Origin of the sequence: Tahibacter aquaticus (genome assembly GCF_004363655.1) — a bacterium.
GTDB classification, from domain to species: Bacteria; Pseudomonadota; Gammaproteobacteria; order Xanthomonadales; family Rhodanobacteraceae; genus Tahibacter; species Tahibacter aquaticus.
The window spans coordinates 1-115,343 of record NZ_SNZH01000014.1 but is presented as its reverse complement, the minus strand read 5'-3'; the positions used below and the strand labels follow the sequence as shown (position 1 = coordinate 115,343).

The 115,343-nt window shown below is 65.9% G+C and carries 93 protein-coding genes, 1 tRNA gene and 1 pseudogene (1 of these 95 running past the window's edge); 44 read left to right on the top strand and 51 right to left on the bottom strand.

All coding sequences use genetic code 11. The features are described from left to right. The 6 genes from DFR29_RS20605 to DFR29_RS20580 form a co-directional block, all read left to right on the top strand. Positions 1-355 carry the 3' portion of an SO2930 family diheme c-type cytochrome gene (locus DFR29_RS20605; RefSeq protein WP_133820531.1) on the top strand. It extends 791 nt beyond the left edge of the window, so 355 of the gene's 1,146 nt are visible here — the last part of the coding sequence; its start codon lies beyond the left edge, outside the window; its stop codon occupies positions 353-355. A 169-nt stretch (positions 356-524) separates the two neighbouring features. Then, complete coding sequence (locus DFR29_RS20600; protein WP_133820530.1) at positions 525-2,963, top strand: TonB-dependent receptor; 2,439 nt, start codon at positions 525-527, stop codon at positions 2,961-2,963. Positions 2,964-3,304: 341 nt separating this feature from the next. Continuing rightward, positions 3,305-5,011, top strand: a complete 1,707-nt coding sequence (locus DFR29_RS20595; protein WP_133820529.1) for a M64 family metallopeptidase — start codon at positions 3,305-3,307, stop codon at positions 5,009-5,011. Between the two features lie 446 nt (positions 5,012-5,457). Further along, the gene (locus DFR29_RS20590; RefSeq protein ID WP_133820528.1) at positions 5,458-7,551 is read left to right on the top strand and encodes an ATP-binding protein; all 2,094 of its coding nucleotides are present in this window, start codon (positions 5,458-5,460) and stop codon (positions 7,549-7,551) included. Positions 7,552-7,720: 169 nt separating this feature from the next. Next, the gene (locus DFR29_RS20585; RefSeq protein WP_133820527.1) at positions 7,721-8,089 is read left to right on the top strand and encodes a response regulator; all 369 of its coding nucleotides are present in this window, start codon (positions 7,721-7,723) and stop codon (positions 8,087-8,089) included. Beyond that, entirely contained in the window at positions 8,086-8,550 is a 465-nt protein-coding gene (locus DFR29_RS20580; RefSeq protein ID WP_133820526.1) for a chemotaxis protein CheX, read from the top strand. The genes DFR29_RS20585 and DFR29_RS20580 overlap by 4 nt, the downstream gene beginning before the upstream one ends. Before the next feature lie 430 nt (positions 8,551-8,980). Here the strand turns inward: DFR29_RS20580 and DFR29_RS20575 are convergent, their stop codons facing one another. Then, positions 8,981-9,724 (bottom strand): LytR/AlgR family response regulator transcription factor, encoded by a 744-nt coding sequence (locus tag DFR29_RS20575; protein WP_133820525.1) that lies wholly within the window; start codon positions 9,722-9,724, stop codon positions 8,981-8,983. Continuing rightward, on the bottom strand, positions 9,721-10,812 hold the full coding sequence (locus DFR29_RS20570; RefSeq protein WP_166654237.1) for a sensor histidine kinase: 1,092 nt from the start codon (positions 10,810-10,812) through the stop codon (positions 9,721-9,723). Before DFR29_RS20570 ends, DFR29_RS20575 begins: the two co-directional genes overlap by 4 nt. 169 nt (positions 10,813-10,981) lie before the next feature. On the opposite strand from DFR29_RS20570, the gene DFR29_RS20565 reads away from it, so the two are divergent. Next, entirely contained in the window at positions 10,982-11,713 is a 732-nt protein-coding gene (locus DFR29_RS20565) for a hypothetical protein (protein WP_133820523.1), read from the top strand. Positions 11,714-12,257: 544 nt separating this feature from the next. Continuing rightward, a pseudogene (locus tag DFR29_RS30405) lies at positions 12,258-12,416 on the top strand (cyclic-phosphate processing receiver domain-containing protein); the annotation flags it as partial. Here the strand turns inward: DFR29_RS30405 and DFR29_RS30555 are convergent. From DFR29_RS30555 to DFR29_RS20540, 5 genes are all read right to left on the bottom strand, one after another. Then, the gene (locus DFR29_RS30555; protein WP_208113669.1) at positions 12,339-12,539 is read right to left on the bottom strand and encodes a hypothetical protein; all 201 of its coding nucleotides are present in this window, start codon (positions 12,537-12,539) and stop codon (positions 12,339-12,341) included. The pseudogene DFR29_RS30405 and the gene DFR29_RS30555 overlap by 78 nt on opposite strands. 119 nt (positions 12,540-12,658) lie before the next feature. Further along, complete coding sequence (locus DFR29_RS20555; RefSeq protein WP_133820522.1) at positions 12,659-13,435, bottom strand: FKBP-type peptidyl-prolyl cis-trans isomerase; 777 nt, start codon at positions 13,433-13,435, stop codon at positions 12,659-12,661. 137 nt (positions 13,436-13,572) lie between these two features. Further along, entirely contained in the window at positions 13,573-15,948 is a 2,376-nt protein-coding gene (locus DFR29_RS20550; protein WP_133820521.1) for a serine/threonine-protein kinase, read from the bottom strand. Beyond that, positions 15,945-16,502, bottom strand: a complete 558-nt coding sequence (locus DFR29_RS20545) for an ECF-type sigma factor (RefSeq protein ID WP_166654236.1) — start codon at positions 16,500-16,502, stop codon at positions 15,945-15,947. The genes DFR29_RS20550 and DFR29_RS20545 overlap by 4 nt, the downstream gene beginning before the upstream one ends. Positions 16,503-16,668: 166 nt before the next feature. After that, a complete protein-coding gene (locus tag DFR29_RS20540; RefSeq protein ID WP_166654235.1) occupies positions 16,669-18,966 on the bottom strand; it encodes a metallophosphoesterase in 2,298 nt (765 codons plus the stop codon). Between the two features lie 371 nt (positions 18,967-19,337). Between DFR29_RS20540 and DFR29_RS20535 the strand changes: the two genes are divergently transcribed. Beyond that, a complete protein-coding gene (locus tag DFR29_RS20535) occupies positions 19,338-21,023 on the top strand; it encodes a multicopper oxidase family protein (RefSeq protein WP_133820518.1) in 1,686 nt (561 codons plus the stop codon). A 386-nt stretch (positions 21,024-21,409) separates the two neighbouring features. Here DFR29_RS20535 and DFR29_RS29345 read toward each other — a convergent pair whose 3' ends face one another. Together DFR29_RS29345 and DFR29_RS20525 are read right to left on the bottom strand one after the other, a co-directional pair. Further along, positions 21,410-21,991 (bottom strand): 2'-5' RNA ligase family protein, encoded by a 582-nt coding sequence (locus DFR29_RS29345; protein WP_166654234.1) that lies wholly within the window; start codon positions 21,989-21,991, stop codon positions 21,410-21,412. Positions 21,992-22,583: 592 nt separating this feature from the next. Further along, complete coding sequence (locus DFR29_RS20525; protein WP_133820516.1) at positions 22,584-26,084, bottom strand: methylmalonyl-CoA mutase family protein; 3,501 nt, start codon at positions 26,082-26,084, stop codon at positions 22,584-22,586. Between the two features lie 177 nt (positions 26,085-26,261). Here DFR29_RS20525 and DFR29_RS20520 point away from each other — a divergent pair, with 177 nt between their 5' ends. The 5 genes from DFR29_RS20520 to DFR29_RS20500 all read left to right on the top strand — a co-directional run bounded on the left by DFR29_RS20520 (position 26,262) and on the right by DFR29_RS20500 (position 32,226). Then, positions 26,262-26,861, top strand: a complete 600-nt coding sequence (locus tag DFR29_RS20520) for a hypothetical protein (RefSeq protein WP_133820515.1) — start codon at positions 26,262-26,264, stop codon at positions 26,859-26,861. 364 nt (positions 26,862-27,225) lie between these two features. Continuing rightward, positions 27,226-28,329, top strand: coding sequence for a Glu/Leu/Phe/Val dehydrogenase dimerization domain-containing protein (locus DFR29_RS20515; protein ID WP_133820514.1), 1,104 nt, complete (start codon positions 27,226-27,228; stop codon positions 28,327-28,329). Positions 28,330-28,850: 521 nt separating this feature from the next. Next, on the top strand, positions 28,851-29,828 hold the full coding sequence (locus tag DFR29_RS20510) for a hypothetical protein (RefSeq protein WP_133820513.1): 978 nt from the start codon (positions 28,851-28,853) through the stop codon (positions 29,826-29,828). 247 nt (positions 29,829-30,075) lie between these two features. Continuing rightward, a complete protein-coding gene (locus tag DFR29_RS20505; protein ID WP_133820512.1) occupies positions 30,076-30,786 on the top strand; it encodes a carbonic anhydrase in 711 nt (236 codons plus the stop codon). 282 nt (positions 30,787-31,068) lie between these two features. Beyond that, positions 31,069-32,226, top strand: coding sequence for an isovaleryl-CoA dehydrogenase (locus DFR29_RS20500; RefSeq protein WP_133820511.1), 1,158 nt, complete (start codon positions 31,069-31,071; stop codon positions 32,224-32,226). Between the two features lie 43 nt (positions 32,227-32,269). Here DFR29_RS20500 and DFR29_RS20495 read toward each other — a convergent pair whose 3' ends face one another. The 5 genes from DFR29_RS20495 to DFR29_RS20475 form a co-directional block, all read right to left on the bottom strand. Continuing rightward, positions 32,270-32,521, bottom strand: coding sequence for a hypothetical protein (locus DFR29_RS20495; RefSeq protein WP_133820510.1), 252 nt, complete (start codon positions 32,519-32,521; stop codon positions 32,270-32,272). Next, entirely contained in the window at positions 32,493-33,074 is a 582-nt protein-coding gene (locus tag DFR29_RS20490; protein WP_133820509.1) for a hypothetical protein, read from the bottom strand. The genes DFR29_RS20495 and DFR29_RS20490 overlap by 29 nt, the downstream gene beginning before the upstream one ends. Before the next feature lie 402 nt (positions 33,075-33,476). After that, positions 33,477-35,003, bottom strand: coding sequence for a DUF3369 domain-containing protein (locus DFR29_RS20485; protein ID WP_133820508.1), 1,527 nt, complete (start codon positions 35,001-35,003; stop codon positions 33,477-33,479). Positions 35,004-35,205: 202 nt separating this feature from the next. Beyond that, the gene (locus tag DFR29_RS20480; protein ID WP_133820507.1) at positions 35,206-38,601 is read right to left on the bottom strand and encodes a sensor histidine kinase; all 3,396 of its coding nucleotides are present in this window, start codon (positions 38,599-38,601) and stop codon (positions 35,206-35,208) included. A 10-nt stretch (positions 38,602-38,611) separates the two neighbouring features. Then, entirely contained in the window at positions 38,612-42,403 is a 3,792-nt protein-coding gene (locus DFR29_RS20475) for a two-component regulator propeller domain-containing protein (RefSeq protein WP_166654233.1), read from the bottom strand. Between the two features lie 209 nt (positions 42,404-42,612). Between DFR29_RS20475 and DFR29_RS20470 the strand changes: the two genes are divergently transcribed. From DFR29_RS20470 to DFR29_RS20435, 8 genes are all read left to right on the top strand, one after another. Continuing rightward, a complete protein-coding gene (locus DFR29_RS20470) occupies positions 42,613-43,791 on the top strand; it encodes a thiolase family protein (RefSeq protein WP_133820505.1) in 1,179 nt (392 codons plus the stop codon). A gap of 47 nt (positions 43,792-43,838) precedes the next feature. Continuing rightward, entirely contained in the window at positions 43,839-44,315 is a 477-nt protein-coding gene (locus DFR29_RS20465; RefSeq protein ID WP_133820504.1) for a hypothetical protein, read from the top strand. A 103-nt stretch (positions 44,316-44,418) separates the two neighbouring features. Then, positions 44,419-46,125 (top strand): Hsp70 family protein, encoded by a 1,707-nt coding sequence (locus DFR29_RS20460; RefSeq protein ID WP_133820503.1) that lies wholly within the window; start codon positions 44,419-44,421, stop codon positions 46,123-46,125. Continuing rightward, complete coding sequence (locus DFR29_RS20455) at positions 46,122-47,777, top strand: J domain-containing protein (protein ID WP_133820502.1); 1,656 nt, start codon at positions 46,122-46,124, stop codon at positions 47,775-47,777. The genes DFR29_RS20460 and DFR29_RS20455 overlap by 4 nt, the downstream gene beginning before the upstream one ends. A gap of 40 nt (positions 47,778-47,817) precedes the next feature. After that, positions 47,818-48,501 carry a hypothetical protein gene (locus DFR29_RS20450; protein ID WP_133820501.1) on the top strand — a complete coding sequence of 228 codons (684 nt, stop codon included), beginning with the start codon at positions 47,818-47,820 and terminating at the stop codon, positions 48,499-48,501. A gap of 171 nt (positions 48,502-48,672) precedes the next feature. Further along, the gene (locus tag DFR29_RS20445; RefSeq protein WP_133820500.1) at positions 48,673-50,280 is read left to right on the top strand and encodes a carboxyl transferase domain-containing protein; all 1,608 of its coding nucleotides are present in this window, start codon (positions 48,673-48,675) and stop codon (positions 50,278-50,280) included. A 224-nt stretch (positions 50,281-50,504) separates the two neighbouring features. Then, entirely contained in the window at positions 50,505-52,175 is a 1,671-nt protein-coding gene (locus DFR29_RS20440; protein ID WP_166654232.1) for a DUF1800 domain-containing protein, read from the top strand. An 11-nt stretch (positions 52,176-52,186) separates the two neighbouring features. After that, positions 52,187-53,674 carry a DUF1501 domain-containing protein gene (locus DFR29_RS20435; protein ID WP_133820498.1) on the top strand — a complete coding sequence of 496 codons (1,488 nt, stop codon included), beginning with the start codon at positions 52,187-52,189 and terminating at the stop codon, positions 53,672-53,674. A 66-nt stretch (positions 53,675-53,740) separates the two neighbouring features. On the opposite strand, the gene DFR29_RS20430 is transcribed toward DFR29_RS20435, so the two are convergent. After that, positions 53,741-56,035: a TonB-dependent receptor gene (locus tag DFR29_RS20430; RefSeq protein WP_133820497.1), complete on the bottom strand. Its 2,295-nt coding sequence runs from the start codon at positions 56,033-56,035 to the stop codon at positions 53,741-53,743. A gap of 350 nt (positions 56,036-56,385) precedes the next feature. Between DFR29_RS20430 and rpsF the strand changes: the two genes are divergently transcribed. The 6 genes from rpsF to radA all read left to right on the top strand — a co-directional run bounded on the left by rpsF (position 56,386) and on the right by radA (position 62,261). Next, on the top strand, positions 56,386-56,793 hold the full coding sequence (gene rpsF / locus DFR29_RS20425) for a 30S ribosomal protein S6 (RefSeq protein WP_133820496.1): 408 nt from the start codon (positions 56,386-56,388) through the stop codon (positions 56,791-56,793). A 14-nt stretch (positions 56,794-56,807) separates the two neighbouring features. Beyond that, on the top strand, positions 56,808-57,032 hold the full coding sequence (gene rpsR, locus DFR29_RS20420; protein WP_133820495.1) for a 30S ribosomal protein S18: 225 nt from the start codon (positions 56,808-56,810) through the stop codon (positions 57,030-57,032). 218 nt (positions 57,033-57,250) lie between these two features. Beyond that, entirely contained in the window at positions 57,251-57,697 is a 447-nt protein-coding gene (gene rplI / locus DFR29_RS20415) for a 50S ribosomal protein L9 (protein WP_133820494.1), read from the top strand. A gap of 407 nt (positions 57,698-58,104) precedes the next feature. After that, positions 58,105-59,499: a replicative DNA helicase gene (locus DFR29_RS20410; protein WP_133820493.1), complete on the top strand. Its 1,395-nt coding sequence runs from the start codon at positions 58,105-58,107 to the stop codon at positions 59,497-59,499. 158 nt (positions 59,500-59,657) lie between these two features. Then, a complete protein-coding gene (alr, locus tag DFR29_RS20405; RefSeq protein WP_133820492.1) occupies positions 59,658-60,734 on the top strand; it encodes an alanine racemase in 1,077 nt (358 codons plus the stop codon). 147 nt (positions 60,735-60,881) lie between these two features. After that, positions 60,882-62,261: a DNA repair protein RadA gene (gene radA / locus DFR29_RS20400; RefSeq protein WP_133820491.1), complete on the top strand. Its 1,380-nt coding sequence runs from the start codon at positions 60,882-60,884 to the stop codon at positions 62,259-62,261. Between the two features lie 213 nt (positions 62,262-62,474). Here radA and DFR29_RS20395 read toward each other — a convergent pair whose 3' ends face one another. From DFR29_RS20395 to DFR29_RS20385, 3 genes are all read right to left on the bottom strand, one after another. Continuing rightward, a complete protein-coding gene (locus DFR29_RS20395; RefSeq protein ID WP_133820490.1) occupies positions 62,475-63,065 on the bottom strand; it encodes a YceI family protein in 591 nt (196 codons plus the stop codon). Between the two features lie 125 nt (positions 63,066-63,190). After that, positions 63,191-63,682, bottom strand: a complete 492-nt coding sequence (locus tag DFR29_RS20390) for an SRPBCC family protein (protein WP_133820489.1) — start codon at positions 63,680-63,682, stop codon at positions 63,191-63,193. Beyond that, complete coding sequence (locus tag DFR29_RS20385; RefSeq protein ID WP_208113668.1) at positions 63,672-64,028, bottom strand: ArsR/SmtB family transcription factor; 357 nt, start codon at positions 64,026-64,028, stop codon at positions 63,672-63,674. Before DFR29_RS20385 ends, DFR29_RS20390 begins: the two co-directional genes overlap by 11 nt. A 139-nt stretch (positions 64,029-64,167) precedes the next feature. Between DFR29_RS20385 and DFR29_RS20380 the strand changes: the two genes are divergently transcribed. The 5 genes from DFR29_RS20380 to DFR29_RS20360 all read left to right on the top strand — a co-directional run bounded on the left by DFR29_RS20380 (position 64,168) and on the right by DFR29_RS20360 (position 68,078). Then, a complete protein-coding gene (locus DFR29_RS20380) occupies positions 64,168-65,178 on the top strand; it encodes an AraC family transcriptional regulator (protein WP_166654231.1) in 1,011 nt (336 codons plus the stop codon). A gap of 186 nt (positions 65,179-65,364) precedes the next feature. Then, positions 65,365-65,748: a thiol-disulfide oxidoreductase DCC family protein gene (locus DFR29_RS20375; protein WP_133820487.1), complete on the top strand. Its 384-nt coding sequence runs from the start codon at positions 65,365-65,367 to the stop codon at positions 65,746-65,748. After that, positions 65,741-67,066, top strand: a complete 1,326-nt coding sequence (locus tag DFR29_RS20370) for a fatty acid desaturase (protein WP_133820486.1) — start codon at positions 65,741-65,743, stop codon at positions 67,064-67,066. The genes DFR29_RS20375 and DFR29_RS20370 overlap by 8 nt, the downstream gene beginning before the upstream one ends. 218 nt (positions 67,067-67,284) lie before the next feature. Further along, a complete protein-coding gene (locus DFR29_RS20365; RefSeq protein WP_133820485.1) occupies positions 67,285-67,770 on the top strand; it encodes a hypothetical protein in 486 nt (161 codons plus the stop codon). Next, positions 67,752-68,078, top strand: a complete 327-nt coding sequence (locus DFR29_RS20360) for a DUF2845 domain-containing protein (protein ID WP_133820484.1) — start codon at positions 67,752-67,754, stop codon at positions 68,076-68,078. The genes DFR29_RS20365 and DFR29_RS20360 overlap by 19 nt, the downstream gene beginning before the upstream one ends. A 48-nt stretch (positions 68,079-68,126) precedes the next feature. Here DFR29_RS20360 and DFR29_RS20355 read toward each other — a convergent pair whose 3' ends face one another. From DFR29_RS20355 to DFR29_RS20330, 6 genes are all read right to left on the bottom strand, one after another. Beyond that, positions 68,127-69,392, bottom strand: a complete 1,266-nt coding sequence (locus tag DFR29_RS20355) for an RNA polymerase sigma factor (RefSeq protein WP_133820483.1) — start codon at positions 69,390-69,392, stop codon at positions 68,127-68,129. A gap of 52 nt (positions 69,393-69,444) precedes the next feature. Then, on the bottom strand, positions 69,445-69,972 hold the full coding sequence (locus tag DFR29_RS20350) for an SRPBCC family protein (RefSeq protein ID WP_133820482.1): 528 nt from the start codon (positions 69,970-69,972) through the stop codon (positions 69,445-69,447). Positions 69,973-70,031: 59 nt separating this feature from the next. Further along, positions 70,032-70,457: a YciI family protein gene (locus tag DFR29_RS20345; protein ID WP_133820481.1), complete on the bottom strand. Its 426-nt coding sequence runs from the start codon at positions 70,455-70,457 to the stop codon at positions 70,032-70,034. A 157-nt stretch (positions 70,458-70,614) separates the two neighbouring features. After that, on the bottom strand, positions 70,615-71,508 hold the full coding sequence (locus DFR29_RS20340) for a sensor domain-containing protein (RefSeq protein ID WP_133820480.1): 894 nt from the start codon (positions 71,506-71,508) through the stop codon (positions 70,615-70,617). Next, complete coding sequence (locus DFR29_RS20335) at positions 71,505-71,870, bottom strand: PadR family transcriptional regulator (RefSeq protein WP_133820479.1); 366 nt, start codon at positions 71,868-71,870, stop codon at positions 71,505-71,507. The genes DFR29_RS20340 and DFR29_RS20335 overlap by 4 nt, the downstream gene beginning before the upstream one ends. A gap of 151 nt (positions 71,871-72,021) precedes the next feature. Further along, entirely contained in the window at positions 72,022-72,285 is a 264-nt protein-coding gene (locus tag DFR29_RS20330; RefSeq protein ID WP_133820478.1) for a GIY-YIG nuclease family protein, read from the bottom strand. A gap of 153 nt (positions 72,286-72,438) precedes the next feature. Here DFR29_RS20330 and DFR29_RS20325 point away from each other — a divergent pair, with 153 nt between their 5' ends. Next, the gene (locus DFR29_RS20325) at positions 72,439-72,702 is read left to right on the top strand and encodes a DUF1161 domain-containing protein (RefSeq protein ID WP_133820477.1); all 264 of its coding nucleotides are present in this window, start codon (positions 72,439-72,441) and stop codon (positions 72,700-72,702) included. Positions 72,703-72,767: 65 nt separating this feature from the next. Here the strand turns inward: DFR29_RS20325 and DFR29_RS20320 are convergent, their stop codons facing one another. The 6 genes from DFR29_RS20320 to DFR29_RS20295 all read right to left on the bottom strand — a co-directional run bounded on the left by DFR29_RS20320 (position 72,768) and on the right by DFR29_RS20295 (position 79,519). Continuing rightward, positions 72,768-74,330, bottom strand: a complete 1,563-nt coding sequence (locus DFR29_RS20320; RefSeq protein ID WP_133820476.1) for a POT-type proton-dependent oligopeptide transporter — start codon at positions 74,328-74,330, stop codon at positions 72,768-72,770. 32 nt (positions 74,331-74,362) lie between these two features. Beyond that, a complete protein-coding gene (locus DFR29_RS20315) occupies positions 74,363-75,127 on the bottom strand; it encodes a queuosine precursor transporter (RefSeq protein ID WP_133820475.1) in 765 nt (254 codons plus the stop codon). 37 nt (positions 75,128-75,164) lie between these two features. Continuing rightward, complete coding sequence (locus tag DFR29_RS20310) at positions 75,165-75,677, bottom strand: metallophosphoesterase family protein (protein ID WP_208113667.1); 513 nt, start codon at positions 75,675-75,677, stop codon at positions 75,165-75,167. 7 nt (positions 75,678-75,684) lie between these two features. Beyond that, complete coding sequence (locus DFR29_RS20305; RefSeq protein WP_243746127.1) at positions 75,685-76,587, bottom strand: DUF1684 domain-containing protein; 903 nt, start codon at positions 76,585-76,587, stop codon at positions 75,685-75,687. A 35-nt stretch (positions 76,588-76,622) separates the two neighbouring features. Then, complete coding sequence (mutL, locus tag DFR29_RS20300) at positions 76,623-78,455, bottom strand: DNA mismatch repair endonuclease MutL (protein ID WP_133820473.1); 1,833 nt, start codon at positions 78,453-78,455, stop codon at positions 76,623-76,625. An 89-nt stretch (positions 78,456-78,544) separates the two neighbouring features. Further along, complete coding sequence (locus DFR29_RS20295; protein WP_133820472.1) at positions 78,545-79,519, bottom strand: RluA family pseudouridine synthase; 975 nt, start codon at positions 79,517-79,519, stop codon at positions 78,545-78,547. 473 nt (positions 79,520-79,992) lie between these two features. Here DFR29_RS20295 and DFR29_RS20290 point away from each other — a divergent pair, with 473 nt between their 5' ends. Beyond that, positions 79,993-83,691 (top strand): Rne/Rng family ribonuclease, encoded by a 3,699-nt coding sequence (locus DFR29_RS20290; protein WP_133820612.1) that lies wholly within the window; start codon positions 79,993-79,995, stop codon positions 83,689-83,691. A gap of 86 nt (positions 83,692-83,777) precedes the next feature. Here the strand turns inward: DFR29_RS20290 and DFR29_RS20285 are convergent, their stop codons facing one another. After that, the gene (locus DFR29_RS20285; RefSeq protein ID WP_133820471.1) at positions 83,778-84,464 is read right to left on the bottom strand and encodes a response regulator; all 687 of its coding nucleotides are present in this window, start codon (positions 84,462-84,464) and stop codon (positions 83,778-83,780) included. 205 nt (positions 84,465-84,669) lie between these two features. Here DFR29_RS20285 and DFR29_RS20280 point away from each other — a divergent pair. Then, positions 84,670-84,759 (top strand) — tRNA-Ser (locus tag DFR29_RS20280). Positions 84,760-85,105: 346 nt separating this feature from the next. Continuing rightward, positions 85,106-85,843, top strand: a complete 738-nt coding sequence (locus tag DFR29_RS20275; protein ID WP_133820470.1) for a helix-turn-helix domain-containing protein — start codon at positions 85,106-85,108, stop codon at positions 85,841-85,843. Between the two features lie 18 nt (positions 85,844-85,861). On the opposite strand, the gene DFR29_RS20270 is transcribed toward DFR29_RS20275, so the two are convergent. The 11 genes from DFR29_RS20270 to azu form a co-directional block, all read right to left on the bottom strand. Further along, positions 85,862-86,587, bottom strand: a complete 726-nt coding sequence (locus DFR29_RS20270) for a sulfite exporter TauE/SafE family protein (protein WP_133820469.1) — start codon at positions 86,585-86,587, stop codon at positions 85,862-85,864. Further along, positions 86,577-86,933 (bottom strand): cbb3-type cytochrome oxidase assembly protein CcoS, encoded by a 357-nt coding sequence (gene ccoS / locus DFR29_RS20265; protein ID WP_133820468.1) that lies wholly within the window; start codon positions 86,931-86,933, stop codon positions 86,577-86,579. Before ccoS ends, DFR29_RS20270 begins: the two co-directional genes overlap by 11 nt. Next, complete coding sequence (locus tag DFR29_RS20260; RefSeq protein ID WP_133820467.1) at positions 86,930-89,326, bottom strand: heavy metal translocating P-type ATPase; 2,397 nt, start codon at positions 89,324-89,326, stop codon at positions 86,930-86,932. Before DFR29_RS20260 ends, ccoS begins: the two co-directional genes overlap by 4 nt. Next, a complete protein-coding gene (locus tag DFR29_RS20255) occupies positions 89,314-89,829 on the bottom strand; it encodes a FixH family protein (protein WP_133820466.1) in 516 nt (171 codons plus the stop codon). The genes DFR29_RS20260 and DFR29_RS20255 overlap by 13 nt, the downstream gene beginning before the upstream one ends. Beyond that, complete coding sequence (locus DFR29_RS20250; protein WP_166654227.1) at positions 89,826-91,385, bottom strand: 4Fe-4S dicluster domain-containing protein; 1,560 nt, start codon at positions 91,383-91,385, stop codon at positions 89,826-89,828. Before DFR29_RS20250 ends, DFR29_RS20255 begins: the two co-directional genes overlap by 4 nt. Next, on the bottom strand, positions 91,382-91,681 hold the full coding sequence (locus tag DFR29_RS20245) for a hypothetical protein (RefSeq protein WP_133820464.1): 300 nt from the start codon (positions 91,679-91,681) through the stop codon (positions 91,382-91,384). Before DFR29_RS20245 ends, DFR29_RS20250 begins: the two co-directional genes overlap by 4 nt. Beyond that, complete coding sequence (gene ccoP / locus DFR29_RS20240) at positions 91,678-92,577, bottom strand: cytochrome-c oxidase, cbb3-type subunit III (RefSeq protein WP_133820463.1); 900 nt, start codon at positions 92,575-92,577, stop codon at positions 91,678-91,680. Before ccoP ends, DFR29_RS20245 begins: the two co-directional genes overlap by 4 nt. Beyond that, entirely contained in the window at positions 92,574-92,729 is a 156-nt protein-coding gene (locus tag DFR29_RS20235) for a cbb3-type cytochrome oxidase subunit 3 (protein ID WP_133820462.1), read from the bottom strand. The genes ccoP and DFR29_RS20235 overlap by 4 nt, the downstream gene beginning before the upstream one ends. Beyond that, complete coding sequence (gene ccoO / locus DFR29_RS20230; protein WP_133820461.1) at positions 92,726-93,361, bottom strand: cytochrome-c oxidase, cbb3-type subunit II; 636 nt, start codon at positions 93,359-93,361, stop codon at positions 92,726-92,728. Before ccoO ends, DFR29_RS20235 begins: the two co-directional genes overlap by 4 nt. 9 nt (positions 93,362-93,370) lie before the next feature. Continuing rightward, entirely contained in the window at positions 93,371-94,807 is a 1,437-nt protein-coding gene (ccoN, locus tag DFR29_RS20225; protein ID WP_133820460.1) for a cytochrome-c oxidase, cbb3-type subunit I, read from the bottom strand. A gap of 104 nt (positions 94,808-94,911) precedes the next feature. Next, the gene (gene azu, locus DFR29_RS20220) at positions 94,912-95,352 is read right to left on the bottom strand and encodes an azurin (RefSeq protein ID WP_133820459.1); all 441 of its coding nucleotides are present in this window, start codon (positions 95,350-95,352) and stop codon (positions 94,912-94,914) included. 233 nt (positions 95,353-95,585) lie between these two features. Between azu and DFR29_RS20215 the strand changes: the two genes are divergently transcribed. Then, positions 95,586-96,998 carry a hypothetical protein gene (locus DFR29_RS20215; RefSeq protein WP_133820458.1) on the top strand — a complete coding sequence of 471 codons (1,413 nt, stop codon included), beginning with the start codon at positions 95,586-95,588 and terminating at the stop codon, positions 96,996-96,998. A 166-nt stretch (positions 96,999-97,164) separates the two neighbouring features. On the opposite strand, the gene DFR29_RS20210 is transcribed toward DFR29_RS20215, so the two are convergent. Continuing rightward, positions 97,165-98,178 carry a zinc-dependent alcohol dehydrogenase family protein gene (locus tag DFR29_RS20210; protein WP_133820457.1) on the bottom strand — a complete coding sequence of 338 codons (1,014 nt, stop codon included), beginning with the start codon at positions 98,176-98,178 and terminating at the stop codon, positions 97,165-97,167. A gap of 130 nt (positions 98,179-98,308) precedes the next feature. Between DFR29_RS20210 and DFR29_RS20205 the strand changes: the two genes are divergently transcribed. Beyond that, positions 98,309-99,214: a LysR family transcriptional regulator gene (locus DFR29_RS20205; RefSeq protein ID WP_133820456.1), complete on the top strand. Its 906-nt coding sequence runs from the start codon at positions 98,309-98,311 to the stop codon at positions 99,212-99,214. 123 nt (positions 99,215-99,337) lie between these two features. Further along, the gene (locus DFR29_RS20200) at positions 99,338-100,003 is read left to right on the top strand and encodes a dioxygenase family protein (RefSeq protein WP_133820455.1); all 666 of its coding nucleotides are present in this window, start codon (positions 99,338-99,340) and stop codon (positions 100,001-100,003) included. A 7-nt stretch (positions 100,004-100,010) separates the two neighbouring features. Here the strand turns inward: DFR29_RS20200 and DFR29_RS20195 are convergent, their stop codons facing one another. The 4 genes from DFR29_RS20195 to DFR29_RS20180 form a co-directional block, all read right to left on the bottom strand. Beyond that, positions 100,011-100,397 (bottom strand): GtrA family protein, encoded by a 387-nt coding sequence (locus DFR29_RS20195; RefSeq protein WP_133820454.1) that lies wholly within the window; start codon positions 100,395-100,397, stop codon positions 100,011-100,013. Between the two features lie 2 nt (positions 100,398-100,399). After that, positions 100,400-101,335: a glycosyltransferase family 2 protein gene (locus DFR29_RS20190; protein WP_133820453.1), complete on the bottom strand. Its 936-nt coding sequence runs from the start codon at positions 101,333-101,335 to the stop codon at positions 100,400-100,402. Between the two features lies 1 nt (position 101,336). Beyond that, positions 101,337-102,353, bottom strand: coding sequence for an S-methyl-5-thioribose-1-phosphate isomerase (mtnA, locus tag DFR29_RS20185; RefSeq protein ID WP_133820452.1), 1,017 nt, complete (start codon positions 102,351-102,353; stop codon positions 101,337-101,339). Positions 102,354-102,422: 69 nt separating this feature from the next. Beyond that, on the bottom strand, positions 102,423-104,201 hold the full coding sequence (locus DFR29_RS20180; protein WP_133820451.1) for an ABC transporter ATP-binding protein: 1,779 nt from the start codon (positions 104,199-104,201) through the stop codon (positions 102,423-102,425). Between DFR29_RS20180 and DFR29_RS20175 the strand changes: the two genes are divergently transcribed. Further along, complete coding sequence (locus DFR29_RS20175) at positions 104,195-105,130, top strand: hypothetical protein (RefSeq protein WP_133820450.1); 936 nt, start codon at positions 104,195-104,197, stop codon at positions 105,128-105,130. The two genes, DFR29_RS20180 and DFR29_RS20175, sit on opposite strands and share 7 nt — an antisense overlap. Positions 105,131-105,191: 61 nt before the next feature. Continuing rightward, the gene (locus tag DFR29_RS20170; RefSeq protein WP_133820449.1) at positions 105,192-105,665 is read left to right on the top strand and encodes a hypothetical protein; all 474 of its coding nucleotides are present in this window, start codon (positions 105,192-105,194) and stop codon (positions 105,663-105,665) included. Between the two features lie 135 nt (positions 105,666-105,800). Here the strand turns inward: DFR29_RS20170 and DFR29_RS20165 are convergent, their stop codons facing one another. Beyond that, positions 105,801-106,865 (bottom strand): class III poly(R)-hydroxyalkanoic acid synthase subunit PhaC, encoded by a 1,065-nt coding sequence (locus tag DFR29_RS20165; RefSeq protein WP_133820448.1) that lies wholly within the window; start codon positions 106,863-106,865, stop codon positions 105,801-105,803. 9 nt (positions 106,866-106,874) lie between these two features. After that, positions 106,875-107,972 carry a class III poly(R)-hydroxyalkanoic acid synthase subunit PhaE gene (phaE, locus tag DFR29_RS20160; protein WP_133820447.1) on the bottom strand — a complete coding sequence of 366 codons (1,098 nt, stop codon included), beginning with the start codon at positions 107,970-107,972 and terminating at the stop codon, positions 106,875-106,877. Between the two features lie 375 nt (positions 107,973-108,347). Between phaE and DFR29_RS20155 the strand changes: the two genes are divergently transcribed. After that, positions 108,348-109,646 (top strand): alpha/beta hydrolase-fold protein, encoded by a 1,299-nt coding sequence (locus DFR29_RS20155; RefSeq protein ID WP_166654229.1) that lies wholly within the window; start codon positions 108,348-108,350, stop codon positions 109,644-109,646. Positions 109,647-109,895: 249 nt separating this feature from the next. On the opposite strand, the gene DFR29_RS20150 is transcribed toward DFR29_RS20155, so the two are convergent. Further along, the gene (locus tag DFR29_RS20150; protein ID WP_133820445.1) at positions 109,896-113,591 is read right to left on the bottom strand and encodes a reprolysin-like metallopeptidase; all 3,696 of its coding nucleotides are present in this window, start codon (positions 113,589-113,591) and stop codon (positions 109,896-109,898) included. Between the two features lie 306 nt (positions 113,592-113,897). Between DFR29_RS20150 and DFR29_RS29340 the strand changes: the two genes are divergently transcribed. Further along, positions 113,898-114,041: a hypothetical protein gene (locus DFR29_RS29340; protein WP_166654228.1), complete on the top strand. Its 144-nt coding sequence runs from the start codon at positions 113,898-113,900 to the stop codon at positions 114,039-114,041. Between the two features lie 253 nt (positions 114,042-114,294). Here the strand turns inward: DFR29_RS29340 and DFR29_RS20145 are convergent, their stop codons facing one another. Continuing rightward, on the bottom strand, positions 114,295-115,038 hold the full coding sequence (locus DFR29_RS20145; RefSeq protein WP_133820444.1) for a hypothetical protein: 744 nt from the start codon (positions 115,036-115,038) through the stop codon (positions 114,295-114,297). Positions 115,039-115,343: the final 305 nt, after the last annotated feature.

Sequence of the window (115,343 nt, the reverse complement as noted above, 5' to 3'; positions counted from 1 at the left end):
CGATGCCTCGGCGCCGCTGGATGCGCGCGCGCGCGCCTACCTCGACGTAAATTGTGGACATTGCCACAGCGCCAAGGGCCCGGCGAATACGTCCGGCCTGGCGCTGGACATGGCCACCGAACCTGGCATCCATTTCGGTTTCTGCAAGCAACCGGTGGCTGCGGGCAAAGGCACCGGCAACCGCCTGTACGACATCAAGCCCGGCGACGCCGCCGGCTCGGTGCTGCTTTACCGCATGCAAAGCGACGATCCTGCCGTGATGATGCCGGAGCTGGGGCGCTCCGTCGCACACCAGGAAGGGGCAAAACTGATCGAGGACTGGATAAACACGCAAACCGGTAATTGCGATATTTAAAAAACCGCCATCTGCAGCACGTTGCACGGCAGTCCCGGGGTGGACTGCCGCCGGACCGAACGCTACAGCGCGCGGCCATATACAGAGCATGCAAGCCCAGCTTGCGCCGTTCGCTCGGACAGGCGGCAGGACGCCGCTTCGCCGACAACCCGATAAGTAGGAGGGGAACATGAAATTGAATCGCCGTGGTCTGGTGACAAGCCTGCGCAGCGCCCTGTGCAGCGGTTGCGTCATTGCTGGCGCGTCCGGCAGCGCGCTGGCGCAGAACACGCCCGCCGGCGACGACACGACGCTGGAGCGGGTCGTCGTCACTGCGCAGAGCCGCGAGCAGGAATTGCAGGAGGTGCCCATTGCGATCCAGGTCGTCGACGACAAGCTGATCCAGGACACGGCTGCCTACGACCTGCAGGACATCGCCACCTTCGTGCCAGGCCTGGTCGTCAGCGGCCAGAAGACCCAGCCCCGCTTTGCCATCCGTGGCATCAGCACCGGCGATTTCGGCATCGGCACCGACCCGGCCGTCGGCGTGTACATCGACGGCGTCTATTCGGCACGCTCCGGCGGCGCAGTGCTCGCGTTCAACGACGTGGAACGCATCGAAGTGCTAAAGGGCCCGCAAGGCACCTTGTTCGGCCGCAACAGCGCCGCCGGTGCGGTATCGCTGATCACCAAGCAGCCCGGGCGCGAACTCGAAGGCCATCTGTTCACGCGCTTCGGCAACGACGGCCAGCGCTATGTGGAAGGGCTGGTCAACACCCCGCTGGGCGAAACCACGGCCTTGCGCGTCAGCGCACTGCGCAACCAGTCCGACGGCTGGCTCAGCGACGCGGCCAGCGGCAAGGATCTCAACGGCGAGGACAACTGGGCCACGCGCGCCGCCTTCCGCTGGGATATCAGTTCCGCCACCAACGCCACGCTGACCTGGGACCACGAAAAACTCGACCAGCTCGCACGCCCGGCTATCGGCATCGTGCCGCTGCCCGCCGCGCCGGGCCGCCCGCCCACGCCGCCAGACCCGAACAGCTATCTCGACCCACGCCACGCGCCGCTGTTCAACGATGTCGAAGGCAACGAGGAATCGCGCACTTTCGACGGCGCCACCCTGGCGCTCAACCATGCGGCCGACTGGGGCCAGATCAGCTCGACCACGGCCTGGCGCCAGTTCGACAGCGTCAACCGCGAAGACGAGGACGGCACCAACCGGCGCAACCTGTATCTGGACACGGCGAATATCGAGGACAACGAAAGCTTCTACCAGGAGCTGAAGTTTTCCGGCGACAGCGGCCGCGTCAACTGGGTGGCCGGCGCCAGCTACTACCGCGAGAAAGCCAGGCAGACTTCACAAGTGAACGTATTCACCGACAGCCTGGACACCTTGTTCCTGAGCCAGCAGCTGGCGCCCACGCCCGACGGCACCTTGTTCGGCTATTTCAGCGACGTGCTCGGCTCGCTCGGCGTGCCGCTCAGCCTGCTCGATCACCGCTGGCGCGAACAAGTGGACAATACCGCCGATTCGCAGGCCTTCGCGCTGTTCGGCGACACCATCTGGAAACTGTCGGACCGCAGCAATTTCACCGTTGGCCTGCGCTATACCCGCGACGAGAAGAAATTCAGCTGGTTCAACGGAGCGCGCAGCGCGCCGACGCTGGACGCGACCATTGCACAACTGCTGCCGCTGATCGGCGAACTGCCGCCGGAACTGCAGGAACAGGCCATGTTCGCCCTGGCCGTCGCGGGCGGCGACATCGTCTTCGCCAATGGCACGCTGGAAGGGCAGAAGGTACGCGACAAGGACAGCTGGAGCGATTTCAGCCCGCGCTTCGTGTTCGATTTCCATGCCACGCCCGACACCATGCTGTTTGCCTCGCTGGCCAAAGGCTACAAGGCCGGCGGCTACAACAGCCTGGACATCGGCGCGAAGTTCGACAACGAAGACGTCTGGAACCTGGAGACCGGCATCAAGCAGGTCGTGCCCGAAGCAAACCTGCAATGGAATGCGTCGGCCTATTACTACGTGTATTCCGACCGCCAGGCCATCCGCCTCGACCCCAACAGTGCCGGCAGCGGCGTGCCGCGCTATCTGGTGGATACCAGCGACGAAAAAGCCTGGGGACTGGATTTCGGCGTGCAATGGCAGCCGAGCAAAAGCTTCAGCCTCGACGCCAACGCAGCCTTCATCGATGCCACCTTCAAGGACAAGGTCGCCCCCAGTGGTGCCGATCTTTCCGGCCAGGCCACCGGCGAACCGTATTTCTCGTTCTCGGTGGGCGCGCAATACCATTGGCAGCTGGCCAGCGCGGGCGACGTGACCTTGTCGCTGCGCCACGCCTATCGCGGCCGCAGCCGCTGCAATGCCGACTCGCAGCTGCAGGGCGACTGCAGCATCAGCCCCAACTTCGACGTCGGCACCTCGCAGCAGCGCACCGACCTGCGCCTGGGCTGGACCGATGCCTCGCAGCATTGGCGCGTGGCGGCGTTCGCCAACAACCTGTTCGACAAGCGCTATGTCGACGGCATCGGCAACTACACCACCGATGTCTTCGGTACGACCTACGCGACGATCACGCCGCCGCGGCTGTACGGGGTCGAAGTGGGCTATCAGTTCTGAGAAAAGCCTTCATCGTGCCGGCGCCAAGCCCTGGCGCCGGCGGGGTGACGCGGCCTGCCGCAAGGGCAGGCCGCGATTCGACACCACGCGTGCGGCGGTGACCCGCCCCTGCAAAAGTCGGAGTTCGATTTAAGTCTGTGTGCGGATCGGCCGGCAAGGCCACTCGCGCCACATCTAAGCGGCCACAAGGCATCGGCGCGCAATCGTGCACGGCCGCGCCCCGGCAAAATTACAAAAATAGCCAGCTGCTTATTGCAATTCGGCAAAAACACCCAGCCGCTGCGGGCACGGCCGCGGGCAGCCGCTATGATGCGCGCGCCCCGAAACTGCTGGAGTCGCCTGTGCGTGCCAACCTGCTGCGCGGACTTGCCCTTGCCCTGACACTCGCCAGTCCGCTGGCGGCCGCCGCACCGGCCCACTACATCGTGTTCGAGCTGGATGCGCAGGACCGCGCGCAGCCCGTGTTCTATCGCCAGGTCGAGCTGGACGTTTCACAGCCCCGCGCCGGCAGCCTGGACGGCGCGAGCGGCGATGCCAGCCGCATCGGCTGGCAGCCGCTGCACCAGGGCGTGCGCGGCCCGCTGCAGCACATCGATGTGGCGCGCTCGCTACACGTGGAATTCAGCGGCGAGGCCCACGACGACGCGCAGGCCGGTGCGCTGCAACGCCACGACGTGGCCGACCCGCATCGCGCGTTCGTGCTGCGGCTGCCGCTGGAGCGGGCCGACAGCGTCGAGATCGTAGGCCCGCGCGAACGGCAGCAATTCGACCTCGCGGCACTGGCGGCCATGGCCGGCTCCTTGCCACTGGCGGCAATGCCGCTGGCACAGGCACCGGCGAGCGAACGCGCTGCGGCCCAGTCCCAGGCAGCCAACTCGGCCAACCGCCTCGACATCCTGCTGCTCGGCGACGGCTATACCAGTGCCGAGCAGGCGACCTTCACCACCAATGCGAATACCTTGCGCAGCGCGATGTTCGACATCTCGCCCTACAAGGACTATGCGAGCTTCGTCAACTGGCAACCCGGCTTCATCGCTTCGGCCCAGTCCGGCGCCGACCACCCGCCCTACCAGGCCGGCTGCACCACTTCCAGCTGTTGCGCCGATACGGCGGCGCAGACCGACCCGCGCGCCGGCACCTTCGTCAACACGGCACTGGATGCGACCTTCTGCGTCAGCCAGATCCACCGCACGCTGTATGCCAATTCCAGCAAGGTGCTGGCAGCGGCGGCAGGCTTTCCCGACTGGGACAAGATTCTGGTCAGCGTCAACGACCCGGTCTACGGCGGTGCCGGCGGCTCCTTCGGCGTGCTGTCGGCGCATGCCCAGGCGCCACGCATCGTGACCCACGAGTTCGGCCACAGCTTCACCGGCCTGGCCGACGAATACACCACGCCCTACCCCGGCTTTCCGGCCTGCAGCGACACCACCGCCTCGCCCAACTGCGAGGCGAATGTGACCAACCAGACCAACGCGGCCCAGGTGAAATGGCGCGACTGGTTCAGCAGCGGCATCGCCATTCCAACGCCGGCGGGTACGCCGGGCCTGGGCCTGTTCCAGGGCGCGCGCTATCTGACCAGCGGCATGTACCGTCCCACCGATACGCAATGCCTGATGCGCGCGCTCGGCACCACGTTCTGCGATGTGTGCAAACAGGAATATGTGCGCAAACTATACCGTGGCGGCTTCGGTGCGCCGGCCGGCGGCATCGACCTGATCGAGCCAGGCAGCGAACATCCTTCCGCCGCGGCGGCAGTGGCCTATGCGCAAGGCTCCAGCCGCGCCTTCAGCGCACAGCTGCTGCGGCCGAGCATCGGCGCCATCGGCATCCAGTGGTATCTCGACGGCAATCCCGTCGCCAACGCCACCAGCGAAAGCTATGTATTCCAGCAGGCTGCCGCCACGCCGGCGACCCGCACGCTGGAATTGCGCGTAACCGACCTTACCGCGCTGGTCAAGCCGAGCATGGCCGGCAGCCTGCTGGTGCACAGCCGCAGCTGGACCATCAACGTCGGCAACGACCGCCTGTTCGCCGACGGTTTCCAGTAGCCGGCGTAACTCGTTTTCCGCCGGCCTGGCCGGCGCGGCGATCGTGTTGCAAAAATTCGCCTGGCGCAGGCGCAAGCCGCGCAAACGGCCAATACGCTCGACACTGCATCCCAGCGCGCAGCCCCGCATACCTGCAGCACACGCCATCCGGCGCGGTACAGCATGGCTCAAATTTCTGGCCGGATGCATCAGCCATGGTCAATATGGCCGTAAGTATGGAACGACCGCCCATTTGAATGGCTGTCCGGACAAGCGCTCATTCCCCCCTGAACTTGCAGCAGAAACCGCAGCGCGCTTCGCGGCAAAAACGCAGCCAATCCAAACTGGCACGATAGTTGCCTGACCGGGATTTGTAACGGCATGTAAAACCGCTGTACGCGTTTATCAGGGAAATCAGGGGGCCATCGTTCCACGACGGCCGGTATTCGCTTCGGAAGGCCGCTTTAATGAATCAGCAGAACCGCGGGTTTTTACACAAATACCGCAGCATCGTCGTTGCCATCGTGTTGTTCGTGTCGCTGGATATTGCGCTGATCGCCTACAACCTGGCGGCCTCGTACACGATCGACCGCTACACCGCCAGCCGCGATCTCAGCGGCAGCATGCGCAGCTCCACCCAGATCGTGCTGCGCAGCCTGCTGGAAATGCAGGCCGACGTCGCCGCCGGCGGCACTATCGGCGAAGAGGCACGCACTACCCTGCGCGACCGCGCCGCCCTGATCCAGAACGGCCTGAGCGCGTTGCGCGAAGGCGGCAGCCTGCCCGGCGACGCGGAGGCGACGGTCTACGCTGCCGCCACGCAGCCGGCACAGCGCGCCGAAGCGGACAAGTTCGCCAGCCTGTGGCAGCCCTACCAGCAATTGCTGCAACCGCTGCTGGCAGCGGACGTGATCGACGCGGCCAGCGTCGGCGCCGCAGCCAGCCACGGCCGCCGCATCAACAGCGAACTGTTCGGCGCCATCAACCGCTTCGTCAATGCCACGCAGGATCTGGTCACGCGCGAAACACGCGTGCTTCGTATCGTGCAGATCGTCGGCATCCTGTTTGCGCTGCTGAACTTCCTCTACACCGCGCTGCTCGCCTCGCGCCGCCTGCTCGAAGGCGATCGCGCCGTGGCCCGCTCGCAGAAGCAGACCGGCGACATTCTCGCCACGGTGAAGGAAGGCCTGTTCCTGGTCACGCCGGAGCAGCAGATCGGCGAGCAGATGTCGGCCTCGCTCAAGGACGTGCTGCGCCAGGAAGTGAAGCCGGGGCAGAAACTGTTCGACCTGCTCACTCCGATGGTTTCCGCGCCGATCATGGAAGCCGCGCGCGACTATGTCGGCCTGCTGTTCGGCAAGCGCGTCAAGGAAAACCTGGTCTACAGCCTCAATCCGCTGTCGGAAGTCGAAATCGGCGGCGACACGGCGCAGAAACGCTACCTGAGCTTCCAGTTCAACCGCGTGCTGGACGAGGGCGAGGTCAGCGGCCTGCTGGTCACCGTGCAGGACGCGACCGAACGCGTCAACCTGCAGGCCGAAGTGGCTTCGGCCAAGTCGCGCGCGCGTGAACAAATGGAAGTGTTGCTGCGCGTGCTCAACAACGATCCGGCCGAAGTGCAGGATTTCCTGCGCCGCACCGAGTCGTCGCTGGAGCAGGTCAACGCCACGCTGCGCCAGGCTGCGCGCCGGTCCGGCGAAAACTACCTGGGACTGGTGAATTCCGTGTTCCGCCATGTCCACGGCATCAAGAGCGAAGCCGCGGCCATGAACCTGGAAATGTTCGAATCCGTCGCGCACGCCTTCGAACTCGACCTGGTCGCCCTGCGCGACCGCGGCGACGTCGAAGGTGCCGACATGGTCAAGCTCGCCCTGCATCTGGACGACCTGTTCGAATGCCTCAACAGCGTGCGCGGCCTGTTCGAGCGGCTGGGAACAGCGTCGCCGGCGCCGGCGAGCGCGCCTGCCGGCGGCGAAAGCAGTCCCGCACAGCAGCTGCTGGCCTCCCTGCGCGGCCTGGCCAAGCGCATCGCCGCCGACCTGGGCAAGGAAGTGCGCGTCACCGGCGACATGCCGGCGTTCGACACGCTGCCCCAAGGCATGGCCGACGACCTGCGCTCCATCAGCCTTCAGCTGCTGCGCAATGCCGTCGTACACGGCATCGAAGAACCGCAGGAGCGGCGCCAGCACGGCAAGGCGGCGGGCGGCATCGTCCACTTCAGCTGCCGTCGCAGCGATACCGACGGCATCGATTTCAGCGTTCGCGACGACGGCCGCGGCATCAGCCCGCGGCGCGTGCGCGAAGCGCTGGTGCGCAGCCAGCGTTATACCGCCGACGAAGTCGCCGCGATGCCCGATCGCGACGTGGTCATGAAGATCTTCGAACCCGGCATCAGCACCGCCAGCGAAAGCAACCGCGATGCCGGCCACGGTGCCGGCATGGACGTGGTACTCAGCCGTGTCAACGCCATGGGCGCACGCATCGCCCTGGGCAGCCAGGGCCATTCGCATACCGAGTTCCGCATCCGCATCGCGCTGCCCTCGGCCGCCGCCGCCGCGTAGCTGAAGTCCTGGCCAGCGGCCGCTGCACGGACGCCTGAACCCGGCGGTCTGCCATCTCCAACGACTGGCCCTTGCGTCGCAAGGGCCAGGCCGACTCCACTTCGCCCGGCGTCGGCAAAACCATTTTCAACTTCCGACTCATTCGAATTTCTCTAGAGAGAGCTAGCCGATGAAATTGCTGATCGTCGACGACTCCAACGTGATTCGCCAACGCATCGCGCGCATCGCCAGCGATGCGCGGCTACCGCCCATGCACATCGTCGGACAGGCGCGCAACGGCGTCGAAGCGGTGCAGATGGTGCGCCAGCACGATCCCGACCTGGTGACACTGGACTTGACCATGCCGGAACTGGGCGGCGAGGAATGCACCGAACAGATGATTGCGCTGAAGCCGGCGCTGACCATCCTGGTCGTATCCGCCCTGAGCGACAAAGCCACTGCCCTGCGCGCACTGAAAAAAGGCGCGCAAGGTTTCCTGTACAAGCCGTTCACGGACGATCAACTCGTTGCGGCACTGCAAGAGGTGATGCTCCCATGAGCGATCTGAGCGAAACGGAAATCAAGGTTTTCACCGATGCGGTATCGCATTACTTCAGCCAGCTCACGCGCGAACCCGCCGCCGTGCGCGGGGCCTACCTTGAGCGCGAGGGCGAAACGCCGCCGGTCTACGACTACTCCGGCCGCATCCTGGTCGGCGGGCAGTTCCGCGGCAGCGTCACGCTGTCGGCGCCGCGCGCGATGATCCGCCACCTGCTGGTGGCCTTGCACGAGCCCGACCAGTCGGAAGAAAACCTGCGCGACACCGTCGGCGAACTGGCCAATACCCTGGCCGGCAATGCACGGCGGCATTTCGGCGAGCACATGGAAATCTCGGTCCCCATCACTGCCGCCGGCGCATTCCCCGGCTCGCTCGCCGCACGGGACCGGCGCTACGTGATCATGGTCAACTGGAAAACCTACAACGCTTGCCTGGTAGTGGATATCGAACGCTCGAACTGAGGCCTTGCGGCAAGCGCGATCCGCGCTGCCGCAACTCGCCTGCGAGCAATCCGCTGCGCCGATCGCGCCCTGCGCAAGGGTTGTCGCGCATTCGTGGGGTGCGATAGGCAAGACCTGTCGAGCCTTCGCAGGGTGCGATCAGCTGCAGGCGAATTGAACCACTGCGCACCGATATCCTGCGTGGCCAGGCGGGGCACAGGCAAGCCTTGCTGCCGGCGCCGCGGAACTACGCATCGCCTCCGCTGCCCACACCTGCCAGCCTGCGTCGACTCGTGACATTCGGCGATCCCCCCTGAGCCTGCTGGCCGACAGCAAAGCGCTGCTGCATGTGCAGCGCAGCGCCTTGTGCGTGAATCTGGCAGCCCGCTCCAGTCAATTATTTTTTCCACATTTAAAATCCAACAGAGCAGCCGGTCTGCGCCCTGCCCGCCTACCTCCCCAGCGCACGCCGCAATGCCTCGCTGTAGGTACGGCTGACCTTCAGCACGGTGCCGTCATGCAGGCGCGCCAGTGCATCGCGATTGGTCGCCGCGCGCAGTTCGGCCACGCGTGTGATGCGCACTATGGCCGAGCGGTGAACGCGCACGAACAATGCCGGGTCCAGCCGGCTTTCCAGCTGCTGCAGTGTTTCGCGTACCAGTTGCACCTGCTTGCCGACGTGCAGGCCGCAGTAGTCGCCGATGGCCTCGATCCAGTCGATGTCCGCCACATGCACCACGACCAGGCGCCGTCCTATGCGCACGGAAAAGCGTGCCGGATAGCGTGCCTGCCCCATGTCGTCGCCGGGCGCCGGAACGGCCGGCAGACGCGCGCGACGCGCGGTGCGCACGCGTTCCAGCGCGCGATCGAAGCGTTCGTCGTCGATGGGTTTGAGCAGATAGTCCACGGCTTCCGCATCGAAGGCGCGCAAGGCGAAGCGCTCGTAGGCGGTCAGAAACACAACCTGCGGACGCTGCGGCGGCGGCAGCTGGCGCAACAGCTCGAAACCGTCGAGGCCGGGCATGCGCACATCGAGGAACAGCAAGTCGGGCGCCTGTGCAGCAATCGCGCGGATCGCCTCGGCGGCGGTCGCACACTCGCCGACAATTTCCACATCGGCATGCCGCGCCAAACGCGCCACCACGCCGCGGCGTGCCAGCGGCTCGTCGTCGATCACCAGCACGCGCAGCATCATGCGGCTGCCGCCGCGGCAGCGAGCCGGCGCGCCGGCAATTCGACAACCACCTCGCAACCGCCCGTGGCCGGACGTTGCAGTTCCAGGCGCCAGTCCTCCGCATACAGTTGACGCAGGCGCGCGGTGACATTGGCCAGGCCTACGCCGTGAGGCACGTGTCCGTCGACAGTGACGAGATCCAGCCCGCCGTTGCGCACCACCAGGCGCAACCGCGCCGCATCGCAGCGGATCACGATCTGCAGCTGCACCGCATCGGGCACGGGCGCAATGCCGTGGCGAATCGCGTTCTCCACCAGGGGCTGCAGCAGCAGCGGCGGCATGGCCAGGTCGAGTGCGGCGGGATCGATCTGCGTGCTCAGCTGCAGGCGCTCGCCCAGGCGTGCCTGCTCGATGCCGGCATAGGCCAGGGCCAGCTGTAATTCCTCGGCAACGCTGACTTCCTCGGCCGCATCGACGTCGAGGGTCAGGCGCAGGAAATCGCCGAAGCGCGTGAGCATCTGCATCGCCGCATCGTTATGCCGCGTATACACCAGCGTCGAAATAGCATTCAGCGTGTTGAACATGAAATGCGGCTGGATCTGATAGCGCAGTGCGCGCAGCTCGGCTTCCCGCGCCAGCGCCGTGGCCTCGCCCAGGCGGACGCGCGCAAGACGCTCTGCATCGTAGTAGCAATAGCCAAAATACATCAGCGCCCAGGCACACAACAAAGCCCAGGGGCTCAGTGCGCCGGTCAGCGCGGCGAAGGCGATGCTGCTCTGGCTTGCGGGAGCGTCCGCCGCGGCGAACTGGCGCATGCTCCACTCGGCCACGACGGCACAGGCATAGCCCAGCAGATACGCCAGCAGCATCACGATCGCCGCACTGCGCGCCAGTCGCGCCTGCGGCCACAGCCAGCGGCAGGTCCACATCAGGGGCAAGGTGGCGAGCAGGCAGACCAGCGTCAGTACCACGCGATACAGCACGTAGGCGGGATAGGCCAGGTTCGGCAGCGTCGCCAGCGCCGACACCAGCACGCAGACGGCCCAGGCCGCCATCTGCAGATTCCAGTAGCCACGTCCCGGCGTCGCGGCGGAAAAATGATGGCGCATGCAAAACCCGAGCGGCGGCGGCAACTGTCGCAAGCCTAACGGCTGCGGCGCAGGCGGGATACCGGTTGATCGCAAGCGCTGCACGGCTGATCCGGTATGCGCGCCATCGCCTTGCAGGCTTGGCCGCGTTGTACTGGGATAAGGGCAATTGCCCTGCACGGCCCCCCCCATGCACCTGCTGCCCCGCTTCGCCGCATTCGTGCTCGCCCTCTACGCCATGGCCCTGGAGGCCGCCGGACACGGCCAGGTCTTCGTCGTCGGCAGCCTCTACCAGCGCCACGACAGCGTGCCGGCCTATGACCTCAAGGCACTGGCTGCACTGATCGAGGCCATACAGCCGCAGGTGCTGGTGCTGGACGTCAGCCCGGCCGAACTGGCCGAAAAGAAAGTGTGGCCGGGAAAAATTGAATATGTACAGGTTGTATTTCCTTACATCGAGCGGCACGGTCTCAAGGCCTATGCCGGCGAGCCGGCAGAACCGCTGTTCAGCGAAATATCGAAAGGCGTAGGCCAGGCACGCCAGCAGCTCGCCATCGACAAGCCCGCTGCCGCCGCGGCGATGGAGCAATCGCGCAAGGCGACGTATGCCGCATTGTCCGCGTACTGGAAAAGCCCGGCAGACGTGCACGACGCCACTACCGAACGCATCGTCGTCGGCCTGAAAAGCGTAGAGGAAGCGCTGGTCGGCGAGATCGAACGCCGCGGCAGCCAGCGCTGGGATGCACATGCGGCGGCCATCGCGCGCCAGGCCGTGCGGGAAAACCCGGGCAAACGCATTCTGCAGATAACGGGCCTGGAAAACCTGCCGCGCGTACGCGCCGAACTCAGGGCCAGCAGCGGCATCGAACTGGTGGACATGGCCGAGTGGATCAAAGCCAATGCCGTGCGCGTATCGCCATAGCAAGGGAAACCGCGTTATTCATCAAGTGCCGATAAGCGTGGCGAATTGCGCCGTCGCAGCACCCCGCAGTGCAGCACGCGTTCGGCGCAATTCGCGCTGCTCATCGCGCCCTACGAAAGGCGCGTCCGCGAGCCATGCCCCGCTTTTCGCTGGATGCCGATGAGCGCAGCGAATTCCACCGTCGCGGCGTAAATCGGTACGGCACGGATGGCAGACGGCGGTTTGCCCATGCCCTGGCGCAAACCAACCACGCCACTCGATCGACCGCATCGACCACCGGACCCGGCATCGCACCGTTGTCGCGCCCCAGCCCCAGCGCACAGCCTGCCCCCCCGCCGAGACGCAAGGCACCGCGCCTGCGGCCGCCGTCCATCAGCGGCGACCGCAGGCGCTGCCCTCCCCGGACCCTGCCGGCGCACGTTGCAACCGCAACCACGCCGATGCCATGGACAGACATACGCAAATTGGCAGCAAAACCTGAAACGGAACGTGCAACCGGTTTGAGCGCCGCGCGGCGGCCGTCCCGGACCCGACGGAAAACCCGATGACTTTCACCCAGACGGCGACCGGCACCGCAGGCCTGTGCATCTATCTCGACGACGAACGCCGCACGCCGGAAGGGTGGCTACGCGTCTACTGGCGCGACGAGGCCATCGCCTTGCTGCAGCAGGGCGTCGTGAGCGAAATCAGCCTCGATCACGACCTTGGCGACGACGAACGGGGCACCGGCTACGACGTGATTGCCTGGATCGAAGAGGCCGCTGCACGGCTTCCGGCCGCCGCTGATCCCTGTGCATTCGGCCAACCCGGCCGCGCGCGAGCGCATGCAGGCCGGCATTGCCGCGATACGCCGGCTGGCCGGCAATCCGGCCTAGCAGGCGATCCAACACAGCGTCCGCGTGGCAATCGGCGCCCGGCCCTGCATCCGCTGCGAAAGGAACCCGGCTACTCCCTGGCCGCCGCCGGACTATCCTGCGCCGCCAGCGGCTGGCCGGCGATTTCCAGCAGTTCCATGTCGAAGATCAGCAGCGCGTTCGGTTCGAGTTCGCCGGGCTTGCCGTTGTCGCCATAGGCGAGCTTGCCCGGCAGCCAGAAGCGGTATTGGCTGCCCACCGGCATCAGCGCCAGGCCTTCGCCCCAGCCGGCAATGACCTGGTTCAGCACGACTTCGGCGGGATGATCGCGTTCGTAGGAATTGTCGAACGGCGAGCCGTCCAGGCGCGTGCCGATGTAATGCACGCGCACGGTGTCGGTGGCGCCGGGCCGCGGCCCCTTGCTGTCGCGCAGCACCTGGTATTGCAGGCCCGACGCCGTCGCCACCACGCCGCTGCGCTGCGCGTTCGCCGCGAGAAAGCGCTCGCTGGCCTGCTGGTTCTTCGCCGCCAGCTGCTGCCGCTGCTGCTCGCGCGTGTCGCGCAGATGGCGGCCGAACTCCTGCCGCACCGTATCGAGTTCGGCGGCAGTCAGCACGGCGGGCTTGCCGGCCAGGCGCTCGCGCAAGGTCTGCAGGGCAATATCCAGATCGACCTCGTCGCGGATCGGCGCCAGTTGTTCGGCCAGATCAAGGCCGACCATCTGGCTGGCGCGGATACGCTGCGTGTGCGGCTGGCCCGGCGCGGCCGGGAGCGCAACCGGCGCAACGGCAACGGAGGCGGTATCGCTGCGCTGGCAGGCAGCGAGGCCCAGCAGGGCCAGGCAGACAAACGGAAAGCGGGTTTTCATGGTCGGGATTCACCGTAGGTTTTCTTATTGGTAGAAATCGCTTTTTTCCTGGACCAGGCGATCGCTGCGCATGACCGGGTGCCGCGACGCTGCACTGTCTTGTCCCGCACCGCAGGCCAGGTTGCAGCCGCCACTTCTCATTGCGCCCGCTTGCCTGCCACCGCCGCAACCACCGCCATCTGCGCCAGTGCCGCACGCCCCTGTGCTATCAGTTCGGACTGGCAGCCCGGCAGCCGCGTTACCTCGGGCAAGGCCTGCGCTATCGCCGCCAGGCCGGCCTGGGTTTCGCCCTGCCGCCATTGGCTGATACCCAGGCCCAGCCGCAGCACGGCGACGCGCGTATCCGCCGCGCCGTAAATGCGTGTCGCCGTCGCCAGCGCCGCGCGGAAATCGGCGGCCGCCTGGTCGTTCTCCTGCAAGGCCAGATGCATCAGCGCGCTGTTGCGCACTATCACCGTACGCGCCACGGCGGAAATGGCGGCGGGCGATGCGAGCAGGCCCCGTGCCTGCGCCATGTCGGCCTGGGCCGCGGCCACTTGTTCACTCTGCAACAATGCAACGGCTCGCTGGCTGCGCGCGACAGCGATGCGCGGATCGTCCGCCGCCAGCACCGCGAGACGAATCGCGACGGCGCGGTCCAGCCAGTCCAGCGCCTCGCGCGGGCGGCCTGCACACAGGTGCGCGTAGCCGACCTGGTAGGCCACTGCAGCAACGCCGGAATGCTGCTCGCCCTTGACCTGGCGCGTGCCTTCGTAAGCCTGCTCGCCCGTGGCGACAGCCGCGTCGAACTGGCCCAGGCCGATCTGCGCCATGGTCAGCACCCAGGACATGTCCAGGGTCTGCGGATGCAGCGCGCCCAGGCGCAGCCGTCCCAGCGCCCAGCCCTGCTGCGCGTGCACCGCGGCTGCCGAGTACTGGCCCAGGCCCTGCTCGCAGTAGCTCAGGCCGGTGAACACGACGACCTGTTGCTGGGCATCGCCTTCCCCGTCGGTCTGCTGCAACTGCAGGTAGTGGCGATGGCAGGTGGCGAAGTCGCCCTGCTGGGCCTCGTTCCAGGCCAGATCGACATCGATATGCCGCTGCAACAGCAGGTTGCCGGCCTGCACCGCGTCGGCACGCAGCGAGCGCAGACGCGTTTCCACATCGGCCAGCCTGAGTTCGCGCTGGGATACTTTTGCCGTTTGATAACGCGCATCGAGTACCGCGGCATCCAGCGGTCCGCGTACGCCGGCGAGTTCCTCGACAGCCTGGGCCAGGCTGTGGGCCGCCTGCTTCTGCCGCCCCAGGTTGCTCAGCAAGCGGCCCAGCTCCAGGTGCAGCAGACCGGATACTTCCGCACGTTGTGGAAAACGCGCGTCGACCTTGTCCACCGCCGCCTCGACCACCGCAGCCAGGCGGACGTCGCTGCGCCCGCCAGCCCAGGGATCAGCCGCGCTGAGCAGGTCGCGGGTGATGAAATCGCTGACCGCCTGGGTGGTGGCGCGGGCGCGCTGGGCTTCGTCGCGTTCGCGCCGCAACTGCGCGGTGAACGCGACGACGGTAGCGAGAAAGGCGAATCCGGCGAAGCCGCCCAGGCCTATCGACCAGGGATGCCGGCGCAGCAACAGCCGCGCGCGATGCGCCAGGCCTGCCTTGCGCGCGCGTACCGGCCGTTGGGCAAGAAAACGCTGCAGGTCGGCGCTCAGTTCGTTCACCGTCGCATAGCGCTGTATCGGCTCGGCCGCGGCAGCCTTGTCGACGATGGCCAGCAGATCGGCCGGCAAGCGGCCGGCAGCGGTATTGCCGGCTTCGAGCACGCGCCGGCACAGCCGGCCCAGCTGCCAGATGTCCGAAGCAATACCGACCTCGCCGCAAGCCAGCTGCTCGGGGCTGGCAAAGCCCGGCGAATAGGCCGGTCTTGCCGTCGACCCCAGCAGCGCAGCAATGCCGAAATCGAGCAGGCGCGGCTGTCCGTCCGCATCCACCAGTACATTGCGCGGCTTGATGTCGCGATGGATCAGCAGGCGCGCATGCGCGAACGCGACCGCGTCCAGCACCGCCAGCAGCAGCTGCACGCGCAGCGGCAGTGCCAATGCCTGCGCAGCGCAATGCTCGTCCAGCGGCGCGCCGTCCACATATTCCATGGCAAACCACAAATGACCTTGTATACAACGACCGCCGTCGATCAGGCGTGCAATGCCGGGATGGCGCAGATTGGCCAGAATCTGCCGTTCGTCGCGAAACCGCGCCGCGCTGGCGGCGTCGCGGGCCGAATCGGGCAACCATTTCAGGGCCACGGTCTGCTCGTACTCGCCATCGGCACGCGCGGCCCGATAGACCAGGCCCATGCCGCCGCGGCCCACCTCGCGTTCGATGCGGTATACGCCGACCTGCTCGCCGGCCACCAGTTCGCGCAAGGCAAAACGTTCCTGCAGCAGATTGCGCAGCAGCGGGCTGGCCAGCAGATGGCCGGGGTCGAGCAAGCGCAGGCGCCGCGGCAGCGCACTGCCCGGCGGCGCATCGGCCGCGCTCATGCGCTCTCCAGCAGGGCATCGCGCAGGTAGTCGCGGGCGCGTTGCCACAGGCGCTGCGCGGTGCGCAGTGGCAGGTCAAGTGCCTGCGCGGTTTCCTCTTCGCTCAGGCCGGCAAAAATGCGGCATTCCACGACATGTACCAGGCGCTGGTCGACGGCTTCGAGCTGGCGCAGGGCGTGGTCCAGATGCAGCAGATCCTGCGCCTCGTTGTCGAGATTCTGCGCCGCGTCGCCGGGCGCTGCAGATGCAGGCAGGCTGCCGCCGCCGCGCTTGGCCGCCAGGCGGTCGCGCGCGTGGTTGATCAGGATCTGGCGCATGATGCGCGAGGACAGCGACAGGAAATGGCAACGGTCGCGCACGCCCAGTGCGCCGCTGCGCGCCAGGCGTTCGTAGCATTCGTGCACCAGGCCGGTAGCGCCCAGTGTATGCGCCGACGAACCCAGCGCGCCGCGGGCCAGACGCTTGAGATCGGCATACAGCAGCTCGACCACGTCTTCCCATGCATCGCCGTCGCCGCACCGCGCACGGTCCAGCAATTGTGTAATTTCGCTCATCGGCCGCCCCCAGCCCCCCAGCGGCGCCGAGTCTAGCGCGCTGTCCGCCGACGCGGTAATGGCCAGTTGGCAAGGCGCGGCCTGCTGCGCCACCTTGCGCAAGCGCAGCAGGCCAGGCCGTGCACGGTGGACTGGCCACCGTGCACGGTCCGCCGCACAAGGCGGATTACTGGATGGAGCCGTGGATCTCAAACGGCAACTCCTGCGCCACGTCGGCAGCCGTATCCGGCTTGCCGCTGTCGTTGACGGTGGCCCAGGCGCCGCTGGACACATTCAGCTGGCGCGCATTGGCGCCGCTGCGCGTGCGTGCGCCGGGAATCACCAGCGACGGCGTGTAGTGCGCGCCGCTGGCGCTGTCGGTAGTCCCCCAGACAATCCAGTACGTTCCCGCGACAAACGCCCCTGCCCCGCTGCAGCTGCCGGGGATGGCCAGGCGGTTGCGCCAGAGCCTGCGCGTGGTATCCGGCGTGAGCGCGCTGGGCACCAGAGTATTCGCTGCCCGATACAGACGCGCATCAGTAGAGCCGGTCAGCATATTGGTCGTGGTATTGCCGCAGACCAGGGTGCTGCCGCTGTCGCCGGGCCGGCCGTGGTAAATCTGCAGCGTTGCAGCGGTGAACGGCGAGCTGGCAGCCGACGAGCCGGTCTTGTAGGTGTAGACGTCGATGCCGCTCAAGGTCCAGCTTTGCCCGCTGGGAACGGTGAAATCGTCCGCCAGCCGGTAGGAACTGCCGTTCGCACTGAAGCCGAAGCTGCCGTTGCTGACGGTGCTGCTGCCGCTGTCGTTCTGCAGTTCGCTCCAGGTGGTGCCGCTGGGCGCGGCCGTGCCGTTCTTTGTCGTGGCACCCGAGCTGAGCGGGCCGTTGCTGTAGATCTGCGTAACCGGTCCGCTGCCGGCGCTGACGCTGAGTGCAAAGGTGGAACTGTGCGAAAGGCTGCCCGACACCGCATTCACCGTCACGGTATAGGTGCCGGTGCTGGCGCTGGAACTGGCGTTCAGGCTGAGCGCCGAGCTGGCGGTCGCATTGGCAGCCAGCGAAACCGGATTGGTACCCAGCGCATACGTCACGCCGCTGGGCAGGCCGGCCAGGCTCAAGGTCACCGCGCCGCTGAAACCGCCGCTGCTGGCCAGCGCCAGCGAGCCGGTCGCGCTGCCACCGCGCAACAGGGATTGGCTGGCCGGTGTTGCCGCCAGGGTGAAATCCGGCGTGGTGCTGACTGCCTTGTTGCAGCTGGCACTGACCGTATCGGTAAACGTCGATCCAGCCACCGGCACGAAATCGGCCGTGTAGCCGCTGGAACTCAAGGTCAGCTTGAGCACGCCGAAGGTATTCGCGTTGGCCTTTTCCAGCAGCGCATGCGTGCCGCTGAGCGGATAGAAAGCACGCCCGCCGGTGCCGATCAGGATCTGGCGTATGCCGTCGGCCGCGGCGACCAGACTGGGATTGGCCTTGGCATAACGCTGGTAGTTGTGGTCATGGCCGACCAGGATCAGGTCGGCCTTGTAGTCGTACAGCGCGCGCCACAGCGGCGCCACGCCGCTCACGCCGGTGTAGTTGCCGCGGCTGATCAGCGGGTGATGCCAGACCGCCGCGGTACACGGCTTGCTGTTGGCCGCGAGATTGCTGCGCAGCCAGGTTTCCTGGGCCGAGCCCGCGCTCATGGAAATATTGCTGTTGAGCGCGATGAAGTGCCAGTCGCCCACGTCCCAGCTGTAGTAGCCCTTGCCACGTTCGCCGGCGATGCCGTTGCTGATGCCGCTGCCGTTGAAATAATCGAAGTAGCCGCTCGCGCCGCTGGTGTTGTATTCGTGGTTGCCCGGCGTCGGATGAGTATAGTTTTTGAATGGTCCCCAATAGGTATTGTAGTTGCCGTTGTACTCGGCCAGGGTGCCGTTGCTGTAGGCGTTGTCGCCGGCGGTAAACACGGCGACCGGGTTGATGGCGCGGATCAGGTCGGCGGTCTTGCGGCAGTCCGTGCCCGAGCAGATGTCGCCAGCGCCGGCGACGGTCACCGTGGTTTCTTCCAGCGCCTTGGTGCCGTACTGGATAGTGTCCAGTTCGAAGCGGCTATGCCGGTCGCCGAACCAAGGCTGGATCTGCACGCAGTCGCCGCGCAGGGCGCGCGAGCTGAACTGCTGGCCGTTCCATTGCTTGCCCTCGAAGGTATAGCTGTCGCCGCCGGAGCTGGTGAGGGTCAGCGCATCGTAGCCGCGCAGGTCCAGCGCCTTGAAACCGACGCGTATCCAGCGCGCGCCGGGCTCGCAGATTTCCCCCAGCGGCGCAGTCATGGGCATTGCAGCCAGCGGCACTTCCAGCGTTTTCACCAGGGCCGTGTCTTCCGGCAGCTGCGGCACGCTGTCTGCGCCCGCACTCAGCGGCAACACGGCGGCAATCGCGGCTGCCAGCAGCAGCGGGCAACCGGTGAAGCCTGGCGACACGAATCGTCGTAGCTTGGTCTTCATGCATTCCTCCCTCGATGGATGACAGTGGTTCTGCCGGCGACAGCGCGCGGCAGGCAGCGATCTGCCCCCCAAGACAGGCCGCTGCGGGTCGAAGACGGCAGGGCGCTCCCCCGTGCCAGGCACGCGGTTGCAACACGCTGAGTACGTCGTCTGTTGCGGAAACACGCATCCATGGGCGAACCCGCCACGCCGGAAAAAAATAGTTTTCCGACGCCCACGGCAGGCCCTGGCTGTGCTGGAATGCGCCGCTCTCGCCCGTATCGCCCCCCGGCGAATACAGGCGCGCTGTCTAGCATGCCGATATTTCAGCCGCGTGATTGCTGCCCGGTGGCAGCAGCCGGACGTATTGCACAACCCGTACAGGTGGAAAGATGAAAACCGGAACGGCTTCGCTGTCTGCCCGCCGCCGCGTGCTGCTGGGCCTTGGCGCATTGGCCACGGCAGCAGCCGGCGGCTGGCTCTGGACAGGCCGGCACAGGCGCCCGGCAGCCCTGGCCGGCACAAGCGCCGCGCCGAATGCCCAAGCGCCGGCAAGCGCGAGACGCGCCGAGCGCTTTACCCAGCCGCTGCGCATTCCCGCTGCCGCAGGCCTGATGGCCGACGTCGTGCTGCGCGGCGAGCTGGCGCTGACCGCGGGCAGCGCCGATTTCGCCATCTTCCCCGGCGCAGCCACCGCGTTATGGCACTACGCCGGCCTGCACGACGGCAAGGCCGTGGCCAACCCGCTGCTGCGCCTGCAACACGGGCAGAAACTGCAGGTGAACCTGCACAACGCGCTGGACGAGGCGACCACGGCGCACTGGCACGGCCTGTCGGTGGACGAAGCCAACGACGGCAGCGGCCTGCATCCGGTGCAGCCAGGCGCGCAGCGGCGCTATGCCTTCAATGTCGCCAACCGCGCCGGACTGTACTGGTATCACGCACATCCGCATGGCAATACCGGCAAGCAGATACAGCGCGGCCTGGCCGGCCTGCTGCTGGTCGAGGACGCACAGGAAAACGCACTGCGCGCGCGCCTGGGCCTGAACTGGGGCGAGCGCGACCTGCCGCTGCTGATCGCCGACAAGCAGATCGACAGCAACAATTCCATTGTGTACAAAGACGGCGCAGACGACTGGATCGGCAACCGCATCCTGGTCAACTGGACGGCCGATGCCTATCTCGACGCCGTGCCCGGCCTGTACCGCCTGCGCATACTCAATGGCTGCAACGCACGCCTGTGGCGGCTGGCCTTCGTCCATCGCGGCGGCCTGCTGCCGTTCCAGCTGATCGGCACCGACGGCGGATTGCTGGAGCGCCCCTGGCGGCTGCAGGATATTTTCCTGGGGCCGGCACAACGTATCGACGTGATCGTCGACTTCAGCACCGTAGCGGTCGGCGATCGCGTGCTGCTGAGCAGTCTCGACTACATGGCGATGGAAAACGAAGACGACGCAGGCCCGCTGCAGCCGCACCTGATGGCCGACCATCCGGGCGCCGTGCCCATGGGCGCAGCGCAGGACCTGATGGAATTCCGCCTGGTAGCCGACCGCAGCCAGCGCCGCAGCTTCGGCGCCGCAGCCATTCCCGCACGTTTCCAGCCATTGCCGCCCGTGGCCGCCGAGGATTGCGCGCTACGCCAATTCAAACTGGCGCTGGACGCGGAAGGACGCTGGCTGATCAACCAGTGGAACATGTATTTCAACGGCCACGAGCCGGTTTTCCGCGTGCGCCGCGGCAGCCGCGAAATCTGGGAAATCCACAATGCGCTGGCCAGCATGCCGCATCCGATCCATGTACACGGCTTCCAGTTCCGCCTGCTGTCGCGCCGCATCAGCCCGCCGGATATCCGCGCACGCGCCGTCACCGATACTGGCCTGAGTCCGCACGATCTGGGTCTGCTCGACACCGTAGTGATCTGGCCGGGCGAGATCGTGCGCATCGCCATCGACTTCAGCCAGCCGTTCGAGGGTGTGCAGCGCTACATGCTGCATTGTCACAATCTGGAACACGAAGACAGGGGCATGATGATCACGTTCGCCGTGGATGACGACGCGAAACAACTGTGCGAGGCATAGGCAGGAATTCGCCTGCGGCTTGCCCAACCGGTGTTTTCCGCAGAATGTCTTGCGATGCCTCGACATGGCGCCGGCGGCGCCGCGTTCACGCCGCCGGCGCAAACAGTCGATACCAGAACAGTGCTGTCTCCGCCGCATGCGCAGGGATCGCTGCATACAGATGGCGGTCGAAACCAGCGGGCACGAAACCGCAGCGCTGGTACAGGCGACAGGCGAAACTGATCGGGCAGACAGACTCGGGAAGCATTCGTGGCGCGTGTGTTCCGGTGCAGCGCCGGTTGCAATCGCCGTGGCCAGATCGCGCGGCGCCATTCGCGATGCTCATCGCGCCCTACCGGAAACCGTGCCGCATCGTGACGGAATTCGCAGCCTCGCTGCACTACCACTCAGCCTGTGCTTAGCGGCCAGCGTCCCAGCGGAATATGCCGCGTCTGCCCCAGCAGGCTATGAATCAATACGAACTCGTGCGCCGTCCAGGCAATCGGCTCCACCGCTTCCGCCGCGACATTCTGCGCTGCGTAAGTCAATGTCACATGCGGCTCGAACGAGCCCGTTAGGCAGCGGCCCAGGCCGACAGCAGCCAGTTCGCGGCCGATGCCGGCACGCAGCGCATGCAGCGCTTCGTTGCGCTGGCTCGACTTGAGCACTACCGGCAGCTTGCTGCGCCGGTTGGAGAAACTCGCGACTTCGTCCATCGCCACATCAACGGCTGCCGCCCGCACACGCGCCGCAGCGGCCAGGGTGTTTTCGACGACGTCGCCGGGCAGGCCAACCCAGTCGCCGATATGGACCAGTGTGATATGCAGGCGATCGGTCTGGTGCGGCCGGCTGTCCAGCCTGTGGCGCTTGCCGACATCGGCCGCCAGCGCAGCGATGCGCGTGGCCGTGGCCTGGTCGGGAAACAGCGCGAGGAAAAGCCGGTCGGTGGGTTCGGCGGGAGCGAAGCCGAACAGGGATTGTTGGGACATGTGGAAGTACCGAAAGTGAGAAAAGCCAGTAGCAGAACGAGCCGGGGGCCTCGCGCTTGGACGGCGCGAGGGTACTCCCTCCGGCAACTCGCGCGACCCGGTTGCGTCGACCTCCGCAAGTGACGCAATGCTTTCGCAGCGAGCCTGGGACAGCACGCCGACGATCGGCATGAAGCCTGCCGCATGCCAATCGTGTTGCTGCAGCGAATGAGGCATAGGAATAAACGCGAGTCCGCGGCAATCGTTGCAACCACCCGTCAAGCGGAACCAGCGACCTGTGCGGGCCGCTACATTCGGAAATCGTTTCCTGTCGTCAGGCCTTGCCCAGGCCATAGCGGGCAAAGCCGTTCGATAGTTTCCATCCATTCGAAGAATGCGACCAAAGGATCGTCATCGACAACGAAACGCCGCAGCATTCCGCCCTCCGCCGCCAACGGTCAGGGCACGGACGCTTCGGCATCGCGCCCAGGCCGGCAATACCTGCAATAGGGAATCGCCGGGCTATTCGACACTGTCGCTGGCTTCACCTGCTTCATGCATGGGTAGCGCCGGATTTTCGCTCCACATCCGGCACTCTGGCGCATCAGGAGTGCTACATATTCCGCCGATATTCCCCACCCACGTCGTACAAGGCATGGCTCACCTGTCCCAGCGAGTGCGTCTTCACCGCTTCCATCAGGCTGGCGAATACGTTGCGCCGTTCGCGCGCGGCGGCCTGTAGCGGCTTCAGGCCGTCTTCGGCGTAGTCGTTGCGGTTGCGCTGGTAGCCGGCGACATTGCCGATCTGCTGGTCTTTCTCGCCTTCGGTGGAGCGGATCAGTTCGATCTCGGTGACGATGTCGCCGCCGTGATCCTTGGGCAGGAAGGTGTTCACGCCGATCAGCGGCAGGCTGCCGTCGTGCTTCTTGTGTTCGTAGTAGAGGCTTTCTTCCTGGATCTTGCCGCGCTGGTACATGGTGTCCATGGCGCCGAGCACGCCGCCGCGTTCGCTGATCGCCTCGAATTCCTTGTAGACGGCTTCCTCGACGATGTCGGTCAGCTTGTCGACGATGAAACTGCCTTGCCAGGGGTTCTCGTTGAAATTCAGCCCGAGTTCCTTGTTGATGATCATCTGGATCGCCACGGCGCGGCGCACGCTTTCCTCGGTCGGCGTGGTGATGGCCTCGTCATAGGCATTGGTATGCAGGCTGTTGCAGTTGTCGAACAGCGCGTACAGCGCCTGCAGGGTGGTGCGGATGTCGTTGAACTGGATTTCCTGCGCGTGCAGCGAGCGGCCGGAAGTCTGGATGTGGTACTTCATCATCTGGCTGCGCGGGTCGGCGCCGTAGCGCTCGCGCATGGCACGCGCCCAGATGCGCCGCGCGACGCGGCCGATCACGGTGTATTCCGGGTCCATGCCGTTGCTGAAGAAGAACGACAGGTTGGGCGCGAAGTCGTCGATCTTCATGCCGCGGGCAAGGTAGTACTCGACGATGGTGAAGCCGTTGCTCAGGGTGAAGGCAAGCTGGCTGATCGGGTTCGCGCCGGCTTCGGCAATGTGGTATCCGGAAATACTGACCGAATAGAAATTGCGCACATTGTTGTCGACGAAGAACTGCTGGATGTCGCCCATCATGCGCAGGGCGAATTCGGTGGAGAAGATGCAGGTGTTCTGCGCCTGGTCTTCCTTGAGAATATCGGCCTGCACGGTGCCGCGCACGGTGGCCAGGGTCTGGGCGCGGATTCGCGCATAGGTTTCCGCATCGACCACCTGGTTGCCGGTCACGCCGAGCAGTCCCAGGCCGAGGCCGTCGTTGGTCTCGGGCAGCAGGCCGCCGTAGTTCGGCCGCGGCTTGTCCTTGTACATCTCGTCGATGATGGCGCGGGCGGCATCCCAGCGCGCACCATCGGCGCGCAGGTATTTTTCCACCTGCTGGTCGATCGCCGTGTTCATGAACATGGCCAGGATGATCGGCGCCGGGCCGTTGATGGTCATCGATACCGAGGTGCTGGGTGCGCACAGGTCGAAGCCGGAATACAGCTTCTTCATGTCGTCCAGCGTGGCGATGTTGACGCCGGAGTTGCCGATCTTGCCGTAGATGTCCGGCCGCACCGCCGGGTCTTCGCCGTACAGCGTGACCGAGTCGAATGCGGTCGACAGGCGCGCTGCGGGCAGGCCTACGCTGAGGTAGTGGAAGCGCCGGTTGGTGCGCTCGGGCGTGCCTTCTCCGGCGAACATGCGGATGGGGTCTTCGCCGGTGCGGCGGTACGGATACACGCCGCCGGTATACGGGTAGTAGCCGGGAAGATTCTCTTTCTGCAGAAATACCAGCAGCTCGCCCCAGCTCTTGTAGGCCGGCGCGGCGATCTTGGGAATCTTCTGGTGGCTGAGCGATTCGCGGTAGTTTTCCACCCGGATGGTCTTGTCGCGCACCTGGTATTCGGTGAATTCGTCGGTGACGCTCTTGAGCCGCGCTGGCCAGCCGCGCAGCAGCTTCAGCCCTTCGGAAGACAGCGACTGGATCGCGTCGTTATAGCGCTGGCGCAGGGTTTTCAGCGTGCGGTCGTCGCCTTCGCTCAACGCTTCCGCGGCATACAGATCCAGCGCCTTGGGCAGGCGTTCATCGCCCAGATCCTGCAGCGACTGCCAGTACGACTGGGCCCGATCGGCGATGTCGGCCTGGGATTCGATCAGCGCGTTGATGCCGCGGCCCTGCTCGGCGATTTCGGCCAGATAGCGCACACGGTTGCCGGGAATCAGCACGGTCGCGCGCGGCTCTTTCAGCGAAGTGTCGATCTGCGGCTGGAAGCCGCCCGGCTTGCCCTGGCCCAGCTTGAGCTTCTCGCGCAGCAGCCGGCAAAGGTTGACGAACATCCAGCTGATGCCGGGATCGTTGAACTGGCTGGCGATAGTGGGATAGACGGGCACGTCCTCGTCTTTCATGCTGAACGCGACACGGTTGCGCTTCCACTGCTTGCGCACGTCGCGCAGGGCGTCTTCGGCGCCGCGCTTGTCGAACTTGTTCAGCACCACTAGCTCGGCGTAGTCGAGCATGTCGATCTTTTCCAGCTGGCTGGGCGCGCCGAAATCGCTGGTCATCACGTACATGGGGAAATCGACCAGGTCGACGATTTCCGAATCGGACTGGCCGATACCGGCGGTTTCGACGATGACGAGGTCGTAGTTCAGGCTTTTCAGGAAGGCGATGCAGTCTTTCAGCACCACGTTGGTCGCCACGTGCTGGCGCCGGGTCGCCATGGAACGCATGAACACGCGCGCGCTGCGCAATGCGTTCATGCGGATGCGGTCGCCGAGCAGCGCGCCGCCGGTGCGCCGGCGCGTCGGGTCTACCGAGATCACGGCCATGCGCATGTCGGGGAAGCTGGCCAGGAAACGGTTGAGCAGTTCGTCGGTGACCGAGGACTTGCCCGCACCGCCGGTGCCGGTAATGCCGATCACCGGTGCGCCGCGGTCTTCGCTCAGGGCAAAGCGCGAATCGGCCACGCCGCTCCATTGCTTGCGCAGCGCGGCCAGTTCGGCCTCGCTGTAGTCGCCGCTTTCGATGGCGGTGAGGATGCGGCCTATACCGATCTCGTCGTCCAGCGCGGGCAGCGCTGCCTGGGCCGGGCCGCGGCTGGCTTCGCGTTCGCGCCGGCCCTGGCCCGCGCGGCGTACCACGTCTTCGATCATCGCCACCAGGCCCATGTGCATGCCGTCGTTGGGGTGGTAGATGCGTTCGACGCCGTAGGCCTGCAGCTCGGCGATTTCCTCCGGCGTGATGGTGCCGCCGCCGCCGCCGAACACACGCACATGGCCGGCACCGCGTTCTTTCAGCATGTCGACCATGTATTTGAAATATTCCACATGGCCGCCCTGGTAGGAGCTGAGCGCAATGGCGTCGGCGTCTTCCTGCAGGGCAGCACGGACCACGTCTTCGACCGAACGGTTGTGGCCCAGATGGATGACTTCCGCACCCTGCGCCTGGATCAGCCGGCGCATGATGTTGATGGCGGCGTCGTGGCCGTCGAACAGGCTGGCGGCAGTGACGAAGCGCAACGGGCCGGTGGCGGCGGAAAGATCCTGCGGCGCTACGAGGTTGGCAGCTGTGCTCATCGGAAGGCCCGTCTCGGAAAGTGGCGTCAGACCGTCATTGTAGCCCGGCGCAGGCAGGCGCCAGCGGCACGGTTGTCCGGACCAATCCGCACTGCAGCCACCGGACTGGGCTCGGCAGTGGTGCCGGCCAGGCACTATGATCCGCCTTTCGCCCCACGCCTTGCCCCGGAGTCCTGCATGCCCCTACGCACCGCCCTGCTGCTCGCCCTTGCCCTGGCGGGCACGGCTTCGGCCAAAGAGATCAGGCTGAAGAATGCCGGCTTCGAAGAGCCCGCTACGGTGCATGACCCGGTCGGCGGCTGGCGGGCCAGCCAGCACTCGGGCGAGGACTCGTACGAATTCACCACCGTCGGCGACGTGTTCGCCAAGGGCAAGCGCAGTTTCCGCCTGACCCGGCTGAAAGAGCAGGTGTTCGGCTCGCTCGACCAGTCCATCCCTGCCGCGCAGCTGGCCGGGCACAAGATCGAATACCGCTTCCAGCTGCGCAGCGAAGACGTGGGGCCGCAGGGTTTCCACGCCTATATCAACTTCACCGCCGCCACCGGCGACCTGTTGCAGCAGATCCGCGGCGAAGACGTCACCGGCACTGTAGACAAGTGGAAAACATTCACCGTCACCACCACAGTGCCGCACGACGTGCAGCAGGTCATCATCGGCCTGAGCCTGCTCGACAAGGGCACGGTATGGATCGACGACGTCTCGGTGCGGACGCTCGACGATGCCAAGCCGGCGAAGCCGCCGAAACCCGCCAAGGGCAAGGGCATCTTCATTCCCTGAGCGCCGTGTTGCCGGACTGCGCAACCCGCAAAGAAAACAGCGACAACCGCTTTTTGCAGCCCCCTTGGCTCAAGGGGCGGCGACGCCCTATACCACCGGCCAACGGCCCGGGCTCTTCTTAGTGGAGAAATGCGGCAAAGCAACAAGCGCCGCAGTCGCAAATCCGGCCGGTTCTCCCCTAGAGCGTTCCACCCACACGGGTACGGGGCTACACTACGCGCCGCCAACGCCCGCCCCCTTTTGCGGGCGTTGGTTTGTTCGTCATCCCAATCAGTCACTTAGCGCACGATCTTCGCGTTGCCTTGCGCCAGCCCATTCGCGCCGAGCGCGCAGATCGAGCGTCTCCAGACGGAGTAGTACGTCGATGATCTTTGAAACCCTCGCTCAGACAGGCCACGAGCAGGTCGTTTTCTGCCACAACAAGGACGCGGGCCTGAAGGCCATCATCGCGATCCACAATACGGTTCTTGGTCCTGCGCTGGGCGGTACGCGCATGTGGGCCTACAAGACCGAGCAGGAAGCCTTGAACGACGTGCTGCGCCTGTCCCGCGGCATGACCTACAAGGCAGCCGTGTCGGGCATCAACCTCGGCGGCGGCAAGGCAGTCATCATCGGCGATCCGTCCAAGGACAAGTCCGAAGCACTGTTCCGCGCCTTCGGCCGCTTCATCAACTCGCTCAACGGCCGCTATATCACCGCCGAAGACGTCGGCATCGACGTCAACGACATGGAATACGTGCTCAAGGAAACCGAGTTCGTCACCGGCGTGCACCAGGTCCACGGCGGTTCGGGCGATCCCTCGCCGTTTACCGCGTTCGGCACCCTGCAAGGCCTGATGGCCGCGCTGAACGTGAAGTTCGGCAATGAAGACGTAGGCAAGTACAGCTACGCCGTGCAGGGCGTAGGCCATGTCGGCATGGAGTTCGTCAAGCTGCTGCGCGAGCAGGGCGCCAAGGTGTGGGTCACCGACATCAACCAGGAAGCGGTCAAGCGCTGCGTCGACGAATTCGGCTGCGAAGCAGTCGCACTGGACGAGATCTACGACGTGCCGGCCGACATCTATTCGCCCTGCGCACTCGGCGGCACGGTGAACGAGAAGACGCTGCCGCGCCTGAAGTGCAAGGTGATCTGCGGCGCCGCCAACAACCAGCTGGCCAACGATGCGATCGGCGACGAAGTGGAAGCGCGCGGCATCCTCTACGCGCCCGACTACGCGGTCAATGCCGGCGGCCTGATGAACGTGTCGCTGGAAATCGACGGCTACAATCGCGAGCGCGCCATGCGCATGATGCGCACGATCTATTACAACCTGGGCAAGATCTTCCAGATCGCCGCGCGCGACGGCATTCCGACCTACAAGGCCGCCGACCGTATGGCGGAAGAACGCATCAGCGCCATCGGCCGCATCAAGCTGCCGCACATGGGCAACCAGCAGACGCGTTTCCTCGGCCGCATGCGCGGCCAGTAACACCGCAATACCGCCGCTGCCGTATCCAGGCATCGATACGGCAGCGGCTCCTTCCCTGCGCTTGACGCTCCCTCTGCCGCCGCGCCACGTACGCCGCGCGAACGCCGGCTTCACCGGCCTCTGCGCCGTCGCAATAGCCTCAGTCGATGGCCGGCGCCGTTGCCTGCATGACAGCACCGAACCGCTCTGAGCCCCCCCTCTCCACGGTTGTCTGACATCGCTATGGCCGACCTCTGCGCAGGGTCGGCGCCCGCTCTCCAAGTACTGCCGAATGTATGCATGCCGTGCTAGCTTCGGCGGCAACGCTGCCAAGGCGAGTCCGTGCAGCATCCTGTAAAAATAAAATTAGTAATTTATTTTCGACAACACATGTCTGTGCGCGTCGCAACGGCAGGCGCTGGCACCACATGCGGTCCGGTGCCCACTGCATCGCATGCGCCGCTGCGGTCGGGATAGAAGAACACGGCGAGCCGGCGCCGCAAAGGGGAATACCGACCGGCATTCCAGTGAAGGAGACTTGCATGAAACAGCTGTTGATGGTGGCAGCACTGGTGTTTTCCGGCGTGGCTGCAGCCGCGTACGAGAAAGACAACGGGATCATCAGGGTCCGCCTGTACGACTACAACACGCCGATGATCACCGGCATGTGGATTCTGGGCCGCGTCGCCGTGCCGCACGACAATATCGGCGCCGATTTCCAGATGGCGACGCGCAGCAGCCAAGGCGACGCCTACAACCCTACCCAGGGTGGCGACTGTGCCGGCATTCCGTCGCCTCTGACCGGTGTCATTCCCGACTGGAACGGCGCCCTTATCGGCACACCGGCCGCCTACGGCATTCTGCTGGGCCTGGACCCGCGCCTGTACAACGAACCGCCCGTGCTGGGCTGCCAGGGTCCGGGCGGTCTGGCGCCTTACGACATGAACTTCGGCGTCACCCTCGGCGACGGCGTTGCCCTGGCCCGCGAAGGCATGGTGCTGGATATGTCGGTACGCCGCGAAGCCAGTGCGCCGAACCTGGTCAAGGCACTGTCCGAACTGCCCGTCGCCTTCCTCGACATCCACTGGCTGCGCTATGCCTATTACAGCGACGATGCCAACACCCTGGACGGCACCATTTTCCTGCGCATGAACGCCAACACAGCCGGCGGCCCCAGCCACGACACCTTGCAGTGGCCGCTGCTGACCAACTTCGATCGCGAAGGCCGCGCCATCGCCCTGTGCGACCGGCCCGATGCAGTAGAGAACCCGCACCTGGGCACGTGCATGGGCTTTTATGCGCACGAGCGCACGCGGGTCTATGCGAGCCACCGCCAGGGCGCTACGCAGGAACTGGTGCTGATGTCGATACTCGGCGACAACCCGGGAGCCCCGGTCATCGACGACCTGAACTGGCATACCTCGCGCCGCCTGGTCGCGGTCGGCGGCCTCACCGCCGTGTCGGCGGTGATCGCTCAGGCCGAACAGAACTTCCCCGTGGCGAACTGGGCTCGCTGGTAGTCGGAACAAGGCACTTCGCGCCAGTCCTGCCGGTGCGCAGTGCCTTGCCATGTCGTCCTTGCTCGCAACCTTGCCGCGCCTGCCGCCACCGGCCGGCCCGGCGAAAAAAGTGGCGGTTGTGAAATCGCCGCCGATACCGCGCCAGCAGGAAAACCCCTGCGGGTGTATCCGCCATGCTACCGATTCGGCGCTGCAGCCAGATGCCTACACTGCGCCGCGCTGTTCTCCCCAAACTTGGAGTTAGACCATGCGATCTCCGCTACTCGCCGCCCTGCTCTGCTGCCTTACCGCTGCCGCCTTCGCCAACGAAGGCAAGCTCGACTACGAACACCAGGACAAATGGCCTGCCGCGCTGGACAAGGCGCAGTCGCCGATCGACATCGTCACCGCCAAGGCCGAAACGGCCGAGGACAACGAACCGCAGGGTCTGCAGATCTGGCATTCGGTGACGCCGGTGGACAAAGTGGAAGACAACGGCCATGCCGTGCAGGTGGACTCGCATTCCACCGAGGCGATGATCCGCGGCCGCCATTTCCGCCTGGCCCAGTTCCATTTCCACTCGGAAAGCGAACATAGCATCGACGGCAAGCACTACCCGCTGGAAGGACATTTCGTGTTCAAGGCGCAGGACGGCCGCCTGGCCGTGGTCGGCGTGATGTTCCAGGCAGGCGCCGCGAATACCGCCGCGCAAACCATCCTCGACGACCTCAAGCCCGGCGCGGCACCGGCCCAGCACAGTATCGACATTGCCACCCTGCTGCCCAAACAGCGCGGCTATTACCATTACCTGGGTTCGCTCACCACGCCGCCGCTGACCGAGAACGTGGAGTGGTATGTGCTGCCCGCGCCGGTAACCATGTCGCAGCCGCAGATCGATGCGTTCCTCAGTCACTACAAGCGCAATAACCGCAAGGTCCAGCCATTGAACGGCCGGCCGGTCATTCACTACGACAGCTGATTCGTAAGAAAAAACTGGGCAATCGTCCGCCGACGGCTGCTGTACCCGGCGGCTTGCCTCCGCAACCGCGCCGAGTCCTTGCGCTGCAGGGACTCGGCCGCCCCGTTTACGCATGGGTGCGTCAGAATCAATGGCGAGTGGCGGCGGCGCCAGGAAGGCGCGCTGCAGTCCTGGAAAAAGCAACACTGCGCCAGCGTATCGAATTGTCTGGACATGCTATTAGGCAGGCCGCCTGGGGCCGGCTAGAATCGCGTTTCTGCGCCCCTTTCCGGTGAACCCTGCATGCGTCCTTTCCCCCTCGGTGAAGAACTCGATCTCCTGCGCGACTCGGTGCGCCAGTTCGCGGAAAAGGAAATTGCGCCGCGCGCCGACCTGATCGACCGCGAAAACCTGTTCCCGGCAGATTTGTGGAAAAAATTCGGCGAGATGGGCCTGCTCGGCGTGGCCATTCCGGGCGAGTACGGCGGCTCGGACATGGGCTACCTGGCCCACCTGGTCGCGATGGAGGAAATCTCCCGCGCCTCCGGCTCGGTCGGCCTGTCCTATGGCGCACATTCCAACCTGTGCGTGCAGAACCTGTTCAACAACGGCACTGAAGAACAACGCAAGAAATACATTCCTGGCCTGTGCAGCGGCGACCTGATCGGCGCCCTGGCCATGAGCGAGCCCGGCGCCGGTTCCGACGTGGTCGGCTCGATGACCTGCAAGGCCGAGCTCAAGGGCGACCACTGGGTCGCCAACGGTTCCAAGATGTGGATCACCAACGGCCCGGACGCCGACGTGCTGCTGGTCTACATGCGCACGGCGCCGCGTCCGGCCGGCTCGCGCTGCATGACGGCCTTCATCGTAGAGAAGGGCATGAAGGGCTTTTCCACCGCGCAGAAGCTGGACAAGCTCGGCATGCGCGGTTCCAACACCTGCGAGCTGGTGTTCGAAGACTGCGAGATTCCCGTGCAGAACGTCGTCGGCCAGGTCAACGAAGGCGTGCGCGTGCTGATGAGCGGGCTGGATACGGAACGCCTGGTGCTGTCGGGCGGGCCCATCGGCCTGATGCAGGCGGCAATGGATATCACCCTGCCCTACGTGCGCGAGCGCAAGCAGTTCAATGCGCCCATCGGCACTTTCGGCATCATGCAGGCCAAGGTGGCCGACATGTATACCGCACTGCAATCCTCGCGCGCCTTCGCCTATATGGTCGCGCAGGATTTCGACCGCGGCACCAAGTCGCGCATCGACCCGGCCTCGTGCCTGCTGAATGCCTCGCAGAACGCGATCAAGGTGACCCTGGAAGCGATCCAGGCGCTGGGCGGCAACGGTTATATCAACGAATTCCCCACCGGCCGCCTGCTGCGCGACGCCAAGCTGTACGAAATCGGCGCCGGCACCAACGAGATCCGCCGCATGCTGATCGGCCGCGAGCTGTTCCACGGCAAGTCGTAAGGCGCAAGCCGGCGCAAGCCGGCGCAGGCCGGCAAGCCAGGGCTCAGGGCAATGCCGCGCCGGGCAATATCCGCACCGCCGACGTGCCCGTCAGCGGTTCGCGCCGGTAGTCCAGGCCGTAGGCGTCGAGCACGACGTCATCGAATGCGCGCACCAGGCCTGTCCGGGTCGGATCGGGCCCGGCCGCGCGCAGCGCCTCAGCCAGTAGCGCGGCAGCGGCCGTCGCGTGCGTGTCGATGGCGTCGGTGGCGCTGTCGAGCGCCGCATCAAGCAGGGCCGGCGTCTCGACGATCACATGCAGATTGCTCCGGCCCAGCAGCGGCGTCGCATCGCCGCCGGCCTGCGCGCCGGTCACGAATAGCGGCAGCCCGGCGGGAATGTACGCCATCCATGCTGCTGCATTGCCGCCCCGCGCTGCCGGCAGCAGCAGCGACGCAATCGTCGGCGCTGAACCGCGTCACTGCGCGCCCGGCCGGAACCACATCGCGACGCAGCGCGAACATCATGCCGAACGGATTGAACGAGCCGAAACGGTTGTAGACCAGGCTCTGGTCGAGGGCGACGACATCGGCGCAGACGGTGCGGCGGAAGGCATTGACGCCGGCCTCGCTCACGTCCTGGTGTATCGCCTTGCACTGCATCGCGTCGGGATCGCCGCCGGCAGCACCACTGTCACCGGCGGATACCGCCGCCGCAGCCAGCACGCCGCCAGCAGCAAAGCCGCACGCCCCCCCGGGAAAACCGACGCAAGATTCGCATACGCCCACCTCTGCACTGCACTGACCAAACGGCTGTACAAAACCCGCCTGCCGCGGTGTCTGGCCTTGCACCGTCAGCTCGGCGCGCACGCCTGGGCGACGGCGACGCAATTCTGCCGCTGGCCAGGCTCATGGCGGCTGCCGCAGACAGCGCAATTCCCGCCTGTTTTTCTGGCCGTTCGCAGGGCAGCCGCTGCATGGCAAGCAGGCAATTCGAACCTACTGCGTCACCAGCGACACAGTCCTCTCAGGCGGACGCCACACTCTCAAACGTATTTTTTTCCCGCGCAACGGGGCTTTTCAGCAGCGCGGCACGGCAGTCTGCCGCAACAGCCCGCCGCAGGGCGACGGCAAAAAGATAAAAGTTCACACGCCATTGGGGGCAGGCGCATGCAATCCAGGAGAAGCGGCGGACATGCTCGCGACGGCGAGCCGCGCACGCTGGCACTGCAAGACGTCGAAGGAACCGATGGCCTGGCCCGGAGGCCGCCTTCAGTCGGGCAACTGCCTTCTCAGGCCGACGACCCCGTCCCAGTTCTCGAACAGCAGGTCGACAAGACCCGGATCGAACTTTATGCCGCGCTGCCCGGCGATAAACGCACGGATCTCGGCCTCGGGCCAGGCATCCTTGTAGCAGCGCTTGCTGCCCAGGGCGTCGAATACATCGGCCAGTGCGGTGATGCGCCCGGCGATCGGTATCGCCGTGCCGTCCAGCCCACGCGGATAGCCGCTGCCGTCCCAGTTTTCGTGATGGCTGATCGCAATGTCCGCTGCCAGGCGAAACACCGGCCGGCGCGATCCGCTGAGCAGGCGCGCGCCGATCTCCGCATGCGTGCGCATGACGACGGTCTCTTCGGGCGTATGCGCACCCGGCTTGTTGAGGATGGCGTCGGGAATGCCGATCTTGCCGATGTCGTGCAGCGGCGCTGCGTAGTTGAGTTGTTCGCAGGTTTTTTCGTCGAGGCCGTAGAGCCGGCCCAGCATCGCCGCGAGCAGGCCGACGCGGCGCACGTGATTGGCCGTCTCGCGCGAGCGCGACTCGGCCGCGCCGGCCAGCAGGTAGACCATGTCGAGCTGACTGTCGAGCAGCTCCTGGTTGAGGTGCAGGTTTTCGTGGGCGATGGCGACATTGCTGCAGAACACCTGCAGCAGGCGATGGCCCAACTGGTCCAGTCCATGGGCTTCGCCGACGTAGAGCAAGGCCTCGGCGGCGTTGCTGTCGCGGAAATGCAATACGTAGTGGTCGTCGCCGAATACATGCTGCTTGCGCAGATAGGCCTGGCGCAGCGACTGCACGACATGATCGGGCAATTGCTCGTCCGCATTGCCTTCGAGATAGCGGGCGTAGTCGCCGCTGGCCGCGGCGATCGGGAAATGTTCCGGCAGCGTGCCGTCCGGATGGGCAACACTGCAGCACAGCGCACCGTTGGTCACGCCGAGCAGGCCGGCCAGCTCGGTCAGCACCACGGAAGCGAACTGCTGCGGCGGCTGGTGCGCGAACACCTGGCCGGATGCGCGAATGACGTTTTCCAGGCCGCGCCGGTTGGCTTCGATCGTGCGCATGTCGCGATAGGCGCGCAACGCCGCGTACAAGGTAGTGGCGAGCTTCTGCGCCGTCAGCTCGGTCTTTTCCTTGTAGTCGTTGATGTCGTAGGCAGCGATGACTTCGTGCTCGGGCGCCTGGCCCGGCTGGCCGGTGCGCAGCACGATGCGGACGAACTGATTGCCGAGGCGCCCGCGGATGCTGCGGACCAGGTCGAGGCCGGCCTGTTCGGATTCCATCACGACATCGAGCAGTACCACGGCCGTGTCGTCGTGATGCGACAACAGGCCCAGGGCTTCCTCGCTGGAAAACGCGCTGAGCAGTTCCAGCGGGCGTTCGGCAAAACGGAAATTGCCCAGTACCAGGCGCGTGACGTTGTGTACCTCGGGTTCGTCGTCGACGACGAGCACCTTCCACGGCGGCAACGCCCGCACGGGTTCATCGGCAAATACGAGGCTGTCGTCCAGCACTCCCATGCGGCCCCTCCCGCCGTGAGTCCCGTGCCAGTCTACTCCAGATAAAGAAAATTTCCGCGTTCGCCGCGGCTATTTTCACGGCGGCTGCAAGGCATCGCGCTGCGGCACCTGCGCGTGTCGCGGCGATGACAATTGACCAGGCACTGCAAGGCCACAACGCGATGCGCAAAGGCACGCCGCATCGCCGCAGGCACCACGCCGCTCAGCCCTCGCGCCGGAAATGACGCGGCCAGCGAATGTCGAAACAGGTGCCTGCGCCACTGACCGAATCGCAATCGATCTGGCCGCGCAATACCTGGGTGACGAGGTTGTAGACGATATGCAGACCCAGGCCGCTGCCGCCGCTGCCGCGACGCGTGGTGAAGAACGGATCGAACGCATGCGCGCGCTCGTTGTCGTTCATGCCGCGACCGTCGTCGGCAACGCGCAGATGCGCATAATCGTCACTGGCGGAAATCTGGATCACCAGGTTGCCGGCACGCTCGGGCAGGAACGCGTGTTGCAGCGCATTGAGGACAAGATTGCTCACAATCTGGTAAAGCGCGCCCGGCGAAGCGAACAGATGCACCGGCTGGGCACATTCGATGCGGATGCGATGCGGCGTCGGCCGCAGCACCGGCCCCAGCATGATCAGGGCCTCGCGCACGGATTGCTCCAGGTCGAGTTCACGCCACTCGTCGGTGGACTGGTCGACGGCGGTCTGCTTGAAGCTGCGCACCAGACGATCGGCCCGCTGCAGGTTGCGCAGGATCAAGTCGCTGCCCTCGCAGGCGGCACGCTGGAACTGCTCCAGCTCGGAGCGGCGCAAGCTGCCGTCGGCCAGGCGCGCGCGCAGCTGCACCGACTGCTGCTGCAGGTGCGATGCGGCGGTCAGGCAGACGCCGAGCGGTGTGTTGATTTCATGCGAGATGCCGGCAACCAGGCCACCCAGCGAGGCAAATTTTTCCGCCTCGACCAGCTGGCGCTGGGCCAGGCGCAATTGATCCAGCGTGGCCTGCAGTTCCGCGTTGCTGCGACTCAGGTCGACGGTGCGCTGCACCACGCGCGCTTCGAGTTCGTCGTTGAGCTTGCGCAGGGCTTCTTCGCTGCGCTGTATGGTCGCGGCGACGTGCCGGGCATAGGCCAGGCGGCGCCGGTTGCGTCGCATACTGCCACCGACGATGCACAGCGCCAGAAGCGCATACCCGGCATAGGCCCACGGCGAACGCCACGGCGGCGGTGCAATGCGCAGATCGATGCCGGTCTCGCGCGGCGCTACGCCGTCGCGCCGCGCCTGTACCCGAAAGCGATAGTTGCCGGCCGGCACGCGGGAAAAACTCACGCTGCGCTGGTCCGGCAGCAACGGTACCCAGTCGTCGTTGAGGCCGTCGAGACGATAGCGATACACGATGTCGCCGCCGCGGTAATCCAGCGCAGCGAAATCGAAGCCGAACACGCTGTGCTGATAGTCCAGCTGAAGGCCGTTGCTGTAGCTCAGTGCGCGCTGCAGCAGCGCGTCGTCGCGGCCGGGCTGCGGCCGCACCGGCTGGTTGAACAGCAGCAGGTCGTTGAGTACCAGCGGCCCCACCGTCGCCATAGTCGGCAGTGCGGCACCGGCGAATTCGACCAGGCCGGCCGGGCTGCCGAGAAATACCTGTCCGCCGCCAGCGACACAGGCATTGCTGGCATAGCCGCGACGATCGCCATGGTTGAGCAGCGGAATGCGCTGCGGCGACAGGTCCACCGCCGGATCGAAACGCAACAGGCCGTCGGCCGTGCCCAGCCAGAGCACATTGCGCTCGTCCTCGACGATGCAGCTGATGCTGCGTGAGCCCGCATCGGCCGGCCACTGCTGCGCCTGGAAGCCCAGGCTGCCGTCACTGCCGCGCACGATTTTATCCAGGCCGGCGCTGCCGCCGGCCCACAGCGTACCGTCGCGGGCGACGAAGGGCGCGCGCACCACATCGTTGCTCGGCCCGGCGCCGGCATTGCGCTGCGTGCCGAAGCGCTGCACCGTGCCGCTGTCGCGATCCAGCCGCGCCAGGCCGCCGCCGAACAGGCCGAACCAGATGCTGCGGTCCCTGGTCTCGACAATGCCGGTGACCGTGGCGACGGAAAGATCGAAATCGTCGCCCGGCGTACTGGCATAGCGGCGGAACTCGCTGCAGCCGCTGCACAGGCTGCCCAGGCCACCGCCGTCGCTGCCTACCCACAAGGTGTCTTCGGTATCGACATACAGGTCGTTGATCAGATTGCCGGGCAGAGAATGCGCATCGGCCGCCTTGCGCCGGAAATGCACAAAGCGCGTGCCGCCGGGAGGCAGGCGGTCCAGGCCATAGGCTTCCAGACCGACCCAGAGGCTGCCGTCGCGACCCAGCGCCAGCGCTGTGATCGCGTTGCTGGCAAGGCTGTGCGGATCGGCCGCGTCATGGCGGAAATGCTGCACTACGCCGACTCCCGGCTGGAAACGTACCAGTCCGCCGTCGCGGCCCAGGCCCAGCCAGAGGCTGCCGTCGGCCAGATGCAGCACGGCCTGCACCGAATTGTCCGGCAGGCTGGCCGGATCGTTGGCGCGGCGCCGATACACCGCAACACCTTGGCTGACCGGATCGTGCACGCCGATGCCCTGGCTGGAACTGCCGCTCCAGATCAGGCCTTCGCGATCTTCGAACAGCATGTAGATGTCCGCCGCCGGACTGCTGTCGTCGGCTTCGTCATGGCGAATTTCGACAAAGCCGTCGCTGTCGGCGTCGTACCGCGCAATGCCGCCGCGGGTGCCTACCCAGATGTCGCCGCTGCGTGTCTGCAGCAGGCCGCGCACGTCGCCGGACTTGAACACCGCGCCCGCGCCAGAACGGTAGTGCGCCATTACCGTGCCATCGAGTTTCAGCCGCATCAGCCCACCGTCGAGCAGGCCTATCCACAGCTGCTGCGCGCGGTCGAGCAGCGCCCACTCAACGGTGGACTGCAGCTCGCCCTGCGGCGCCAGCAAATGCTGCAATTGCGCCGAATGCCCGTCCCAGCGCAACACGCCGGCACCGGCGATGAAAATGCTGCCGCCGTCGGGCAGTTCGATCACGCGATGCACGCGCTGCAGCTGCGGCGGGCGCCCGATGCTCAGGTCGTGGGCCTTGCCTGTGCGCGGATCGAAGCGCTGTACCGCCAGGCCGAAACAGCCGACCCAGAGCAGGCCGTCGCTGCCCGCCTGCACGGTGCGCACGTAGTTGTTGGCCAGGCCGGTCTGCGCGCCCGCGCGGTAACGTTCAAAACGGTCCAGCGCAGCGTCGTAGCGCGCCAGCCCGCCGCCGGCAGTACCTATCCACAAGGTGCCATCGGCCTGCGTGGCCAGGGCCATCACGACGTTATCGGGCAGGCTGTGCGGATCGGCCGGATCGTGGCGATAGATGCGGAAGCGGCGTCCGTCGAAGCGGTTCAGGCCGTCGCGCGTGGCAATCCAGATATAGCCGCTGCCGTCCTGCGCGATCGCACGCACGCGACCGTGCGACAGGCCCTGTTCCACATCGTAGTTCTGGAAACGTACCGCGTCGGCCTGCAGCCGCGCCGCCACAGCCGGCAGCGCGGCTGCCAGCAGCAGTGCCAGCAATGCACGCAACGCCATGCGCGCAGCCTCAGGCCACGGCACGGGGCCCGCCGCCGAAGAAGATAGCGACCTCGATGCCCTGCCCTGCGCTGCTGTCCACCCGAATCGAACCTCCGAGCGATTGCGTCACCAGGTTGTAGACGATATGCATGCCCAGGCCGGAGCCGCCCTGGCCACGCCGCGTGGTGAAGAAAGGATCGAAGATGCGCACGCGCGTCATTTCGTCCATGCCGCAGCCATTGTCGCGGTACAGAACCTCGATGTCCTGCTGCCGCCGCGCAATGCTCAGCCGGATGATGCCGGCGCGGCCGTCGGCAAAACCGTGCATCAACGAGTTCATGACCAGGTTGGTGACGATCTGGTACAGCGCGCCGGGCGCGGTTTCGCATACCACCGGCTGGGCACAGTCCAGCTCAACGCTGTGCGGCGTCTTCTTCAGGGTCGGCCCCAGCGTAGTGAGGATTTCCTCGATGCAGTGACCCAGCTCCACCACGCGGCGATCTTCGGTGGACTGGTCCACGGCAACTTGCTTGAAGCTTTTCACCAGGCGGTCGGCGCGCTGCAGATTGCGCAGGATCATCTCGGCGCTTTCCCGCGCGCTGCGCTGGAAGCGATCCAGCTCCTGCTTGCTCAGGCGGTTTTCCTGCAGCAGGCGCGCCAGACGCCGCGCCTCTTCGACCAGGTGCGAAGCCGCCGTGACACTGACGCCCAGCGGCGTGTTGATCTCGTGCGCGATGCCAGCGACCAGGCCGCCGAGGGAGGCGAGCTTTTCCGATTCCAGCAGCTGGCGCTGGGCCAGGGTAAGCCGGTCGAGCGTATGCCGCAGTTCCACGTTGGCCGCGCGCAGGTCGGCAGTACGCCGCTCCACGCGCAATTCCAGTTCCTCGTTGAGGCTGCGCAGCGCTTCTTCGGCGCGCTTGAGCGCATTGATGTCCTGGGTGATGCCGGTGACGCGCCGCGCCTGGCCGCTGCCGTCACGATCGACGACGCGGCCGCGGGTGAGCAGCCAGACCCATTCCTGCTGCCGGTCCGGCGTGCGGTAGCTCGCCTCGAATACCGCGCTGTCGCCGCGCAGATGCAGGGCCAGCGCGTGTTCGAACTGGGCGATGTCTTCCGGATGCACGAACGGCCGGTAGGCGGCGATGGTCTGCTCGACCGCGTCCGAGGTCGCGGTCAGGTGTTCCAGGCGGTTTTCCCGGTGCATGCGTCCGCTGGGCAGGTCGATGTCCCACAGTTCGCTGCCGCTGCCGGTCAGGGCCAGCTTGAGGCGTTCCTCGCTCAGTTTGATGCGCTCCTGCACCGCTTCGCGCGCGAGCCGGTTGGCGCGCAGGCGCTGCCAGACCAGCAGCGTCGCCATGGCGGCCAGGGCGAAATACGCCAGATAGGCCAACGGCGAGGCCCAGGGCGCCGGTGCCACCAGCACGCTGACGCGGCTTTCCTGGTCGGTCCAGCCCGCGCCGGCGCGGCGCGCGCGTATGTGCAGGGTATAGCTGCCGGCGGCGAGATCGGTATACGTGGCGAAACGGCGCGCGTGGTCGGTGTCTATCCAGCGCGGATCGTGGTTTTCCAGCCGGTAGGAATAGTGCAGAGATTCGGCATTGGAAAAATCCGGCGCTGCGAATTCAAAAGTGACATTGTCATCGTTATAGGCAAATTCCACTACGCCGCCACGCAGCAGGCTGCGCTGCAGTGGCGACTGCGCGTCGCGCCAGCGCAGCTGCACGGCGACGTTGTTGAGCAGCACGCCGGTGACCAGCGGTGCCGGCGGCGCAGGCAGCTGCACCGCCGCCGGGTCGACCACGCTGAGGCCATCCAGGCCGCCGAAGGCGATGCGCCCGTCCGGCAGGGTGCTCATCGAGCCGACCCAGTAGCCCCGCGCCAAGGTGCCGTCGCGCGGACCGAAATTGACGATGGCGCCGGAAACCGGATCGATGCGGCTCAGCCCGACCGTAGTGCTGACCCAGATGCGGCCGTCGCGGTCTTCGGCAATTTCGCCGACCGCGTCGGCGGCCAGGCCCTGCGCCGTGCCGAACAGGCGGAACTGCGGCACGCCGTCGCGCTCGCCGGTCTGCAGCGCCGCGCCGCCGCCTTGCACACCGACCCAGAGGCGGTGCTTGCTGTCCTCGGCCAGCGCGGAAATCGAGTCGTTGCCCAGGCCGGCGACGTCGTCGCCGCGCGTGCGCAGGCGTTGCGCCTTGCCGCTGGCGCGGTCCAGCCGGCCCAGGCCGGCCGAGCGATAGGCCAGGTAGAACTCGCCGGCACGCGTCTCCAGCACGGCGTTGAGCGTGTCGCCGGCCAGGCTGTGCGGGTCGGCGGGATCGTGTACATGGTGGCGGAAACGGCTGCAGCCGGCGCAAAGCTCGTCCAGGCCGTGATCCAGCGTGCCGACCCAGAGCGTGCCGGCCGCATCTTCGTAGACGAAGATCAGCGAATCGGCGGCGATGCTGCCCGCGTCGGCGGGATCGTGGCGGAAGTGTTCGAAACGCTCGCTGCCCGGACGCAGGCGATTCAGTCCGCCGCCCATGGTCGCCACCCACAGGCTGCCGTCGCGGCCGCGGATAACGTGCTGAACGAAGTTGTGCGACAGCGAGGACGCATCGTGCGGATCGTTGACGTAGCGTTTGAGCACGCCCTGCTGCAAGTCCAGATGCACCAGGCCGCCGCCTTCGATCAGGCCGGCCCAGAGCGTGCCGTCGGCATCGGCCTGCACGCTCATCACCGGCCGCGCCGGCAGGGCACGCGGCTCGTTCGCCACCGCATCCACGCGCAGGAAGGCGCGCGTGCGCGGGTCGTGCACGCTCAGGCCATTCACCCAGGAACCGACCAGCAGCAGGCCGCTGCGTTCGCGCAGCAGGCTCCACAGCCGGTTCGCGGCGGGCGTGTAGTCGCGCGTGGCATCGTGCTGGTACAGGGTGAAGCGGCCGCGCTGCGGCTCGTAGTGGGCCAGGCCGCGATTCTGTCCGGCTATCCACAGGCCGCCGTCGGCATCGGCGAGCAGGCCGCGCACTGCATCGTCGGGCAGGCTGGCAGCCGGCGCCGCGGCGGCATCGAAGCGCAGATGCGCCAGCACGCTGCCGTCGGCCGCCAGGTGCAGCAGGCCGCTTTCGGCCGTGCCGACCCAGAGGCTACCGTCGGCCGCGGCGGCCAATGCATAAATTTCCATCTGTGCAAGAAGTGGCGGCAGCGGCAGCAGCGCGCGGGCGTCCGCGTCGGTGTGCAGCAGGCCGTCGCGCGTGCCGATCCAGAGCGTGCCGTCGTTCGCCTGCAGCAGGCTGCGCACCATGCGCAGCGCCGGCAGCACGCCCAGCGGCGCATCGACGAAACGGCGCTGCCCGGCTTCCAGCCATTGCAGGCGGCCGCCGGTGCTGGCCACCCACAGGCGCGAGCGCCGGTCCAGCAGCAGCGCGGTGACATGGTTGGCGGCCAGCGCATCGCTGCGCGCCGGATCAGCCTGGAAGTTGTCGAAGCGGTCGAGATCGGGATCGTAGTGGCTCAGGCCGCCGCCCTGGGTGGCTATCCAGAGACTGCCGTCGGTGCCGGGCGCTAGCGCCCAGATATGGTTCTGCGCCAGCGACCAGGGATCGCTGCGGTCGTGGCGATAGACCTTGAAGCCGTTGCCGTCGAAGCGGTTGAGGCCGTCCTGTGTACCAACCCAGAGAAACCCGCTGCTGTCCTGGGCCAGTGCCCGCACGCTGGCCTGGGACAGGCCTTCGCCGGTGCTGAAAGTACGAAAACGAATATCGTCGATACCCGCTACCGCGCCGGCATGGCCCACGCGCAGGCCGCCGATGGCGAGGCCGAACAGCAGCAAAACCAGCACCCTCCAGCCTGTTACTGGCGCAGTGCGGCAACCATACGGACGGCCCCTGAGCCCCATGGCCCGAGGCTAACCCCAGCATCCATACGGCACAAGCCGGCCGTGGCGGAAACTGCAATTGCCGCGGCGCAACAGGCACGCGCATAATCGGGCGGTTCGGCGTGACCGCGCCGTCACATCCAGTCCATCCTTCACGCTACGCGGAGAGATTCATGTCCGATATCGTCATCGTCGGCGCCAAGCGCACGGCCATCGGTTCCTTCCTCGGCCAGTTCAGCGGCGTTCCCACGCCCACCCTCGGCGCCACGGCGATCAAGGCGGCACTGGAACACGCCGGCGTCGCCGCCGCCGATGTCACCGAAGTCATCATGGGTTGCGTACTGCCGGGCAACCTCGGCCAGGCGCCCGCCCGCCAGGCCGCCCTCGGCGCCGGACTTCCCACTTCCAGCGTCTGCACCACCATCAACAAGGTCTGCGGCTCGGGCATGAAGGCGATCATGCAGGCGCATGACGCGATCAAGGCCGGCTCGTCCAGTATCGTCGTCGCTGGCGGCATGGAGTCGATGACCAACGCACCGCACATGATTCCGAACTCCCGCAGCGGCAACCGCTACGGCAATTTCGAGGCGGTCGACCACATGGCCTGGGATGGCCTTACCAATCCCTACGACGGCAAGGCCATGGGCGTGTTCGGCGAGCAATGCGCCGACAAGTACAGCTTCAGCCGCGAAGAACAGGACGCCTACGCCACCGAGACGGTGCGGCGCGCACTGGCAGCCCAGCAGGACGGCGCCTTCGCCGACGAAATCGTTCCGGTCAAGGTCGCCACTCGCAAGGGCGAGGTGGAATATTCCACCGATGAACAACCGGCCAAATGCGACGTTTCCAAGATTGCCGCACTGAAGCCCGCCTTCCGCAAGGAAAACGGCACCATCACCGCGGCAACCTCGTCCAGCATTTCCGACGGCGCCGCCGCGACGGTGCTGATGAGCGCCGACGAAGCAGCACGCCGCGGCCTCGCCCCGCTGGCGCGCATCGTCGGCCATGCCACGCATGCGCAGGAGCCGCAGTGGTTCACTACCGCGCCGGTCAGCGCGATACAGAACCTGCTGGCGAAAATCGGCTGGACGGTGGACCAGGTCGACCTGTTCGAAGTCAACGAAGCCTTCGCCGTTGTCGCCATGGCGCCGATGCGCGAACTGGGCATTCCCCACGCCAAGCTCAACGTCAACGGCGGTGCCTGCGCCCTGGGCCATCCGATCGGCGCCAGCGGCGCGCGCCTGGTGGTCACGCTGCTCCATGCACTGAAGCGCCGCGGCCTCAAGCGCGGTGTCGCCTCGCTGTGCATCGGCGGCGGCGAAGCCACGGCCATCGCAGTCGAACTGGCCTGATCGCAGTTTTGTAGATTCGTAGTGTTTTTCAACGGGAGGATAGGGTCATGCATGTTACGCGTATCGCTTTGAGCATTGCCCTGGTCGCCGCACTGTCCGCCTGCAGCGAACAGGGCCAGCAGACCGCGCAGCAGAAGGTCGACGAAGCCGGCAAGACCGCGGCGCAGAAACTCGAACAGGCCAAGGCCGGTGTCGCCGATGCCGCTGCCACGACCAAGGAAGCGGTCAAGGACGCCGCCGCCGAGGTCAAGGCTGCCGGCGCCCAGGCAGCCGACACGATCAGCGACCGCGGCAACGAAGCCGGCAGCGCGATCAAGCAGGGCGCCCACGACGCGGCGGACGCCACCAAGGCCGCCGGCCACGAACTCAAGGAAGGCGCCAAGGAAGTCGGCCACGACCTGAAGGAAGGTGCCAAGGAACTGGGCCGCGACATCAAGGACGGCGCCAAGGCTGTCGCCCAGGACGTGAAGGAAACCGCGGTCGAGACCAAGCAGGCCGCGACCGAAGCCGTCAAGAAAGACTGAGCACGCGTAACAGCAAGGGTTCCCGGACCGGCCGCTTTTGCGGCCGGTCTGCGTTTGAGTAGCAACGCGCCGCGGCCGGCGCCGGCATGGACAGGGCAAGCAGATGATTGTCGGCATCGATCTGGGCACTACCCACTCTCTCATCGGCTATTGGAGCGAGGACGGATCGCGCCTGCTGCCCAACGCCCTGGGCGAGCTGCTCACGCCGTCGGTAGTCGGCGTTACCGACAACGACGAAATCCTGGTCGGCCGCTCTGCTCTGGAACAGCTGCCGCTGCGGCCGGAGCGCACCGTCGCCGCGTTCAAGCGCTACATGGGCAGCGCACGCGAGACCCGGCTGGGCAAGCGCGGCTACCGTCCGGAAGAATTGTCCGCCCTGGTGCTCAAATCGCTGCTGGCCGACGTCAAGGCGCAGACCGGCGAACTGCCGCGCGAAGCCGTGGTCAGCGTGCCGGCGTATTTCAGCGACGCCCAGCGCAAGGCCACGCGCAATGCGGCGGAGATCGCCGGCATCAAGGTCGAGCGGCTGATCAATGAACCTACTGCCGCCGCACTGGCCTACGGCCTGCAGGAAAAGCACGACGAAGCCAAGTTCCTCGTGCTCGACCTGGGCGGCGGCACCTTCGACGTATCCCTGCTCGAATCCTTCGACGGCGTGATGGAAGTCCATGCCAGCGCCGGCGACAACTTCCTCGGCGGCGAAGACTTCGTCGACCTGCTGCTGGAAGCCGCGCTGCGCGAATTGCGCGTCGATGCCGCCGGCCTGCAGCCCGGCACGCGGGCCACGCTGCGCGCACGGCTGGAACGGCTGAAATGCCAGCTCAGCCAGCACGGCGAAGCGCACGCGGCGCTGCCGCTGGGCGATCGCACGCAGGACTGGAGCATCAGCGAAGCGCGTTTCGAGCAGCTGGCCCAGCCGCTGCTGGCACGCATGCGCGCACCGATCGAGCGCGCCCTGCGCGATTCCGGTACGCGGCCGCAGGAGCTGGACCAGATCGTGCTGGTCGGCGGCGCCTCGCGCATGCCCATGGTCAGCCGCCTGGTCACGCGCATGTTCGGCCGCCTGCCGCTGCGGCATATCCATCCGGACCAGACCGTCGCCCTGGGCGCCTGCGCCATGGCCGGTATGAAATCGCGCGATCACGCCTTCCGCGAAATCGTCATGACCGACGTCTGCCCGTATACCCTGGGCATAGAAATCTCCCAGACCGACAGCCACCAGCACGTCCATCACGGCCTGTTTTCACCGATCATCGAGCGCAATACGGTGATTCCCGCCAGCCGCGTCGCCCGCTATTCGCCGATGCGCGACTTCCAGGCCCAGCTGGAATTGAACGTCTACCAGGGCGAATCGCCGGAAGTGGCGCAGAACGTTTTCCTGGGCAAGCTGGAAATTCCGCTGCCCTCCCGCCGCGCCGGGGAAAACCCGATCGACGTGCGCTTCACCTACGACGTCAACGGCCTGCTCGAAGTGCAGGCGCTGGTCGTATCCACGCGCAGCGAGCACCAGTTGGTGATCGAGCAGAACCCCGGCCTGCTCAAGCCCGAGGAAATCCAGCGCCGCCTGGCCGAACTGGCCGCGCTCAAGGTGCATCCGCGCGAGCAGCAGGCCAACCTGGCACTGCTGACGCGGGCGGGCCGGCTGTACGAAGAACACACCGCGGCGCTGCGCCAGGAAATCGGCGCCGGCCTGCTGCAGTTCAAGGCGGCGCTGGAAACCCAACAGCCGCGCCAGATCGAGGCGGCACGGCGTTACCTCGGCGCCTTGCTCGACCAGATCGAAGGCGAGTCGTCGCCACTGCCGCCGTGAGTGCCGCCTGGGCGTTCCATTGCCTGCAGCTGTCGCCGGATGCGGACCTGCGCACGATACGGCGCCGCTACAGCGAGCTGCTCAAGATCAACCGGCCGGAAGACAATCCGCAGGGTTTCCAGCAGCTGCGCGCGGCGTATGAAATCTGCCTGGCATTTGCCCGCGAGGGCGCAGAACAAGGCGATCTGCCGGCTGCCCGGGACTCTGCTGCGGGGCCGGCCCTACAGAACGAGGCAGAACAGCACGCCACAGAACGGCCTGCCGTGGCGCTCGCGGCCGGACTGCCGGACGACAGTGCCAATGCCGCCGATGCTATCGATGTCGTCGATGCAGGCACGCCAGCACAGGACTGCGACGCAGCGATCGAAGCGCATCCGCCGGAACCCGCGCCACGCCCGCGAACGTCGCCCACATTTATTGAAGTGGACAATTTGTCCGAAGCCGAACTGGCCCGCGCGCCGGCCATGCGCCCCGCCGCCGCCGTAGTGGACGAATTGCTGCACGTGGATGCACGGGCCGACACCGATGCCGTCGCGCGCTGGCTGGTGCAATGTCCCGAAGTGCTCAGCCTGGTGACCCGCGATGCAGTCGAACTGGAGCTGCTGCACCGCATGACCGGCGGCGCGCGCCTGAGCGTGCGCGGCCTGGAAGTCCTCGGTGCCACGTTCGGCTGGCGCCAGCTCGGTTTCGAACGCCGGCTGCTGCAGCAGGGCCTGGCACCGGCGCAGCTGGATACCGTGCTGCAGGGCCTCGGCCAGGCCCGCGCCGAAGCGGAATTCACGGCGCACCTGGCCGCCGGCAAGGCGCTCGGCAATGCGGGATCGTGGAACTTCGGCGCAGAAGGGCAGTTGCGCGATCTGCAACGCCTGCATGCAAAGCGCGGCGAAACTCCGCGCTTTGCGCAAGCCTTGCTACCGGGCCGGGTCGACCGTGCCTACCGGCTGATCCAGCTCTACACGCAGCGCTATGGCGCCAGCTCGGCCCTGCAGATATTCGGCCGCGAAGCCACCGCGTTCTGGACCAGCCTGCACCCGGAGAACGGCATCAACCGCCGTCTCTACCGGCTGCGCCTGAGCCAGGTCAGCCTGATCGTGCTGCTGCTCTACCTGGTGCTGCCGCTGGCCTACCTGTTCCCCAGCACCTTGAGCGGGGCGCAGAAGCTGGATGCACTGGGCCAATGGAGCGAGGCCTGGCTGCTGCGGATCTGGCCCATCGTGCTGGCCGTGGTCACGGCCCATGCGCTGCTGCGCTACTACGGCCAGAATCGCGAGCGGCTGGGCTATCTCAAGCAGCAGGCCCTGCGCGCACTGCTGCCCTGGCTGGCACCGCGGCGCGCGCTGCCGCTCCAACTGGGGCTGGCACCGCTGCTGATTGCCAGCGGCCATTTCGTCGGAACGGCGCTGCCCTTTGCGCTCGGCCTCATGCTGAGCAGCCTGTTCGGCGTAGCGGCGCTGAGCACCGCGCTGATTGGCGGCATCGCTGTCGGCGCACTGCTGTCGCCGCACTGGCCCTGGCCCGCCAGCAATACGTTCATTCCGGCGATGGTCTGCATCTGCCTGCTGATTGCCTGGACGGTGGACTGGCTCAGCGGCACCGGCGCCGTGCGCCAGCAGGCCAAACAGGACGCGCAATGGCAGCAGCCGGCGCGCTGACACCACCACAGCTGCCCAAGTCTCCATGAGCAAGGCCCCCATGAGATCGAGCGAAACCATGGTTACCGACCGCAATGCAGAGGATCCCTGGCAGCCGCTGGCCGAGGAGATCGTCCAGCGCTGCTCGCCGCTGAACTTCGATCCGGCCGCATTGCGCGAATTTCTGCAGGCCCAGCCGGCGATACAGCACCTGGACCAGCGCGACGCGCTGGGCGAATGCGTCGCCCGGCTTGTCGTCGGCGGCGGCATGGTCAGCCCGCATGCGGCGCGCGAGCTGGCCCAGCTGTTCGGCTGGCAGCAGGCCTCCGAGCGCAGCGGCGAGGACAGCGTGCTGCGCCATCCCGTGCTGCTGCAATTGCTGCAGCAGCGGGCGGCGCCGCAGCGGCGCGCGGTCGAGCTGAGCGGCCGCGCGCAGCGCAAGGAAAATAGGGAGCTGGCGCCCTGGGTGGTCAGTTCGCTGGGCGTGGGCTTTTTTGCCTATCACTGGCGCAACACTAGTGCGCACCTCGTGTTCGAGCCCAGCCTGTGGCGCAGCTGGTCGCCGCTGCTGCTGGCGACCTGCGTTGCACTAATGTGCATTATGGAATTCTGGATGATGCGCTACGACCCGCGCTCGCTCAGTGCACCGCTGACGCCTGGCCTGCAGCGCGCGCACTGGATCGGGCGCGGCGTACTCGGCGTGCTGGGCCTGGCCGCCGCCGCCGGCACCGCGCGGCTGCTCTGAGCCGGTCGATGCCAGCGGTACCGGCACGGCGACTGTGGCGCCACACGCCGGCGCATGCTGGCTGTTCGAATCGGCCCCGCAATACCGGTGCGCAGCCGTCGCGCCCGGCATTTCCCAAACCCCTGCGCGCTATGCTTTCATGCGCGACTTTGCCCTGAGCGGAATGCGCGCATGACTGTCATCGAATCGAAGATCGACTCCCGCAGCCCCGAATTCCAGGCCAATGCCAGCCAGTTGCGCGCGGCAGTAGACGAACTGCAGCAGCAGATGGCGCGCGTCGCCCTGGGCGGCGGCGAAAAGGCGCGCAACAAGCACACCGAGCGCGGCAAGCTGCTGCCACGCGAGCGCATCCGCGCCCTGCTCGATCCGGGCTCGCCCCTGCTGGAACTGTCGCCGCTGGCCGCCCACGGCATGTACGACGACGCGGCGCCCTGCGCCGGCGTGATCACCGGCATAGGCCGGGTACACGGCCAGGAAGTCGTCGTCGTCGCCAACGACGCCACGGTCAAGGGCGGCACGTATTTCCCGATGACGGTGAAAAAGCATCTGCGTGCCCAGGAAATCGCGCTGGAAAACCGCCTTCCCTGCATTTACCTGGTCGATTCCGGCGGCGCCTTCCTGCCGCTGCAGGACGAGGTATTTCCGGACAAGGAACACTTTGGCCGCATTTTCTACAACCAGGCACGCCTGAGCGGCCTGGGGCTGGCGCAGATCGCCGTGGTGATGGGCTCGTGCACTGCCGGCGGCGCCTACGTGCCGGCCATGTGCGACGAAACCATCATCGTCAAGGAACAGGGCACTATCTTCCTCGGCGGTCCGCCGCTGGTGAAGGCAGCCACCGGCGAAGTGGTGGACGCAGAATCCCTCGGCGGTGCCGATGTACACACCTCGGTTTCCGGCGTGGCCGACCATTTCGCCGAGAACGACGCGCATGCCCTGGCGATCGCCCGCGACGTGATCCGCCACCTCAACCGGCGCAAGAACCTGCCGGTCGCGGTCATTCCGCCGCGCGAGCCGGCTTACCCGGCCGACGACATCTACGGCGTCGTGCCGGCGGACACGCGGCGGCCGTTCGATATCCGCGAAATCATCGCGCGCATCGTCGACGGTTCGGACCTGCAGGAATTCAAGGCGCGCTACGGCAAGACCCTGGTCTGCGGCTTTGCGCATATCCACGGCTATCCGGTCGGCATCGTCGCCAACAACGGCATTCTGTTCGCCGAGTCGGCGCTGAAGGGCGCGCATTTCATCGAACTGTGCAACCAGCGCAATATTCCGCTGGTATTCCTGCAGAACATCACCGGTTTCATGGTCGGGCGCAAATACGAGAACGCCGGCATCGCCAAGGATGGGGCCAAGATGGTCACCGCCGTGGCCTGTTCCCATGTACCCAAGTTCACTGTGATCATCGGCGGCAGTTTCGGCGCCGGCAACTACGCCATGTGCGGCCGCGGCTACCAGCCGCGCTTCCTCTGGATGTGGCCGAATGCGCGCATCAGCGTGATGGGCGGCGAACAGGCCGCCTCGGTGCTGGCGACGGTACGCCGCGACGGCCTGGAAGCTGCCGGCAACAGCTGGAGCAGCGACGAGGAAGAGGCGTTCAAGTCGCCAATCCGCGCCCAGTACGAGCGCCAGGGCCATCCCTACTACGCCAGTGCACGGCTGTGGGACGACGGCGTGATCGATCCGGCCGACACGCGCCGCGTGCTCGGCCTGGCCTTGTCGGCCAGCCTGAATGCGCCGATCGAGCCGCAACGCTACGGCGTGTTCCGCATGTAATTGGCGGGCTCGGCCGCAAGCGCTACACCGCGTGTCCGTTGCTGGGCCGCTGCGTACAGATACGCCCCCTGGCCCTGCGCGCCGGGGAAAGTGGACCGTTCAATACCGTACGGACAGTCAACCCCTACCGTTCAGCGGCGTTTCACATTCGACTGTGCGCGCCGTCACGCTGGCGACGCCCATGTATGCGTATCGTGAAGACAGCCAGTTCCGGGGAATCAACCATGTCTCGCCTGACCAGCCGTCGCGGCGCGCTACTCGCGTGCGCCGCTCTATGTGTGTTCGCTTTTCCCGCCGCCCAGGCGCGCACTTTTCTGAAGAACGGTTTCGATCCGCCGGCCGACAGACCGGCTACCGATGCCGAAGCCGCCCGCTTCCTCACCCAGGCCACCTTCGGCCCGACCACGGCGGAAATCGCCAAGGTCCGCGCCATGGGATATTCCGCCTGGATCGACCAGCAGATGAACCAGGTCGCCATGACGGCGGCCCGGCCGCACATGGAAGCGGTCAGCGCGGCCATGGTCGCTGCCGGCGGCACCGACACCATCGGCCAGAACCAGCGCATGAGCCGCTGGTTCCACAGCGCCGTGACCGCACCGGACCAGCTGCGCCAGCGCGCCGCCTATGCGCTGTCGCAGATCTTCGTGATCGCCGACACCAATGGCAGCATCAGCGGCGAACCGATCCAGATGAGCGAATACTGGGATCTGCTCGCACGCAACGCATTTGGCATGTACCGCACGCTGCTGGACGAGGTCAGCTACAACCCGTCCATGGGCAAGTTCCTCAGCCATTTCCGCAACCGCAAGGCGGCGACCGGACGCGAGCCGGACGAGAACTACGCACGCGAAGTGATGCAGCTGTTCTCGATCGGCCTGTACGAGCGCAACCTCGATGGCTCACCCCTGCTCAGCAGCGGCCAGCCGGTGCCGACCTACGACCAGAACACCATTTCCAACTACGCCAAGGTGTTCACCGGCTTTGCCTATAACAACGCCGGCACCAACCTTTTCGGCGGCACCAATACCTACCTGCCCATGTCCTGTGTCGCGACCGAGCACGATGTCACGGCCAAGGTCGTCGTCGGCAATACCACCATTCCGGCCGGACAGAGCTGCGCCAACGATGTGCGCGACGGACTCAACCTGCTGGCCTCGCACGCCAACGTCGGTCCGTTCATTGCGCGCCAGCTGATCCAGCGCTTCACCACCAGCAATCCGTCGCCGGCCTACATCACTCGCGTCGCGCAGAAATTCAACAACAACGGCGACAGCGAACGCGGCGACCTGGCCGCCGTGATCAAGCAGGTATTGCTCGATACGGAAGCGCGCAACAACACGCCGCCGGCAACTTTCGGCAAGGTGCGCGAACCGCTGCTGCGCCTGACGGCGGTATTGCGCGCCTGGCCGTTCCAGCTGCCGGCCGCCACGGCCTACGGCGAGATCCGCATGGGCATGACCAATCCGACCGGCGCGTATGCGCAGCGTCCGCTCGGCGCCGCCACGGTGTTCAATTTCTACGAACCCGACTACCAGCATCCCGGCCCGCTGGCCGACGCCAACCAGTTCGCGCCGGAGATGCAGATCATCAACGAAGGCACGACGTATTCGATCTCCAACAGCCTGGCCGACTACACCTTCCGCTACTACGTCGGCATGACCAACCCGCCGACCGACCGGCCGCTGATCGACGTGACCGCACTGGCCGCGCTGGCCACGCCGGCGGCGATGGTCGAAGACGTCAACCAGCGCATGTTCTACGGCGCCATGTCCAGCAACACGCGTACCACGCTGACCAACATGCTGAGCTTCATGAACGGCGCGACGCCGAGCGAGAAAGCCCGCTCGCTGCTGCAGATCGCCGCCATGTCGCCCGAATTCGCCACGCAACGCTGAGGACTGCCGCGATGAAACATTCCGAACAAAACCGCCGGCAGTTCCTCAAGGCCCTGGGCGCGACGCTGTGTGCCGGCGGCGCCTCGGCGCTGCTGCCGCAGCTGAAACTGATGGGTTCGGCCCTGGCCGCCAGCACGGCGCCGGTGCCGAATTACCGCGCCCTGGTCTGTGTGTATCTGTCCGGCGGCAACGATTCCTGGAACATGCTGCTGCCCTATGACACCGCGCGCCACGCCACCTATGCGACGGCACGCAGCGGCATCTACAACGCCACCACTAATGCAGGCGGACTCGGCATCGACCGCGCCGCCCTGACCAGCCAGTTCCAGATCAACGACAGCGCCGGCAGCGGCCAGTACGCGGTCAATCCGGGCAACGCCAACTACGCCGGCGGCATGAGCGACGTGGCGACGATCTACCGTGCCAACAAGCTCGCCTTCATCGCCAACTGCGGCACCTTGCTGCGGCCGATCACCAAGACCGAATACAACAGCTCGCCGACCCTGCGTCCGCCGCAGCTGTATTCGCACAACGACCAGGAAAACCTCTGGCATCTGGCGCGCACCAGCCTGGCCAACGAAGGCTGGGGTGGACTGGTCGCCGACAAGGTGCGCCTGAACAACCTCAACCAGGCGCTGTCGCCGTGCATCTCGCTGGCCGGTTCCAACCGGTTCGAAGTCGGCCAGGACACCTTTCCCTACCAGATGTCCTCGGGCGGCCTGACCGGCCTGGCGAATATCTACAACGCGGCCAACAGCACCGGCGGCACCTACGGCTCGCAGCGCGCCGGCGCGCTCGACCTGTTGCTGGCGGATACCTCGAATACCTCGCTGCTCACCAAGGAATACGCCCGCACCTTCAAGCGCGGGCGCGATCTGTACGACCTGGTCAACTCGGCCCTGACCGCGGCCGACGGTTCGGGCAATGTGACGACCGTGTTCCCGACCGGCAACTCGCTGGCCGACCAGCTCAAGATGGTCGCGCGCATGATCAAGATCTCGCGCGAAGGCAATGGCCAGATCCAGCACCAGCGCCAGATCTACTACGTGCGCTTCGGCGGCTTCGACCTGCACGACAACCTGATGTCGACCGCCACCAACGGCCATGGCGCACTGCTCAACCGCGTGTCGCAGGCCATGGGCGCGTTCTGGGCGGCACTGGGCGAACTGGGCGCGCAGAACGAGGTGACCACCTTCACCATGAGCGAATTCGCCCGCACGCTCAGCTCCAACGGCAATGGTTCCGACCATGCCTGGGGCGGCGTGCAGATGGTCATGGGCGGCGCCGTCAACGGCGGCCGTCTCTACGGCACCTTCCCCGACCAAGCGCTCAACAACGCCATCAGCTTCACCCGCGGCCAGACCATTCCGTCCACCAGCGTAGACCAGGTCGCCGCGACGCTGGCGCGCTGGATGGGCGTGACCAGCACCAACGATCTCAACGCGATCTTCCCCAACCTGCCGAACTTCCCCACCAACAATCTCGGCTTCATGGCCTGAGTCGCGCGCAGCGCATCGACCTGACCGCCCGGCATCTGCCGGGCGGTTTTTTATTGCCGCAAGCGCTTAAAACGTCGCCTTGAACTCCACGCCCCAGGTGCGCGGCTCGTTGAGGAAGCCGTTCAGGTTATTGAAGTCCAGGCCGCCGACGATGACTTCCCGGTCGGTGATGTTGCGCCCGAACAGGGCGAGCTCGTAGTCGCCGTAGTTCCAGTTGTAGCCCAGGCGCAGACCGCCTTCGAGCAGCGCCTTGCCGGTGAACTCCACCGACTCGTACAGGAAAAAGTTTACTTTGCTGCGATACGCCCAATCGGTATAGATAAAGAATTCGCCACCGGCCATGGGTATGCCGTAGCGCGCCGTGAGGTTGTAGACATGGCGCGGCGCCTGCGGCAGCGGATTGCCGTCGATGCGGGCCGTACCGGCGACGCTGCCAGCCGGGTCCAGCACGGTACAGGGCGCGGCGCACTGGAATACCGCCAGGCTGTCGTCCTGTATTTCGGTGTCGTTGAAGCTCGCCCCCACGGTGACCAGCAGGCGTTCGCTCAGCAGCGCTTCCAGGTCCAGCTCGGCGCCGCGGCCGACAGCCTTGTCCGCATTGACCAGGCGCGCGATGTTGGCATTGCCGCCAACCGCGGTGAGCTGCGGATCGTCGATGGTGTAGTGATACAGCGAGAAGCCCAGGCGCAGGCGGTTCTGCCACAGCTGCGCCTTGATGCCGCCTTCCCAGGACAGCACGGTTTCCGACTCGGCCACGGTGACCAGCTCGTCGCTGGGCAAGGTGGCATCGGCGAACATCAGCCGGCCCTGCACGCTGGGCGCGCGGAAACCGCGGGCAACGCGGCCATACAGGTTGACCGTTTCGTTGGCCTGGTAGACGGCACTCAGATCCCAGCTCACGTCGGTATCGGTAGGGCTGATGCGGATCGGCGCGATCGGCGGACCGAACGGACCGACCACGCGCGCCGCGGTGAACTCCTTGCGATCGTCGCTGTAGCGCACGCCGCCGCGCAGTTTCAGGCGTTCGGTCAGGTCGTAGTCGCCCGAGGCGAACACGGCCCAGGCCTGGTTGTCCTGTTTTTGCGTGGCATAGCCATTCTGCGGCTGGCCCGGTGCCAGGGTGTCGTAGCTGAACGTGTCGACGTCGATGGATTCGTCGAAGCCGAACACGCCGGCCTGCCAGTCGAAGCGGCCCCATTCGTTGGATTCGAGGCGGAATTCCTGGGTCAGCTGGCGGTGGTTGGGCAAGCCGTCGGCAGATTCGGCCGGAAACGGAATCAGGCCCGGCCCGTAGTTGCCTTCGCCGAGGAACACCGCGCCATAGCCGCCGTCGATATCGCCGCGGCTGTACGCATCGACGCTTTCGTAGCCGGTGATCGAATGCAGGGTCGTGCCGCCCAGATCCCAACGCAGGCGCAGATTGGCGCCGAACTGGCTGAGGTCTTGCTCGTTGCGGCCGTCGATGCTGACACGGTCGCGCTGGAAGCCCGGCACCAGGTCGTTCGTGCCTTGCTGAATGATGTTGGCGCGGAACAGCCGCGCCGTGCCGTCGAGCTTGCGCGCATGCAGGTTGAGCAAGGCCTCGAACGCATCGCTGGGCTGATGCAGGAGTTGCAGGCGTGCAGCGCTCTCGCGATAGCCTTCCAGGTCGTCGCCGGGGCCGTTGCGCGTGTTGTCGACCCAGTCTTCGCGGCGCTGGTTCAGCACCGACAGGCGCGCCGAGGTAGACGCGCCCAGCGCGCCGGTAACCGCGCCGGACAGGTTGGTCGTGCCATAGCTGCCGTAGCTGAGCCTGGCGTAGCCGCCGAACTCTTGCTGCGGCCTGGCCGATTCGAACTTGATCACGCCGGCCGGCGAATTCCGCCCGAACAAGGTGCCCTGCGGGCCGCGCGCCATTTCGACCTGGTCCAGATCGAAGATCGGAAAGCCCTTGAGAATGGGGTTTTCCTGTACCACGCCGTCATACACCAGCGATACCGGCTGCGACGCGTTGAGGTCGAAATCGGTATTGCCCAGGCCGCGGATATAGAAGCGCGGAAACGCGCGGCCGAACGACGACTCGATATTCAGGCTGGGCAGCCGGCCCGACAGGAAGCGGATGTCGTCGCCACCCGAGCCCAGCACCTCCAGCTTCTCGCTTTCGACCGCGGTGATCGCCATCGGCACGTCCTGGATATTCTCCAGCCGGCGCTGCGCGGTGACGGTGACGGTCTCCAGTGCCGGCGCCTCGGCGGAAGCCTTCTCGTCGGGTTCGCGCTGGGCCAGCTCCTCGGCTGCGACAGCGCCCGGCAGGGCCAGGGCAATGGCCGCGGCCAGGCCGCTCAGATAGGGGCCGCGGGCGCGGCGGTTCGGCGTCGTCATGGATTGCGATCCCTCGTGGCTGAAGAAGAGAACGGCGATGGCACGACGCGGCCGGCCCGATCGCAGCAGCCGGCCGCGAGCCGTTTCGGTCGGCTCGGCTCCGGCTGCAGCCCTGTCGATGCGGCAAAGGCAGCGTTGGCAGCACTCTGCCCAAAAATGTCCGTCCGCGCCAGGAAGCAGGCGCGCCGGCACAGGCATACCGTGCTTTCGCTTCAACAACTTGCCAAGCCCCGCCCCCTCCCCTAGAATGCGCGCCCCCGTCTGCCGTCCGGTAGCGGGCCTTGCCTCACCGCGCCGCGGGAGGCTGCGCAGCGGCATTCGCCGGTCTGCGACATCCACAAGGAGTTTCCATGCGTCATTATGAAATCGTGTTCCTGGTCCATCCGGACCAGAGCGAACAGGTGCCCGCCATGATCGAGCGTTACAAGACGCTGATCGAAGGCGACAAGGGCGCCATCCACCGTCTGGAAGACTGGGGCCGCCGTCAGCTCGCGTTCCCGATCCAGAACCTGGCCAAAGCCCACTACGTCATGATGAACATCGAGTGCAGCCAGACCGTGCTGACCGAACTCGAATCGGGCTTCCGCTTCAACGACGCCGTGCTGCGCCACCTGATCCTGGTGCGCGACGAAGCCGTCACCGAGCAGTCCTTCATCATGAAGACCAAGGACGAGAAGAACGGCGATCGCCGTCGTCGCGATGACGATGAAGGCGGTTTCGGCGGCAATGCCGATTCCAACGATGCCGAAGCGGCCTGAGCCAGGAGACCACCATGTCGAAATTTTTCCGCCGCAAGAAGTTCTGCCGTTTCACCGCTGAAGGCACGGTCGAGATCGATTACAAGGATCTGAACACCCTGCGCCAGTACGTCGGCGAAACCGGCAAGATCGTGCCGAGCCGCATCACCGGCACCAAGGCCAAATACCAGCGCCAGCTCGGCATCGCTATCCAGCGCGCCCGTTTCCTGTCGCTGCTGCCGTATTGCGACAACCACTAAGCCAGCAGGCTTGGCGATTAGCTGATACACCCGTCGCTTGCTTGCGAGCGACGGTCGCTCCTCCTCTCCCCGTGCAAGCTCAGGGGACAGGGTTTGAAGAATCGAGTCTCGCGACGTTTAGCGACATCGCGATTCGGACAGCCACCGCTGCATCCGTAGAATTCCGGCACCGTTTTTCAACGAGTGCCGATCCGGGTGCTAACGAATCGGAGAATCTCATGCAACTCATCCTGCTGCAGAAAGTGAAGAACCTCGGCGTGCTCGGCGACAAGGTCAATGTGAAGCCGGGTTACGGCCGCAACTACCTCGTTCCGCAGGGCAAGGCCGTGCCGGCCACCGCCGACAACGTCGCCCAGTTCGAACAGCGCCGCGCTGAATTCGAAGCCAAGGCAAACCAGGTGCTGTCCGGCGCCGAAGGCCGCAAGGCCGCCCTGGAAGGCGCCAGCGTCACCCTCAGCGCCAATGCCAGCCCGGAAGGCAAGCTGTTCGGTTCGGTCGGCCCGCGCGACATCGCCGAAGCCTTCACCGCCGCCGGCAAGCCGCTGGAAAAGTCCGAAGTGGTCATGGGCGAAGGCCCGCTGCGCCACATCGGCGAATTCGAAGTGCAGGTCCATCTGCACGCCGACGTGCACACCACGGTCAAGGTCATCGTCACCGCCGGCTGATCGGCGCGCGCCAGCGCCGCAGTGGACCAGGCCAGCAGGCCCGATCCACCGCTGCAGCAGCGCACAGGCACTACCTAGCGACGGGCGCCCCAGGGCGCCCGTTCGTTTTGGTCCGCAGCGCGCCAGGGAGCTCGTTCGTACTTGGTCCGCAGCGCGCCAGGTGGCGCTACGCTGCAGCCCGTGGTGCATCGGGACTGGCCTGTCGTGTTGCAGCACGCGCTTGCGTTTCCATCAGAGGCGTCCACGGCCGCCGCTTACGATCTGGCAGCACCCGCGTCCGGCTGGCTGAACGCGATACACACGACTCCACAACTTACCCACAGGCTGACCCCAGCTTGTTGTCTCGACAGACGAGACGGCGCTTCGCATCATCGAAGGCCGTGCCAGTCGCTCGCCGCGAGAATTCAATGGCCGCTTCGCCTGACCGTAAACCTGCTGCCGCGCGCAGCATCGACGCCCTGCGCGTACCGCCGCATTCGGTAGACGCCGAGCAAGCCGTACTGGGCGGGCTGATGTTGTCGCCCGAGGCCTGGGACAAAGTCGCCGATCGCCTCAGCGAGGACGACTTCTACCGCAAGGACCACCGCGTCATCTTCCGCGCCGTGGCCGAGCTGTCGAACAAGAGCATGCCCTGCGACGCCGTCACGCTGGGCGAATGGTTCGAAGCGCAGGGCCTGGCCGACCTGGTAGGCGGTACGGCCTATATCGTGCAGCTGGCGAATACCACGCCCAGCGCAGCGAACATCATTGCCTACTGCGACATCGTGCGTGAAAAGTCGGTACTGCGGCAGCTCATCGACGCCGGCACCGAGATCGCCAGCGACGGTTTTGCTCCCGATGGCCGCAGCACGCAGGAAATCCTCGAAACCGCCGAGCAGCGCGTGTTCCGCATCGCCGAAGCCGGTTCGCGCGGCCGCCAGGGCTTCGTGCCCATGCGCACCGCGGTCAAGGATGCCTTCGCCATCCTGCATCACCGCTTCGAGAACCGCGGCACCGTCACCGGCATGCCGACCGGCTTCACCGACCTCGACGAAATGACAGCCGGCCTGCAGCCGTCTGACCTGATCATCGTCGCCGCGCGCCCCGCCATGGGCAAGACCGCGTTCTCGCTCAACATGGCCGAATACGCCGCCATGAAGACCAAGCGCGCTGTCGCCGTGTTCTCCATGGAAATGTCGGCCTCGCAGCTCGCCTTCCGCCTGATTTCCTCGGTCGGCCGCATCAACCAGCAGCATCTGCGCAACGGCGACATCCAGGAAGAGGAATGGCCGCGCGTGACCGCAGCAATCACCCTGCTGTCGGAAGCCAAGATCTTCATCGACGACACGCCGGCGCTGTCGCCGTCGGAATTGCGTGCGCGCTGCCGCCGCCTCAAGCGCGAGCACGACCTGGGCCTGATCGTGATCGACTACCTGCAGCTGATGCAGGTGCCCGGGAACAAGGAGAATCGCGCCACCGAAATTTCAGAAATCTCGCGCAACCTGAAGGCCTTGGCGAAAGAGCTGAACGTGCCCGTGATCGCCCTGTCCCAGCTCAACCGCTCGCTGGAACAGCGCCAGGACAAGCGCCCGGTCATGGCCGACCTGCGCGAATCGGGCGCTATCGAACAGGACGCCGACGTGATCATGTTTATCTACCGCGACGACTACTACAACCAGGATTCGCCCGACAAGGGCCTGGCCGAAATCATCATCGGCAAGCAGCGTTCCGGCCCCACCGGCAGCGTCAAGCTCACCTTCCTGGGCCAGTACACCAAGTTCGAGAACCATGCCTCGGACAATTATCTGGGCGCGTACGAGTAACGGCCCCGGCTCGGCGCTGCAGCAGTCATGACGCGATAGCGCAGACGCACGCCGCGCCGGCACGTCTGCGCCAGCCGCAGGCTGCTCGCCGCGGCACCGCACGCTGCGTATCCGATTGAACTTTTCCCTTTAGCGATTTCTGCCCGACCCAGCCCGCCGTGAGCCGCACTACTGTCGCCACCATTCACCTGTCCGCGCTGCGCGCCAATCTCGCCCGCATCCGCGCGCTGAGCCATGGCGCCAACATCATGGCCGTGGTCAAGGCCGACGGCTACGGCCATGGCCTGGAACGCGTGGCGCGCGCGTTGGCCGACGCAGACGCCTTCGGCGTCGCCGCCATCGCCGACGGCCTGCGCCTGCGCGCTGCGGGCCTGCGCCAGCGCATTGTCGTGCTGTCCGGCCCGGACGAGGCGGCCGACCTGGCCGAAATGCGCCGGCTGCAGCTCGACGCCGTCATTCACCACGAGGCGCAGCTGCAATGGCTGGAAGCCGACCGCGACAGCCGGCCGCTGCGCGTCTGGCTGAAGATCGACACCGGCATGCACCGGCTGGGCTTTGCGCCGGAACAGGTGGCAGTCGTGCACGATCGCCTGCGCGCGCTGGCGACGCTGCACGACGACATCGTGCTGATGACGCATTTCGCCGCCTCCGACGAATTCGACAGCACCACCACGGCAACACAGATTGCGCGCTTCGACGAAGTCACCCGGCACCTGCCGGGCGAGCGCTGCCTGTCCAATTCCGCCGGCCTGCTCGGCTGGCCGGCGGCCCGCAGCGACTGGGTGCGTGCCGGTGGTTTGCTATACGGTCTTTCCGTCGTCGCCGGCAAAAGCGGCAGCGAGCTGGGCTTCGCCCCGGCCATGACCTTGTCGTCGCGGCTGATCGCGATCAACCGGCTGCGGCAGGGCGAGAAAGTCGGCTACGCCGGCACCTGGACCTGCCCCGACGACATGGACGTCGGCGTGATTTCCATCGGCTACGGCGACGGCTATCCGCGCAGCGCCGCCAGCGGCACGCCGGTGCTGATCGGCGGCGAGTTCGCCTACGTGATCGGCCGCGTGTCGATGGACCTGATCACGCTGGACCTGCGCCAGGCGCCGTCGGCGCGCCTGGGCGACCGCGCCGTGCTCTGGGGCCGCGGCCTGCCAGCGGAACGCATCGCCGACGCGGCCGGCACCATTTCCTACGACCTCACCTGCGGCATGACCAAGCGCGTACTGTTCGTCGAAGACTGAAGCGTATGGCTGCAGCCTTGCAGTCTCGCCATCTGCGACCCATCGTTGCGATGCTGCGGCGCGCTGTTGCGCCCTCATCCGACCAGCGCTGCTGCAGCGGCATGCGCAAAGTCTTGCCTACGCCGCCCCCGACACAGGATTCCGCCCATGGCCAAAGCCAAGACCGCCTACGTCTGCAGCGAATGCGGTAGCGAACACAATAAATGGCAGGGCCAGTGCGCCGACTGCGGCGTCTGGAACACGCTCAGCGAAATCGTGCTCGGTCCGGCCAAACCTGCCCCGGCCACCGGCCGCCGCAGCGGCTATGCCGGCGCCGCCGCCGCGCCGCAGGTGCAGTCGCTGAGCGAGGTTGCACAACTGGTCGAGGCGCGCACCTCGATCGGCATCGGCGAGCTTGATCGCGTACTCGGTGGCGGCCTGGTCGAAGGTTCGGTCGTGCTGATTGGCGGCGATCCCGGCATCGGAAAATCCACCTTGTTGCTGCAGATGCTGGGCGCGCTGGGCGAACGCATCAGCAGCCTGTACGTCACCGGCGAAGAATCGCTGGCCCAGGTTGCTGCACGCGCACTGCGCCTGGGCCTGTCGCTGGCGCCGTTGCGCGCGCTGGCGGAAACCTGCGTCGAGCGCATTGTCGAACATGCCGCCGCGCACAAGCCGCGCGTGCTGATCATCGACTCCATCCAGACCATCTGGACCGAACTGCTGACCGCCGCGCCAGGTTCGGTCAGCCAGGTGCGCGAATCGGCCGCCAAACTGACCCGTTTCGCCAAGGAAAGCGGCATCAGCGTCTTCCTGGTCGGCCACGTGACCAAGGAGGGCGGCATCGCCGGCCCCCGCGTGCTGGAACACATGGTCGATGCGGTGCTGTATTTCGAAGGCGAATCCGGCAGCCGCTTCCGCGTGCTGCGCGCGTTCAAGAACCGCTTCGGCGCGGTCAACGAACTCGGCGTGTTCGCCATGTCGGACAAAGGCCTGCGCGAAGTACCCAACCCGTCAGCGATTTTCCTTTCCGCACACACCGGGCCGACACCGGGCAGCGCGGTAATGGTCACGCGCGAAGGTACGCGGCCGCTGCTGGTGGAAGTACAGGCCCTGGTCGACCAGTCGCCGCTGGCCAACCCGCGCCGCGTCGCCCTGGGCCTGGAGCAGAACCGCCTTGCCATGCTGCTGGCCGTGCTGCATCGCCACGGCGGCGCAGCAGTTTACGACCAGGACGTCTTCGTCAACGTGGTCGGCGGCATCCGCGTACAGGAAACCGCCGCCGACCTGCCCATCCTGTTCGCCATATTGTCCAGTTTTCGCGACCGGGCGCTGGCTGACAAACTGGTCGCCTTCGGCGAAGTCGGCCTGTCCGGCGAAATTCGTCCGGTGCCCAACGGCGAGGAGCGGCTCAAGGAAGCCGCCACGCACGGATTCCTGCGCGCCGTGGTGCCGCGGGCGAATGCGCCGAAGAAAGGCAAGATTGGCGAAATGGAAGTTATCGGAGTGGACCGGTTGAGCGAGGCGCTGGATGCGATCATGCAGTGACGTGCCCTGGCAATAGACGTAGGTCGGGGCAAGCCGCAGGCGCACTCCGACATCGCGGCATTTCGTATCGAAATCCCCATGCCGGAGCAGCTTGTTCGCTGTTCCGCAAGCGGCGGAATGTCGTTCGGCATGGGTTCTTTGTAGCTGCGATACCTCGATGCTGGGGGTGCGCCTTCGGCTTAACCCCCACGCTCGCCGGCACGCGGTTTTTGCTTATTTCGGTACTTCGGGCAACGCATCCTTGAACGCCTCAACCTGAATCCGGATCGTGATCTTGCCCATGCCGTTGTCGCTGTACTGGCTCATGCCCCAGTCGGCACGATCCAGCTGCCCCACCGCATCGGCGCCGCAGACCGGTTTCTTGAAGTAGGGATGCTCCATGCAGGCGAAGCTCTTGATCTCCAGGGTCAGCGGCTTGGCGATGCCGCGCAGGCTCAGCTCGCCTTTGACCGAGGTCGGCTTGTCGCCACTGAACTGCAGCTCGCCGCGATAAATCAATTTCGGGAATTTGGCCGCATTGAGCCAATCTTCCTTGACCGCATGCTCGTGCATCGCATCCATGCCGAAGTCGATGCTGTCGGCCTCGGTTTCCACACGCACACTGCCCTTCTTCGCTGCCAGGTCGAGCTGGATTTCGCCGCTGCTGCGGTTGAATTTGCCGCGCCAGACCGACAGGCCCATATGCGGCATTTCCAGGCTGGGGTAGGTGTGGTCCGGATCGATCACGTATTTTTCCGGCGCCGCATAGGCGGGCAGCACAGCAGTAGCGGCAAGCAGGGCGAACAGGCGTGGGTGCAGGCACATGGGACAGGCTCCGATGGGTTCAGTAGATGGGACGAAGCGCCGCTACCGGCATGGCCTGAGTCGCCCGCTTCTGTAACAGGCGTCGAATCGGCGATGCCGGAATCGACATGTGGCCCGCGGCGATTTTACCCGGCGCGCGCAACCTCCTTGCCCAGCGCGCTCAGCAGCTCGCTCCAGCCCAGTTCGCGCGTCTGCGTCGCATCGTGACCGTCAAGGAAGGCCCCCTGTTCGGTCAGGATCAGGCGCGTGGCATCGCCTTCGGCGCGCAATTCCACCGTCAGCAGCGACGCGGAAATAGGCGTGCCGTCGCGCGCCATCGAATAGCCCAGCACGATGCGCTGCTGCGGCACGATGTTGAAGTACACCGTTTCGTCGGTATAGACCGGATCGCCCTGCTTCTGCGCAAAGCGGCCGCGTTCGCGCCCGCCGACGCGAAAGTCGTGGCTGTATTCGGTGATTTCCCAGCCCTCGCCCTCCACGAACCAGCGGTTCTTCGCCGCGGGGTCAGCCCAGGCACGGAACACGCGCTCGGGCGAAACCGGATAGACCCGCTGCAGCGTGAACTGGGCATGGGCGACGGAGTGTTCTACAGCAGTGGAAGAGGTATCAGCCTTCATTGTTGGACTCCTGGGGGTGGTTTTCCTGCAGAAATTCGCCCAGCCGGTCCAGCCGGCTTTCCCACTGCCGGCGGTACAGATCGACCCAGGCGGAGACATCGCGCAACGGTGCGGTTTCGAGCTTGCAGGGCCGCCACTGCGCCTGGCGGCCGCGGCTGATCAGGCCGGCGCGCTGCAGCACTTTCAGGTGCTTGGTGATGGCCGGCAGGCTGATCGCAAAAGGCTGGGCCAATTCGGTGACCGAGCTCTCGCCCTGGGCCAGGCGCGCCAGGATGGCGCGGCGGGTCGGATCGGCCAGGGCGGCAAAGGTCAGGCTGAGTGCGTCGGCGGACAGGGTAGACTGCATTACTAACCTTTCGGTTAATTAACCATTTGGTGAATTTCTCAGAATGCAGCCCTGGCGTCAAGCCGGAAGGACACGCTTGCGCCGCGGCAAGCGCTGTCGTCATCCTCGCCCCTCCTGCGGCTGCTGCCCATGCGCGCCTATGCTCACTTTTGCCCTGCTGTTGATCGGCTTTTCCGTCGGCAGCGCGCTGTTGCTGTTGCTGGCCAATCTCAGCGGCTATGGCACGGCCGAACAAAGCCCGGGTTCGCGCCTGGCCGCGATCGTGCTGTTGCTGGGAATGGCCAGCCTGCAGTTGCTGCACGGCGACTACCTGCTGCATGGCGGCGACTTGTTCCATGCGCGCTACTACGCCGCACTGCTGTTTTGCGTCGATCCGGCGTTCTACCTGTTCTTCCTCGGTGTATTGCGCCCGCCGGACACGGCCAGTCCGCTGCGCCTGCTGCATTTCGCGCCACTGCTGCTGGTGCCGTGGCTGCCGGCGACGCTGGCCGTGCCCTTGTCGTTCGTGTTCGGCGCGCTGCATGCGCTGCTGTTGCTGCGCCTGGTCTACGGCCTGCGCTCGCAGCGCCGGCATTTCCGCGTGGAAGCCGTCGCCTTCGCCGGTTTCGCTGGTATCGCGCTGCTGATTCTCGGCCTGGGCCTGAGCACACCCTGGTATAGCGAGCGTGCATTCTTCCTGGGCTATTCCAGCCTGATCGGCCTGGCTTTCTGGCTGATCGTCTATCTGCTGCTGCGCTTTCCCGATCTGCTGGGCCGCACCGCCGAGGCGGTGCGCAATGCCTATGCCAGTTCGACCCTGGGCCGGGTCGACCAGGAGCAGAAGCTGGTCCGCCTCAAGCAGCTGATGGGCGAGGAAAAGGTCTATGTCGACGAAAACCTGAGCTTGGCCAGCCTGGCGCAACAGCTGGAGCTGACCCCGCACCAGCTGTCGGAGCTGATCAATACCCGCTTCGGCATCGGCTTCTCGCGCTACGTGCGCGAACACCGGGTGGAAGCAGCCAAGCGCCTGCTGCTGGCCGAACCGGACGCTTCGGTGCTGTCCATAGGCCTGGCCGTCGGCTTTACCTCGCAATCGAATTTCTACAGCGCATTCCGCGAGATCGCCGGCGAGGTACCCGGGCGTTTCCGCAAGCGCGCCGGCACGGACTGAACCGGCCGGCGCCACGGAAAGCGCCGACAGCATTGCGTTCCTATCATTCTGGAAACAGCCAAGCTATTGATTGAAAAGGACACGCGAATCCGCGGCAGAAAATCTGTTCCTGTCTTCGCATAGCGGAAGCGCAGCGGGGCAGGCCGGCGCGAGGCTGGCCTGGTCTTCCCGGCTGCGAGTCCTGCCATGTCCTCTGTCCCGCCCATCACCGTATTTTTCGACGGCTACTGCCCGGTCTGCCGCCGCGAAGTCGCCAACTACCGCCGCCTGGCTCCGCAGGCCGCCATTGTCTGGCGTGACCTGGCCGGTGGCGGCGATGTACTGGCTAACGAAGCGTTCGACCTCGCTGCCGCACTGACCCTGCTGCATGTGCGCGACGGCGACGGCCGGCTCTGGCGCGGACTCGATGCGCACCTGTGCCTGTGGGCGGCACTGCCGGGCTGGCGCCTGCTGGTGGCGCCGATACGCCGCCTGAGCTGGCTGCGCCGCGGACTGGAAGCGAGCTACCTGCTGTTCACTCGCTACCGTCCCGGCCTGCGCCGGCGCCAGCGGGAGCAGGCGCATGACTGAGTCGCTTGCCCCGTCGATCCGCTGGCGCGACCTGGTAGCGCTGAGCCCGGCCCAGCGCGCTGCGGAGCTGCTACAGCCATTGCCCTGGCTGGCACTGGCCCTGGGCCTGGCACACGCCCGCTGGACCTTCGCCGCCCTGGTGGCGAGCGCGCTGTTCTTCACCGCCGGCCTGCGCCTGACCCACGACCTCTACCACCGCAATCTGGGCCTGGGCAGGCGCAGCAGCGACCGCCTGCTGTTCCTGCTCAGCGTGTTGCTTGGCGGCGCCCTGCACGCGATCGAGCACACGCATCTGCACCATCATCGGCATTGCCTGGCCGAGGACGATCTGGAAGGCCAGATCGGCAAGCTCGGCTTCTGGGCGGCGCTATGGCATAGCCCGGTCTATCCGCTGCTGATCCATATCCATGCCCTGCGCCGCGGCAGCCCGCGCCAGCGACGCTGGATACAGGTGGAACTCGGTGCCATTGCCGCAAGCCAGGCCATGATCTGGAGCAGCGGCAGTACGGCCTTGCAGACCGTGTCGATCGCCTTGCTCCTGGCCAATGCAGCCGTGCCCATGGTTGGCATCTGGAGCGTGCACCGTGGCTGCGAACACAGCCACGACCGCGCCCGCAGCCAGCGCCAGCGCTGGCTGGACGGGCCGACCTTCAACATGCTGTACCACCTGGAACATCACCTCTACCCGGGCGTGCCGGCACGGCATCTGCCACAGCTGGCGCGGCGCCTGGACGCGGCACGGCGCGAACCGGTCACGTCGATCTGGGCCGGCAGCGGCGACCTCGCCGCAACCCGCCGCCGCTGGCAACGCGGCCTCGCCCTGGGCCTGATCGCGCTGTTGCCGTTGCTCGGCGGTTGCCGCCATCGCCTGGCCGGCGTGGAAACACTCGACGCCTGCGCCTTCGGCCTGCCCGTCGTGGCCGAAACCATCAGCTATCCCCTGGCCCTGCCCGGGCGCCAGGGCGATGGCGTCGCCGGCAACTGTCAGTTCCGCCAGCTCGAACAGTCCGGCGACGCCTCCCAGATTCAGCTGAGCCTGTACACCGACGCAGCGGCCGGGGGCCGGCCGTTGGCGCAGACCCTGGCCCTGATCCTGGCCGAAGCCGGCAATAACTTCGGCGACAGCACGACGGCGACCCTGGGTTCGCCGGGGCCACTCGCCTACGTCTTCGACAGCAATGGCGAACCGGCCCAGATCGTCATTGCCGAGCGCGGCCTGGTGCTGGAAATCGGCCTGCGTGGCCTGCAGCGGGAACGTGCGCTGCGCTTGGCGCAGCAGCTATGGCTGGCTTTGGCCCGGTACCGGCCGCGGGAGTAGCGCAAACCTGCTAACAGACGCATACGGCGGCCCCCGGTACCGCCGATTGAAGCCGCCGCCTATCCCCGCAATCATCGCAGCAAGCAGGAACACCGGCGACGCACGCGGAATGCGAACAGCAGGTCGCCCGGCTGCAAAAGCTGCTGCAGCGGAACCCAGCCGCCTACAAACGCCGCCTGCTCGCGCTGGCCCTGCTCGGCTACGGCTATCTGGCCAGCGTGGCCTTGCTGCTGCTGGCCGCAGCGCTTTCGCTGCTGTTTCTCAAAGCACTGGCGATCAAGCTGATCATTCCGCTGGCGGCGCTGATCTGGGCGGTACTGCGTGCCTTGTGGGTGCGCCTGCACCCGCCGCAGGGCTTTGCGATTGGCCACCGCACCGCCCTGCTGGTGTTCGACCGCGTCGAGCAATTGCGCCGCGTACTGGTCCCCGACGATCTGAACGCCGCCGTGGCGCAGGTGCCGCGGCTGGGCCTGTTCGGCTGGCATCGCCACCATCTGCTGCTCGGCCTGCGCTTGCTGAAATGCCTGACAGCCGGGCAACTCGATAAAGTGTCTACGGCGCAAACAGCGCGTTCGCGAAGAAACTGGACAAGGTCGACGGCGCGCGCATTCTCTTATCCACGACCCGGCACGCGGGAAAAACTCAGCCACGCCACGCGGCAGCCATCCATCCAGGGGAAAAATCCATGTTTCGACATCTTGTAGCCTGCGCGGCATTGCTGTTTGCCGCCAATTGCACCGCACACCAGCTCACCGGCTCATCGTCCGACAGCGCCCGCCTGGGTTCCAAGGTAATCAGCGCAGGCGACAGCCGGGCGCGCGTCATCGACGCGGCCGGAGAGCCGCTGTTCGAGAAGGCCGTGTATCGCAATCGCGAGGTCAAGCTGGGACAGCGCCTGTTCTATCGCAGCGGCAACAATCGGCATACCGTCATCCAGTTCGACCTCAACGACAAAGTCATCTGGGCACGCGACGTCATCGGCCAGCTGAGCGACGTGAAGCAGGCCGACTGAGGTCGGTCACAGTACGCAACGCGGACACGCAGGCTTGCACCGGACGGCTTAGTCCAGTGGTTCGCATTCGACTGCGCGGCGGTTGAGCGCTGCCTGCTCGCGTGCATTGCGCGTCAGCGCCGCCGCGCGGCGGAATTCGTCGGCCGCTTGCGCACGCCGGCCCAGCTTGAACAGCAGATCGGCGCGCAGGCTGGGCAGCCAGTGGTAGTTGGCCAGGGCCGGTTCGTCGAGCAAGGCGTCGGCGATCGCCAGGCCCGACTCGGCGCCAAATGCCATTGCCACTGCCATGGCGCGGTTGAGCTCGATCACAGGCGAAGGCGACAGTTGCGCCAGTGCGTCATACAGCGCGGCAATGCGCGGCCAGTCGGTATCGGCGGCAACCGTCGCACGCGCATGACAGGCGGCGATGGCGGCCTGCAAGGCATACGGACCGAACGCACCGCCCAGTTTCTCGGCCTTGCCCAGCGCAGCCAGGCCGCGGCGTATCGCGAGCCGGTTCCAGCGCGCCCTGTCCTGCTCCAGCAGCAGTATCGGATCGCCCTGGGCATCGGTGCGCGCCGGCATACGCGAGGCCTGGATTTCCATCAGCGCCAGCAATCCCTGCACCTCGGCTTGCTGCGGCATCAGCGCGCCGAGCACGCGGCCCAGGCGCAACGCCTCTTCGCACAGCTGCGGCCGCATCCAGTCGTCGCCGGCAGTGGCGGCATAGCCTTCGTTGAAAACCAGGTAGATCACGCCAAGCACGGAGGCCAGGCGCGCCGCCAGATCGTTCGCCGCCGGTACTTCGAACGGCACCTTGGCCGCGGTCAGGCTACGCTTGGCGCGGACGATGCGCTGCGCAATGGTGGCCTCGGAAGCGAGGAAGGCACGGGCAATCTCGTCTGTGCTCAGGCCGGCGATCAGGCGCAGGGTCAGCGCCACGCGCGCATCGTTGGACAGCACCGGATGACAGGCGATGAAAATCAGGCGCAGCACGTCGTCGCCTACGCTGTCGTCGAGCAGCGTCTCGCTGTCGGGCAATAGCAGCAATTGCCGCAGTTCCTGTTCCTGGCCCAGCTCGTCATGCTTGCGCGTGCTCATTTCATTGCGCCTGATGCGATCGATAGCGCGGTGCTTGGCGGCAGCCATCAGCCAGGCACCGGGATTGTCCGGCGCACCCGATTGCGGCCATTGCTCCAGTGCGGCGACGAGGGCGTCCTGGGCCAGGTCTTCGGCCAGGCTGATGTCGCGCACCAGGCGCATCAGTCCGCCGATCAGGCGCGTGGATTCCATACGCCAAACCGTGGCTATGGTCTTGTGCGTGGCACCACTCATCGCGTTGCTCCCTGCAGTCGGTGTCGTGGGTGTACAGGCTCAGGTTCCGGGCTCAGCTTTCGGCGCTGGCCTTGAGCGCTGCCAGGCCGGCTTCGAAATCCTTGCCGACCATTTTGTCCATGCTGACGAACAGACCCATCAGCCGGAACAGGTACGGCTGCGGTCCGGACATGGCCCAGTTCAGCGCGATCTCGTCGCCGACCGGTTTCAATGTGAACTCCGCAGTATTGTGTGCCTCGAACGGCTTGAGGAAATCGAGCTTGATCGCGAGCCGGGAATGCGGGACGGATTCGATGATTTCCATGCGCCCCTGTCCGACCTTGTTGTTGCCCTGCCAGGCATAGATCGCGCCCTTGCCGCTGGTGCTGCCGCTGTACTCGCGCGCCAGTGCCGGATCGAGCTTTTCCCACGGCGACCAGGCCGTCCAGCGGTGGAAATCGTCGAGGTAGGCGTAGATCTTCTCCGCGCTGGCCTTGATGCGGATGGAACGTTCGACACGGAACGAATCGGGCCGGAACGCGGCAGCGACAAGCGCGGCGGCGATGGCCGCAATGACAACCAGAACGATGATCTTGAACATGGCAATTTCCTCGGCGACGGGGCTTGCGCCGTCCGCGCGCGGCGCGGACGGTGCGGCGATTACTGGCGTGCGGCAATCTCGGCGCGCAGGCGTTCTTCCTGTTCGCGCAGCTCCGGGGTGAATTCTTCGCCGAAGTCAGCGGCTTCGAACAGCGGTCGGATTTCGATTTCCGACGCTTCGCCGGTGGGATTGGGGCAGCGCTTGACCCATTCGATCGCCTCGTCCAGGTCACGCACCTGCCACAGCCAGAAGCCGGCGATGAGCTCCTTGGTTTCGGCGAACGGGCCATCGATCACGCTGCGCTGGCTGCCGTCGAAGCGTACGCGCGCACCACGCGCGCTGGGATGCAGGCCTTCGCCGGCCAGCATGATACCGGCCTTGACCAGTTCTTCGTTGTAGCGGCCCATGTCGGCCAGCAGCTGTTCGCTCGGCATCACGCCGTTTTCGGTGTCGTGGTTGGCCTTGACCAGGATCATGCAGCGCATCGTCGTCTCTCCTTGCAGCGTGCCGCCGCCCCATTGGCGCCGGTTCTGCTCAAGCGTCGTGCAGGAGAGACGCGAATCGACACGGCGCGCGAAAAATTTTTCGCCGCGCTGGCGCCGGCCCGCACATCCCTGTGCTGCGCAGCCGGCCGCTGCCGTCTCAGCCCGTCTGTACCAGCAACTGCTTGGCCAGCGCACCCTGCAGGCGACCCACACCGCGGGCCAGGTGCATCATGCCGAACAGCAGCAGCAGGCCGAACACCACCTGGAACGGCTGCAGCCACAGCGGCGCCATCCAGACGTCTTCGTTGATATTGATCAGGCCCAGGCCGGTGAAGTGGTAGATCAGCGGATTGAGCATCAGCGCCAGGCCAATACTCAGGCCGGTGATCAGCACGGTGAAATAGAAGATGCCCAGCGGCAGCATCAGCACCATGTAAAACAAGGTGCCCCAGGTGCGTGCATCGGTGAACAGGTTCTTGACCCGCTCCAGCAGCGGCAGATTGCGCGGCCCGTAGACCGGCCGGCGCGGCATGCGTTCGCCCAGCATGACTTCGATGATGCGACCTTCCACCAGGGAGATCGCGTGCACCGTGGCCAGGAACAGCACCGTCAGCGGCAGGCCGATGATCAGCACGATCATGCCCAGCGACAGCGACAGCCCGGTCACCGCCCAGGTGAAATAGAAGATGCCCGTGGGCAGGGCCAGCAGCATGTAGAACATCGAGGCCCAGGCGCGCGGGTCCAGCGCCACGCCGAAGAAACTGGCCAGCGCTGTTTTCGCCGGCGGCCGGGCTGGCGTGCGCAGGGCGCGCTGCACCACCACTTCCTTGTCGCGATAGATCTCGGCCACTTCGTCCGGTGCGCCATAGCTGTTGGCGATGCGCGCCAGCAGTTCGGTCGGCGGCGTGTGCGGGTGCTCGGCGAACTCCGCACGCAGATGGTCTTCGGCGTCGTACAGCGCGTCCTGGATCAGGGCCGGGTCCTGCCCGCCCAGCGCATCGCGCAGCTGGTCCAGGTACTCATCGATACTGCGTGGCGTTGGCCGGTTCATGTGGTTTGCCCCTCGATAACACTGTCGACGAAATCGCGCGTAGCCGACCAGGCGGCCTCCCATTCGCGCAACACGGTTTTTCCCAGTTCAGTGGCGCGGTAGTAGCGCCGCGGTGGCCCGGTCACGGACGGCTCGACCTCGCTGTCGAGCAGGCCGGCGGCACAGAGGTTGCGCAGTACCGGATACAGCGCGCTCTGCTTGCCGATCAGCACGCCGTCGCCGTCGCGTTCCAGCTGCTTGGCGATCTGGTAGCCGTACAGCGGCTCGTTCGAACGCGCCAGTACGGCCAGCAGCACCAGCGAGACAGTGCCGGCGCTGAGCTCCCGGGCGAACTTCTTGCGATGGCTATCGGTATCTTCCATCTGCCGCTCACTGCTGAATATGCGTGAGTGAACGATAGTGTGAATCTAACAGTAGCTCCCGGGCCGGAAGTCACGCCGCATGAACGAAGCGGCCGGACGACGTTTCGCGAATGCATCGAAACGGCGACAGCACGTCACCGTGGGAAACCGCTCAGCTGGCGGCAGCGGGCTCGGCGGAGTGTGCATAGGCGCGCTTCTGCACTGGCGTCAGCCGCTTGATGCGCAGTTCCTCGCGCAAGGCTGCCGACTTGTCGGCCACTGCGAACGCGGCCAGCAGCCGCTGCGGCGGATGTGATCGCGTATAGCGCGCGCCCTTGCCCGCCACGTGCGCCGCATAGCGCGCGGCGACGTCGATGGCGATGCCGGTATAGATGCTGCCGTCGCGGCATTCGATCAGATAGACGTACCAGCTCATACGGCTCCAGCACTGCAGACAGTCCGCGCCGGCCCGGCCAGGACACGAAGCGTCAGCACATTGCCATAACTTGCCCAGAACGCCGACAGGCGCGGACGGCAAGCTGTTCTCCAGCAGCAAGCACGCTGCAGCGCCCACCACCGGAGAACTCTCGTGAAAACCGTCCTGACCGTCCTCGCCATCGCCCTGTTCCTCAGCTCGGCGTCCAGCTGGGCACGCAAGCCCTGCGAGGAGCTCAAGACCGAGATCGCCGCCAGGCTCGATGCCAAGGGCGTTAGCAGCTACCGGCTCGACATCGTCGCCAAGGACAGCCAGGACGAACGCAAGACCGTCGGCACCTGCAACGGCGGCAGCGACCGCATCGTCTACCAGCGCGCGCCGGCGCAGTCACAGCCGGCAGCAGTCGCCCAGCGCTGAACCAACGACCCCGTTGCCGGCGCGCTCACGGAAGGCAGGCCGGCTTTTTTATCCGTTGCACGCCACTAAGTCACCCGGTAATTGTCCACTTCTTTATAACCTCGCACATACAGGCCGAAGATCAGCGCCGCGATCAGTGCGAACGCAGCGAAGAAGAACATCTGGAACGCGGTCACGCTGAAGCCGGTCGTGGCGATGGAGCCGGTCAGGGTTTCGTTGCGCACGGCCAGGTTGGCCAGCAATACCCACAGATTGCCGATGGTGGTGGTGAGGTTCCAGAAGCTCATCACCACGCCCTTCATCGCTGCCGGCGCCTGGCTGTAGGCGAATTCCAGCCCGGTTGCCGATACCAGCACTTCGCCGAAGGTCAGCAGCGCATACGGCAGCACCTGCCAGACGATGGACATGGCATTGCCGCCGTCCATCACCACCTGGATACCGCCGATCACGATCCAGGCCAGGCCGCTGAAGGCGATGCCCGCGGTCATGCGGCGCAGCGCCGTGGCTTCCCAGCCGATGCGGCGCAGCCACGGGTACAGCACCAGGTTGTTGAACGGAATCAGGATCATCACCAGAGCCGGGTTCAAGGCCTGCATCTGCGAGGAGACGAACCACTCGGGCTTGGTCATGGCATTGCCCTGGATCACCCAGGTCGACGCCTTCTGGTCGAACAGCGAGAAGAACGGCGTGACCAGGGCAAAGATCACCAGCACGCGCAACACGCTGCGCACGCCGTCGACGGCGACATCGGAATGCAGGCCGCGCGCGCGGTCCAGCTGCAGCCAGGCGCCGCCGCCGATGCCGGCGAGCAAGGCAACCAGGGCCAGGCAGATGGCGATGACGACGCCGAGCTGGGGCGCAAACACCAGCGCCGCCAGCGCCAGCACTGCGCCGGCGATGGCGACGATCAGCCCCGGCCGGCCTTCGCCAGGCCGGCGGGTCAGCAGGGCCGTGCGGGCGACGCGGAAGAACGAGTCCGGATCGGCCTGGCTCATCGGCGGCACCATCACGTACTGGCGCCGGCCCAGCCACAGCACCAGCGTGGCGATCAGCATCAGCACGCCGGGAATGCCGAAGGCGACCTGGGCGCCGTAGTTCTTCAGGAACAGCGGCATCAGCAGCGAGGCGAACAGCGAGCCGAAATTGATGATCCAGTAGAAGCCGTCGAAGACGATCTTGGCCAGGTGCTTGTTGGCCTGGGTGAACTGGTCGCCGACGAAGGACGCGACCAGCGGCTTGATGCCGCCGGAACCCAGCGCAATCAGGCCCAGGCCGACAAAAAAGCCGAGACGATGATCGACGAACAGCGCCAGACAGAACTGGCCGGCGCAGTAGATCAGGCTGAACCACAGGATGGTGTTGTACTTGCCGAAGAAACGGTCGGCCAGGTAGCCGCCCAGCAAGGGAAAGAAATACACACCGATCATGAAGGTGTGCATCAAGTCCTTGGCGGCGAGCTGGCGCTCGTCGCCGAGCGGGATATGCGACAGCAGGATCGAGGTGATCAGGAACTGCACCAGGATGTTGCGCATGCCGTAGAAACTGAAACGCTCGCAGCCCTCGTTACCGATGATGTAAGGAATTTGCCGCGGCATCTTCGCGGCGTCGCTGGTCGTGCTGGCTTGCATCGGAGGTTTTCCCGAAGGTTGGGGTTGCGTCGTCAGGCGGCGGCCGCCTTGGCCTTGAGTTGCGCGCTGAGCTCGGCGCCCAGCCACGCGTCCAGTCCGCGCCGCATCGCATAGATGACCGGAGTCAGCGCGACCGCGGCACACACTTTGTATACATAGTTCACCGTGGCCACGGCCAGCCACAGGCCCAGGCTCCAGTGCTGCGGACCAATCACGAAGGCGATGTACAGCACGATCAGGCTGTCGAAGATCTGCGACACCAGGGTCGAGCCGGTCGCGCGCAGCCAGATGTGTTTTTCGCCGGTGCGCTTGCGGATGGCATGGAAGATGCCGACATCGACAATCTGGCCGACCAGGAACGCCGTGACCGAGCCGCCGATGGTCCACAGCCCCTGGCCGAAGATCTGTGCGAACGCGGCCTGCATGTCGGGCACGCCCTGTGCCTCGCCTACCTTCACCCACCAGCTGGCCGGCGCCAGCGCGATTGCAGCGAAGGCAAACGCGAACGCGTAGAGGATCAGGAATACGGCGAGCCATGAAATCATGCGCACGCCGCGGCGGCCGAAGTATTCGTTGATCACGTCGGTCATCACGAACACCACCGGCCAGAGCAAGGTGCCGGCGGTGAAGCTCAGCGACCCGGTCTGGCCGTACAGGTTCCAGTTGAACGGCTGCACGCCGAGCGTGTCTTCCAGCGAGAAGATCTTCACGCCGATCAGCTCGGCCAGGATCGCGTTGGCGACGAAGATCGCCGTCAGGATCAGAAAAAGCTTTTGTCCCCGATTGGAAAATTCCATCCAAGCTCCCCTCGCTGGAATGCCATGCCGCGTCGAATCAGAGCGTGTCGCGAAAACCGCCGCCGAACTGCCGCGCTTCCACCTGCCAGGCGTCGGCAGCTGCCTGCAGCAGCAGGCAGCTAGGACCGCCATGGGTGCGGGCGCGGCCGCCGGCACCGGGATTGAGAATCCACGGCAGCGCGTCGCTGTCGATCGCCAGCCGGTGGCTGTGACCGTAGACCACAGCCCGCGCGGTGGCGAAGGCCCGGCGCAGGGCGGCATGCCGGCCGCGGGCCGGCCAGGCGTCGCCGTGCACCACGACCAGGCGGCCGCCGGGCAGCTCCAGTTCGGCCTGCAGCGGCAATTGCTGCAGGCGCTGCTGCTGTGCCGCCGGCCATTTCGCCGCCGTGTCGTTGTTGCCGCGCACCGCACTGACCGCGCCGCCCAGTGCATCGAGCACTGCGGCATCGCCGACGTCGCCGCCGTGCACGACCCGGTCGCACGCCTGCGCCAGCGCGCAGATGCGCGCATCGACGCAGCCATGCGTATCCGACACGATCAGCACGCGCACGATTGCCTCAGTGCGCCGCCCCCTTGTACTTCTTCTCGCCCGCGGTCACGCGCACATTGAGTTTGTTTTCCGGCGGCGCCAGCGGACAGGTCGCATACGGCGTGAACGCACAGGGCGGGTTGTAGGCCTTGTTGAAATCCAGCACGACTTTTCCGTCGGCCGGCAGCGGTGCGTAGAGGAAACGCGCTGCGCCGTAGGTTTCCTTGCCGCTGGTCTTGTCCGAGAAGATCAGGAACAGTTCCTTGGCATCGGCAGTTTCCAGCACCGGCTGCACTTCGAACTTCTTGCCGTCGCGCTCGAACGTGGCCTTGCCCGGCACGGTATATTTTTCCACGCCGCCGGTGATGGTCGGGATTTCCATGGTCTTCGGCGGATCGAACGCCTCCCACTTGGCCTCGACGCGCCAGTCCTTGGCCAGGTCGAAATAGTCCAGCCCCTTGAAGTTCTTCAGGGTTGCGGCTTCGCTGTCCTTGACCCGCAGCGCTTTCTTGCCGTCGCGGTCGATCAGGTAGAAGGTGACGCTGTCGAAGCCGACATAGGTCGGACGCGGCGTGCTGTCGTCGCGCAGCACGCCCTTGCGTGCCTCGCTGCCGTTGAGCGCGCCCACGCCGGGTTCCAGCGCAATGCTGACCTGGCCGCCGGCGACCGTGACCACGCCGACCTTGGGCGGCCCCTTGCTCAGCACCACATCGTTGTCCTTGGCGCTGCCGACGCGGTTATCGCCGTCCTTGAGCCAGTGCAGGCCGATCAGGCTGAGCCAGCTATCCGGCTTCTTCAGCCGCTGCAGGCGGTCGGAACGCCAGTTCAGCACTTCGATGCGATAGCGCTCGTCGTCATCGACGGAAGCACTGCTCAGATCCACGCCTGCAGCCATCATTCCGGCCATCGTTGCAGCTAGCAATAGCGACATCGTTCAATCCTCTATCAAGCCAAAGTTGCACATCGTCAGCGACCGCGCAGGAACAGGCGGTCGAGTTCCGCAATCGAAAGCTGTACCCAGGTTGGCCGGCCGTGGTTGCACTGGCCGGACCGCTCGGTCGCTTCCATGTCGCGCAGCAGCGCGTTCATCTCGGGCAGGCCCAGGCGCCGGTTGGCGCGCACCGAGCCGTGGCAGGCCATGGTCGCCAGCACGTCGTTGCCGGCTTCCTCGATGCGGCGCGAATTGCCCTGGGCGAGAAGGTCGGCGATCACGTCGCGGATCAGCCGGGTCGCATCGGCGCCGTCGAGCAGGGTCGGCAGGCGCTTCACCAGCACGCTCTGCGGACCGCTGCGCTGCAGTTCGAAGCCCAGTTCGGCGAAACGCGCGGCCTGGTCCTCGACACAGGCGGCCTCGCGTTCGCTCACGGCGATGGAGATCGGCACCAGCAGCAGCTGGGCACGTATGCCCTGCCCGGCCTGGGCGGTTTTCAGGCGTTCGTAGGTAATGCGCTCGTGCGCCGCATGCATGTCGACCAGCACCAGTCCGTGAGCGTTCTGCGCCAGCACATAGATGCCGTGCAGCTGGGCCAGGGCAAAGCCCAGCGGCGGTGCCTCGCTGCCGTCGTCGGCGGCGGCGCAAGCGGCTACAAATGCTGCATTATCCACAGGTGACGCTTGTGCAAAAGAAGCCGTATTCAACGGAGCCTGGCCCAACAGCGCGGCATAGTCGGCCAGTGGCTCGCGTGTGCCCAGGCCCAGATTGCTCTGTCCGCGCCATTCGCCATAGCCGTTGGCATGGCCGCCGCTGCCTGCCTGCAGTTGCGGCAGCGGCACGGCCGCTATCGACGGCGCGCTGCCGGCGCGCGTCTGTGCCAGCGCGTCGTTGAGCGTGCGATAGAGAAAATCGTGCACCAGGCGCGATTCGCGGAAGCGCACTTCGCTCTTGGCCGGATGCACGTTCACGTCCACGCCCAGCGGGTCCAGCTCCAGGAACAGCACGAAGGCCGGATGACGGCCATGGAACAGCACGTCCGCATATGCCTGGCGCACTGCATGGGCGACGATCTTGTCGCGCACCAGACGGCCGTTCACATAAAAGTACTGCTGGTCGGCCTGGGCCCGCGATGCCGTCGGCAGGCCGACCCAGCCGCTCAGGCGCAGGCCCGCCGCCGCGTGATCGATGCGTAGGCTTTGCTGCAGGAATTCTTCGCCGAGCAGATCGCCGATGCGCACCGCTACAGTCGCCTCGTCGCTGGCCGGACGCAGCAGGCGTACCGCCTTGCCGTTGTGAGTCAGGCGGAATTCCACCTGGGTGCGGACCAGCGCCAGCGAGGCAATCAGTTCGTCGATGCGGCCGAATTCGGTACGTTCCGCGCGCAGGAATTTGCGCCGCGCCGGCACGTTGTAGAAAAGGTCACGCACTTCGATGGTGGTGCCGGCCGGATGCTGCGCCGGTCGCGGCGGCTGCGGCTTGCCGCCATCGACTTCCACCCGCAGCGCATGTTCCTGCGCCGCCGGCCGCGAAGTCAGGGCAAAGCGCGAGACCGAGGCAATGCTCGGCAAGGCCTCGCCGCGAAAGCCCAGGGTGGCTACGCGCTCCAGGTCGTCGAAGCTGGCGATCTTGCTGGTGGCATGGGCACTGATCGCCAGCGGCAGGTCATCGGCGACGATGCCGCCGCCGTCGTCGCGCACGCGGATCAGGCGCGCGCCGCCCTCTTCCACCTCGATCTCGACACGGCGCGCACCGGCGTCGAGGCTGTTCTCGACCAGTTCCTTCACCACCGAAGCCGGACGCTCGATCACCTCGCCGGCGGCGATCTGGTTGATCAATTCGATAGGGAGCTGGCGGATGCGCGACATAAGTTCTGGATCATAGCGGAGAGCCGGCGCGAGGAAAGGCGCTCCGCCAGCATGAAGTCATGAGGCTGCTCGGCCTGACCCGCCTGTACCTACTTCTTGCCCTTGGCGGCCGGCAGCTTGTCCAGCACCACTGCCAGGTCGTCCGCCAGCGGCGCCGAGAATGCGTATGTCTTGCCGCCCAGCTCGAAGCCGAAATGCTTGGCATGCAGAAACAGCCGGCGCACGCCGTAGGGCTTGAGCGACTTGTTGAATTCGGCGTCGCCGTATTTCTCGTCGCCGGCAATGGGGTGGCCCAAGTGCTGGCTATGTACGCGGATCTGGTGGGTGCGGCCGGTTTCCAGCGTCGCCTCGACCAGGGCCGCCATGCTGTACAGCTCTATCGTTTTGAAATGCGTGAGGGAGGGCTTGCCGCCATCCTCCACCCGCACCATGCGTTCGCCGCCCTGCAGGATGGACTTGCGCAGCGGCGCATTCACGCTCAGCGCGGCACGCGGCAGCTTGCCCTGCAGCAGGCAGAGGTATTGCTTGGTCGTGCGGTTCTCGCGGATCTGCTCCTGCAGACCGGTCAGGGCCGCGCGCCGCCGCGCCAGCACCAGCACGCCGCTGGTGTCGCGATCCAGGCGATGCACCAGTTCGATGCTGTCGTTCGGGCGCAGCGCGCGCAGCAGCTCGATCGCGCCATGGCTGATGCCGGAGCCGCCATGCGCGGCGATGCCGGCCGGCTTGGACAGGACCAGGAAATCCTTGTCCTCGTAAATGATGGCGTTGCCGATGCGATCGGTCAGGCCGCGCGACGGCGCCGCGCCTTCCTCGCGCTCGGCTACGCGCACGGGCGGAATACGCACCTCGTCGCCGGACGCCAGGCGTGTATCCGGCTTGGCCCGCTTGCCGTTCACGCGCACCTGCCCGGTGCGCACGATGCGGTAGATCAGGCTCTTGGGCACGCCCTTGAGTTGCCCGACCAGAAAATTGTCGATGCGCTGTCCGTCGCGATCATCAGCGACGCGGACCAGCTTCACGCCTGACCCAGCGTCTGGGGAATTGCCCGAAGTTCGCGTCACGATTGAAAAAATCTGCTGTCAGCTGGTAGACTTGGGCCGCACTTCGCGTCAAGGAACGAGGTATTTGACCATCGTTTCGCGATGCACCTACCCGTTGACTGTGTTGCCGTCCCCTGCGCATTCCTGACCGGAACCGCCGTGGTGACCGGCCGCATCGTAACGGATCGGGTCGGAGATTGCCCGCAGCGCGGCAAGCGCCGCGGAGGGTCTGCGGTAGTGCAAGGCAATAAATGACGTACCGGCGCGGCGCGAGTCGCGGCGGACCAGAACAACACCGCGCTCCCGGCGACAGTCGCGAGAGTGCGCAGCCAGGACGGCGCCGGACCGGCGCAGTGCGCCACCGTCGTCCGCCGACCGGGTTTCCCGGTCTTTCCGTACGCAGCCTCTGGCTGCGTAGCGCAGGGTAAACCTGCGAGGTATGCGCCTTCCGCGCCGTTGGCGGTGGAGCGCATTACGGAATCACTACAATGAAACGCATGTTGATCAACGCGACTCAGCGTGAAGAGTTGCGTGTGGCCATCGTGGACGGCCAGAACCTGTTCGACCTCGATATCGAAATCCCGTCCAAGGAACAGAAAAAGGCCAACATCTACAAGGGCCGCATCACCCGGGTCGAGCCCTCGCTGGAAGCCTGCTTCGTCGAATACGGCGGCGAGCGCCACGGCTTCCTTCCCCTGAAGGAAGTTGCCCGCGAATACTTCACTCCGGGCGTCGACCACAACCGCGCCGGCATCCGCGAGCTGATCAAGGAAGGCCAGGAGATCGTCGTCCAGGTCGAGAAGGAAGAACGCGGCAACAAGGGCGCTGCCCTGACCACGTTCATCTCCCTGGCCGGCCGCTACATGGTGCTGATGCCGAACAACCCGCGGGCCGGCGGCGTCTCGCGCCGCATCGAAGGCGAGGACCGGGCCAACCTCAAGGAGGTCATGGACCACCTCAACTGCCCCGACGACATGGGCCTGATCATCCGCACGGCCGGCATGGGCCGCGACGCGGAAGAACTGCAATGGGATCTGGACTACCTGCTGCAGCTGTGGAAGGCGATTTCCGAAGCCGCCACCTCGCGCTCCAGTCCGTTCCTGATCTACCAGGAATCCAAGCTCATCATCCGCGCGCTGCGCGACTACCTGCGCAATGACGTCGGCGAGATCCTCATCGATCACGAAGACCTGTTCCAGGACGCGCGCGACTTCGTCCAGCAGGTCATGCCGAACAACCTGCGCAAGCTCAAGCTGTACAAGGACACCACCCCGCTGTTCTCGCGCTTCCAGATCGAAACCCAGATCGAGAACGCGTTCGAGCGCACCGTGCGGCTGCCTTCGGGCGGCTCCATCGTGATCGACCAGACCGAAGCACTGACGGCCATCGACATCAATTCGGCCAAGGCGACCAAGGGCGGCGACATCGAGGAAACCGCGTTCAACACCAACCGCGAAGCGGCCATCGAGATCGCGCGCCAGCTGCGCATCCGCGATGCCGGCGGCCTGATCGTGATCGACTTCATCGACATGGACAGCCCGCGCCACCAGCGCGAAGTCGAGGAAACGCTGAAAGACGCGCTCAAGCTCGACCGCGCCCGCGTGCAGCTCGGCCGCATCTCGCGCTTCGGCCTGATGGAAATGTCGCGCCAGCGCCTGCGTCCCAGCCTGGGCGAGTCGACCCAGATCGTCTGCCCGCGCTGCACCGGCCACGGCCGCATCCGCAGCATCGAATCGCTGTCCCTGTCGGCCCTGCGCCTGGTCGAGGAACACGCGATGAAGGACAACACCGGCCAGGTGCTGGTGCAGGCGCCGTCCGACGTCGCCAACTTCCTGCTCAACGAAAAGCGCCGCCAGGTCAGCGAAATCGAACAGCGCCATGACGTGGCGGTGATCATCGTCGCCGACGAAAAGCTGGAAACGCCGCACCTGGAAATCCAGCGCATCAAGAGCGCCGACATCGGCGACGCGCCACGGCCGAGCTACGACCGCCTCACCCCGATCGTGGTCACCCCGCCGCCGCAGGTCGCGCAGCCCAGCGAAGAACCGGAACGCCCCGCGGTCAGCCGCGTCGTACCGGCCAGCCCCGCACCGCTGCGACCGGAAAGCGACGAAGTTGCCGCCCCTGTCGCAACGGCACCGCTGGTTGCCAGCCCGCGCACGACGGCCCCCAAGCAAGGCTTCTTTGCCCGCATGCTGGCCATGTTCACGGGCGAAGCCCCGGCTCCGCGCAGCGAACCGGTCGTGACCGCGCCGATCAAGCCGGCACAGCGCCCGCTGCCGCCGCGCGGCAATGACCGCGACCAGCGGGGTGGCCGTGGCGGCCGCGACCAGCGTGGCGGCCGCAGCGAACAGCGCAGCGGTCGCGGCGATGCGCCGCGCGATGCCAAGCCCGCCCGTGGCGAAGCCCAGGGCCAGCCGCAGAACAAGGCCGGCCAGTCGCAGCGCCAGGACAAGGAGCCACGTCCGGACAAGGAACAGCGCCAGGCCGCAGCCCAGGGCCAGCAGCCCAAGGGCGAACGCCCGGACAAGCAGGAACGCCAGGAAAAGCGCCCGCCGCAGGAGCAGCGGGCGCCGCAGGAAAACCGCGCCAATCCGAACACGCAGCGCCAGGGCGAGGCCCGTGCCGAGAGTAAGCCCGTCGAGCCGCGCACCGACGCAGCCAAGCCCGTGGAAGCGCGTACAGCGGTTGAAGGCCGTCCCGATACGCGTACGCCGGCACCGCCCAGCGCACTGAACGCCGAAGCCAAGGAAGCAGCCAAGCTGGCCGAAGCCGCCGTTGCGGCCGCTGCCGGTGAAGCGGTCGAGAATGGCGACGCCGCTCCGGGCATTGCCGCTGACGACAGCGGCCGCGAAGGCGGACGTCGCCGCCGCGGACGCCGCGGTGGCCGCCGCCGCCGCCGCAACGAAGGCGGTGCCGAGCAGGCCGACGGTTCGACCGACGCCGACTTCGACGACGAAGAGGGCGAAGGCGAAGGCAGCGACGGCGTTGTAGCCAACGCGACGAATGCAGAAAGCAACAAACCGCGCGAAGCCCGCGAACCGCGGGAAGTGCGCGAACCGCGCGAACCTCGCGAAGTACGTGAGCCCCGCGAACCGCGCGAGCCCCGCGAAGTACGGGAACCGCGCGAAGGCCGTGCGCCGCGTGAAGGCCGCGAACCGCGCGAAGGTCGTGAAGTCCGCGAACCGCGTGAAAAAGCCGTACGCGACGAACAGGCCGTGCATGAAACCGTACCGTCTACGGCAGCTGCCGACAGCAACGGCATCGCCGCCGTAGCCTCCGCAGCCGTTTCGCCCGTGGCACCGCAGGCCCGGTCGGAAGATCCTGCAGCGGCCAGCACTCCAGCCGCCGCAACCGCAGTAGAAAGTGCAGCGAAAAGCGTAGAAGTGGACAAGCCGGCAGCTTCGGCTCCGGCAGCTTCGGCTCCGGCAGCTTCGGCTCCGGCAGCTTCGGCTCCGGCAGCTTCGGCTCCGGTGGCTTCGGCTCCGGTGGCTTCGGCTCCGGTGGCTTCGGCTCCGGTGGCTTCGGCTCCGGTGGCTTCGGCTCCGGTGGCTTCGGCTCCGGTGGCTTCGGCTCCGGTGGCTTCGGCTCCGGTGGCTTCGGCTCCGGTGGCTTCGGCTCCGGTGGCTTCGGCTCCGGTGGCTTCGGCTCCGGCGGCTTCGGCTCCGGTGGCTTCGGCTCCGGTTACTGCAGCAACCGCACCGATCGCTTCGGCACCGATCCCCGCGACGCCTGTCACCACGCCTGCTGCTTCCGTCGCTCCGGTACAAGCCACGGCCATCGCACCGGCCAAGCCGGCGCCGATTGCTGCTGCGCCGAGTGCACCGGCTCCGCAGCGCACTGCACCGATCCCCGTCACTCCACCCAGCGCGATACTGCCGCCGCCGGCCGCGGTAACGCCGCCACCGCCGGGCAGCGCTGCGATCGCGTCGAAAACGCCGGTAGCACCGGGCCCGGCCCGCTCCGCACCGATCCCGGGTGCTGCTAGCAGTACCGCGCGTTCCAGCGAAAGCACCAGCGACAAGCCGACAACCGCCACTGCCCAGCTGTCCCTGGGCATGCCCGAACCGCGCAGCGAAACGCCGGCCGGCCAAAGCGTGCGTCAGGCCGTAGTCACCGCCCTGCGAACGCCTCCCGCGGCCAGTGCTGACGACAAACCCGTCAGCGAAGCCAAGGACGACGAGTCCACGCCGTAAACCCAAAGAGGCCCGCCAATGGCGGGCCTCTCTCGTTGGAAGCGAACACGTAGGGCGCGATGAGCGCCCTTCCAACGCCCTGCACGCTAGCGCTGGCGCCGCCGCCGTCGCGTGCCGTTGGCCGTCTCCAGCGCGTTGCCCAGATGCAGCACGCCATGCACATTGGCCAGATGCGCCAGTGCGACAACATTGTCGATATCCAGCTTGGCGAAAATATTCGACTTGTGCGTAGAGATGGTCTTGTCGCTGATGCTGAGAAAACGCGACAAGGTTTGCGCATCGTCGCCCTGGGCCAGCCGTATCGCGATTTCCAGCTCTCGCGTCGTCAGGCGGTCGAACGGCGATCCGCCGCCGCCATCGACCGATTCCATCGCCAGTTGCTGCGCAATCGACGGCGCGAGGTAACGGCGCCCGTCGGCAACCTGCTGCAAGGCGAGGATGAACTCCTCGGCCGGGCAGGCCTTGGTCAGATAACCCGATGCCCCCGCCTCCAGCAACCGCCGCGGAAACGGCGCCTCGCCGGCCACCGTCACGATCACCACGCGCGTCTTCAACTCGCTACGGCGAACCCGTTCCGTCACTTCGACACCGGTGAGCCGCGGCATATGCAGATCCAGCACCGCAATATCGGGCTCCAGCTTGCGAATCAGCGCAAGCCCGGCCTCGCCGTCGCCAGCCTCGCCGACGACGGCAAACTCCGGCCGTCGGTCGAGCATGGCACGGTAGCCGTTACGCACCAGCAAGTGGTCGTCAATGAGGACAACGTTAATCACATCCCTACTCCCCATTTGCAGCCCCTGCAAACTACGTCAGCACTCGCGCCAAAACAATCTGTACGGTTGCAATTTACACCGCTGCCTGAGCATTTCCCCGCAGTCCTCGTGGAGCTCCGCGCCGGGATTCGCTATGCTTCGCGGCTATAGTCTCAAGATTGCAACTAACTCAGAGTCACTGTTTGATTTCGTTGAATAAAACTTCGGAGAGATGGCCGAGCGGTTTAAGGCAGCAGTCTTGAAAACTGCCGTGGGCTTATACCCACCGTGGGTTCGAATCCCACTCTCTCCGCCAGACAGCGAGAAGGGGCCCAACGGCCCCTTTTTGCTGTCTGGCGGAGAGACGTCGGTGGACGTAAACCCACCGGTTCGATTGATTCGCCGGGAGCGAATCAAGACAGCCGCAGGCTGGCCCCTCGCGCAACGCGCGAGGGGTGAGGCCCAGGGATGGGCCGAACATATCCCACTCTCTCCGCCAGACAGCGAGAAGGGGCCCAACGGCCCCTTTTTGCTGTCTGGCGGAGAGACGTCGGTGGACGTAAACCAACCAGCCTGACTACTCACCAGAATCGACCAAAGTCCTCCTACGACATTTCGTCGCAGCCAGCCCGCCGGCAGATACGCCCCACTATGCTCGCCGCATGGAAACAGCCCCCGTCGTCGATCTGGAAACCCTGCGGCGCAATTGCGCCAATTGTTCGCTGCGCCAGCTATGCCTGCCTGCCGGCATCGTTGCCAGCGATGTGGAGCGGCTGGATCGCGTGGTGAAGCGGCGCAAGCCGGTTGCGCGCGGCGAACATCTGTTTCGCGTCGGCAGCGGCGCCGCGCGTATCTACGTTGCACGCGAGGGCTCGTTCAAGACCGTAGCCTGCAGCGCCGATGGCGAGCAGCAGGTCATCGGCTTCCATCTGCCGGGCGAACTGATCGGACTGGACGCGCTAGGCCACGGCCAGCATCGCTGCGATGCCATCGCGCTGGAAAATGCCCGGGTCTGCGAAGTACCGCTGGAGGAATTGCATCACGTTGCCGCGCAGGTGCCGGGACTGCAGCGCCAGCTGCTGCGCGTGATCGGCCGCAGCATGGGACGCGACCAGGACCATCTGGAAATGATGAGCCGGCGCCAGGCCAACGACCGCGTGATGCTGTTCCTGCATAGCCTGTCGCAGCGCTTCGAGACGCTGGGCCAGGACGGCAGCGCGTTCGCTCTGCCGATGACACGGGAAGACATCGGCAGCTATCTCGGCCTGGTCATAGAAACCGTCAGCCGCAGTTTTACCAAGCTGCAGGACGACGGCGTCATCGCCGTGCGCGGCCGCCAGGTGCGTCTGTTGCAGCAGCGTCAGATCGCCGACGCAGTGCACGGCCACGCCTTGCATTGAAACCCTCGCGTCGCGGCATCAATGGCCGCGGCACCCCAGTGCACCGAGAACGCCCTGCAAGGCCGGCACCTGCAGCAGCCACGGTGCGGTCATCGTCAGCACGCCTGCACTCAGTACCAGCGCTGCGGCACTGCGCCGCCAGGCCGGCTGTGCCAGTCGCCGGCCCAGCTGCACGCCGCTCCAGGTCAGCGGCAGCATCAGCGGCAAGGTACCCAGGCCGAATGCAGCCATGGTCAATGCCGCATTGAGCCAATCGGCCTGCAGCCAGGCTGCCAGCAACAGCGAGCTGCTCAGGCCGCAGGGCAGCCAGCCCCACAGCATGCCCAGCAGCCATTGGCGAGCCGGCGTCGTCGCCGGCAGCAGACGCCGCTGCAGCGGTGCCAGCCAGCGCCACAGGCCAGCCCCGGCGCCACCGGGTAATTTGTATTTTTTGTGCACATCTAGCAAACGCAACGCGACGGCGACGAGTACGGCTCCCGACAGTACGCGCAGCAGCGTGCCCAGGCCGCTGGCATCGACCAGCTGCAGCAGACCGGCACCCAGCGCACCGACCAGCAGGCCGGCCAGTACATAGCCGAGCAGCCGCCCCGCATTCACCCGCAGCGCCACGCCGAAACTGCCGCGCGCCTGGCCACCGCAGGAGCCCAGGCCAGTCGCAATGCCGCCGCACATCGCCGCGCAATGCAGGCTGCCGAACAGCCCGCTGAGCAGCGCAGCCGCCAGCGCGACGAAATCAATCGGCATCGCCGTCGCCTTGCGCCAGCTCGCGTCCACGCCGGGCACGCGCGATCGGCCACGACCAGTCCCAGGCGCCACCGCTGCCGGCGGAACGCAGGCGCGAAGCGCGCGGACAGTCGCCGCTGTCCGCTGCAGCACGCGCAGCGGCGCTCGGCGCACTACCGACACGGCGCTTGCCGGCCGCGGCATCGCCATCGCAGGCCGCGATCGAGTCGTCCGTCTCGACCAGCATCGCCACGGCCGGCGTATCCAGATCGTCGAACTGGCCCGTGCGCACGGCCCATGCAAACGCGGCGACTGCAGCACCTAGCAGCAGCACGCTGATCGGCACCAGCAATAGCAAGATCGTCATGGCACGGCCCGCAGCAGGCGCAAGGCGTTCAGCACCACCAGCAGCGACGACGCTGTCATACCCAGTGCAGCCAGCGCGGGCGACACCAGGCCGCAGGCCGCGAACGGCAGTGCGATGGCGTTGTAGGCCAGCGCCCAGGCCAGGTTCTGGCGCACGATGCGGCGCGTCTGCCGCGCCAGAGCAATCGCTTCGGCGATGCGCAGCAGGCGCGTACCGGTCAAGACCAGGTCGGCGGCGCGGTGGGTCAGCGCAGCACCGCCGGCGAAAGCGAACGAGACATCGGCACCGGCCAGTATCGGCGCATCGTTGATGCCGTCGCCAAGCATGCCGACGATATGTCCCTGCTGTTGCAGTTCGCGCGCCCGCGCCAGCTTGTCTTGCGGCGACTGGCGCGCACGCCAGTCGGCAATGCCGAGTGCCGCGGCGATTTCCGCCACTGCGGCGACACCGTCGCCACTGGCCAGTTCCAGCCTCACGCCCTGGGCGCGCAGCGCGGCAACAGCGGCTGCCGCGTCCTCGCGCAATTGTTGTTTAATGGAAAAACTAGCAATTGCAGCGTTGCCGTCGCCGAGCCAGATCGCCCCGTCGTCGTCGCGAGCCGCGGCGAAGTCGGCCCGTCCCAGCCGATAGCAGACGCCGTCGACCACCCCTTCCACGCCCTGCCCTGCACACAGGCGGCGCTGCTGCACTTCGCCGGCTGCCGCCATCGATGTACCGAATGCCGCAGCCAGCGGATGACTCGCATCGCATTGCAAGGCCGCCGCCAACGTCCTGGCCTGGGCCACGTCGAGGCTGCCGAAGACCTGAACCGTGTCGAGCAGCGGCTGTGGCGTGGTCAGGCTGCCGGTCTTGTCCAGCAGCAGCACATCGAGGCGTGCCAGCGTTTCCAGCGCATCGGGACGCAAGGCCAGTACCCCGCGCCGCGCCAGGCTGTCGTGCGCCGCGGCCAGGGCAGCCGGTATCGCCAGCGACAAGGCGCAGGGACAACTGATCACCAGCGTAGCCAGGGCCACTTCGAACGCGCGCTCGGGCTGCAGCCGCCACCACAGCGCGAAAACCAGCACGGCGGTGACGAACAGGGCGGCAATGAAATGACGCGCCACGCGATCGGCGACACGCGCCAGGTGCGGACGCTGTTCCTGCGCGCGGCCGACCAGGCGCGTCAGTTCGGCCAGGCGTGTATCCGCACCGGTGCGCAGCACACGCAGGCGCAGCGGTGCGCTGCAGCACAGGCTGCCCGCGGCCAGCGTCTCGCCCGGCTGGCGCAGTACCGGCAAGGCCTCGCCGCTGAGCAGCGCTTCGTCCAGGCTCGCCGCGGCATCAAGCAGTTCGCCGTCGGCCGGCACCACCTCGCCCACCGCCACCTGCAGCACATCGCCCGGCCTGATCCGGCCTAGCGCGACGCGCTGGCAGGTACCGTCGGCGCCTTCACGCAGGGCCAGCGCCGGGCGCACCTGCGCCAACGCATCCACTTGTGCACAAGCGCGCCGGCGTACCCAGCTTTCCAGCTGGCGCGCGGCAAGCAGCAGGAACACGAACATCACCGCCGCATCGAACCAGACCTGTGCGCCGCCGCGCAGGGTTTCGACCAGGCTGAACCCATAGGCCAGCAGCACCGAGCTGCCGACCAGCACGTCCATGTCCCACTGCCGTTGGCGCAGGCCGCGTGCCAGGCCGGCCAGAAAAGGCCAGCCGGCGACGAAAACCACCGGCGTGGCCACGAGCAGGGTGATCCAGCGCAGGAAATCCCGCGTCGCCAGGCTCATTTCGCCGGCACTGTCCAGATACAAGACCTCGGCGAACATCATTGCCTGCATCGCACCGAGGCCGGCCAGGCCCAGGCGCAGCACGTCGCGGCGCCACTGGCGGCGCGTCTCGCGTTCGCGCACGCCGCCCGTGGCCAGGCTGGGCGCATAGCCCAGGCTGTCCAGCTGCTGCAACAGTGTGGACAAAGCCACCTGTTGCGGATTCCACTGCAAGCGGATGCGACCGGTCAGCGCATTGGCGCTGGCTTCGAGCGTACCCGGCAGCTTGCGCAGCGCAGCGCCGATCAGCCAGGCGCAGGCGGCGCAGCGCATGGCGCTGCTCAGCACGGTGATTTCGAGTCCGCCCGGCACCGCACGCGCATGCCCGGCCAGCAGCTCCTCGTCCATCCAGTCGCTGTAATCCTGCGTGCGGGTGTTCACGCGAGCGGCATCGGCCTGGCGCAGCTGGTAGTACTGGCCCAGGCCGTTGTCGCGGATCCAACTGGCCGCCGCGGCACAGCCGCTGCAGCAGACAGCGCGCGTTTCGCCCGCGATGTCCAGCCGCAACGGCAGCAACGGCAAGGTTTCGCCGCAGTGGAAACAACCGGCGGCGACTTCCCCCAAGACAGCGTCGGCTACTGCTGCCATAGCGGCTGCAGCCGCGCCTGCACGGCGGAAGCGTCGAGCCGGCCGCCCAGGCGCCAGCTCGCGTCGGCCGGCTGCAGGCGCAGATTCCAGGCGCCGCTCAGATCGGCCTCGCTGCGGCCCTGCCAATGATCGCCGCTACGCGCCAGGGTCACTTGCCGGTCCCACTGCGCGCGCAGTGGATGCAGCAGGCGCAATTGCAGATCCTGCGTGGCCGCATCGACAGTGCCGTCGATCTGCAGACTGAATACGCCGCGTTCCTTGTCCAGTTGCAGGCGCGCCCGCAGGCCGCGCTGCAAGGCGGCGAGATCGGCTGCGGTGTCTTCGGTCTGGATCTGCGCGGTGCGCCGTACCGACAGGCTCAAGGCGTCGCTGCCGCCGCTGGCGACGGCGGCGACGACGATACCGATACCGGCGACGATGCCCAGCAGCGGCAGGCCCAGCACCAGCCAGAACACCGGCTGGCGCAGCGCGCGCGAATCGCGCGGGATGCGATCTGAATTCATGGCACAGGTCCGAAAAAAGCGGTGGTCACGGCGACACGCAGCGGCGTGCCGTCGACGTTTTCCACAAGCAGAGAAATATCCTGGCGCCGTGGCAGTCCTGCGGCCGGCGCCGCCAAAGTCAACGGCACGGCCAGCACGCTTTCCGCCGCCAGTTCCACCTCGAATGCGCCCTGGCGCAACTGCACCGCCGAACCCGGGGCCGTGGCAATGCGCAAGCGCCGCGGCTGTGCCAGCTTGTTGGCCAGTTTCAGGCTGTAGCCGTTCTCGATCGCGCCGTCGACGGCCACGCGGTACAGCGCATTGCGATCGCGCAGCACCTCGACGATCAGCGGCGAGCGATGCAGCACACCCCAGCTCCAGCCGGCCAGCAAGGCCAGCAGCAGCAGGCCGTAGACGATTACGCGCGGCCGCAGTACACGCGTAGGCTTGGCGTCCACGGCGTTCTGGGTGGAATAGCGGATCAATCCACGCGGATAGTCCAGCTTGTCCATCACCTGATCGCAGGCGTCGATGCAGGCGCCGCAGGCAATGCACTCGTATTGCAGCCCGTTGCGAATATCGATGCCAACCGGGCAGACCTGTACGCACCAGGTGCAGTCGATGCAATCACCCAGTGCCTGCACGGCTGCTTTCTGTGCCGGCAGCACGTCCGAACCGGATGCTTCCACCGCAGCGGTCGTGCGGCGCACGTCCAGCGCGCGCAAGGCCGCGCTGGCGTACTGCTGCGCCTGTATCAGCCAGTACTCGGCCTGGGCCAGCGACAGCAGTCCGCGGCCGCGCGCGGCCACGCCGGCCAGGCCGCGCTGGCGCGGGCCGCGCGGTTCGCCGCGCAGCGGATCGTAGGCAATGATCAGGGTATTGCGGTCGAACATCGCGCCCTGGAAGCGCGCATACGGACACATGTACTTGCACACCTGTTCGCGCAATACGCCCGCATTGCCCCAGGTCGCCAGCGCGTAGAACAGAATCCAGAACGTCTCCCAGCCGCCCAGGGTCAGGGACGGCACGCGCTGCGCCAGCTCCCGCGCTGGCGTAAAAAAAGCCACAAAGGTAAAACCGGTCCACAGCGCGAACAGCAGCCACAACGCATGCTTTGCCGCCTTGCGCTGCAGCTTGTCCCGCGTCCACGGCGCGGCATCGAGCTTGAGCCGGCGCAGGCGGTCGCCTTCGGTCCACTGCTCCATCCATAGAAACACTTCGGTCCACACCGTCTGCGGACAGGCGTAGCCGCACCACAGGCGCCCGGCTACCGCGGTGAAGAAGAACAGGGCGATGCCCGCGATAATCAGCAGCAGCGCCAGAAAGACGAAATCCTGCGGCCAGAAGGCCAGGCCGAACACGTAGAAGCGACGCGCCGGCAGGTCGAACAGCACCGCCTGGCGGCCATCCCATTGCAGCCAGGGGAAAACGTAATACATGCCCAGCAGTACGACGACCGCAAGCCGGCGCAGACGATCGTAGCGGCCGCGGATCGAACGTGGATAGACCTTGCCCTCGGCCTGGTACAGCGCGGCCGGCGCGGCGTCCTGCAGCAACACGGGAATGCGCTTGCTCACGCGCGCCGCCTGTCCACGCGGTTGAAGCGGCTGGCAGGGCGCAGCAGCAGCCAGGTGAACAGGCTGGAACTGGCAGTAGCCGTCCAGAAAGCAAAGAATCCCAAGGTATAACCCCATTCTCGGCCGATGTCCGCGCCGGGAAAAGTCAGCTCGCGCCATTCCAGCGGATCGACCAGGGCAAAAAACACCACGGTGCAGACGCCGGCGGCGAAGAAGCTGGGCCAGAGAATGGCGCCCCAGCGCTGCAGCGCAGGCCGCGGAGCCGGGTCGCAATCGGCAGGGCAAGGCGGTTTCATGGCTGCGCTTGCGGTTGCGAACGGCTGTAGACCCAGGCCGCGACCACGCGTGCCCGCGCCGCGCCGAGCGCCTGTGCATGCGCCGGCATCTGGCCGCTGCGGCCTTTTTCCAGCGTTTCGCGGATGCTCGCCGTGTCGCCGCCGTAAAGCCAATAGGTGTCGCTCAGGTCCGGCGCACCGAGCAGCGCATTGCCCTTGCCGTCGGCACCATGGCAGGCGGCGCAGACCGCAAAGCGCGGCGCGCCGGCGGCAGCGAGTGCCGCATCGACCTTCTGCCCCGACAGCGACTGCACATAGGCGATGGTCTCGGCAATTCCCTGTTCGCCACCCAGTGCGCTGGCCAGCGCCGGCATCATCGCCTGGCGGCCGTCAGCGACCGAGGCCAGCACGTCTTCGGGCTTGCCGCCCCAATGCCAGATCGCATCGGTCAGGTCGGGAAAGCCGCGTGCGCCGCGGGCGTCGGCACCATGGCAGGCAGCGCACTGGTTGGCGAAGATGGCCTGGCCCAGGCGCAGGGCGGCGGGATCGCGCGCCAGCTCGGGCAGCGAAACCTGCGCATACGGCGCGAACGTCGCAGCGATGCGCGTATCGTTTTGTGCCTTGTCTACATTGTGTTCGCGCGGCGAGGTCCAGCCCGAACTGCCGACCCAGTTGCCCAGGCCGGGGTAATACACCAGATAGCCGACGCTGAACACGATGCTGAGATAGAACAGGCCCAGCCACCAGCGCGGCATCGGCTTGTTGTATTCGGTCAGATCGCCGTCCCAGTAGTGGCTGGTGTCTTCCGGCGCCGGATCGCCCGGACGGCGCTTGCCGGTCCACCATAGCAGCCAGACGCAACCAGCCAGGTTCAGCACCACCAACGCGATCACATACCACGACCAGCCGTTGCTCATGGCTGCGCCTCCGTCTCGTCTTCATCCAGCGGCAGCCGCGCCGCCGCCTCGAAACCCGCACGCCGCCGCTCACTCCAGGCCCAGGCCCAGGCGCCGACAAACAGCGCCAGCAATACCGCCGTCACCGCACCCGATACCGTGCCCGCGCTCATGGCTGATCTCCTGCTGCTGCCGCCGCCGGTGCGTGCCGGCCCAGTCCCTGCAGATAGGCGACGACGGCGTCGAGTTCGTTCTTGCCGTCCAGCTCTGTCTTTGCTGCAGCGATCTGCTCGTCGCTGTAGGGATCGCCCAGTGTGCGTAGCGCGGCGAGCTTTTTCTGCATCAGCGCTGCATCCAGCGGCGTGCTCTGCAGCCAGGCATACGACGGCATGTTCGATTCCGGCACGACGCTGCGCGGGTCGGTCAGGTGCATCCGGTGCCAGTCGTCCGAATAGCGCCCGCCGACACGGGCCAGATCGGGCCCGGTACGCTTGCTGCCCCACTGGAACGGCCGGTCGTAGACCGACTCGCCGGCCAGCGAGTAATGGCCGTAGCGTTCGGTCTCGAAACGCAAGGTGCGGATCATCTGCGAATGGCAGTTGTAGCAGCCTTCCCGCACGTAAACGTCGCGCCCGGCCAGTTGCAGCGGCGGGTACGGCGTCACGCCGGGCAAGGGCTGGATGGTTTCCGCCTGGTACATCAGCGGTACGATTTCGGCCAGGCCGCCGAAGCTGATCGCGACGGCGATCAGCACCGCCATCAGACCGACGTTCTTTTCGATCTTTGCGTGGGAATGTTCGTTCATGGCGTTCGCTCAATGGGCCGTGGCTACGGGAAGAACGGCCGGGTCTTCGGTAGTCCGCGCGCTGCGCCAGGTCTGCCAGACGTTCCAGGCCATCAGGCCCATGCCAGCCAGTACCAGCAGCCCGCCGAACAGGCGGATCAGGTAATACGGGTAGGTCGCTGCCAGCGATTCGACGAAGCTGTAGCTCAAGGTGCCGTCGGCATTGGTGGCGCGCCACATCAGGCCCTGCATCACGCCAGCAATCCACATTGATGCAATGTAGAAAACAACGCCCAGCGTATGCAGCCAGAAGTGCGCGTCGATCAGGCGTTCCGACCACATCTGCTTCAGGCCGAGCAGGCGCGGCCACATGGCGTAGAGGGAGCCCAGGCTGATCATCGCCACCCAGCCCAGTGCTCCCGCATGCACATGGCCTACGGTCCAGTCGGTGTAGTGGCTTAGGCTGTTGACCGTCTTGATCGACATCATCGGCCCCTCGAAGGTGGCGATCATGTAGAACGACAGCGCGACGACGAGGAACTTGATGATCGGATCGGTACGCAGCTTGTGCCAGACGCCGGACAGGGTCATCACGCCGTTGATCGCACCGCCCCAGCTCGGTGCCAGCAGCACCAGCGAAAACACCATGCCCAGCGACTGCGCCCAGTCGGGCAGCGCGGTGTATTGCAGGTGATGCGGGCCGGCCCACATGTAGATCGCAATCAATGCCCAGAAATGCACAATGGAAAGTCGGTACGAATACACCGGCCGTCCGGCCTGCTTGGGCACGAAGTAGTACATCATGCCGAGAAAGCCAGCGGTGAGGAAAAACCCGACCGCGTTATGGCCGTACCACCACTGCGCCATCGCATCGACCGCGCCGGTATACACCGAGTATGACTTGAACCAGCCCACCGGCAGCGCCAGGTTATTGACCACGTGCAGCAGCGCTACGGCAACGATGAAGCTGGCGTAGAACCAGTTCGCCACATAGATGTGTGCCACGCGCCGGCGCAGCAGCGTGCCGAAGAACACCGCCGCATAGGACAGCCAGACCAGGGTGATCAGAATGTCGATTGGCCATTCCAGCTCGGCGTATTCCTTGCCCTGGGTAAAGCCCAGCGGCAAGGTGACGGCAGCGCTGACGATCACCGCCTGCCAGCCCCAGAACACGAAGCTGGCCAGCCGGTCGGAGAACAGGCGTACATGGCAGGTGCGCTGCACCACGTACAGGCTGGTGCCCATCAATGCGCAGCCGCCGAAGGCGAAAATCACCGCATTGGTATGCAGCGGGCGCAGGCGGCCGTAGCTGAGCCAGGCAATGCCTTCGAACAGCGTCGGCCAGTACAGCTGGGCAGCAATCAGCACGCCGACAGCCATGCCGACGATGCCCCAGACCACGGTCATCAGCGCGAACTGGCGCACGACGCCATCGTTATAGCGTTCGTCCACAGGTGGATTGATCATGCGGAACCTCGAAGCGCGCGCGACGGCGCGGTCGCCGCAGTGCGCGGCGGTTGCAAGGTGCAGACGCCGGCGGGAACTCAGTGACCCGCCGGCGCCGCGTGCGCTCACTTGACCGTGAGCTTGCCCTTCATCACGGCCCAGTGGCCGGGAAACGAACAGAAGAAGCTGTAGTCGCCACCGGCCTTGAGCGCGGTGCCGGCGAACTTCACCGACGTGGAGGCACCGCCGCCGACCAGCGTGGTATGCGCGACAACGCGCTTGTCGTCGGCTGCGACGTAGTTCGCCGCGGCACCAGCCTTGAGGCCGTCCTGAGCCACACCTTGCAGGTTCGCCGTTTCGGCGATCACCACGTTATGCCCCATGGCTGCCACCGGTAGCTTGCCGATGTGGCTCAGTTTGATTTCGATACTTTTGCAACTGGCCGCGACGGTGACTTCGCTGCGATCGAACTTCATCGCATCGTCGGCCTTGAGGTCGATGACGCAATCGTCGGCCTGGGCCGCGGCAGCCGACAGCAGCAAGGCGGAAAGCACGAGCAAACGCATGGTGATCTCTCTGGCGGTTAGGATGGCCGCAGTCTGGTCCCAAGGCGCTGGCGCCGCCTTGATCGAAGTCAAGTCGGCGCCATGCCCGGCAGCAGCCACACCGTGCTTGCCTGCCGGCCGGGGAGCCCGCCACGTCGCTGGCGGAGGCACTTGCGCGATAGAACCGGCCCGGCCACGCCAAGCCCAAAGCGATCGGTTAGCATTCGCGGTTCCCGACCTCGACACGCCCGCCGATGCTGCTGATTCCCACCACTGCACGCAGCGTACCGGCGTCGCGCTACTGGCTAGTACTGGCCGCGGTGCTGGTCACGATCAAACTGGTGCTGGCCCTGTTCGATCCGACCATGCGCTTTTTCCTCGGCGACTCGGAAAGCTATCTGCATACCGCGCTTACCGGCTGGATTCCGCCGGACCGATCCTTCCTCTACGGCAAGTTCGTCGCGGCGAGCGCGTTGCTGCCGGGCTCCCTGTACGGCCTGCTGATCGCGCAATCCCTGTGCGGCGTATTCAGTGCGCTGCTGCTCGCGCGCATCGCCTGCATCGACCTCGGCGCCGACCGGCGCCTGGCCGCCGTACTGGCCTGCGCACTGGCGCTGGACCCGGCCCAGCTGTTCTACGAACGCATGATGATGGCGGAAAGCCTGGGTTGCCTGTGCCTGCTCGGCATGCTCGCCTGCGGTTTCGCCTACCTGCGCAAGCAATGGTGGCCCTGGCTGCTCGCGGTGGCGCTGTTCGGCATTGCCACGGTGGCCCTGCGTATGAGCCTGCTGCCGATGGTGCTGGGCTTCGCCCTGCTGCCGGCGCTGGTGCCGCTGGCGCACAAGCGTGGCCGCCTGAACTGGTTGCGCGTAGCCGGCCACGCCACGATTGCGCTGGCCGCCACGGCACTGCTGCACAACGCCTATCAATATTGGTACGGACGCCTGTCCGAAGGTCCGCGCACTTACCTGCAAAGCAGCGGCACTTTCCGTCTCGGCCTGGTCGCGCCGCTGCTCAGGCCGGAACACTTGCAGGAAGTCGGTTTGCCGGCAGACCTGCTCACGCAGGTAGGCCCCGATCTGCGCGCGCCGCGCCAGCGCGAAGCACAGCTATGGCTGGACGACGGCCTGATCGCCGTGCTGCGCCGCGCCGCCGGAGCAGATACCGAGAATAAGGCGCGCCGCCTCGCCTCGCTGGCCCTGCGCGACGATATACCCGGCTTTCTGCGCCTGGCCGCCGCGACCACGGCAGACTATTTCGTTGCCCAGGAAACCCGGACCCGCATGGCCGACGACCTGGGTACACGCCCGCTGTCGGCCGACGCGGTGGAAAAACTGCGCGACCGTCTCGGCTACGACGCCAGTCGCTTCCACGAAGTGCGCAACCCGGTCGCGCTTTACTTCGAGCGCATGGGCAACTGGCTTATCGTCTGCCTGTTCGCACTGGCGCCGCTGGGCCTGATCGTCCTGCTGCGCCAGTGGCAGCAGCGCCGCAACGCTGCCTTGCTGCTGTGCCTGAGCGCACTGGGCCTGGTCGCCGGGCAGCTGCTGTTCTCGCATATCGTGTCGTTTCGCTACCTGCATGCATTTCCGCCGCTGGTGCTGTTGTGCCTGGCCGGCTGTTTTGCCTCGGCGCGGCGCACAAGCGGGCTTGAACCGTCGCCCTGAGCCTATGCTGCGACGTACGGCGGCGGCGCAATTCGCTGCGCTCATCGCGCCCTACGCGAGTCACGGGCCGACATTTGCGGCATGGCGTTCGTAGGGTGCGATGAGCAACGCGAATGGCACCGTCGCCCGGTATACGACTGCTCGAATTACACAATCCCGCAGCCGCTCAATCGAGCGCAATGACCACCTTGCCGAAATGGCTGCCACTGGCCAGGTATTCATAGGCCGCGCGCGCCTGGGCAAACGGAAACACGCGGTCGACCACGGGCCTGATCTTGTGCAGGGCGACGAACCGCGACAGATCCTGCAACATGGCCCGGCTGCCGACGTAGATGCCGCTCACGCGCTTGGCACCGCGGATCAGCTGGAACGGATCGACTTCGCTGCCCCAGCCGGATACGCCGCCGACAATGGCAACCGTGCCGCCCATGCGCGTAGCCAGCAGCGACTGCTTCAAGGTACCTGCACCGCCGACTTCGATCACGACTTCGACGCCTTCGCCCCGGGTCGCCGCCAGCACCGGCTCATGCCAGTGCGGCGTCGTGGTGTAGTTGATGGCCGTATCCGCACCCAGCGCGCGGGCGCGTTCCAGCTTGGCATCGCTGGACGAGGTAATCAGCGCCTGCAGACCCGCGGCCTTGGCCAGCTGCAGACCCCATACCGAGACGCCACCGGTGCCCAGCAGCAGCACGCTGTCGCCAGGCCGCGCATCGCCTTCGACAAACAGTGAATTCCACGCCGTCACACCGGCACAGGTCAGCGTGGCGGCCTCGGCAAAGTCGAGGTGCTCGGGCACTGCGACCAGTGCATCCTGCGACAGCACGACTTCCTCGGCCAGGAAGCCGTCGATCGCGCCACCGAAGGATTGCGCCGTCTTCTCCGGCGTGGCGCGACCTTCGATCCAGTTGCGGAAGAACGTCGTTGCCACGCGGTCGCCCGCCTTGAAGCGCGTCACCGCGGCACCGACTTCGATCACCTCGCCGGCGCCGTCCGAGGTGGGAATCACCGGCGCGGCATCGCTGCCGAGGTAGTCGCCGCGAATCACCATCAGGTCGCGGTAGTTCAGCGCGACGGCACGGATGCGCACGCGCACCTCGCCCGGGCCAGGCGCTGCAACGCTGCGCGTGACCGGCACGATGCCGTCGAAATTCCTGCCGGGGTGGACGTGATAGGCCTGCATGTCGTGCTCCAAGTCAGTGAGATCGGCAGCGCCGGTGGCGCCGCAACGGTGCATACGATATAGGTTCTCGAATGGCACCAGTGGAGAGAGTTGCTACTATCTGTGTATCCAACGAGGAACCAATAAAGCCATGAACGACCGCCTTGCCGGTATCGACACCTTCGTCTACGCCGTCGACGCGGGCAGCTTCGCGCTTGCCGCCGAGCGCCTGGGGCTGACCCGCTCCGCCGTCGGCAAAGCCATTGCGCGGCTGGAGCAGCGCCTGGGCACGCGCCTGTTCCACCGCACTACGCGGCAGCAGAACCTGACCGAAGACGGCCAGGCCTATTACGAGCACTGCGTGCGCGCCCTGGCCGAGCTCGAGGCCGCCGAAGCCGCCTTCGACAGCGGCCGGCGCGAACCCGGCGGCCGCCTGCGCGTCAGTGCGCCGCTGCTGTTCGGCCGCCACTGCGTGGCGCCGGTGCTGACCGCGCTGGGCCGCTTGCACACAAAGCTACACGTGGACATTTCCTTCAGCGACCGCGTCGTCGACCTGGTCGAGGAAGGCTTCGACCTGGCCGTGCGCATAGGCCCGCTGCGCGACAGCGCCACGCTGGCCGCACGCCGACTGGGCACGCAGGCGATGGGCATCTGCGCCGCGCCCAGCTATCTGGCCAGCCATGGCACGCCGCAGGCGGCAGCAGATTTCGCCACGCATACGGCCATCGTCTACGGCCTCAACGCGCAGTCGGCGCAATGGCGTATCCGTGACGCCGACGGCACGGTGCAGGAACTCAGCATCGGTACGCGGCTGCGCTTCGACGATGTGCAGGTGATTGCCGATGCGGCAGTCGCCGGCCACGGCCTGGCCTGGCTGCCGTGCTGGCTGATGGCACCGCGCCTGCGCAGCGGCGAGCTGGCCCTGGTCACCAGCAGCCAGCACACGGTCTCCAGCGAGGTCCACGCGGTCTGGCCGCAGTCGCGCTACCTGCCGTCGAAAACGCGGGCGGCAATCGATGCGCTGGTGGCGCACGTGCCGGCCATGCTGGGGCCGTAACGCGGCAGAGCCAGGCGCGCCAGCTTCGCTTCGGCGCATGCGGGCAACGCTTGGGAAAATCCGCGCGCGCAACGCCACGGCTTTGGCCTAGGCTGGCGGCCTGGCAAAAACCCCGGACCAGCCATGACGACCGCGCCACCCTTCGAACGCCGCGATTTCCTGCTGCTGCTCGCCAGCGGCCTCGCTGCCGGCGCTGCCTGGGCCGCACCGGCCGAGCCCATCGTCGGCCTGCCCTGCGAAGGCTGCGACGCGGTATTCGCCGGCATGCCAGCGACCTTCGCCAGCAGCGCGCGCATCGCGCCCGCCGGCCAACCGGGGGAAGCACTGCAGGTACAGGGCCAGGTACTGGATGCCCAGGGCAGGCCCGCTGCCGGTATCGTGATCTATGCCTACCACACCGATGCCAGCGGCCATTACCCGAGCGCTGCAGCCCTGCGCGGCAGCAGCGCCGAACCGCACGGCCGCCTGCGCAGCTGGGTACGCAGCGATGCACAAGGCCGCTACCGTTTCGACAGCATCCGCCCGGGCGGCTACCCCGGCCGCATCGATCCGCAGCACATCCACCTGCACGTGATCGAACCCGGCCGCTGCACCTACTACATCGACGACATCCACTTCAGCGACGACGCGCGCCTGGCGCCCTACCGCGCCCGGCACACAGCCGCGTTGCGCGGCGGCAGCGGCCTGGCCGAACCGCGCCGCGACCGCAGCGGGACATGGCAGGTCACGCGGGACATCCGCCTGGGCCTGAACATTCCCGGCTATGCCAGCTGCGCGCTTTCGCCGTGAACACCGCCTATGGCTGCCGGTAGATCCACAGACGCGAAGAAATCCAGTTCACCGCCATGCCAGCGACCGAACCGGCTGCCACACCCAGCTCCGGATACTGCCGCACCAGCGGCAGGAAGGCGTACATCAGTGCATAGGTGGAATAATTCACTGCGAAACCGCCGCTCATCGCCAGCAGGTAGCGCGACCATTCGCCGAGCAGACCGAAATTGCGCGTGCCATTGAAGGTGGTGTGCCGGTTCCACAGCCAGGTCGACGTGGCCGCGACCAGGAACGACACCAGCCGCGCCGCGTACGCATTCATGCCGAGCAGGCTGACCAGCACACGCAGCACACCCGCATCGACGACAAAGCCGATCACGCCGCCGACGCAGAACAGCAGGAATTGCGGCATGGCTATTCCGGCGCGCGCTGGCTCAGGTACGCCAGCATCTTCAGCTCGCGCCGGCCGCGCGTGACGGTATCGAGAATCAGCCCGGCGAAGAAGGCCAGCGCTGCCAGCAGCATCAGCCCGGTCGACAGGATGGCGGTCGGAAAACGCGGCACCAGGCCGGTTTCCGCATAGGTGACGAACAGCGGCACCGCAAGCAGTACCGCCAGCAGCGCCAGCACGGCGGCGATCAGCGAATAGAACGCCAGCGGCCGTTCCGCGCCAAACAGACGCACCATGGTCACCACGATGCGGATACCGTCGCGCACCGTCGACAGCTTGCTGTGCGAGCCTTCCGGCCGCTCCTTGAACGGCGTGACCACCTCGGCCACGGCCATTTTCAATTCCAGCGCGTGCACAGTCAGTTCGGTCTCGATCTCGAAACCCTGGCTCAGCACCGGGAACGACTTGGCGAAGCGGCGCGAAAACACCCGGTAGCCCGACAGGATGTCGGAACAGTTGCGCCCGAACAGATAGCTCAGGAAACCGGTCAGCATGCGATTGCCGAAGGCATGGCCGGGCCGGTGCACGTCGGCGTGGATGGGCTTGCGCACGCCGACGACGGTATCGAGCTTTTCCGCGAACAGCCGCTCGATCAGTGCCGGTGCACTGGCCGCGTCGTAGGTATCGTCGCCGTCGACCATCACATAGGCGTCGGCGTCGATGTCGGCAAACATGCGCCGCACCACATGGCCCTTACCCTGCAATTTCACACTGTGCACAATGGCACCGGCCTTGGCCGCAACCTCGGCCGTGCCGTCGCTGGAGTTGTTGTCGAATACGTGGATCTGCGCCTGCGGCAGGGCGCGGCGGAAATCGTCGACGACGGCAGTGATCGCAATCGCCTCGTTGTAGCAGGGAATCAGCACGGCGATACGCCGCGCCTGTGCGATGGATGTCATGTCAGTGCTGCCCCGGCGTGAACAGCCTGGCCATGGCATGCCGGTCCGGATGCTCGATCACGCCGCGCTCGGTGACGATGGCATCGATCAGCGAGGCCGGCGTCACGTCAAAGACCGGGTTCCAGGCCTGCGCGCCTTCGACCACGGTGCGCTTGCCGGCCATGCTCAGCAGTTCCGTCGTATCGCGCAGTTCGATCTCGATCGCCGCGCCGTCGGCGGTGGCCATGTCCACCGTCGAAGACGGTGCCACCACCATGAATTTCACGCCGTGGTGGCGTGCCGAAATGGCCAGTTGATAGGTGCCGATCTTGTTCGCCGTATCGCCGTTGGCGGCGATGCGGTCGGCACCGACGATCACCCATTGCACCGCGCCCGAACGCATCAGGTGCGCCGCGGCCGAATCGGCGATCAGCGTGGCCGGAATGCCGTCGCGCACCAGTTCGAACATGGTCAGGCGTGCACCCTGCAGCCAGGGCCGCGTCTCGCCCGCATACACCTGGGAAATCTTGCCGGCGGCATAGCCGCTGCGGATCACGCCCAGCGCCGTGCCGAAGCCGGCGGTGGCAAGCGAGCCGGTATTGCAGTGCGTGAGCACGCCGCCGCCGGCCAGCAGCGCCGCGCCCAGTTCGCCCATATGCCGGTTGGCGGCGAGATCTTCGTCCTGGATGGCCTGGGCTTCGGCAGTCAGCGCCGCGACGTCGCTGCCCAGGCCGAGCATGCGGTCCAGCGCCCACATCAGGTTCACTGCCGTCGGCCGCGAGGCACGCAAGGTACGCACGGCGCTGTCCAGCGTGGCTGCATCCTGCTGCGCCGCCAGCACCACGCCCCAGGCCGCGGCGATGCCGATGGCCGGCGCGCCGCGCACTACCAGATCCTTGATCGCCTGGGCTACCTCGGCGGCGCTGCGGCAGTCGACGAAGCGTTCCTCGAACGGCAGCAGGCGCTGGTCGAGCAGGCTCAGGCGGTCGCCGCGCCAATGCACGGCGCGGATGGTGTCGTGGCGGTCCAGATCGGACATGGGCAAGACTCGTGAAGGCGAACGCGCAAGGATAGCGCAGCGCCGTTGCGGCTCAAATCGCGCCGCGCCTCACGCCGTGCCGGTCTGCACCCGCCACAGCGCCGCGTAGCTGCCGCCCCGCGCAATCAGTTCCGGGTGCGTGCCGCACTCGACCACACGGCCCTGCTCGATCACGGCAATCTGGTCCGCCTGCACGATGGTCGACAGCCGGTGCGCGATCACGATCACCGTGCGCTGGTGCGCCAGCCGCGCGAGCGAACGCTGGATCGCGGCCTCGGTTTCGTTGTCCACCGCGCTGGTGGCTTCGTCCAGCAGCAGCACAGGCGGATCTTTCAGCAGCGCGCGGGCAATCGACAGGCGCTGGCGCTGGCCGCCCGACAGCTTGACGCCGCGCTCGCCGACCGGCGTGTCATAGCCCTGCGGCAGGCGCAGGATGAACTCGTGCGCCTCGGCCGCCATCGCCGCATTGACGATGTCGGCTTCGCTGGCGCCCGGCCGGCCGTAGGCGATGTTGTCGCGCACTGAGCCGTCGAACAGGAATACATCCTGTGCCACCCAGCCGATCTGGCTGCGCAGCCAGCTCAGCGGATACGCCGCCAGCGGCCGGCCGTCCAGGCGAATCTCGCCGCGGCTGGGCTCGTAGAAACGCAGCAGCAGCTTGATCAGCGAGCTCTTGCCGCCGCCGGTCGCGCCGACCAGGGCCAGCGTGCGCCCGGCCGCGATGGTCAAGTCCACGCCGTGCAGTACTTCGCTGCCGTTGGCATAGGTGAAATGCAGGTCTTTCAGCGCGATCTCGCCGCGGGCCGGATGATCCGGCAAGGTCTGCTCCGCATCGCGGATCGAATACGGCGTGGCGAGCAGGCCGAGGATGCGCCGGGTCGAGGCCATGGCGCGTTCGAACAGGTCGATGGTCTCGGCCAGGCGCGTCAGCGGCCACAGCAGGCGCTGGGTCAGGAATACGAGCACCGCATAGAAACCCGCCTGCAAATGACCTTCCAGCACCAGCTGGCCGCCGCGCACGAAGGTGCACAGGAAGCCGAACAGGATGGCCATGCGGATCAGCGGCACGAAGGCCGAACTCAGGCGGATCGCATGCCGGTTCGCTGCCACGTAGGCCATGCTTTCCTGGCGTAGGCGCTCCAGCTCGCGTTCCTCCGCGGCGAAGCTGCGGATGGTGGCGATGCCGGCCAGGTTGTTCGACAGGCGGCCCGACAGGGCCGACACCTTTTCCCGCACCACGTCGTAGCGCGGCCCGGCCTTGCGCTGGAAATAGAACGCGCCCCAGAGAATCACCGGGATCGGCAGGAAGGCCATCACCGCAATCTGTGGAGAAATGGCGAAGAACACCGCGCCGCAGGCCAGTACCGTCACCACCACTTGGATCAGCTCACTGGCGCCGCCATTGAGGAAGCGTTCCAGCTGGTTCACGTCGTCGTTGAGAATGGCGACCAGGCCGCCGCTGGAGCGGTCTTCGAAATAGGCCAGGTCGAGGTTCTGCACATGCGCATAGGCCGAGCTGCGCAGTTCGTGCTGCAGGTCCTGGGCCAGGTTGCGCCACAGCACCAGATAGGCAAACTCGAAGATCGACTCGAACACCCAGATGGCCAGGGTGAGTGCGCCCAGCAGGTAGACTTGCTGCAGGGGATCGGTCACGCCGAACCCGGCCACAAAGGAACCCTGGCCGCGTACCACCACATCGATGGCGATGCCGATCAGGATTTCCGGCGCGACATCGAACAATTTGTTCGCCACCGAACACAGGCTGGCGGCTATGAAACGGGCGCGGTACGGACGCGCATGACGAATAAGCTGCCACAAGGCAGCAAACGAAGAGGTGGAAGATGGCATCGCGAAAGCCTAGCACGGAGATACCGGCCAAGCGCGCAAGCACGTCGCCCGAACAGCAGCGCGACGCACAATTCCAGGCCCTGCTGCGCACGGCCTGCATCAAGGCGGCCGGCGTCGGCGCGCTGTCGGCACTGGTCGGCGCCATTCCCGGCGCCGGCGTGCTGTTGCGCTTCACCCTGGGCGAGCTGGCCGACATGGCCGCCGTCACGGCGATCCAGGAACAGCTGATCGAAGACACCCTGACCCTGTACGAACTGCCCCTGCCCGACGCGCTGCGCCGGCCGCTGATCGCGCAGATCAGCGCCCTGGGCGCGGGCGCCAGTCTCGGCGTCGATGCGATCGGCCGGCGCATCCTCGGACGCTTCGGTTCCAAGCTCGGCGGCAGCGTGTTCAGCCGCGTCGCGCCGCTGATCGGCGTGCTCACCAGCGCCGTCGGCAACGCCGCGACAACCTATGCCATCGGCCGCCGCGCCGAAGCCTTCGCAAAGGTCGGCGCCGCACCAGCCGACAGCCTGGCCGAGGCCTTCCGTGCCTTCACCGGCGTGGACGAACGCCGTGTCTGGGACTGGTCGGTCAGTGCCACGCGCGAGGCCCTGGGCACACTGGCCAAGGTCACGGCCAAGTTCAAGGCGATGAATCCGTTCGGGCGCAGCGACCTGGCGGATTTCGACAGTGGCGAAGAAACGGCCGAAGCGTCGCCGGACGATGCCGCGGCCAGGCCGAAGAAGGCGCCGCGCAAGCCGCGGGCGGCGGCAAAGAAGGCAGAAGTGAACAAGGCAGCGGCGAAGGCTTCGACAGGGGCCGCAACAAAAGCGTCTGCGAAGAAAGCCGCACCCAAGGCTGCAACAACGAACTCCCGGGCGGCTGGCAAGCCGGGCAAGGCCAAGGCTGCGCCGAAGCCGACGCGGAAAACGCGGAAGGACGATTAGCTGCTGCCCGGTCCGGGCACAAGGCAATGGCTAGGACCGCAGCACCTCATCCGGGACAGAAATGAGCACGGAAGCCCATACGATTACACAATCTCCGTTGCTGGAAATGGAAGATATCGAAAAGGCTGTGCTCGACAGCGCAGCCTTGACGCCGGCCGAGGCAGAGGAGCGCTTTCGGCGTATCGGCGACATTCTTCTGCTGAATGTCCAGGTCCTCGATCTCGATGAGGATATCGACAATCTGGCGACTTTCGCGGTGGGAGCAGCAGAAGAACTGTCGGACTTCCTGCGTGAACGGACGCTGCGCTTCGCCGGCCGCAGGCATTGGCAATACCGGCCCTTGATCCTGAAGAAGGGCGGCAACAACGACGCATTCAGCGATCTCTATCCACCTGAGTTTCGGAAAGAAACCATGATGGAATGCCTGCTTTACAACTTGTGCAAGGATGACCGGTTCGCCGAGGGTGCGAACGCGCTGGCGGGGCTGCGGGACTACCCACCCGTGACAAAAAAAGCAAGAAAGACAAAAAGATAAGGCTGCGCATCAGCCGTCGCCGGGGCCAAGTTCGGCCCGACGCCATCACGCAGCGGCAGGTCTGGACGCGGCCGCGTGCTACGAAACACAACGGTTTTCCGGGCGGCCCGGCGCAATGCGCCGGGCCTCGGGGCATCAGGATCGCTTCGCCAGCCACTCATGAATCGCCGGCGGCACTTCGCGTTGGGCGCGGCCGGAGACATAGATGCCGATATGGCCGCCCTTGAACGCGATCTGCGAATAGTCGCTGCTGCCCACCGCGTCCTTCAGCGCGCGCGAGGCGGCAGGCGGAACCAGGTGATCCTGTTCCGCGAAAATGTTCAGCACCGGTGCGGAGATGTTCTTCAGGTCGACGCGCTTGTCGCCGATCGACAGGCCGCCCTTGAGCAGCTTGTTGCCCTGGTAGAAATCCTTGATGAACTGGCGGAACGCTTCGCCCGCCTGGTCCGGCGAATCGAAGATCCACTTTTCCATGCGCAGGAAATTTTCCAGTTCGGTCTTGTTGTCCAGAATGTCCACCAGGCCGACGTACTTCTGCTGGTTCAGGCGCATGGGCTTGAGGGTCAGGTAGCAGTAGTTCATCAGGTCGGCCGGGATATTGCCCAGCGTGTCGACGAACAGATCGACGTCCAGGTCCTGCACCCAGTGCGACAGCATGTTGTCCGGCGTGTGGAAATCCACCGGCGTCACCATGGTGACCAGGTTCTTCACCTTGTCCGGATAGATGGAACTGAAGCAAAGCGAGAAGGCGCCGCCCTGGCAGATGCCGAGCAGGTTGATCGCGTCCACGCCGTGCGACTTGCGCAGGAAATCCACGCAACGGCGCAGGTAGCCGTTGATGTAGTCGTCCAGGGTCAGGTACTTGTCGGAACCGTCCGGATAGCCCCAATCGATCAGATAGACGTCCTGGCCCTGGGCCAGCAGGTTCTTCACCAGCGAACGGTCGTCCTGCAGGTCGACCATGTAGGGCGTGTTGACCAGCGCATAGCAGATCAGCAGCGGCGTCTTCTGCGTCGGCGCGCGCTCGCCCTTGAAACGGTACAAAGTGACTTTGTCGTCTTTGTAGACGGCTTCCTTCGGCGTCACGCCAAAGGTGACCGGGTCCAGCGAGCGCAAGGTCTGCGCACCGGCGGACAGTTTCTGCTGCAGCTTCAACGCGTCGTCCAGCGCCTTCTGCGGTTCGATACGGATCGGGCCCATGGCGGTTCCTTAGCGCTTCGTCTTTTTGGTCGGGGCGGCGGTGCCGGCATCGGCAGCAGCCGGCTTGCCCGCGGCAGGTTTGCTGGCGACAGGTGCGCTCTCGGCCGGCTTGCCCGCCGCCGGCCTGGCATCGGCCAGCTGCTGCTTCAACGCAGCCACTTCGGCGCGCAATGCGGCAATTTCGCCGGCCAGGTCGATACTGCCGGCTTCCTGGGTGTTTTTCAGATTGCGGCGCAGTTCCTGCACCGACTTCTCCACGCCCTTGAGTTCGGTGCGCGTGGGAATCCCGAGCTGGCGCGTCTGCTGTTCGACTTCGAGCTGCATCAGCGAACGCACGCGCATCTGTGCGTTGACCATGGCGCCGTAGACCTTGCGGAATTCGTCCGACAGGGCGATCTCGCCGTAGGCTTCTTCGGCCGAATCGATCCACAGGTCGTAGACCGCACGTACCGAGTCGAGCTGCCGGCCCGGTTCCTCGCGCTCGGCCAGCTTGGACTGGAAGCGTTCGAAGCCCTGCTGGCTGGATTTGAGGATCAGGGTGTTATAGCGGTTGGTCTGCTCCTGGTACTCGACCAGGGCTGTACCCAGTGCCTGCCAGCGTTCCTGGTGCTCGCGCGCCAGGCCGAAGGCCGGCATGCCAAGGCCACTGAGCATTTCCTGCTTGAATGGGCCGACGCCGCGGCTGAACTCGGCCATCAGCTGTTCGAAACCCTTGGCACCCTGGCCCGCCATATCGCGGAAATTGGTGCCGAGTGGATTGTTCCACATCGCCGGGTCCATGCCCGGGATATTGAAGCCGTTGCGCAGCGCCTCGGTCCAGGCCGCGGCACTGCCGTCGCCGCCCTGTCCCAGCGAACTGTTGAGCATGGACTGCATCAGCGACACATACGATTTGGCATTGGCGGTGACGCGGTCGACCACGTCGCTCTGCGAGTTGCCCTTGCCGAACAGCTGCGACCACTGGTCCAGCGCGGCCTGCCAGGGAGCATTCGCATCCAGCTTGCCGAATCCGGCCGGGGGCGTGACACCCTGCGACTTCCAGCCATCCCAATAGCGCTGCGCCAGCGCCTGCCATTGGTTCATCCAGTCTTGCGCTGAATTCGACATAAGCCTCTCCAAAGTGCGGCGCGATGCTACACCGGCCGCTTGTTGCGCCGCAACAAATGCGGCCAGTCCAAGAGCCTACCTTATCTGAGTGTCAATGCGGTGTGGCTTGGCCATGCGGCAGTCACCGCAGCGCCTGCATGCGCGACGGCTCAAGGCGCCTGACGCTGCGTGCGGAAATTTTTCAACGTACGGGATCGTCTTCGCTCTCCGCGCCCGTTGGCCGGCGAAACATCGACGGGCGGAGTCAACAGCGCGCTCACCTTGGCCTTCTCGCCATGAACGCACGTGTTGACGCCGCCGCCGAATGCCCAGGCCCAAAGACGCTGGTAGCATCGACCTTCTTTCGAGGAACGGCCCGACATGCCGTCGCGCTACATGTTCGCCTTGCGGCTATGCCTGCTGATCGCCTTTTGCGCCTGCGCGCGAGCCCAGGACAGCGAGCGCGCGGCCTTGCAAAGCCCTCGACTTGCGGCGCTGCTGGCCGAGGTCGACCGCCACGACGCAAACGCCATCGATGCCTTTTGGCGCGAAATAGAAACCGTCCATTCGCCCCTGATCGAAGACCTTCCCGGTCACCCGGACGAAGCGCTGTTCACCTTCCTGTGGCGAGCAGACCCCGACGAGGACGCGATCAATATCCGCCTTGGCGCGTCCTTTCCCACACGCACCATCAACGATCCATTTTCCCGGCTGGGAAACACCAGCGTCTGGTTTACCAGCTACCTCATGCCGCGCAACGCACGCCTGATCTATCGGCTGCGCGCCCCGCAAGGGATGCAGAAATCCACCTTGTCGCGGGATCGCTTCACCATAGAAGGCATCCGCTACGAGCTGTTTCCCGATCCGCTGAACCCGGCAACCTTCCCACGCGGCAGCGCGCCGGCAGAGGCGCAGTCGGTAGCCACCGGCCCCGCCGCGAAGGAAAACGTCTACCTGCAGGCGAAAGCCGGCGTTCCGGCCGGCACCGTGCACAAGGAGGAGTTCGACAGCGCTGCACTGCAGGGAAAGCGAACGCTGACGGTCTACACACCAGCAGGATATGCCGCGCACTCCCCGCGACTGCCTCTGCTACTGGTGTTCGACGCCGAAGCCTATCTCGACCAGATCGCGGCGCCGACCATCCTCGACAATCTGATCGCCGCGGGAAAGATCCCACCCGTGATTGCCGTGTTCGTCCACTCCGCCGGCACGCGCGATACCGACCTGCCGCCGAACGATCGCTTTCCTGCGTTCATCGTCGATGAGGTACTGCCCCATCTGCAGCAGCGCTACCGGCTGACGGCGGACCCGCGCAAAACCATTGCCTGCGGGTCCAGCCTTGGTGGCCTGGCCGCCGCACACCTCGCCTACCGCCATCCGCAAGCCTTCGGGCAGGTCATTTCCCAATCGGGTTCGTACTGGTGGTGGCGCGAATACCAGACAGAGCCCGGCCCCAGCGCCAAAGCCGGCTGGCTGATCAAGCAGATCGCCGAATCGAAGAAAAGACCGGTGCGCTTCTATCTGGAAGCGGGACTGTGGGAGTCCGCGGGCATGATCTACGCCAATCGAATGCTGGCGTCCGTGCTGCGCGGAAAAGGTTATGCCGTGGACTACCATGAATTCATCGGCGGCCACCACTACGCGTACTGGCAGCAGACGTTTCCCGACGCGCTGATCGCGGTGCTGGGAAAATAGCCAGGCCCGCGGCTTTCGCCAGACAGGCTGGATTTCTGCCATTGTCGCCGACGTATCCGCGAGCATGCCGTCCACAGGCTGTGCCAGCGGGAAACGGCGAACAGGCCGCAAGGATGATTCGACTCCGCCTCATGCGACGGCCAGCCCCCTGCAACGCAAGGGCTGGCCGTAATGTGAAACAAGCCACCGGACAAAAAGAGCCCGGCACGGGGCCGGGCTCGGTGCTATCCAACCGCTACTGCATGGCGACTAGGGTTCGAAGCTGTTCTTGAAGATCAAGTCGCCGCTCGCGCACATGCCGGTGCCGATCGTGCACAGCGCCGGCGCGATGCTCGAGGTGAGCTTGGTGCCCGCGGCCGTGATGACCGGGCGGTTGATGGAGAACGCGGTGAAATCGCCACCGTGATCCGCCGCCTGCCAGCCGATGGTCGCGCTGCTGCCGTCCGCACCCGCGGCGTTGTTATAGACGATGTCGAACACGTTCGAGCCTTCGCGGAACAGCACGGCGAAGTCGACGGCGCTGTCGTCGGAGACAAGGGCGCCGCGCCATTCCACCTTGAATACGCGGTTCGGCGCCACGCCGGTAAGCTCGGTGTAGACACCCTTGTTCGCAGCGCTCAGGTTGATGTCTTCCCAGTACGCAAACAATGTCGGTGCGTTGACGGGGAACACGTCCGAACCGCCGCCACTGCCGAAGGCAGGCAAGGGCGTGTTGCCCCAGGCTTCGGTACCGCCCGAGGAGACGAACTGGATATTGCCGTTCGTGCTCACGCGCAAGGTGCTTCCGCCGGCCACCGGCGTGTTGAGGATGGAGAAGTTGAAGCCGGCTGGTACCGTCAGCGAAACAATGCCGTCATCGACGCGCGTACCGGCCAGGAAGGTGCCGGTCGTCGTGATCGTGCCGCCCGTGCCTTGCGTGAACTGATAGGTCGACGCCACCGGACGCCCCACCGGCAGGCTGAAGTTCACCACGCGCGGCGAACCGCCGCCGGCATAGGTGACCGTCTGGGTAAGGTCGATGGTGCTGAAGCACACGACCGTGGATGCGGTGCTGATCTGGTAGGCCGTGGTATTGCCGCCCGTGGCCGCGGCGGCAAGGTTCGCGTACGGCGACGCCGCCTGCGTGATGGTCACGCCCGGGGTCGTCGTCGACAGCGTGCTGGCGATCGCGGTTGCGCCGCTGGCACCTTCGTTCCAGAGGCTCACCGTGGCCGCATTGCACTCGTTCGGCTCGATCAGGTTGTTGTCGGTGTTGACGGTTGCGCTGCGGAAGTTGAGCAGCGGTTCCGGCGTGGTGACCTGCACCGTGAACTCGCGCGTTTCGGCCGCGCCGCAGGTATCGACCGCCGTCGCGCGAATCTTGTAGTAGCCATACGTGGTGCCGGCCACGGTGGTGACGGTGACCGTGCCGTTCGCCGCGATAGCCACCGTGCCGCCGCCCGGGAGCGACGTTGGCGATACCGACACGCCGACGTAGTTGTTGTTCGGATCACCCGGTGCGGCCGAGGGCGTGAATGTCGCACTGCTAACGCGCGTCATGATCTGGCCGGCATAGGTGCCCAGCGTCGGCGCCTGGTTGGTGCTGGCCTGCACGTTGACAGTATTCGTCGTGGTCGAACCGGCGCTGTCGGTGACAGTGAGCAGCAGCGGATAGATCTTGCTGCCGCTGGTCGGCGTCACCAGCGCGCACGAGGCCGCGGCCGTCAACGCGACCGTGCCGCCGCTGTTGGCGACCGATGCGGTGAGTTCCTGCGGCACGTTGCCCAGCGCCACGCTGAGTGTACCGGCAGCGTCCTGCGTATCGGCAACGGTCGCGACGTTGGCGGTGGCGGCCGGGCTGCCCTGGCGCACGGCAAGCGGACCGGTAACGGTAATCGTCGGCGCCGTGTTCGTGCCGCTGATAGCGAAGTTGGCATCGGAAATATCGAAGTACACATTGCCGATGGCTTCCACTTTCACACGCGCCTGCGCCGATGCCGGCACGTTGGCCGGCACCGTGACGTTCGCCGTGCCGTTGTTCGCCACGCTCGGGGCGAGCACGACGGGCCAGGAGTTGCCGCCATCCAGCGACAGCTTGATCGCGACGTTTGCGGTATTCACCGGCGCGGCGCTGGTGTTCGCCACGTTCCAGGTCACGGTCTGCGTGGAACCGGCCGCCCAGCTCACCGCCGTATTCGGTGCGGTGATCGCAAACGGACCCGCCGTGTTGTTGACCGTGAGCACCGTCGACGCTTCGTTGGTGCCGCCGCCACCAGCGCGGTTGTCGCGCACGGTCACGCGGAAGTTCAGCGTGCGGCTGGTGGTCGGCAACAGTTCGCCGGTATACACGTTGGGCGAGGCAGTACCAGGCAAGGGTGCCGTATTCGGTACCACATTCGCATTGTTCAAAATGAAGCGTAGACTGGGGAAAGTGCGCGACGGATCCGGCGTCGGGTCGAACGAACGGAACAGCGGACGCGAGCCGGCGTCGGTCAACGCACCGCCACTGGTCGCGGTACCGAGATCCATCTGCTCCCACAGATAGGTCAGCGCATCGCCGTCGGCATCGCTGCCGGTTGCTGTCAGCGTGAACGGCGTGCGCGCCGGAATCGTGAACGCCGGCGCCGTGCTGACGGTCGGCGGCGTGTTGCCGGTGGCGCTGGACACACCGCAATTGCCGTCGCCGGCAATGAAGGTGAAGATGCGGTTCAAGCTGGAGCGGTGGAAATAATCCTCGCTGTGCGGCTGCAGGTTTTCCGAACCGCAGATGCCCGCATAGGCCATGATGGTGATGCCCGAGCCGGTTTCGTAGGCATCTGTCGCTTCGCGATTGCCGCTGCCGCAGCTGCTTACCGTGCTGTTGAAGGTATGCGGCCCGCCGAACTGGTGGCCCATTTCATGGGCGACGTAGTCGACGTCGTAGGCATCGCCGGTCGGCGCGCCCGAACCCGTCACGCCGTTCGCCTTGCCGCCTTCGGCACAGACCGACCCCAGGCCGGCAATGCCGCCACCGCCGGTGCTGAACACGTGGCCAATATCGTAGTTGGCGCTGCCGACATACTTGTCGACCGCCCACTGGTTTTCGTCGAGCAGCGAGGAACCGTCATCGTTGGTGAACGGATCGGTTGCCGCGTCGGTATAGATGTTCAGGTCACTGTTGTCGACCAGCACCATGCGCACACCGACTTCGCGCTCGTAGATGCCATTGACGCGGTTCATGGTCGACACCATGCCGCCCAGCGCATCGGCGACCGTGCCGCCCTGGAAGGTGGTGTATTCGCCGGTCGCCGACAGCGCGAGACGGTAGGTGCGCAGCGTGCCGCCGGACGAGACGTTCGGCAGCGGCGACACGTCGCTCTGCTGCACGGCCTCGCTGCCCAACGTGACGCCATGCGCATCTTTCACTGTGCACTTCATCGGCTCGCCGCTGCGCGCGTAGTCGGTCTTGGCGTAGGCGATGTAATGCGCCGTGTCGTTCTTCTGGTACGGATCGATGTATACCGCGCCGGCCGCTGAAAGAATCTGCGCGCGCAGGCCCTTCGGCGTCACATCGAAGCGCAGGCTGGCACCGGGATCGGTGATGCCCTGGCCGAGATAGGTGCGGATCTGCGGATACTTTGCCGCAAGGCCGGGCTGCATGATCGGCGATTCGACAATGCGAAAGTCCGCGAACTTGCCGTCCGGCAAAGGCAGCGACAGCGTGACGGGACTGGAGCGCACATTCTGCTGCGCCTCCAGCGGCGCCGTAGCCAGCAGCTGGCCCAGCGCACGGTTATCCAGCGACAGCGTGCGAAAGCGCGCCGGCACGATGGTGCGCTGCGCAGTGCGCGCGACCGACGTTTCCGCGACGTCCTGCCAGATCCCTCCACCGGCGCCAGCCGATGTCGTGACAGCCTGCGCCCACACGCCACCCGCCGCTGTCGCGCACGCCAGGCCGACCAATAGATGAATACCTGTGTATCTCATGCAATTCCCCCTGAAAGTTGATTCCTGCCGGATAGCGCATCCGCACGCCTATCCGCACCAGCGACGCCACTCAAACAGTCGGCCCGAAGCCGCCGGCGTATGGAACGGTCATTTCGAAAAGCCACGTAGCAAAGCCGTTGCCGATCTACCCAATAGACTGATCAAACGCGCCCTTCCATCCAATGCATCAATCCGCCGAAGTTGCCTCCCGGCGACGCCGGATTTGCGGCAGCCAGCGACGGCAAGAACTCGACAAGACAGCGCGAGCACCCGAGCGAGTACATCGGCAGGAAAGACGCAAGGATCGTGGACATTCTGCTCGACGGCGGCAATGCGGCCACCGATGGAGACGGCGCGCTTGGCGGCGGAGTGGTGGGTGGAGAAAAGCTAGTTCTTACGACCGATAGGAACAAGCCGAGTAGCAACTCGAATGTGCCAAAAGATCGTTGATCTTGTCTTGCGATCCAAGACACAGAGGGAAACTAGCCTTACGTTTTTCCGCTTTCTGGATCGCTTGCTCCTCACGCCCCTCTGGTATCACCTTGACCACCACGCTTGCGCGCGATCTGCCACAGTCCAGTCCCTTGCGTGCGGCGCCCTTGTCCGCGCCGGTGTAGCCCGCATCCGCATACACCACACTTTCCATGCCGAGGAGCAACTACGTCGCTTCCGTCACGCCAGCTTCGTCATGCCCAGACGGCAATCATTCACGAGAAAATTTCAACATATTCAGAACGATCCCCAGCTCCACTCCGTTCGAATCGGCTAATTCTGCGCGAGCTTCTTCAGCAAGGTATTGGATGACATCAACGAATTGCCCTGAAGGGAGGAAGTTTCTCCATCCTTGCAAGAAACGAACTGCCGCCCCCCCTTCGACCATTTCTTTCGCAGCCAGCCTTACAACGCCGTCAATGCCATCGAAAAGCTCGGGACCTAGCACGCGCTTATCCCATGGAGAAGCTGGTTCGGCGGATTCGATGGCCTGCAGCGTCGACGAAAAGTCAAAATAGAGCGGGTTTAAATCATGAACCTCTAAATTAAGCGCGATTTCCTGCAAATATGGGGTTGGAATTACGAGCAGATCTTCAGTTTTCAGGTAGCAGAAACGTGCGGCGATGGATCTGAGTTTTGACCTCGCATTATGGTAGCCACCGGTCGCGACAGCGTTGCTAGCGGCGAGGGAAGAAATTTCGTCCGCAATGAGCGACCCATTCTTAAGGGCTCGCACAGCAAGAAGAAAGTCCCTCGCAGTTTCAGACTTCCTGCCTTCGGAGAAGTCAACTTCCATATAGTAGTTACTGCCCCCATCCATGAAACGATCTATTTCAGTCCTGGCAATATCCCTGATTTTTTCCAAACTGATTTCATCTAAACCTGGCAGAGCGAAGCGCACCAGCGCGTCAGCACTTAAAACAAATAGTAATTTATCAAAATTAATATTTATCATCTTAATGTCGGTTTTGTCGGAATGGCCATATCGGCGACTGAGCGCACTCGTTGCGGTATCTTGAAGTGACTACCGCATCCGCTTGTATCAAAATCTTGGATGTCGTTGTTTAGTCCCGCCTTGAGGTCTTTCGCGGCTTCTATATGTCCTTCGTAAGTTCCCTTTCCGACCAGTGGGCCTACCGTTCGCCTATGGAAGGTCTGAACAAGCCCCCCCATTTTGTGCTGAGATTAGCCCACGCAGCAGCAGGACATAACCGATGGACCAGATGAGCTTCGGCGACGGGGAGTACGCGAGCAAGCGCA

Excerpts from the sequence above, each read along its gene's own strand:
- DFR29_RS20600 (WP_133820530.1), top strand. The coding sequence starts at position 525 with ATGAAATTGAATCGCCGTGGTCTGGTGACAAGCCTGCGCAGCGCCCTG.
- DFR29_RS20590 (WP_133820528.1), top strand. The coding sequence starts at position 5,458 with ATGAATCAGCAGAACCGCGGGTTTTTACACAAATACCGCAGCATCGTC.
- DFR29_RS20585 (WP_133820527.1), top strand. The coding sequence starts at position 7,721 with ATGAAATTGCTGATCGTCGACGACTCCAACGTGATTCGCCAACGCATC.
- DFR29_RS20580 (WP_133820526.1), top strand. The coding sequence starts at position 8,086 with ATGAGCGATCTGAGCGAAACGGAAATCAAGGTTTTCACCGATGCGGTA.
- DFR29_RS20575 (WP_133820525.1), bottom strand. The coding sequence starts at position 9,724 with ATGATGCTGCGCGTGCTGGTGATCGACGACGAGCCGCTGGCACGCCGC.
- DFR29_RS20570 (WP_166654237.1), bottom strand. The coding sequence starts at position 10,812 with ATGCGCCATCATTTTTCCGCCGCGACGCCGGGACGTGGCTACTGGAAT.
- DFR29_RS20565 (WP_133820523.1), top strand. The coding sequence starts at position 10,982 with ATGCACCTGCTGCCCCGCTTCGCCGCATTCGTGCTCGCCCTCTACGCC.
- DFR29_RS30555 (WP_208113669.1), bottom strand. The coding sequence starts at position 12,539 with ATGCGCTCGCGCGCGGCCGGGTTGGCCGAATGCACAGGGATCAGCGGC.
- DFR29_RS20555 (WP_133820522.1), bottom strand. The coding sequence starts at position 13,435 with ATGAAAACCCGCTTTCCGTTTGTCTGCCTGGCCCTGCTGGGCCTCGCT.
- DFR29_RS20550 (WP_133820521.1), bottom strand. The coding sequence starts at position 15,948 with ATGAGCGCGGCCGATGCGCCGCCGGGCAGTGCGCTGCCGCGGCGCCTG.
- DFR29_RS20545 (WP_166654236.1), bottom strand. The coding sequence starts at position 16,502 with ATGAGCGAAATTACACAATTGCTGGACCGTGCGCGGTGCGGCGACGGC.
- DFR29_RS20540 (WP_166654235.1), bottom strand. The coding sequence starts at position 18,966 with ATGAAGACCAAGCTACGACGATTCGTGTCGCCAGGCTTCACCGGTTGC.
- DFR29_RS20535 (WP_133820518.1), top strand. The coding sequence starts at position 19,338 with ATGAAAACCGGAACGGCTTCGCTGTCTGCCCGCCGCCGCGTGCTGCTG.
- DFR29_RS29345 (WP_166654234.1), bottom strand. The coding sequence starts at position 21,991 with ATGTCCCAACAATCCCTGTTCGGCTTCGCTCCCGCCGAACCCACCGAC.
- DFR29_RS20525 (WP_133820516.1), bottom strand. The coding sequence starts at position 26,084 with ATGAGCACAGCTGCCAACCTCGTAGCGCCGCAGGATCTTTCCGCCGCC.
- DFR29_RS20520 (WP_133820515.1), top strand. The coding sequence starts at position 26,262 with ATGCCCCTACGCACCGCCCTGCTGCTCGCCCTTGCCCTGGCGGGCACG.
- DFR29_RS20515 (WP_133820514.1), top strand. The coding sequence starts at position 27,226 with ATGATCTTTGAAACCCTCGCTCAGACAGGCCACGAGCAGGTCGTTTTC.
- DFR29_RS20510 (WP_133820513.1), top strand. The coding sequence starts at position 28,851 with ATGAAACAGCTGTTGATGGTGGCAGCACTGGTGTTTTCCGGCGTGGCT.
- DFR29_RS20505 (WP_133820512.1), top strand. The coding sequence starts at position 30,076 with ATGCGATCTCCGCTACTCGCCGCCCTGCTCTGCTGCCTTACCGCTGCC.
- DFR29_RS20500 (WP_133820511.1), top strand. The coding sequence starts at position 31,069 with ATGCGTCCTTTCCCCCTCGGTGAAGAACTCGATCTCCTGCGCGACTCG.
- DFR29_RS20485 (WP_133820508.1), bottom strand. The coding sequence starts at position 35,003 with ATGGGAGTGCTGGACGACAGCCTCGTATTTGCCGATGAACCCGTGCGG.
- DFR29_RS20480 (WP_133820507.1), bottom strand. The coding sequence starts at position 38,601 with ATGGCGTTGCGTGCATTGCTGGCACTGCTGCTGGCAGCCGCGCTGCCG.
- DFR29_RS20470 (WP_133820505.1), top strand. The coding sequence starts at position 42,613 with ATGTCCGATATCGTCATCGTCGGCGCCAAGCGCACGGCCATCGGTTCC.
- DFR29_RS20465 (WP_133820504.1), top strand. The coding sequence starts at position 43,839 with ATGCATGTTACGCGTATCGCTTTGAGCATTGCCCTGGTCGCCGCACTG.
- DFR29_RS20460 (WP_133820503.1), top strand. The coding sequence starts at position 44,419 with ATGATTGTCGGCATCGATCTGGGCACTACCCACTCTCTCATCGGCTAT.
- DFR29_RS20450 (WP_133820501.1), top strand. The coding sequence starts at position 47,818 with ATGAGATCGAGCGAAACCATGGTTACCGACCGCAATGCAGAGGATCCC.
- DFR29_RS20445 (WP_133820500.1), top strand. The coding sequence starts at position 48,673 with ATGACTGTCATCGAATCGAAGATCGACTCCCGCAGCCCCGAATTCCAG.
- DFR29_RS20440 (WP_166654232.1), top strand. The coding sequence starts at position 50,505 with ATGTCTCGCCTGACCAGCCGTCGCGGCGCGCTACTCGCGTGCGCCGCT.
- DFR29_RS20435 (WP_133820498.1), top strand. The coding sequence starts at position 52,187 with ATGAAACATTCCGAACAAAACCGCCGGCAGTTCCTCAAGGCCCTGGGC.
- DFR29_RS20430 (WP_133820497.1), bottom strand. The coding sequence starts at position 56,035 with ATGACGACGCCGAACCGCCGCGCCCGCGGCCCCTATCTGAGCGGCCTG.
- rpsF (WP_133820496.1), top strand. The coding sequence starts at position 56,386 with ATGCGTCATTATGAAATCGTGTTCCTGGTCCATCCGGACCAGAGCGAA.
- rpsR (WP_133820495.1), top strand. The coding sequence starts at position 56,808 with ATGTCGAAATTTTTCCGCCGCAAGAAGTTCTGCCGTTTCACCGCTGAA.
- rplI (WP_133820494.1), top strand. The coding sequence starts at position 57,251 with ATGCAACTCATCCTGCTGCAGAAAGTGAAGAACCTCGGCGTGCTCGGC.
- DFR29_RS20410 (WP_133820493.1), top strand. The coding sequence starts at position 58,105 with ATGGCCGCTTCGCCTGACCGTAAACCTGCTGCCGCGCGCAGCATCGAC.
- radA (WP_133820491.1), top strand. The coding sequence starts at position 60,882 with ATGGCCAAAGCCAAGACCGCCTACGTCTGCAGCGAATGCGGTAGCGAA.
- DFR29_RS20395 (WP_133820490.1), bottom strand. The coding sequence starts at position 63,065 with ATGTGCCTGCACCCACGCCTGTTCGCCCTGCTTGCCGCTACTGCTGTG.
- DFR29_RS20390 (WP_133820489.1), bottom strand. The coding sequence starts at position 63,682 with ATGAAGGCTGATACCTCTTCCACTGCTGTAGAACACTCCGTCGCCCAT.
- DFR29_RS20385 (WP_208113668.1), bottom strand. The coding sequence starts at position 64,028 with ATGCAGTCTACCCTGTCCGCCGACGCACTCAGCCTGACCTTTGCCGCC.
- DFR29_RS20380 (WP_166654231.1), top strand. The coding sequence starts at position 64,168 with ATGCTCACTTTTGCCCTGCTGTTGATCGGCTTTTCCGTCGGCAGCGCG.
- DFR29_RS20375 (WP_133820487.1), top strand. The coding sequence starts at position 65,365 with ATGTCCTCTGTCCCGCCCATCACCGTATTTTTCGACGGCTACTGCCCG.
- DFR29_RS20370 (WP_133820486.1), top strand. The coding sequence starts at position 65,741 with ATGACTGAGTCGCTTGCCCCGTCGATCCGCTGGCGCGACCTGGTAGCG.
- DFR29_RS20360 (WP_133820484.1), top strand. The coding sequence starts at position 67,752 with ATGTTTCGACATCTTGTAGCCTGCGCGGCATTGCTGTTTGCCGCCAAT.
- DFR29_RS20355 (WP_133820483.1), bottom strand. The coding sequence starts at position 69,392 with ATGAGTGGTGCCACGCACAAGACCATAGCCACGGTTTGGCGTATGGAA.
- DFR29_RS20350 (WP_133820482.1), bottom strand. The coding sequence starts at position 69,972 with ATGTTCAAGATCATCGTTCTGGTTGTCATTGCGGCCATCGCCGCCGCG.
- DFR29_RS20345 (WP_133820481.1), bottom strand. The coding sequence starts at position 70,457 with ATGCGCTGCATGATCCTGGTCAAGGCCAACCACGACACCGAAAACGGC.
- DFR29_RS20340 (WP_133820480.1), bottom strand. The coding sequence starts at position 71,508 with ATGAACCGGCCAACGCCACGCAGTATCGATGAGTACCTGGACCAGCTG.
- DFR29_RS20335 (WP_133820479.1), bottom strand. The coding sequence starts at position 71,870 with ATGGAAGATACCGATAGCCATCGCAAGAAGTTCGCCCGGGAGCTCAGC.
- DFR29_RS20330 (WP_133820478.1), bottom strand. The coding sequence starts at position 72,285 with ATGAGCTGGTACGTCTATCTGATCGAATGCCGCGACGGCAGCATCTAT.
- DFR29_RS20320 (WP_133820476.1), bottom strand. The coding sequence starts at position 74,330 with ATGCAAGCCAGCACGACCAGCGACGCCGCGAAGATGCCGCGGCAAATT.
- DFR29_RS20315 (WP_133820475.1), bottom strand. The coding sequence starts at position 75,127 with ATGGAATTTTCCAATCGGGGACAAAAGCTTTTTCTGATCCTGACGGCG.
- DFR29_RS20305 (WP_243746127.1), bottom strand. The coding sequence starts at position 76,587 with ATGTCGCTATTGCTAGCTGCAACGATGGCCGGAATGATGGCTGCAGGC.
- mutL (WP_133820473.1), bottom strand. The coding sequence starts at position 78,455 with ATGTCGCGCATCCGCCAGCTCCCTATCGAATTGATCAACCAGATCGCC.
- DFR29_RS20290 (WP_133820612.1), top strand. The coding sequence starts at position 79,993 with ATGTTGATCAACGCGACTCAGCGTGAAGAGTTGCGTGTGGCCATCGTG.
- DFR29_RS20275 (WP_133820470.1), top strand. The coding sequence starts at position 85,106 with ATGGAAACAGCCCCCGTCGTCGATCTGGAAACCCTGCGGCGCAATTGC.
- DFR29_RS20270 (WP_133820469.1), bottom strand. The coding sequence starts at position 86,587 with ATGCCGATTGATTTCGTCGCGCTGGCGGCTGCGCTGCTCAGCGGGCTG.
- ccoS (WP_133820468.1), bottom strand. The coding sequence starts at position 86,933 with ATGACGATCTTGCTATTGCTGGTGCCGATCAGCGTGCTGCTGCTAGGT.
- DFR29_RS20260 (WP_133820467.1), bottom strand. The coding sequence starts at position 89,326 with ATGGCAGCAGTAGCCGACGCTGTCTTGGGGGAAGTCGCCGCCGGTTGT.
- DFR29_RS20255 (WP_133820466.1), bottom strand. The coding sequence starts at position 89,829 with ATGAATTCAGATCGCATCCCGCGCGATTCGCGCGCGCTGCGCCAGCCG.
- DFR29_RS20245 (WP_133820464.1), bottom strand. The coding sequence starts at position 91,681 with ATGAAACCGCCTTGCCCTGCCGATTGCGACCCGGCTCCGCGGCCTGCG.
- ccoP (WP_133820463.1), bottom strand. The coding sequence starts at position 92,577 with ATGAGCAACGGCTGGTCGTGGTATGTGATCGCGTTGGTGGTGCTGAAC.
- DFR29_RS20235 (WP_133820462.1), bottom strand. The coding sequence starts at position 92,729 with ATGAGCGCGGGCACGGTATCGGGTGCGGTGACGGCGGTATTGCTGGCG.
- ccoO (WP_133820461.1), bottom strand. The coding sequence starts at position 93,361 with ATGAACGAACATTCCCACGCAAAGATCGAAAAGAACGTCGGTCTGATG.
- ccoN (WP_133820460.1), bottom strand. The coding sequence starts at position 94,807 with ATGATCAATCCACCTGTGGACGAACGCTATAACGATGGCGTCGTGCGC.
- azu (WP_133820459.1), bottom strand. The coding sequence starts at position 95,352 with ATGCGTTTGCTCGTGCTTTCCGCCTTGCTGCTGTCGGCTGCCGCGGCC.
- DFR29_RS20215 (WP_133820458.1), top strand. The coding sequence starts at position 95,586 with ATGCTGCTGATTCCCACCACTGCACGCAGCGTACCGGCGTCGCGCTAC.
- DFR29_RS20210 (WP_133820457.1), bottom strand. The coding sequence starts at position 98,178 with ATGCAGGCCTATCACGTCCACCCCGGCAGGAATTTCGACGGCATCGTG.
- DFR29_RS20205 (WP_133820456.1), top strand. The coding sequence starts at position 98,309 with ATGAACGACCGCCTTGCCGGTATCGACACCTTCGTCTACGCCGTCGAC.
- DFR29_RS20200 (WP_133820455.1), top strand. The coding sequence starts at position 99,338 with ATGACGACCGCGCCACCCTTCGAACGCCGCGATTTCCTGCTGCTGCTC.
- DFR29_RS20195 (WP_133820454.1), bottom strand. The coding sequence starts at position 100,397 with ATGCCGCAATTCCTGCTGTTCTGCGTCGGCGGCGTGATCGGCTTTGTC.
- DFR29_RS20190 (WP_133820453.1), bottom strand. The coding sequence starts at position 101,335 with ATGACATCCATCGCACAGGCGCGGCGTATCGCCGTGCTGATTCCCTGC.
- mtnA (WP_133820452.1), bottom strand. The coding sequence starts at position 102,353 with ATGTCCGATCTGGACCGCCACGACACCATCCGCGCCGTGCATTGGCGC.
- DFR29_RS20175 (WP_133820450.1), top strand. The coding sequence starts at position 104,195 with ATGGCATCGCGAAAGCCTAGCACGGAGATACCGGCCAAGCGCGCAAGC.
- DFR29_RS20180 (WP_133820451.1), bottom strand. The coding sequence starts at position 104,201 with ATGCCATCTTCCACCTCTTCGTTTGCTGCCTTGTGGCAGCTTATTCGT.
- DFR29_RS20170 (WP_133820449.1), top strand. The coding sequence starts at position 105,192 with ATGAGCACGGAAGCCCATACGATTACACAATCTCCGTTGCTGGAAATG.
- DFR29_RS20165 (WP_133820448.1), bottom strand. The coding sequence starts at position 106,865 with ATGGGCCCGATCCGTATCGAACCGCAGAAGGCGCTGGACGACGCGTTG.
- phaE (WP_133820447.1), bottom strand. The coding sequence starts at position 107,972 with ATGTCGAATTCAGCGCAAGACTGGATGAACCAATGGCAGGCGCTGGCG.
- DFR29_RS20155 (WP_166654229.1), top strand. The coding sequence starts at position 108,348 with ATGTTCGCCTTGCGGCTATGCCTGCTGATCGCCTTTTGCGCCTGCGCG.
- DFR29_RS20150 (WP_133820445.1), bottom strand. The coding sequence starts at position 113,591 with ATGAGATACACAGGTATTCATCTATTGGTCGGCCTGGCGTGCGCGACA.
- DFR29_RS20145 (WP_133820444.1), bottom strand. The coding sequence starts at position 115,038 with ATGATAAATATTAATTTTGATAAATTACTATTTGTTTTAAGTGCTGAC.